This window comes from Burkholderia sp. F1, from assembly GCF_050813845.1.
GTDB lineage: Bacteria > Pseudomonadota > Gammaproteobacteria > Burkholderiales > Burkholderiaceae > Burkholderia > Burkholderia ubonensis.
Genome location: NZ_CP172422.1, coordinates 3010020 through 3122572 on the forward strand (window position 1 = coordinate 3010020; position 112553 = coordinate 3122572).

General features: G+C 67.8%; 99 protein-coding genes and 6 pseudogenes (1 of these 105 only partly in view). 31 read left to right on the forward strand and 74 right to left on the reverse strand.

Annotated elements, in window-relative coordinates; genetic code table 11:
- Positions 1-237 precede the first annotated feature (237 nt).
- Genes ACFIMZ_RS31985 through ACFIMZ_RS32000 form a run of 4 tightly spaced genes read right to left on the reverse strand, consistent with a single transcriptional unit; the run spans position 238 to position 4901 of the window.
- The gene (locus ACFIMZ_RS31985; RefSeq protein WP_431823438.1) at positions 238-966 is read right to left on the reverse strand and encodes an ABC transporter ATP-binding protein; all 729 of its coding nucleotides are present in this window, start codon (positions 964-966) and stop codon (positions 238-240) included.
- Positions 967-998: 32 nt separating this feature from the next.
- The gene (locus ACFIMZ_RS31990) at positions 999-1856 is read right to left on the reverse strand and encodes an ABC transporter ATP-binding protein (protein ID WP_431823439.1); all 858 of its coding nucleotides are present in this window, start codon (positions 1854-1856) and stop codon (positions 999-1001) included.
- A gap of 11 nt (positions 1857-1867) precedes the next feature.
- Positions 1868-3679, reverse strand: a complete 1812-nt coding sequence (locus tag ACFIMZ_RS31995) for an ABC transporter permease (RefSeq protein WP_431823440.1) — start codon at positions 3677-3679, stop codon at positions 1868-1870.
- A 28-nt stretch (positions 3680-3707) separates the two neighbouring features.
- Entirely contained in the window at positions 3708-4901 is a 1194-nt protein-coding gene (locus ACFIMZ_RS32000; protein ID WP_431823441.1) for an ABC transporter substrate-binding protein, read from the reverse strand.
- 359 nt (positions 4902-5260) lie between these two features.
- On the opposite strand from ACFIMZ_RS32000, the gene ACFIMZ_RS32005 reads away from it, so the two are divergent.
- Genes ACFIMZ_RS32005 through ACFIMZ_RS32020 form a run of 4 tightly spaced genes read left to right on the forward strand, consistent with a single transcriptional unit; the run spans position 5261 to position 8823 of the window.
- Positions 5261-6244 carry a LysR family transcriptional regulator gene (locus tag ACFIMZ_RS32005; protein ID WP_431823442.1) on the forward strand — a complete coding sequence of 328 codons (984 nt, stop codon included), beginning with the start codon at positions 5261-5263 and terminating at the stop codon, positions 6242-6244.
- Positions 6241-7665 carry an NAD(P)-binding domain-containing protein gene (locus ACFIMZ_RS32010; protein ID WP_431823443.1) on the forward strand — a complete coding sequence of 475 codons (1425 nt, stop codon included), beginning with the start codon at positions 6241-6243 and terminating at the stop codon, positions 7663-7665. The genes ACFIMZ_RS32005 and ACFIMZ_RS32010 overlap by 4 nt, the downstream gene beginning before the upstream one ends.
- Positions 7666-7705: 40 nt before the next feature.
- Positions 7706-8236 carry a CMD domain-containing protein gene (locus ACFIMZ_RS32015; RefSeq protein WP_431823444.1) on the forward strand — a complete coding sequence of 177 codons (531 nt, stop codon included), beginning with the start codon at positions 7706-7708 and terminating at the stop codon, positions 8234-8236.
- Positions 8233-8823: a peroxidase-related enzyme gene (locus ACFIMZ_RS32020; RefSeq protein WP_431823445.1), complete on the forward strand. Its 591-nt coding sequence runs from the start codon at positions 8233-8235 to the stop codon at positions 8821-8823. Before ACFIMZ_RS32015 ends, ACFIMZ_RS32020 begins: the two co-directional genes overlap by 4 nt.
- A 38-nt stretch (positions 8824-8861) precedes the next feature.
- Here ACFIMZ_RS32020 and ACFIMZ_RS32025 read toward each other — a convergent pair whose 3' ends face one another.
- Entirely contained in the window at positions 8862-9293 is a 432-nt protein-coding gene (locus tag ACFIMZ_RS32025) for an Lrp/AsnC family transcriptional regulator (protein WP_431823446.1), read from the reverse strand.
- 223 nt (positions 9294-9516) lie between these two features.
- Between ACFIMZ_RS32025 and ACFIMZ_RS32030 the strand changes: the two genes are divergently transcribed.
- From ACFIMZ_RS32030 to ACFIMZ_RS32045, 4 genes and pseudogenes are all read left to right on the forward strand, one after another.
- The gene (locus tag ACFIMZ_RS32030) at positions 9517-10596 is read left to right on the forward strand and encodes an ornithine cyclodeaminase (RefSeq protein ID WP_431823447.1); all 1080 of its coding nucleotides are present in this window, start codon (positions 9517-9519) and stop codon (positions 10594-10596) included.
- A 56-nt stretch (positions 10597-10652) separates the two neighbouring features.
- A complete protein-coding gene (ctlX, locus tag ACFIMZ_RS32035; protein WP_431823448.1) occupies positions 10653-11603 on the forward strand; it encodes a citrulline utilization hydrolase CtlX in 951 nt (316 codons plus the stop codon).
- A gap of 57 nt (positions 11604-11660) precedes the next feature.
- Complete coding sequence (locus ACFIMZ_RS32040) at positions 11661-12224, forward strand: chloramphenicol phosphotransferase CPT family protein (protein WP_431823449.1); 564 nt, start codon at positions 11661-11663, stop codon at positions 12222-12224.
- 11 nt (positions 12225-12235) lie between these two features.
- Positions 12236-12364, forward strand: a pseudogene (locus ACFIMZ_RS32045) (citrulline utilization hydrolase CtlX); the annotation flags it as partial.
- A 97-nt stretch (positions 12365-12461) separates the two neighbouring features.
- On the opposite strand, the pseudogene ACFIMZ_RS32050 reads toward ACFIMZ_RS32045, so the two are convergent.
- The 6 genes and pseudogenes from ACFIMZ_RS32050 to ACFIMZ_RS32075 form a co-directional block, all read right to left on the reverse strand.
- A pseudogene (locus ACFIMZ_RS32050) lies at positions 12462-12587 on the reverse strand (IS630 family transposase); the annotation flags it as partial.
- A gap of 48 nt (positions 12588-12635) precedes the next feature.
- Positions 12636-13581 (reverse strand): annotated as a pseudogene (locus ACFIMZ_RS32055) (nucleotidyl transferase AbiEii/AbiGii toxin family protein).
- A complete protein-coding gene (locus tag ACFIMZ_RS32060; RefSeq protein WP_431823450.1) occupies positions 13565-14386 on the reverse strand; it encodes a type IV toxin-antitoxin system AbiEi family antitoxin domain-containing protein in 822 nt (273 codons plus the stop codon). Before ACFIMZ_RS32060 ends, ACFIMZ_RS32055 begins: the two are co-directional and overlap by 17 nt.
- A gap of 211 nt (positions 14387-14597) precedes the next feature.
- Positions 14598-17330 (reverse strand): Hsp70 family protein, encoded by a 2733-nt coding sequence (locus ACFIMZ_RS32065; RefSeq protein WP_431823451.1) that lies wholly within the window; start codon positions 17328-17330, stop codon positions 14598-14600.
- A 5-nt stretch (positions 17331-17335) separates the two neighbouring features.
- Entirely contained in the window at positions 17336-19177 is a 1842-nt protein-coding gene (locus tag ACFIMZ_RS32070; protein WP_431823452.1) for an Hsp70 family protein, read from the reverse strand.
- Positions 19174-19773 (reverse strand): DUF2760 domain-containing protein, encoded by a 600-nt coding sequence (locus ACFIMZ_RS32075; protein ID WP_431823453.1) that lies wholly within the window; start codon positions 19771-19773, stop codon positions 19174-19176. Before ACFIMZ_RS32075 ends, ACFIMZ_RS32070 begins: the two co-directional genes overlap by 4 nt.
- 432 nt (positions 19774-20205) lie before the next feature.
- On the opposite strand from ACFIMZ_RS32075, the gene ACFIMZ_RS32080 reads away from it, so the two are divergent.
- Together ACFIMZ_RS32080 and ACFIMZ_RS32085 are read left to right on the forward strand one after the other, a co-directional pair.
- Positions 20206-20349 (forward strand): hypothetical protein, encoded by a 144-nt coding sequence (locus ACFIMZ_RS32080; RefSeq protein ID WP_431823454.1) that lies wholly within the window; start codon positions 20206-20208, stop codon positions 20347-20349.
- 3 nt (positions 20350-20352) lie between these two features.
- Complete coding sequence (locus tag ACFIMZ_RS32085; RefSeq protein ID WP_431823455.1) at positions 20353-20532, forward strand: hypothetical protein; 180 nt, start codon at positions 20353-20355, stop codon at positions 20530-20532.
- A gap of 72 nt (positions 20533-20604) precedes the next feature.
- Here ACFIMZ_RS32085 and ACFIMZ_RS32090 read toward each other — a convergent pair whose 3' ends face one another.
- Entirely contained in the window at positions 20605-21498 is an 894-nt protein-coding gene (locus ACFIMZ_RS32090; protein WP_431823456.1) for a 4-hydroxy-tetrahydrodipicolinate synthase family protein, read from the reverse strand.
- A complete protein-coding gene (locus ACFIMZ_RS32095) occupies positions 21492-21689 on the reverse strand; it encodes a hypothetical protein (RefSeq protein ID WP_431823457.1) in 198 nt (65 codons plus the stop codon). The genes ACFIMZ_RS32090 and ACFIMZ_RS32095 overlap by 7 nt, the downstream gene beginning before the upstream one ends.
- A 333-nt stretch (positions 21690-22022) precedes the next feature.
- Here ACFIMZ_RS32095 and ACFIMZ_RS32100 point away from each other — a divergent pair, with 333 nt between their 5' ends.
- Positions 22023-22475 (forward strand): PTS sugar transporter subunit IIA, encoded by a 453-nt coding sequence (locus ACFIMZ_RS32100; RefSeq protein ID WP_431823458.1) that lies wholly within the window; start codon positions 22023-22025, stop codon positions 22473-22475.
- Positions 22476-22530: 55 nt separating this feature from the next.
- On the forward strand, positions 22531-23454 hold the full coding sequence (locus ACFIMZ_RS32105) for an acetylglutamate kinase (RefSeq protein WP_431823459.1): 924 nt from the start codon (positions 22531-22533) through the stop codon (positions 23452-23454).
- Between the two features lie 69 nt (positions 23455-23523).
- Here ACFIMZ_RS32105 and ACFIMZ_RS32110 read toward each other — a convergent pair whose 3' ends face one another.
- Positions 23524-24723 carry an MFS transporter gene (locus ACFIMZ_RS32110; RefSeq protein WP_431823460.1) on the reverse strand — a complete coding sequence of 400 codons (1200 nt, stop codon included), beginning with the start codon at positions 24721-24723 and terminating at the stop codon, positions 23524-23526.
- A 67-nt stretch (positions 24724-24790) separates the two neighbouring features.
- Between ACFIMZ_RS32110 and ACFIMZ_RS32115 the strand changes: the two genes are divergently transcribed.
- A complete protein-coding gene (locus tag ACFIMZ_RS32115; protein ID WP_431823461.1) occupies positions 24791-25840 on the forward strand; it encodes an AraC family transcriptional regulator in 1050 nt (349 codons plus the stop codon).
- A gap of 43 nt (positions 25841-25883) precedes the next feature.
- On the opposite strand, the gene ACFIMZ_RS32120 is transcribed toward ACFIMZ_RS32115, so the two are convergent.
- The gene (locus ACFIMZ_RS32120) at positions 25884-26051 is read right to left on the reverse strand and encodes a hypothetical protein (RefSeq protein ID WP_431823462.1); all 168 of its coding nucleotides are present in this window, start codon (positions 26049-26051) and stop codon (positions 25884-25886) included.
- 94 nt (positions 26052-26145) lie between these two features.
- Positions 26146-28044 carry a DUF3857 domain-containing transglutaminase family protein gene (locus ACFIMZ_RS32125; protein ID WP_431823463.1) on the reverse strand — a complete coding sequence of 633 codons (1899 nt, stop codon included), beginning with the start codon at positions 28042-28044 and terminating at the stop codon, positions 26146-26148.
- A 392-nt stretch (positions 28045-28436) separates the two neighbouring features.
- Here ACFIMZ_RS32125 and ACFIMZ_RS32130 point away from each other — a divergent pair, with 392 nt between their 5' ends.
- Both ACFIMZ_RS32130 and ACFIMZ_RS32135 read left to right on the forward strand, forming a co-directional pair.
- The gene (locus tag ACFIMZ_RS32130; protein WP_431823464.1) at positions 28437-28625 is read left to right on the forward strand and encodes a hypothetical protein; all 189 of its coding nucleotides are present in this window, start codon (positions 28437-28439) and stop codon (positions 28623-28625) included.
- 70 nt (positions 28626-28695) lie between these two features.
- On the forward strand, positions 28696-28854 hold the full coding sequence (locus ACFIMZ_RS32135) for a hypothetical protein (protein WP_431823465.1): 159 nt from the start codon (positions 28696-28698) through the stop codon (positions 28852-28854).
- 48 nt (positions 28855-28902) lie between these two features.
- Here the strand turns inward: ACFIMZ_RS32135 and ACFIMZ_RS32140 are convergent, their stop codons facing one another.
- The 14 genes and pseudogenes from ACFIMZ_RS32140 to ACFIMZ_RS32205 all read right to left on the reverse strand — a co-directional run bounded on the left by ACFIMZ_RS32140 (position 28903) and on the right by ACFIMZ_RS32205 (position 46461).
- Positions 28903-29328 (reverse strand): DUF3617 domain-containing protein, encoded by a 426-nt coding sequence (locus tag ACFIMZ_RS32140; RefSeq protein WP_431823466.1) that lies wholly within the window; start codon positions 29326-29328, stop codon positions 28903-28905.
- 65 nt (positions 29329-29393) lie between these two features.
- Positions 29394-30383: a DUF4892 domain-containing protein gene (locus ACFIMZ_RS32145; protein ID WP_431823467.1), complete on the reverse strand. Its 990-nt coding sequence runs from the start codon at positions 30381-30383 to the stop codon at positions 29394-29396.
- 169 nt (positions 30384-30552) lie between these two features.
- Positions 30553-32526: an APC family permease gene (locus tag ACFIMZ_RS32150; protein WP_431823468.1), complete on the reverse strand. Its 1974-nt coding sequence runs from the start codon at positions 32524-32526 to the stop codon at positions 30553-30555.
- 408 nt (positions 32527-32934) lie between these two features.
- Positions 32935-33939 (reverse strand): annotated as a pseudogene (locus ACFIMZ_RS32155) (glucokinase); the annotation flags it as partial.
- 48 nt (positions 33940-33987) lie between these two features.
- Positions 33988-34929: an aldo/keto reductase gene (locus ACFIMZ_RS32160; RefSeq protein WP_431823469.1), complete on the reverse strand. Its 942-nt coding sequence runs from the start codon at positions 34927-34929 to the stop codon at positions 33988-33990.
- Positions 34917-36323, reverse strand: a complete 1407-nt coding sequence (locus tag ACFIMZ_RS32165) for a maltoporin (protein ID WP_431823470.1) — start codon at positions 36321-36323, stop codon at positions 34917-34919. The genes ACFIMZ_RS32160 and ACFIMZ_RS32165 overlap by 13 nt, the downstream gene beginning before the upstream one ends.
- A gap of 134 nt (positions 36324-36457) precedes the next feature.
- Positions 36458-37606: a Gfo/Idh/MocA family protein gene (locus tag ACFIMZ_RS32170; RefSeq protein WP_431823471.1), complete on the reverse strand. Its 1149-nt coding sequence runs from the start codon at positions 37604-37606 to the stop codon at positions 36458-36460.
- Positions 37603-38412 (reverse strand): ThuA domain-containing protein, encoded by an 810-nt coding sequence (locus ACFIMZ_RS32175; RefSeq protein WP_431823472.1) that lies wholly within the window; start codon positions 38410-38412, stop codon positions 37603-37605. Before ACFIMZ_RS32175 ends, ACFIMZ_RS32170 begins: the two co-directional genes overlap by 4 nt.
- 86 nt (positions 38413-38498) lie before the next feature.
- The gene (locus ACFIMZ_RS32180) at positions 38499-39635 is read right to left on the reverse strand and encodes an ABC transporter ATP-binding protein (protein WP_431823473.1); all 1137 of its coding nucleotides are present in this window, start codon (positions 39633-39635) and stop codon (positions 38499-38501) included.
- A gap of 24 nt (positions 39636-39659) precedes the next feature.
- On the reverse strand, positions 39660-40490 hold the full coding sequence (locus ACFIMZ_RS32185; protein ID WP_431823474.1) for a carbohydrate ABC transporter permease: 831 nt from the start codon (positions 40488-40490) through the stop codon (positions 39660-39662).
- A gap of 1 nt (position 40491) precedes the next feature.
- The gene (locus tag ACFIMZ_RS32190) at positions 40492-41448 is read right to left on the reverse strand and encodes a carbohydrate ABC transporter permease (RefSeq protein WP_431823475.1); all 957 of its coding nucleotides are present in this window, start codon (positions 41446-41448) and stop codon (positions 40492-40494) included.
- Positions 41449-41710: 262 nt separating this feature from the next.
- The gene (locus ACFIMZ_RS32195; RefSeq protein WP_431823476.1) at positions 41711-42979 is read right to left on the reverse strand and encodes an ABC transporter substrate-binding protein; all 1269 of its coding nucleotides are present in this window, start codon (positions 42977-42979) and stop codon (positions 41711-41713) included.
- Between the two features lie 151 nt (positions 42980-43130).
- A complete protein-coding gene (locus ACFIMZ_RS32200) occupies positions 43131-45734 on the reverse strand; it encodes an ATP-binding protein (RefSeq protein WP_431823477.1) in 2604 nt (867 codons plus the stop codon).
- 4 nt (positions 45735-45738) lie between these two features.
- Positions 45739-46461, reverse strand: coding sequence for a winged helix-turn-helix domain-containing protein (locus ACFIMZ_RS32205; RefSeq protein WP_431823478.1), 723 nt, complete (start codon positions 46459-46461; stop codon positions 45739-45741).
- A gap of 564 nt (positions 46462-47025) precedes the next feature.
- Between ACFIMZ_RS32205 and ACFIMZ_RS32210 the strand changes: the two genes are divergently transcribed.
- Both ACFIMZ_RS32210 and ACFIMZ_RS32215 read left to right on the forward strand, forming a co-directional pair.
- Positions 47026-47373 carry a hypothetical protein gene (locus tag ACFIMZ_RS32210; RefSeq protein WP_431823479.1) on the forward strand — a complete coding sequence of 116 codons (348 nt, stop codon included), beginning with the start codon at positions 47026-47028 and terminating at the stop codon, positions 47371-47373.
- Between the two features lie 35 nt (positions 47374-47408).
- The gene (locus ACFIMZ_RS32215) at positions 47409-48272 is read left to right on the forward strand and encodes a crotonase/enoyl-CoA hydratase family protein (protein ID WP_431823480.1); all 864 of its coding nucleotides are present in this window, start codon (positions 47409-47411) and stop codon (positions 48270-48272) included.
- A 39-nt stretch (positions 48273-48311) separates the two neighbouring features.
- Here the strand turns inward: ACFIMZ_RS32215 and pdeR are convergent, their stop codons facing one another.
- From pdeR to ACFIMZ_RS32235, 4 genes are all read right to left on the reverse strand, one after another.
- Entirely contained in the window at positions 48312-50315 is a 2004-nt protein-coding gene (pdeR, locus tag ACFIMZ_RS32220; protein WP_431823481.1) for a cyclic di-GMP phosphodiesterase, read from the reverse strand.
- A 651-nt stretch (positions 50316-50966) separates the two neighbouring features.
- Positions 50967-54611: a hydantoinase B/oxoprolinase family protein gene (locus tag ACFIMZ_RS32225; RefSeq protein WP_431823482.1), complete on the reverse strand. Its 3645-nt coding sequence runs from the start codon at positions 54609-54611 to the stop codon at positions 50967-50969.
- Between the two features lie 159 nt (positions 54612-54770).
- Entirely contained in the window at positions 54771-56069 is a 1299-nt protein-coding gene (locus tag ACFIMZ_RS32230; RefSeq protein ID WP_431823483.1) for an MFS transporter, read from the reverse strand.
- 194 nt (positions 56070-56263) lie between these two features.
- A complete protein-coding gene (locus ACFIMZ_RS32235; protein ID WP_431823484.1) occupies positions 56264-57037 on the reverse strand; it encodes a putative hydro-lyase in 774 nt (257 codons plus the stop codon).
- Positions 57038-57242: 205 nt separating this feature from the next.
- Between ACFIMZ_RS32235 and ACFIMZ_RS32240 the strand changes: the two genes are divergently transcribed.
- The gene (locus tag ACFIMZ_RS32240) at positions 57243-58175 is read left to right on the forward strand and encodes a LysR family transcriptional regulator (protein WP_431823485.1); all 933 of its coding nucleotides are present in this window, start codon (positions 57243-57245) and stop codon (positions 58173-58175) included.
- Between the two features lie 57 nt (positions 58176-58232).
- Here the strand turns inward: ACFIMZ_RS32240 and ACFIMZ_RS32245 are convergent, their stop codons facing one another.
- The 7 genes from ACFIMZ_RS32245 to ACFIMZ_RS32275 form a co-directional block, all read right to left on the reverse strand.
- The gene (locus tag ACFIMZ_RS32245; RefSeq protein ID WP_431823486.1) at positions 58233-58559 is read right to left on the reverse strand and encodes an antibiotic biosynthesis monooxygenase family protein; all 327 of its coding nucleotides are present in this window, start codon (positions 58557-58559) and stop codon (positions 58233-58235) included.
- A 62-nt stretch (positions 58560-58621) separates the two neighbouring features.
- Positions 58622-59608 (reverse strand): flagellin N-methylase, encoded by a 987-nt coding sequence (locus tag ACFIMZ_RS32250; protein ID WP_431823487.1) that lies wholly within the window; start codon positions 59606-59608, stop codon positions 58622-58624.
- Positions 59602-60372: a MetQ/NlpA family lipoprotein gene (locus ACFIMZ_RS32255; protein ID WP_431825418.1), complete on the reverse strand. Its 771-nt coding sequence runs from the start codon at positions 60370-60372 to the stop codon at positions 59602-59604. The genes ACFIMZ_RS32250 and ACFIMZ_RS32255 overlap by 7 nt, the downstream gene beginning before the upstream one ends.
- 101 nt (positions 60373-60473) lie before the next feature.
- Positions 60474-61517, reverse strand: coding sequence for a formylglycine-generating enzyme family protein (locus ACFIMZ_RS32260; protein WP_431823488.1), 1044 nt, complete (start codon positions 61515-61517; stop codon positions 60474-60476).
- A 10-nt stretch (positions 61518-61527) separates the two neighbouring features.
- Positions 61528-63477, reverse strand: a complete 1950-nt coding sequence (locus ACFIMZ_RS32265; protein WP_431823489.1) for an arylsulfatase — start codon at positions 63475-63477, stop codon at positions 61528-61530.
- 318 nt (positions 63478-63795) lie between these two features.
- Positions 63796-64392 carry an isochorismatase family protein gene (locus tag ACFIMZ_RS32270; RefSeq protein ID WP_431823490.1) on the reverse strand — a complete coding sequence of 199 codons (597 nt, stop codon included), beginning with the start codon at positions 64390-64392 and terminating at the stop codon, positions 63796-63798.
- 28 nt (positions 64393-64420) lie between these two features.
- Positions 64421-65497 (reverse strand): alkene reductase, encoded by a 1077-nt coding sequence (locus ACFIMZ_RS32275; RefSeq protein ID WP_431823491.1) that lies wholly within the window; start codon positions 65495-65497, stop codon positions 64421-64423.
- Between the two features lie 131 nt (positions 65498-65628).
- Between ACFIMZ_RS32275 and ACFIMZ_RS32280 the strand changes: the two genes are divergently transcribed.
- A complete protein-coding gene (locus tag ACFIMZ_RS32280; protein ID WP_431823492.1) occupies positions 65629-66531 on the forward strand; it encodes a LysR substrate-binding domain-containing protein in 903 nt (300 codons plus the stop codon).
- A gap of 33 nt (positions 66532-66564) precedes the next feature.
- Here the strand turns inward: ACFIMZ_RS32280 and ACFIMZ_RS32285 are convergent, their stop codons facing one another.
- On the reverse strand, positions 66565-67506 hold the full coding sequence (locus ACFIMZ_RS32285; RefSeq protein ID WP_431823493.1) for a LysR family transcriptional regulator: 942 nt from the start codon (positions 67504-67506) through the stop codon (positions 66565-66567).
- 119 nt (positions 67507-67625) lie between these two features.
- Between ACFIMZ_RS32285 and ACFIMZ_RS32290 the strand changes: the two genes are divergently transcribed.
- Complete coding sequence (locus ACFIMZ_RS32290; RefSeq protein WP_431823494.1) at positions 67626-68645, forward strand: zinc-dependent alcohol dehydrogenase family protein; 1020 nt, start codon at positions 67626-67628, stop codon at positions 68643-68645.
- Positions 68646-68689: 44 nt separating this feature from the next.
- Here ACFIMZ_RS32290 and ACFIMZ_RS32295 read toward each other — a convergent pair whose 3' ends face one another.
- Genes ACFIMZ_RS32295 through ACFIMZ_RS32305 form a run of 3 tightly spaced genes read right to left on the reverse strand, consistent with a single transcriptional unit; the run spans position 68690 to position 71943 of the window.
- Positions 68690-69874 carry a porin gene (locus tag ACFIMZ_RS32295; protein WP_431823495.1) on the reverse strand — a complete coding sequence of 395 codons (1185 nt, stop codon included), beginning with the start codon at positions 69872-69874 and terminating at the stop codon, positions 68690-68692.
- A 60-nt stretch (positions 69875-69934) separates the two neighbouring features.
- Positions 69935-70720, reverse strand: coding sequence for an ABC transporter substrate-binding protein (locus ACFIMZ_RS32300; RefSeq protein ID WP_431823496.1), 786 nt, complete (start codon positions 70718-70720; stop codon positions 69935-69937).
- A gap of 53 nt (positions 70721-70773) precedes the next feature.
- Positions 70774-71943 carry a M20 aminoacylase family protein gene (locus ACFIMZ_RS32305; RefSeq protein WP_431823497.1) on the reverse strand — a complete coding sequence of 390 codons (1170 nt, stop codon included), beginning with the start codon at positions 71941-71943 and terminating at the stop codon, positions 70774-70776.
- 136 nt (positions 71944-72079) lie between these two features.
- Here ACFIMZ_RS32305 and ACFIMZ_RS32310 point away from each other — a divergent pair, with 136 nt between their 5' ends.
- The 3 genes from ACFIMZ_RS32310 (at position 72080) to groL (ending at position 75159) form a co-directional block, all read left to right on the forward strand.
- A complete protein-coding gene (locus ACFIMZ_RS32310; protein ID WP_431823498.1) occupies positions 72080-73033 on the forward strand; it encodes a LysR substrate-binding domain-containing protein in 954 nt (317 codons plus the stop codon).
- A gap of 182 nt (positions 73034-73215) precedes the next feature.
- The gene (locus ACFIMZ_RS32315) at positions 73216-73506 is read left to right on the forward strand and encodes a co-chaperone GroES (RefSeq protein WP_010098917.1); all 291 of its coding nucleotides are present in this window, start codon (positions 73216-73218) and stop codon (positions 73504-73506) included.
- A gap of 12 nt (positions 73507-73518) precedes the next feature.
- Positions 73519-75159, forward strand: coding sequence for a chaperonin GroEL (groL, locus tag ACFIMZ_RS32320; protein ID WP_431823499.1), 1641 nt, complete (start codon positions 73519-73521; stop codon positions 75157-75159).
- Positions 75160-75325: 166 nt separating this feature from the next.
- Here the strand turns inward: groL and ACFIMZ_RS32325 are convergent, their stop codons facing one another.
- Positions 75326-75706, reverse strand: a complete 381-nt coding sequence (locus tag ACFIMZ_RS32325; protein WP_431823500.1) for a hypothetical protein — start codon at positions 75704-75706, stop codon at positions 75326-75328.
- 345 nt (positions 75707-76051) lie between these two features.
- Here ACFIMZ_RS32325 and ACFIMZ_RS32330 point away from each other — a divergent pair, with 345 nt between their 5' ends.
- Complete coding sequence (locus ACFIMZ_RS32330) at positions 76052-77065, forward strand: glycosyl hydrolase family 18 protein (protein ID WP_431823501.1); 1014 nt, start codon at positions 76052-76054, stop codon at positions 77063-77065.
- Positions 77066-77277: 212 nt separating this feature from the next.
- Here ACFIMZ_RS32330 and ACFIMZ_RS32335 read toward each other — a convergent pair whose 3' ends face one another.
- From ACFIMZ_RS32335 to ACFIMZ_RS32370, 8 genes are all read right to left on the reverse strand, one after another.
- Positions 77278-77760 carry an SMI1/KNR4 family protein gene (locus ACFIMZ_RS32335; protein ID WP_431823502.1) on the reverse strand — a complete coding sequence of 161 codons (483 nt, stop codon included), beginning with the start codon at positions 77758-77760 and terminating at the stop codon, positions 77278-77280.
- A gap of 427 nt (positions 77761-78187) precedes the next feature.
- The gene (gene acnB / locus ACFIMZ_RS32340) at positions 78188-80773 is read right to left on the reverse strand and encodes a bifunctional aconitate hydratase 2/2-methylisocitrate dehydratase (protein ID WP_431823503.1); all 2586 of its coding nucleotides are present in this window, start codon (positions 80771-80773) and stop codon (positions 78188-78190) included.
- 621 nt (positions 80774-81394) lie between these two features.
- Positions 81395-82282, reverse strand: a complete 888-nt coding sequence (locus ACFIMZ_RS32345; RefSeq protein WP_431823504.1) for an ABC transporter permease — start codon at positions 82280-82282, stop codon at positions 81395-81397.
- Positions 82279-83202, reverse strand: a complete 924-nt coding sequence (locus ACFIMZ_RS32350) for an ABC transporter ATP-binding protein (RefSeq protein ID WP_431823505.1) — start codon at positions 83200-83202, stop codon at positions 82279-82281. The genes ACFIMZ_RS32345 and ACFIMZ_RS32350 overlap by 4 nt, the downstream gene beginning before the upstream one ends.
- A 125-nt stretch (positions 83203-83327) precedes the next feature.
- On the reverse strand, positions 83328-84383 hold the full coding sequence (locus tag ACFIMZ_RS32355) for an ABC transporter substrate-binding protein (protein ID WP_431823506.1): 1056 nt from the start codon (positions 84381-84383) through the stop codon (positions 83328-83330).
- 56 nt (positions 84384-84439) lie between these two features.
- The gene (locus ACFIMZ_RS32360; RefSeq protein ID WP_431823507.1) at positions 84440-85342 is read right to left on the reverse strand and encodes a TauD/TfdA dioxygenase family protein; all 903 of its coding nucleotides are present in this window, start codon (positions 85340-85342) and stop codon (positions 84440-84442) included.
- Positions 85343-85522: 180 nt separating this feature from the next.
- Positions 85523-87529 carry a family 2A encapsulin nanocompartment cargo protein cysteine desulfurase gene (locus ACFIMZ_RS32365; protein WP_431823508.1) on the reverse strand — a complete coding sequence of 669 codons (2007 nt, stop codon included), beginning with the start codon at positions 87527-87529 and terminating at the stop codon, positions 85523-85525.
- Positions 87504-88436: a family 2A encapsulin nanocompartment shell protein gene (locus tag ACFIMZ_RS32370; RefSeq protein ID WP_431823509.1), complete on the reverse strand. Its 933-nt coding sequence runs from the start codon at positions 88434-88436 to the stop codon at positions 87504-87506. Before ACFIMZ_RS32370 ends, ACFIMZ_RS32365 begins: the two co-directional genes overlap by 26 nt.
- Positions 88437-88582: 146 nt before the next feature.
- Between ACFIMZ_RS32370 and ACFIMZ_RS32375 the strand changes: the two genes are divergently transcribed.
- A complete protein-coding gene (locus tag ACFIMZ_RS32375; RefSeq protein WP_431823510.1) occupies positions 88583-89839 on the forward strand; it encodes a hypothetical protein in 1257 nt (418 codons plus the stop codon).
- 34 nt (positions 89840-89873) lie between these two features.
- On the opposite strand, the gene ACFIMZ_RS32380 is transcribed toward ACFIMZ_RS32375, so the two are convergent.
- The 5 genes from ACFIMZ_RS32380 to ACFIMZ_RS32400 all read right to left on the reverse strand — a co-directional run bounded on the left by ACFIMZ_RS32380 (position 89874) and on the right by ACFIMZ_RS32400 (position 93141).
- The gene (locus tag ACFIMZ_RS32380; RefSeq protein ID WP_431823511.1) at positions 89874-90125 is read right to left on the reverse strand and encodes a helix-turn-helix domain-containing protein; all 252 of its coding nucleotides are present in this window, start codon (positions 90123-90125) and stop codon (positions 89874-89876) included.
- A complete protein-coding gene (gene epsC / locus ACFIMZ_RS32385) occupies positions 90122-91066 on the reverse strand; it encodes a serine O-acetyltransferase EpsC (protein ID WP_431823512.1) in 945 nt (314 codons plus the stop codon). The genes ACFIMZ_RS32380 and epsC overlap by 4 nt, the downstream gene beginning before the upstream one ends.
- A gap of 34 nt (positions 91067-91100) precedes the next feature.
- Positions 91101-91571, reverse strand: coding sequence for a rhodanese-like domain-containing protein (locus ACFIMZ_RS32390; RefSeq protein ID WP_431823513.1), 471 nt, complete (start codon positions 91569-91571; stop codon positions 91101-91103).
- 346 nt (positions 91572-91917) lie between these two features.
- Entirely contained in the window at positions 91918-92709 is a 792-nt protein-coding gene (locus ACFIMZ_RS32395; protein WP_431823514.1) for an alpha/beta fold hydrolase, read from the reverse strand.
- A gap of 93 nt (positions 92710-92802) precedes the next feature.
- Positions 92803-93141, reverse strand: coding sequence for a DUF4148 domain-containing protein (locus ACFIMZ_RS32400; protein WP_431823515.1), 339 nt, complete (start codon positions 93139-93141; stop codon positions 92803-92805).
- 528 nt (positions 93142-93669) lie between these two features.
- On the opposite strand from ACFIMZ_RS32400, the gene ACFIMZ_RS32405 reads away from it, so the two are divergent.
- Positions 93670-94617: a GlxA family transcriptional regulator gene (locus ACFIMZ_RS32405; protein WP_431823516.1), complete on the forward strand. Its 948-nt coding sequence runs from the start codon at positions 93670-93672 to the stop codon at positions 94615-94617.
- 94 nt (positions 94618-94711) lie between these two features.
- Here ACFIMZ_RS32405 and ACFIMZ_RS32410 read toward each other — a convergent pair whose 3' ends face one another.
- The 6 genes from ACFIMZ_RS32410 to ACFIMZ_RS32435 form a co-directional block, all read right to left on the reverse strand.
- Entirely contained in the window at positions 94712-95194 is a 483-nt protein-coding gene (locus ACFIMZ_RS32410; protein WP_431825419.1) for a YybH family protein, read from the reverse strand.
- Between the two features lie 126 nt (positions 95195-95320).
- Positions 95321-96175 (reverse strand): DJ-1/PfpI family protein, encoded by an 855-nt coding sequence (locus ACFIMZ_RS32415; RefSeq protein ID WP_431823517.1) that lies wholly within the window; start codon positions 96173-96175, stop codon positions 95321-95323.
- Positions 96176-96327: 152 nt separating this feature from the next.
- Complete coding sequence (locus ACFIMZ_RS32420; RefSeq protein WP_431823518.1) at positions 96328-97074, reverse strand: SDR family oxidoreductase; 747 nt, start codon at positions 97072-97074, stop codon at positions 96328-96330.
- 359 nt (positions 97075-97433) lie between these two features.
- On the reverse strand, positions 97434-97970 hold the full coding sequence (locus tag ACFIMZ_RS32425) for a cytochrome P460 family protein (RefSeq protein ID WP_431823519.1): 537 nt from the start codon (positions 97968-97970) through the stop codon (positions 97434-97436).
- Entirely contained in the window at positions 97970-99013 is a 1044-nt protein-coding gene (locus tag ACFIMZ_RS32430) for an alpha/beta fold hydrolase (RefSeq protein WP_431823520.1), read from the reverse strand. The genes ACFIMZ_RS32425 and ACFIMZ_RS32430 overlap by 1 nt, the downstream gene beginning before the upstream one ends.
- Positions 99014-99263: 250 nt before the next feature.
- Entirely contained in the window at positions 99264-100541 is a 1278-nt protein-coding gene (locus ACFIMZ_RS32435) for an epoxide hydrolase family protein (protein WP_431823521.1), read from the reverse strand.
- A 479-nt stretch (positions 100542-101020) separates the two neighbouring features.
- Here ACFIMZ_RS32435 and ACFIMZ_RS32440 point away from each other — a divergent pair.
- Positions 101021-101239, forward strand: a pseudogene (locus ACFIMZ_RS32440) (DUF4148 domain-containing protein); the annotation flags it as partial.
- Positions 101240-101355: 116 nt separating this feature from the next.
- On the opposite strand, the gene ACFIMZ_RS32445 reads toward ACFIMZ_RS32440, so the two are convergent.
- Complete coding sequence (locus tag ACFIMZ_RS32445; protein WP_431823522.1) at positions 101356-102249, reverse strand: LysR family transcriptional regulator; 894 nt, start codon at positions 102247-102249, stop codon at positions 101356-101358.
- 106 nt (positions 102250-102355) lie between these two features.
- Between ACFIMZ_RS32445 and ACFIMZ_RS32450 the strand changes: the two genes are divergently transcribed.
- Genes ACFIMZ_RS32450 through ACFIMZ_RS32460 form a run of 3 tightly spaced genes read left to right on the forward strand, consistent with a single transcriptional unit; the run spans position 102356 to position 104286 of the window.
- Complete coding sequence (locus ACFIMZ_RS32450; protein WP_431823523.1) at positions 102356-103480, forward strand: TDT family transporter; 1125 nt, start codon at positions 102356-102358, stop codon at positions 103478-103480.
- 12 nt (positions 103481-103492) lie between these two features.
- Positions 103493-103669 carry a DUF5993 family protein gene (locus ACFIMZ_RS32455; protein ID WP_431823524.1) on the forward strand — a complete coding sequence of 59 codons (177 nt, stop codon included), beginning with the start codon at positions 103493-103495 and terminating at the stop codon, positions 103667-103669.
- An 11-nt stretch (positions 103670-103680) separates the two neighbouring features.
- Positions 103681-104286, forward strand: coding sequence for a disulfide bond formation protein B (locus ACFIMZ_RS32460; protein WP_431823525.1), 606 nt, complete (start codon positions 103681-103683; stop codon positions 104284-104286).
- Between the two features lie 87 nt (positions 104287-104373).
- On the opposite strand, the gene ACFIMZ_RS32465 is transcribed toward ACFIMZ_RS32460, so the two are convergent.
- Positions 104374-105078, reverse strand: a complete 705-nt coding sequence (locus ACFIMZ_RS32465) for an SDR family oxidoreductase (protein ID WP_431823526.1) — start codon at positions 105076-105078, stop codon at positions 104374-104376.
- 134 nt (positions 105079-105212) lie between these two features.
- Here ACFIMZ_RS32465 and gcvA point away from each other — a divergent pair, with 134 nt between their 5' ends.
- On the forward strand, positions 105213-106109 hold the full coding sequence (gene gcvA, locus ACFIMZ_RS32470) for a transcriptional regulator GcvA (protein ID WP_431823527.1): 897 nt from the start codon (positions 105213-105215) through the stop codon (positions 106107-106109).
- 37 nt (positions 106110-106146) lie between these two features.
- Here the strand turns inward: gcvA and ACFIMZ_RS32475 are convergent, their stop codons facing one another.
- From ACFIMZ_RS32475 to ACFIMZ_RS32505, 7 genes and pseudogenes are all read right to left on the reverse strand, one after another.
- Positions 106147-106746: a pyridoxamine 5'-phosphate oxidase family protein gene (locus ACFIMZ_RS32475; RefSeq protein ID WP_431823528.1), complete on the reverse strand. Its 600-nt coding sequence runs from the start codon at positions 106744-106746 to the stop codon at positions 106147-106149.
- A 56-nt stretch (positions 106747-106802) separates the two neighbouring features.
- Positions 106803-106991, reverse strand: a complete 189-nt coding sequence (locus ACFIMZ_RS32480; protein ID WP_431823529.1) for a hypothetical protein — start codon at positions 106989-106991, stop codon at positions 106803-106805.
- An 18-nt stretch (positions 106992-107009) separates the two neighbouring features.
- Entirely contained in the window at positions 107010-108209 is a 1200-nt protein-coding gene (locus tag ACFIMZ_RS32485; RefSeq protein WP_431823530.1) for a PLP-dependent aminotransferase family protein, read from the reverse strand.
- 382 nt (positions 108210-108591) lie between these two features.
- Positions 108592-108888 carry a hypothetical protein gene (locus ACFIMZ_RS32490; RefSeq protein ID WP_431823531.1) on the reverse strand — a complete coding sequence of 99 codons (297 nt, stop codon included), beginning with the start codon at positions 108886-108888 and terminating at the stop codon, positions 108592-108594.
- A gap of 560 nt (positions 108889-109448) precedes the next feature.
- Positions 109449-110477 carry a hypothetical protein gene (locus tag ACFIMZ_RS32495; RefSeq protein WP_431823532.1) on the reverse strand — a complete coding sequence of 343 codons (1029 nt, stop codon included), beginning with the start codon at positions 110475-110477 and terminating at the stop codon, positions 109449-109451.
- A gap of 508 nt (positions 110478-110985) precedes the next feature.
- Positions 110986-111180 (reverse strand): annotated as a pseudogene (locus ACFIMZ_RS32500) (FAD-dependent oxidoreductase); the annotation flags it as partial.
- 113 nt (positions 111181-111293) lie between these two features.
- Positions 111294-112553 carry the 3' portion of a hypothetical protein gene (locus tag ACFIMZ_RS32505; RefSeq protein ID WP_431823533.1) on the reverse strand. It continues 474 nt past the right edge of the window, so the window shows 1260 of its 1734 coding nt (coding positions 475-1734); its start codon lies beyond the right edge, outside the window; its stop codon occupies positions 111294-111296.

A 112553-nucleotide genomic window follows, 5' to 3' on the forward strand; every position in this document is an offset into this window, starting at 1 on the left:
GGTGATCCGTGGATTCTTCCGATCGCCAGTCCGACGCTACCGCGGGTCGCGACGTACTTCGCGTCGCCAGCGGCGGGCGGGTTTGCCGTGGTGTCGACGTTTCCGCGTGCGCAACGTGTCGCGGCCAGATCCGGTCCCGCCGCAACGCGCGACCGTCCGACCGCCTGACCACGTTCCGGCCGCATCGTCATGTCGGCCGGCCGGAACGGGCGGCGCGCGCCGCCGAGCCCGCGCCCGCTAGACCGCCGCCTCCCCGCCCAGATACGCATCGCGCACGCGCTCATCGTCCAGCAGCGCCTTCGCCGCCCCTTCGAGCACGACGCGCCCCGTCTGCAGCACATAGCCGTAGTGCGCGATTTCGAGCGCGAGGCTCGCGTTCTGCTCGACCATGAACACCGTCACGCCCTGCTTGTTGATCGCGTCGATCAGTTCGAGCACCTTGTCGACGTAGAGCGGCGACAGGCCCATCGTCGGTTCGTCCATGCAGATCAGCTTCGGCCGCGCCATCAGCGCGCGCGCCATCGCGAGCATCTGCTGCTCGCCGCCCGACAGCGTGCCCGCGCGCTGCGTGAGCCGCTCCTTCACGCGCGGAAACAGCGCAAGCACCCGGTCATAGTCGTCGGCCACCGCCGCGCGGTCGTGGCGCGTGTACGCGCCCATCAGCAGGTTCTCGCGCACGCTCATGTCGCCGAACAGCCGCCGCGCCTCGGGCACCGCCGCGATGCCGCGTCGCACGCGCTGCGGCGTCGGCAGCGCCGTCACGTCCTCGCCGTCGAACCGCACGATGCCCGCGCGCGGCCGCAGCAGCCCGAGGATCAGCTTCATCGTCGTCGACTTGCCGCTCGCGTTGCCGCCGAGCAGGCTCACGATCTGCCCGCGGCGAACCGCGAAGTTCACGTCGAAATGCACCTGGACCGGCCCGTAGAACGTGTCGAGATGCTCCAGCTTCAGGAGTGCGTCGGTCATGATCGCGTCGTCGGATGGGTTCTGAAACTGCGTCACGCGGCCGCCTGCGCCACGCGGTCCGCCGGCGCGCCGCCCGCATGCCGACGGCCGAGATAGGCTTCGATCACGCGCGAGTCGTGCCGCACATCGCGCGGCAGGCCCTCGGCGATCTTCACGCCGTTGTCGAGCACGATCACGCGATCGGACACGCGCATCACAAGTTCGAGCTTGTGCTCGATCAGCAGGATCGTCAGGCCGCGCGCCTTCAGCGCGCGGATCAGTTCGAGCATCTCGGCGGTCTCGGTCTCGTTCATCCCGGCGGTCGGCTCGTCGAGCAGCAGCAGGCGCGGGTGCAGCGCGAGCGCGCGGCCGATCTCGACGCGCCGCCGGTTCGCGTACGACAGGCTGTGCGCCGGATGATCGATGCGCGGCGTGAGCCGCTCGCCGAAGCCCGCGATGATCTCGCGCGCCTCGTCGCGCAGCGCGGCTTCCTCGCGCCGCACCGACGCGGGCCGCGCAAGCGCGCGCAGCACCTCGGCCGCCGCGCCGAGCACGGGCCAGCCGCGCCGCGCCGCGCGCAGCCGTGCATGCGCGCCGATCAGCACGTTGTCGAGCACGCTCAGGTTGCCGAACACGCGGCCATGCTGGAACGTGCGGGCGACGCCAAGCGCCGCGAGCCGCTCGGGCGCCGCGCCGGTGATGTCGCGGCCGTCGAACGTCACGCGTCCCGCATCGGGCCGGTCCGCGCCCGCGATCAGGTTGAACAGCGTCGACTTGCCCGCGCCGTTCGGACCGATCACGCTCAGCAGCTCGCCGTGCGCCAGCGTCAGGCTCGCGCCGTCGAGCGCCGTCACGCCGTCGAAGCGGCGCGTCAGGCCCTGCACGTCGAGCAGCGTCTTTTTCGTCGTCATCGTGCGCCCCCTCATACCGTGCCGAACAAGCCCTGCGGCCGGAACCGCACGAGCAGCAGCAGCACGAGGCCGTAGATCAGCATCCGGTAGTCGGCGGCCCAGCGGAACAGCTCCGGCAGGCCGATCAGCGCAACCGCGCCGATCACGCCGCCGAGCACGTTGCCGAGCCCGCCGAGAATCACCATCGTCAGCGCGAGGATCGACACCTGCGAATCGAAGGTCTGGTGATTGATGTAGCTGTACAGATGCGCGGCAATCCCGCCGCTCACGCCCGCCGCGACGCCGCCGACCGCGAACGCGATCGCCTTGTAGCGGTTCGGCGCGACGCCGTGCGCCCGCGCGGCGACGTCGTCCTCGCGCACCGCGCGCAGCGTGCGCCCGAGGTGCGAGCGCAGCAGGCGCACCTGCACCAGTGCGAACCCGACGAGCACCGCGAGCGTGAACCAGTACGCGGCGCGCGCGGTCGTCGCCCACGGCAGCGGCGCGATGCCGGTGATGCCGAGCGGCCCGCGCGTGAGGCCGTCCCAGTTCAGGATCACGAGGCTCACGACTTCGCCGATGCCGAGCGTCGCGATCGACACGTAGTGGCCGCGCAGCCGGAACGCCGGATACACGAGCAGCGTGCCGAGCACCGCGGTGATGACGCCCGCGCACGGGATCGTCACGGCCGGCGACCAGCCGAGATCCGACGACAGCAGCGCGGACGCATACGCGCCGATCACGAGCAGCGCCGCATGACCGAGCGAAATCTGGCCGACCGTGCCGGCGACGAGCGTGAGGCTCAGCGCCAGCAGCCCGTACAGCCACGCGTTGGTCAGCGTCTGCAGCACGTACGGCGACGCGGTCAGCCACGGCAGCACGGCCGCGCCGGCGACGAGCGCGGCAATGGCCCGGCGCGGTACGTGCACGGCCTTCGCCGCGGCGAGGAAGGTGCCCGTCATCGGCTCCGGCGGCAGGTTGCGGTTCGCGCTGAACAGGCCGTTCGGCCGCCATGCGAGGAACGCGAGCAGCAGCGCGAACGCGAACAGGTCGCGGTAGCTCGTGCCGAACAGCGCGACGCCGTAGCTTTCGACGAGCCCGAGCAGCAGGCTGCCCGCGATCGCGCCCGGCACGTTGCCGAGGCCGCCGATCAGCAGCGCGATCACGCCCTTCAGCGTCGCCTGGAACCCCATCGACGGATCGATGCTGTTGTAGACCATCCCGACCAGCAGCCCGCTCACGCCGCCGAGCGCGCACGCGATCGCGAACACGGTCTGGTTCACCCGGTTCACGTCGACGCCCATCTGCAGCGCCGCGTCGCGATCCTGCGCGGTCGCGCGCACGGCCCAGCCGAGCCGCGTGAAGCGCAGGAACGCGTACAGCAGCACGGCTGCCGCGACGCCGATGCCCGCGATCAGCAGGTCGAGCGCGCCGAGCGTCGCGCCGCCGATCCGCAGGTGCCAGTCCGGCAGCGGCGCCGGCACCGGACGCGGGTCCGCGCCGAACACGAGCTGCGCGAGCTGGTCGAGGATGAAGCTGATGCCGATCGTCGCGAGCAGCGGCGCGATGCGCGCGGCATGGCGCAACGGCCGCAGCCCGATCCGCTCGATCGCGACGCCGAGCGCGCCGCAGCCGACCACCACCGCCGCGAGCGCGACCGGCAGCGGCAGGCCGAAGCGCGTGAGGCACAGCCAGCCGATGAATGCGCCGGCCATGTAGACCGAGCCGTGCGCGAAGTTGATCAGGTGCGACACGCCGAAGATCAGCGCGAGGCCGACCGCGAGCAGCGCATAGATGTTGCCGACGATCAGGCCGTTGATCGTGTATTCGAGCCAGGACGCCATGAGTGTCGATCCGTCGAAGAAGGCCCGCTCAACGCGCGGCGAGCTGCGGTTTCGCGCCGTCCCACAGTGCCCACTGCCCCTGCTTCACGACGAGATGCACGGCGCGCGCACCCGCGACGCGGCGCGTCTGCGGATCGAAGCGCACCTTGCCGAAGATCACGCTCGGCACGTCGGCGATCTTCGCGAAGCCGTCGTGCGCGGCCTGCCGCGTCGTGCCGTAGCGGCGCAGCACCTCCGCGGACAGGATCAGCGCGTCATACGCGCGCGCGACGAACGAATCGGGATCGGCGTGGTATTTCGCGCGATAACGCTGCACGAACGCCTGCACTTCCGGGCGCGGCTCGCTCGGGAAGAAGTTCGATTCCGTGTAGACGCCGTCGACGGCATTGCCGCCCAGTTCCAGGAATTTCGGCGAGTACACGGAGCCGACCGCCGCGATCGGCTGCGCGAGGCCGGCCGTGCGCGCCTGGCGCACGATCTGCGCGCCGTCCGCGTAGTACGAGATCAGCACGAGCGAATCGGGCTTCGCTGCGTTGATTCGCACGAGCGTCGCGCGGAAATCCTTCTCCGTCGGCTGATAGCCTTCGGCCGCGACCACCTGCGCACCGAGGCCGGCCGCCGCCGTCGCGAAGATGTCCTTGCTCGTGCGGCCCCAGTCCGTGTTCAGGTACAGCACGGCGATCCGCTTGAAGCCGAGCTCCTTCACCGCGAAGCGCGCAAGCAGCGGCTGCTCCTCGGTCTGGCTGAGCGCGGTGCTCCACAGATAGTCGCCGCCCTTCGTGAAGTCCGGATGCGAGTTCGTGAAGCCGAACTGGATCAGCTGGCCGCGCTGGTAGATCGGCGACGCCGCCATCGACGTCGCACTCGAGAAGTCGCCGAGTTCGAGCACGATGCGCGGATCGGCGACGAACTTCTGCGCGATCGCCACTGCCTGGCGCGGATCGCTGCGGCTGTCCTGGAAGTCGTACGCGAGCGGCCGGCCGTGAATGCCGCCGCTGCCGTTGATCTCGTCGAGCGCGAGATCGAAGCCACGTTTCCACTGTTCGCCATACTGAGCATCCTGCCCCGTCAGCGGGCCGCTCACGCCGACCACGACAGGCTCGCCCGACACGCTCGCGGCAAGTGCACCGCCTGTCGACAAGCCCCATGCGGCGGCGAGCGCCGCCACCGTGCCCAGCACGCGCCGCCATGCGCCGCGTGCATCGTTTCCCGAAGCGTTCATGCGTTCCTCACGTCAGTCGAAAAGAGTGAGGGCATGTAACCATCCGGCTCCGGACGTTCCAACGAAGTTTTGCGTATATCGATATCGCGGGCGGCAAGTCGCGTGGCCGGCGCAGTACCCGTTGCTTTCGTCGCGTTTGCAAACCGCATCGCGCGACACGCCGGCGTCCGTCGCATCGCGTTGATTCGATTGCCGTTTCTTCAGCGCGGTCATTCACGCGCGATGCGCATGCGCACACCGTCGGCGTGATTGTCGCCCCCGCCCATCGCACGTTTCGTGCTGTCGATACGAAAAATCATTATATGAATCTCGCATGCTCCGACTCCTACAATGCGCGAATCGCATCATCGGAACCCGCCATGGAGCTGCATCACCTCGAAGCCTTTTCAGCGGTCATGTCGGCCGGCAGCGTGACGGGCGCGGGCGAACTGCTCGGCCGCTCGCAGCCGGCGGTCACACGGCAGATCCAGGAGCTCGAAGCCGATCTCGGCTACGCGCTGTTCGACCGTCACGGCCCGCGCGTCACGCCGACGCGGCGTGCATTCCTGCTCTACGACGAAGTCGAGCGCTCGCTGATCGGCCTGCGCGCGATCGAGGCGCGCGCCCGTGCGATCGGCAACGAAGCGGCCGAACCCGTTCGGATTGCCGCGACGCCGGCACTCGCCGCCGCCATCGTGCCGGCCGCACTGGCCGCGTTGCCGGACGATTCGCATGCGCCGCACTACCAGTTGCGCAGCGAATCGGCCGAGCATGTCGTGCACGAAGTGCTGACGCGCACCGCGGACATCGGCGTCGTTACGCTGCCGATGGCGCACGCGGGGCTCGATGTGCACTGGATCGCGCAATCGCCATGCGTCGCCGTGCTGTCCTCTCACGACCCGCTCGCATCGAAGCCGCGGATCGCGCTGCGCGATCTCGCGCGCCGCCGCGTCGTCACGGTGGCGAACAGGCACCGGCTGCGGCAACGCATCGACGCGGCGTTCGCGGCCGCGCGCGTCGATGCGCGCGTGTTCGTCGAAACCAACGCGTCGCTCAACGCCGTGATGGCCGCGCGCGCAGGCGTCGGCATCGGCATCGTCGACTCCGCGACGGGCGTCGCGCTGCCCGTGGACGGCGTCGTCGCGCGGCCGCTCGACGTCGACATTCCGTTCGCGTTCGGCGTCGCGACACCGGCCGGCGCCCCGCGCACGGCCGCCGTCGACGCGCTGCTCGACGCATTGCAACGCACGACGCGCACGCTGCTCGACGAGGTGATCTTCCACGACGCGTCGGCACACGATGCGCTGCTGCGCGGCGATCGTCCGCGCGCCCGGTCGCGCCGGACGCGCCAGGAGGCCGCATGACGACGACGCTCGCCGCCCTCGAAGCCCGGCTCGCCGAAGACCTGCGCTGGCTCGACCTGCCCGCGCCGCCGTGGGTGCCGCCGCGCCACGCCGACGGCGTGCGCGTGCTCGACGTCGCGATCATCGGCGGCGGGATGGCGGGCCTCGCGGCGTCGGCCGAACTGCGCCTGCTCGGCATCGACAACCAGCGCGTGATCGACCGTGCGCCGGCCGGCTACGAAGGCCCGTGGGTCACCTTCGCGCGGATGGACACGCTGCGTTCGCCGAAGCAGCTCGCCGGCCCCGCGCTCGGGCTGCCGGCGCTGACGTTCCGCGCATGGTTCGAGGCGCAGTTCGGACGCGACGCGTGGGACGCGCTCTACAAGATTCCGCGCACGCAATGGATGGACTACCTGCGCTGGTATCGGCGCGTGCTCGAGCTGCCCGTGCGCAACGACACCGCGTTCGTCGCGCTGCGCCCGCGCGACGACGGGCTGCTCGCGCTCGATCTCGACGCGTGCGGCCAATCGCAGACGCTGCTCGCGCGCCACGTCGTGCTCGCGACGGGCCGCGACGGGCTCGGGGGGCCATACGTGCCGCCCGTCGCGCAGCAGGCGCCGCGCGCGCGCTGGGCGCACTCGTCGGAGCCGATCGATTTCGCGGCGCTGGCCGGCAAGCGGGTCGGTGTGGTCGGCGCGGGCGCATCCGCGTTCGACAACGCGGGCACCGCGCTCGAAGCGGGCGCGGCGCGCGTCGACCTGTTCTTCCGCCGCGCGGACATTCCGCGCATCAACAAGCTGACCGGCATCGGCAGCCCCGGCCTCGTGCACGGCTATGCGGATCTCGACGACGAGACGAAGTGGCGCTTCATGCACTACGCGCTGACGTCGCAGACGCCGCCGCCGCGCGACAGCGTGCTGCGCGTGTCGCGTCACGAGCACGCGCATTTCCACGCGGGCAGCCCGGTCGAAGCGCTCGATGCAGGCGCCGACGGTCTGGCGGTCACGACGCCGCGCGGCCGCTACGTCGTCGATTTCCTGATCTTCGCGACCGGTTTTCATTCGGACTGGACGACGCGTCCGGAATTCGCGGCGTTCGGGCCGCACGCGCGGCGCTGGAAGGATCGCTATCGTGCGGCACCCGGCACGTCGCTCGACGAACTGGCCGATTCGCCCGACCTCGGCCCCGCGTTCGCGTTCCAGGAGCGCGAACCGGGCGCGTGCCCGGCCGTGACGCGCATTCATTGCTTCAACCATGCGGCGAGCCTGAGCCACGGCAGGCTGTCCGGCGATATCCCCGCGATCAGCGCGGGCGCGCAGCGGCTCGCGCGCGGGATCGCGAGCCGGCTGTTCGACGCCGATCGCGAACGGCACCACGACGCGCTCGTGTCGTACGCGAACGCCGAGCTGCAAGGCGACGAATGGCGCGACGCGGGTGCGTGAGCGCCGCGCCTGCAACTGACTCTCTTCGGAACCCGAACCCATGACCGAACCCACGACGCCGGCCACCTTGCCGGACACGATCGACACCGTCGCCGGCCTGCGCGCCGGCGATCCTGCAGCCGCGTTGCGCCGCACGCGCGACAAGGTGCGGCTGCATACGCAACTGAGCGAAGCCGCGCTGTTCGATCCGGCGCTGCCCGGCCTGTCGCTCGCCGAGCGCCTGCACGCGGCGCGCTATGTCGCGCATCGATCGCATGCACACGCGCTGGCCGCGACTTATCGCGCGCGGTTGCTGAACGAAGGCGGAAACACGCACGACATTGCGCACGCCGACGACGACGCATTCGATGCGCTCCCGCGTCGCCTCGGCGCGATTCTCGCGCATGCGCGGCGCGTGACGCTCGCGCCCGCCGAAGCGAGCGCGGCGGATCTCGCCGCATTGAAAGCGGCCGGACTGACGACGCCGGCCATCGTCGCGCTGTCGCAGCTCGTCGCGTTCGTCGCCTATCAGCTGCGCGTCGTCGCGGCGGTTCAGGCATTGCAGACACGTATCGCGAAGGAGGCCGCATGACGACCGCCCACGCGTTCACGTTCGACACGCTCGGCTGGCGCGCGTGGCTCGACACCGTGCCGCTCGACGCCGCGACACCCGACCAGCTCGCGGTGCTCGATGCGAGCCATCCGCACGCGAAAACATCGGATTACTACCTGCTGCTCGTTCATCTGCCGGAGATCCTGCGGCAACGCTCGGGCGTGTTCAACGCGATCATGTACGGGCCTGGCGGGTTGCCGCGCGCGGAACGCGAGCTGGCGAGCACCGCGGTGTCGCGCGTGAACGGCTGCGTTTACTGCGCGTCCGTGCATGCGCAGCGCTTCGCGCAACTGGCAAGGCGCACCGACGCGATCGAGCAGGTATTCGGCGATCCCTCGACCGCCGGCACGAGCGCGCGCGAGCAGGCGATCGTGCGCTATGCGATCGCGTTGACGGAACGGCCGGACGCGATCGATGCGGACGATGTCGCCACGCTGGAAGCCGCCGGGCTCACGCACGACGAGATTCTGGATCTGTCGCACGCGGTCGCGATCTTCGCGTGGGCGAACCGGTTGATGCTGACGCTTGGGGAGCCGGTGTTTCCGGACGACGTGCGCGCGCGCTGAAACTCCTGCCGCGCGCGACGCAACCGTCGCGCGCCCCGTCACGCCTTGTGCGTCGACAACAGGATGCTCGTCTCCGTATTCGCGATCCCGTCGATCAGCCGGATCGCCCCGAGCACGCGGTCGAAGTTCTCGAGCGAGTCCGCGTGCAGCTCCGCGATCAGATCCCAGCGCCCATTGGTGCTATGAATCGTCGCGACGCTCGGATGCCCGCGCAGCACCTTGATCACCTCGGCCGCGCGATTGCCCTGCACCGCGATCGACATCAGCGCGCGGATCCGGTGACGCTCGGCCGCGGGCTTCAGCCGCACCGTGTAGCCGACGATCACCCCGTTCTTTTCCAGCCGCATCAGCCGGTTCTGCACGGTCGCGCGCGCGACGCGCAGCTGCTTCGCGAGCGCGACGACGGACAGCCGCGCGTTGTCGCGCAGCAGCGCAATGAGCTGACGGTCGACGTCGTCCAGCGTAATCATCGGGTCTGCCTTTCGTTCCAGATGTGATCCAGCCGCTAGCCTGCCGCGCCTCACCCCGCTTGACCAGCGGGAACCGATCATATTGCTTTATCAGGCTGGCATTCTGTCAAGTCTATCGGTGAATCTGCCACTTTTGCTGGCTTTTTGTTGGCTGGCCTCCCGGAAATAATGTCTTCATCGAGCGGCCCGCCGTGCCGCGTCCGGATTATTCAAGGAGACACCCATGACCCGCTTCCTCGACGTCCCCGCCACCGCCCGGCTGATCGCCCAAACCGGCGTCACGCGCTTCCTCGGCGAACTCGTCGACACGCTGCGCGCCGACTTCCTCCGCTGGGCCGACTTCGACAAGTCGCCGCGCGTCGCCTGCCATTCGCGCGACGGCGTGATCGAGCTGATGCCGGTCGCCAACGCGTCGCTGTTCGCGTTCAAGTACGTGAACGGCCATCCCGTCAACGCGGCGCGCGGGATGCACACGGTGATGGCGTTCGGCGCGCTCGCCGAGGTCGATACCGGCTACCCGCTGCTGCTCGCCGAGCTCACGCTGACGACCGCGCTGCGCACCGCCGCGACGTCGGTGCTGGCCGCGCAGGCGCTCGCGCGGCCGGACGCGCGCACGATGGCGCTGATCGGCAACGGCGCGCAGAGCGAATTCCAGGCGATCGCGTTCCATACGCTGCTCGGCATCGACGAAATCCGCGTGTTCGACGTCGATCCGCACGCGACCGACAAGCTCGTGCAGAACCTCGCCGCGTATCCGGCGCTGCGTGTCCTGCGCGCCGCATCGACCGCCGACGCGGTGCGCGGCGCGGACATCGTGACGACCGTCACCGCCGACAAGGCGTACGCGACGATCATCACCCCCGACATGATCGAGGCGGGCATGCACCTGAACGCGGTCGGCGGCGATTGCCCGGGCAAGACCGAGCTGCATGCGGACGTGCTGCGCGCGGGCCGCGTATTCGTCGAGTTCGAGCCGCAGTCGCGCATCGAGGGCGACATCCAGCAGCTGCCGGCCGACTTTCCGGTGACCGAGCTGTGGCGCGTGCTGCAAGGCGAGGCCACCGGCCGCGACAGTGCCGGCCAGATCACCGTGTTCGACTCGGTCGGCTTCGCGCTGGAAGACTATTCCGCGCTGCGCTACCTGCATTCGCTCGCGCAGCAGCACAACGCAGGCGTCGAGATCGCGCTGATCCCGCCGGCCGTCGATCCGAAGAACCTGTTCGCGCTGATCGACGATCCGTCCGCGCTCGCGCAGCGCCACACGGCCTTCGTCGCCGACGCCATCGCCGCGTTCGCGCGCTGACCCGAGCCGGTGCGGCCCGCGCGCCGCACCGCCCTTTGCCTCTCCCCCCGCTTGCGATGAAACTCGTATCGATTCAGGCGCCGGCCGCCGTCGTGATGATCCGGCCGCACCATTTCCAGCCGAACCCGCAAACCTCCGCCGACAACGCGTTCCAGCGCAGCGCCGGCGCAGGCGCAGGCGGCAATCGCGACGCGCGCGCGGTGTCCGCCGCCGCGCGCGACGAAGTCAGCGCCGCCGCGCAGCGGCTCGCCGACGCCGGCGTGCGCGTGCACGTGTTCAACGACCACGGCGAGCACGACACGCCGGACTCCGTATTCCCGAACAACTGGTTCTCGACGCATCCGGGCGGCCACGTCGCGCTGTATCCGATGACGTGCCCGAACCGCCGCCGCGAGCGGCGCGCGGACGTGATCGAGATGCTGAAGACCGAATACCGCGTGCAGGACGTGATCGACTACTCGGGCCTCGAATACGACGACGTGTTCCTCGAGGGCACCGGCGCGATGGTGCTCGACCACGTCGCGCGCATCGCGTACACGGCGCGCTCGCGCCGCGCCGATCCGGTCGCGCTCGAACGCTTCTGCACGCACTTCAACTTCGAGCCGATCTGCTTCGACACGGCCGACGCGGACGGACGGCCGATCTATCACACGAACGTGATGATGAGCGTCGCGACGGAGTTCGCGCTGATCGGGCTCGACCTGATCCGCGATCCGGCGCGCCGCGACGAAATCCGGCGCCGGCTGGCCGAGACGGGCCGCACGGTGGTCGCGCTCGAACCGTCGCAGATTGCGGATTTCGCCGGCAATGCGCTCGAGCTGTCCGGACGCGACGCTCGCGTGCTCGCGCTGTCGCGGCGCGCGTTCGACTGCCTGACGCCGCACCAGCGCAAGCTGATCGAACGCTCGGCGCAACTGCTGCCGCTCGACGTGCCGACGATCGAGCTGGCCGGCGGCTCGGTGCGCTGCATGCTGGCGGGGATTCATCTGGCGCGGCGGCAAGGTTGAGTTTCCCGAAAGCAGGTTAGCGCGCGTCGCGGGCTTGTCCTCCGGTAGACTGACTCGATGAAGAAAGCCCAAATAATCCTGCTCAACGGCGTCGGCAGCTCAGGCAAGACGTCACTGGCGCGTGCGCTGCAGACCATGCTGGACGACGCATTCCTGCATGTCCGGATGGATACCTTTTTGGAGATGCTGCCGGCTCGCTACCTGAACGATCCGGACGGATTTACCTTTGCCTCATCCGTCGAGGACGGCAAGGATGTCGTATCGATACGGAGCGGACCGGTTGCCCGAAAAGCCATGCTCGGCATGCGGCACGCCGTCGTCGCGCTGGCGAGCCACGGCAGCAATTTAATCGTCGATGAGGTTCTGCTCGGCGACGAGAAGGCGGAATATGCCCGCTTGCTGGCACCATTCCAGGTGACCATGGTAGGCGTCCATTGCCCGCTGAACGTACTCGAGGAAAGGGAACGGCAGCGTGGCGATCGGCTCATTGGACTGGCCCGGTGGCAGTATGACAAAGTGCATGCCGGCTTGAGCTATGACATCACGGTAGATACCAGCACGGCCACGCCCGAGGAATGCGCGCAACGCGTCGTGCGCCTGCTGTCGTCGCGCGCAAATTGATGCTGGCTGGCCGCGACGAAATCCAGGGCCGGCTGACCGGGACGGGCTGCACGGTGGCCGCGCTCGAACCGTCGCAAATCGCGAACTTCGCCGGGAATGCGTTCGAACTGTCAGGGCGCGACGCTCGTGTGCTCGCGCTGCATTGACAAACGGCGCCGCAAGGCGCCGTTTGTCAGTTAAATGACAAGCGCCTCAGCGCGCGGCGATTAGACATCCTGCCCAAAATCGTTCGACTTAGTTGCGCCACGAACTGTAGGCAGGAATGAAATGCATGTGCCAGCGGGGGCGTGCCGTCCGCCATGCCTTGATCTTCAGATCCTTGTGACTGCCGTGGTTGACCGCGATGCAGTGCACGTCGAGTTCAGTCATGGACCAACGGGATATCGTGAATCATCACGTAGGCACCTCGCCTCATCGGGCGCCGACGATCCGCGCCAGCGTTTCTTCCAACAAACTCCGGTCCGCCGCACGCTTGGCGTCGGTGCGCCTAGCCAAGTTGTGCAGCTTGTGCCGCACGGCCGGCAATTCGGCCGCGTGCGGAAGTCCGATCAGATCAAAGTCCGGCTGCTCATCCTCGATGGATCGCAGGAACGCGCACGACGGCTCATCCAGCCACCCGGCCACTCGCGACAGCAGGCGCACATGGATGTCCAGCAGTCCCCCGGCTTCGACTGGTTCAGCCGTCATACCCTTGAAATGCGCGTCGAAGGTCGCACCGAAATCCGCAGGCACGCGGGGCGCCAGCATCTCCCAGGCAGGTTTGGGGCTGCAGGTCAGGTAGACGAGAAAAGTCCGCCAGAGCATCTGATCCGCCCGTTCGTCTTCCAGCAACAAGCCGACATCGAAAAGATCGCGCGGATGCTGTCTCGACAATGCCGCAGCCAGCTTGCCAGCATAGAGGTGGGCGAAGTCCAGCACCTGTGCAGAGGCGAAGCCGAACGCCTCCTCCACCTTCGGGCGCACCACCATGTTTCGCGCCGGGTGCACCGTGCCGCGCATCACCGGCGTCGTCTCGATCTGCACACGCGCACGACCGCGACTGGCGACCAGCCGCGTGACGCCTGCGCCCTCGCCTGCCGACAATTGCACCTGCAGTTGCAGAGGCCGGGCGCGCAGCACATCAGCCAGCTGCCCAAGCGCTTCGGCAATGAGCCTTGCGTCCTCGGCATAGTCATGCACCGGCAACCAGGCCAGATCAATGTCCACCGACAACCGGGGCAGGTCGTGCTCGAACAACTTGATCGCCGCCGCCTTTGAGCGCGAAGCGCGGCTCCCGCGCCAGGGCAGGCAGAATCTCGACCAGCAGCCGGACGCGGTCGGTGTAGCGCCTATCCCAATGATCAAGCCAAGTGTTCATCGAGGTCTCCCGGCAAGGTGATCTGGTAGGTCGGATGCAGGCGGCCGCCAGGCACCAGCGCGCGCTTTCCCCGACCCAGATCGACGCCAGCCAGCGGAACGTGCGACAGCCATGCATGCCGATGACGCTCGGCCAGCGCCAGGAACAGCCGTTTGGCCTTGATGCTGCGACATAGGCGCAGCAACAGGCCGACCCGCTGCGGCCGCAGCGTGGTCATGGCCTGCATCAGCGCATCTACCTCATAGATCAAGGCCGCGTCCGAGACGCCATCGCACAGCTCCAGCATGGCCCGCTCCGGCGTGGAGCAAACCAAGGCATCGGCGCCGGGGGCAGCCTGGTGCCACGCCAGGCCCTGTTCGGACAGCGCCATCGCGGACATCTCCACCGTGAACGACACGGGCGGCAAATCGAACGGCCCCTTGCCCAGATACTCGAAGCGCTGCGCCAAAGACAGCTTGCCAAGCCAGGCTGGTGGCCGCTCCACCCCATACAGGGTGATCGTGCCGGCATCGCCCAGACGCAGGTAGTGCTCGTGCCCCTGCAGGCTTAGTGCAAAGCGGCCTCCCACGTGCAGCGGCATACCTTCCCCGATCTGCAGACTGCGAACCACGCCCTCCCACTGCAGGCGCCCACTCTTGCGCATGTAGACGCCGCGCGCCGGCGACACCAGCCAGCCACTGCGCACGTAGCGCGCGACGAGGCTGTTGGAGTAGCCATGAACCCGCAGCCAGCGGCTCGACACCAGGCTCGTGTCGCCCAGCTCGGCCAACAGCAGGTTCAACTTTCCTGTATTTTGATCACTCATAGTAATCAAAATACACTTTCCGCAAACCTTCGCCAAGTCGCGACGGTTTGATCAGGAAGAAAAAAGATCACCCACGGTGATCTTTTTCCGAAAAGGATAAACCCGATGTGGTCCAAGCCGCACCCGCTGCAAGGGAAGCCATCATGCCCTCCTCGCCCCAACAACGTCGAGGTCGGCTTATTCCGATTGTCTTAAGGGCACCCGAGCGTCCTCAATCCCCAAGCAGCTTCAACCCCGCCGGCAGCGATTCGCCGAACACGCGCACCGTGTCGTCGACGTCGAACGCGACCACGTCGCGCACCATGTCGATCCACTTCGCCGACGCGTTCGCCGCCGCGAGCCGCCGGATCACCGCGTCGCGCACGTCGGGCGGCAGGTCGCGCGAGCGGTCGCCCGTCATCCGCGCGATCTGCGCGGCCGCGAACGCGGCCGGCTCGACCTGCTTCCAGTCGAGCGCGAACAGCGCGTCGAGCAGGCGCCCGGCGACGTCGGCCGGCACGACGCCATGCGCGCTGCCGTAAAACGGCTGGCGCGCGCCAACGCGGCCGAGCGCCCACGCGCCGAGCGCGCTGTCGGACGGCTTCTGCAGCAGCGCGGTCAGCCGCTCGGCGAGTTCGATCTTGCGTTCGACCGGCAACCGCTCGAGCGACGCGGACAAGCGCGTCATGTCGGCCGGGCCGACCTTGGCCGGATCGAACGGCAGCTTGCGCCGCTTGCCGTCGACCGGTTCGAGAAATTCGATCGCGTCGCGGATCTGCGTCTGCGCATCCTCGTCGAGCCCGCCCGCCGCGCGCCGCCACAGCGTCCACCATTCGGACCAGACCTGCCCGTCGTTCACGTACTGGATGCCGTCGTCGAACAGCGGCCACAGCTGCTCGATGCGCCACGCGTCGAGCGGATGGCCGACGCCCGGGCGCACGCAGTAGCCGGCGAGGTTCAGCCACGCGCGTTCGTGATCGGCCGAGCGCCGCCGCCGCCGCGCCCGTGCGAGCAGCGCGTCGAACAGCTCGCGCGCGAGCGCGACGTCCCACTCGTCGCGCGGGCCGAGCAGCTGTTCGAGCTGCGCGCGCAGCCGGCGCGTGTCCTTCGGCGTAACGTCTGCCGAGCGGCCGCCGAACGAGCGGTCGATCAGTTCGATCGCCTGATCGAGTCGGGGATGCCGCGCCGGCATGCCCGTGTCGCCTTGAGTCGCCGCGTCGCCGCGCAACTGGAATTCGAGCCGCCAGCGCTGCGCCGCGTCGCCGGTCGCGATGCAGTGCATTTCGAGCGTGCCGACTTCGGTCAGCGACGCCGTGAGCTTCACGGGCGTCTCGCGCGCGTCGCGCGCATCCTGCCGCCCGACCACCGTCGCGATCGGCGGGAGCCGGACGAAATCCCCGTCGCCGAGCGTCACCAGATCGCCGGGACGGTACGCCGTGTCGGCAACCGTCGACACGAGATGGAAACGCACCGGCTGCCCAAGCTGCAGCGCGAACGTGCGGTCTTCCAGACGGATCTCGTGGCCCTCTTCGGCGCCGCGCGGCAGCAGGCAAACGCCGCGCTCTTCGGCGCCGCCATCGTCGAGCACGAGGAAATAGCTGCGCGGCGAGCCGCCGCCGATGCGCGGCGCGTGCCCCGCGCGCGCAAGGCCGTACGCGACCGCGCCGCGCGCGACCGCGATGTCCGGCTGATCGTTGTGCAATACGTTGAGCGGCCGGCCGCGCCACGCGCCGAGCGTCTGCGCGAGACGTCCCGCGAGCGCGCCCGCGCGGAACACGCCGCCGTTGAGCAGCAGCGTGTCGGGCAGCGGGCCTTCCGCGTGCCGCGCAAGAAACGCGGCGACGTGCCGCGTGACGGCCGCGTCGCTCGCGTACGGCAGCCCGAACTCGACGATCGCGCTGCGTGCGCGGCGCGGCAGCTCGTCGGCCGCCACCTGCGGGAAGAACCCGTCGACGACGATTTGCTCGACCTCCTGCCGCGTCAGCTCCGCCGAGCGCGCGCCGCCGATCAGGCGGCTGCCCGCGCCGAGCAGCGTGACCGTGACCGCGTCGGGCGCGTCGTCGCCGAGCAGGCGCTCCTTCGCCGCGCGGCAGCGCTCGACGAGTTGCGACAGGCTCGCGGCCGACAGCCGCGCGCCGGGCTCGGTCAGGCGCGTCTCGACGAGCCGCGCGAGCGCGAGGTCCATGTTGTCGCCGCCGAGCATCAGGTGATTGCCGACGCCGATCCGCGTGAGCGCGGGCTCGCCGTCGTCGCCGAGCGCGACGTCGACCAGCGTGAGGTCGGTCGTGCCGCCGCCGACGTCGCAGATCAGCACGCGCCGCGCGCCTGCGAGCGTATCGCGCAGCGACGCGCGGTGGCGGTACAGCCAGTCGTAGAACGCGGCCTGAGGCTCTTCGAGCAGCCGCAGCGCCGGCAGCCGCGCGAGACGCGCGGCTTCGAGCGTCAGCGCGCGCGCGCCGTCGTCGAACGACGCGGGCACCGTGAGGATCACGTCCTGCCCCGCGAGCGGCGCGCCGGGGAAATGCGCGTCCCACGCGTCGCGCACGTGCGCGAGATAGCTCGCGCTCGCGTCGACCGGCGACACCTTGTCGACGCCGTCGGCCGCGCCCCACGGCAGGATCGGCGCGAGCCGGTCGACCGACGCGTGCGACAGCCAGCTTTTCGCGCTGGCGACGAGCCGGCCCGGCACCTGCGCGCCGAGCATGCGCGCATAGCGGCCGATCACGGCCGGCGGCGCGTCGGCCGCATTGGCCGCTGCCTGCCACGGCAGCCGCAGGCTGTCCGGCGCGAGCTCGCCCGCCGCCGGGTGATAGCGCACCGACGGCAGCAGCGGCTGCGCGCCGACCTCGCCGGGGCCGACGAGCTGCTCGACGTCGAACACGCGGATCGCATCCGATCCGTTCTCGACGTACGCGACGACCGTATTGCTCGTGCCGAGGTCGATGCCGACCGTATAGCGCTTCATCGCGCTCAGGCGGCGCCGCGCACGTCGAACTCGACCTTCCAGCGCTCGTCGGTGCCGCTCGGGATCGCCTCGAGTTCGAGCGTGCCGGCCTCGGTCACGCGCGCATGCAGCTTCACGGGCACGATCTCGCCGACCGTGCGGCCGTCGGCCGGCAGCGTCGCCTGGATCTCCTCGAGTTCCTGCAGCTCCTCCGGCGACCAGTAGTCGAGCAGCGTGCCGACCTGGTCCTGGCGGCGCACCGACGACCCGAAGAAGCGGAAATGCACCGGCTCGCCGACGACGAGGCCGAACTCCTGCGGCGGCAGCGCCGCGTCGGTGCCTTCCTCCATGCCGAACGGCGCGACGCACAGCGCCTGCACCGGCGGCTCGAGCCCCGGCACCGCCGGCATCGCCGATTCGATCGCGACGTAGTACGCGCGCGCCGTGCCGCCGCGGATCCGCACGCCGCGGCCGCGCTTCACGTAGCCGTAGTACGCGGCGCCGCGCGCGACCGCGAGGTCGAGGTCCGCGCCTTCGAGCAGGCGCGCCGGCGCCGCGCCTTCCGATCCGAGCCAGCTGTTCAGCGTGTCGAGCACGCGCTGCGTCAGGAGCGTCGACTTGAACACGCCGCCGTTGAACAGCACGGCCGTCGGATGCAGGAAGGTCGCGCCCGGCGGCAGCGTGCGCTGCACGCCTTCGAGCGTGTCGAGCGCCGCGACCTGGCGGCCGAGGAACGCCGCGAGGTGGCGCGTGATGCCCGCGTCCTGCGCATACGGCAGGCCGAGCTGCGTGAGGCCGACGCGCGCGCGGCTGATCGGGCGCGCGGCCGCGTCGACCTGCGGGAAGAAGCCTTCGAGGATCGTCTGCGTGAGTTCCGCGCGGGTCAGCTCGGTGCGGATCGAGCCGCCGATCAGCTTCGAGCCGCGGCTCGGCACGACGAGCGGCACCGCGTCGGTCGACGGGTCGGACAGCAGCGTCTCCTTCGCGGCGCGGCACGCATACGTGAGCGCGCGCAGCTGCCACGGATCGGCCTGCGTGCCCCGCGTCGCGAGCTTGCGCGCGACGACGTGCGCGAGCGCGAGGTCCATGTTGTCGCCGCCGAGCAGGATGTGCTCGCCGACCGCGACGCGATGCAGCTCGAGATTGCCGTCACGCTCGACGACCGCGATCAGCGACAGGTCGGTCGTGCCGCCGCCGACGTCGACGCACAGGATCAGGTCGCCGACCTGCACCTGCTTGCGCCAGCCGCCGACGCTCTTCTGGATCCAGCTGTAGAGCGCCGCCTGCGGCTCCTCGAGCAGCGTCATCCGCGCATAGCCGGCGGCCCGTGCGGCCTCGGCCGTCAGCTCGCGCGCGGCCGGATCGAACGATGCGGGAATCGTGACCGTCACGTCCTGGTCCGCGAACGGCGCGTCCGGATGCGCGTGGTCCCACGCTTCGCGCAGGTGCGTCAGGTAGCGGATCGAGCTTTCGAGCGGCGACACGCGCGCCACCTCGGGCGGCGCATCGCTCGGCAGGATCGCCGCACGGCGGTCGACGCCCGGATGGCACAGCCAGCTCTTCGCGCTCGACACGAGACGGATCGGCGTGCCGGCGCCGCGGCTGCGCGCCATCTCGCCGACCGCGAAGTTGCGCGACGTGGTCCACGGCAGCGTCAGGTCGCCCTGCGTCAGCTCGCTTTCATGCGGCAGGTAGAGGAACGACGGCAGCAGGTCGCGCGACTCGAGCGCGCCGGGCGCGGTCAGCTGCGCGATCGGCAGCACCTGCTGCGTGATCGTCTCGCCGTCGCTTGCCGTCGTGTCGACGTACGACAGCGCGCAATGGGTGGTGCCGAGGTCGATGCCGATCGAATAACGGGAATCGCTCACAGTTCCACCTCCGCCGGGGCGATCACGGATGCGTCGTGGCTGCCGGTCAGCTTCGGCAGGCGCACGTCGGCGACACGCCAGCCGCGATGGCTGACGGTGCCGCTGAACGGCGCCGCGCCGACGACGTTGCCGGTCACGCGCACCGCGGTCGCGTCGAAGCCGGCCGGCAGCGTCACGCGGCTGCCTTCGGCCTCGTCGCGCACCGGCACGATCGTGAAGTGCTCGCGCAGCGCGGCGCGGCAGCCGTCGTGCACGAGGCGCGCGGCCGCGCCGATGTCGGCGTCCGCGTAGCCGGCGATGTCTTCCTCGACGAAGTCGATGAAGCGCGCGTCGCGCTGCAGCAGGCCGAGCAGTTGCAGCGCGGCCTGCGGGCTCGCTTCGCGCAGTTCGGGCGCGGGTGCTTTCACCGGTGCGGCAGCCGGGGCCGGGGCCGGCATCGGCGCGGGCGCGGCGGCCGGAGCCGGTTGTGCGGCGACGGGCGCGCCGTCGCGCACGCGCAGCACGCCGGCGGCGAACTCGCGATTGCCGAGCACGGAGAAGAACGTGCCGACGGCTAGCGACAGGCGGCCGAAGAAGGACAGGTTGGATTCGGGCATGTGGCTTGGACTCCTGTGGGCTCGCGCGCGGCGAGCGATCTTGCCTGGGCGGCGGGCGCGGGGCGCGCGAAGGCGCGCGGCGCCGGCCCGGCGCGTGATTTGGAGGCCCCTCGCGGAGGCGCAAAACCCGTATTTTGCCCTGTGGCGGGCGAATGGTGCGGAAGTTGGGGGGACAGAATGGTCTGACTCGGCGGGAAAACCACCTGTCCGGGCGCAGCGCGCATGAGCCGGAATGGGAAAACCGGAGTGAACTTCGTGCGCGATGTCGCGGCGATACGACCCTCTTCAGCGCGATCCTGCCATGCGACGTAGGGCGCCGGAAGGGCTCACGCGGGCCGGGACGGCAATCCGGTCTGGCCGATCGGCCGACTGGTCGCTCCCGCCAAGGGCGTCCGGAATCGAATCGTCAGAACAAGCCCAAGGCTACCTGTAATGTCCAATCGCGAAACACCGACGGGACCGGTGATGCCCAATCCAGCCGCATCTTCGCGCCAGCATGCGTCCGCGATCCGCGAGATCGTGTCGGCGCACCATTTCACCAACCCACGCATCGTGGATTACGACGACCCGGACTAGGATGTGACGCTCTTGCTCGAGCCGGTCGGAGACGTGTCGCTCTTCGACATAGGCCGCGTGATGGCCGACATCGAGGAGAAGCTCGCACTGAAGGCTTTCGTCGTCACGGACAAGGATTACGATGCCACCGTGAAGCGTCGCAATTTCCGCCCGCCGACCAGTCCGCTGCCGGAGAGCAAATGAGGGCGGGCGTCGAGCTTTGCCATGACATCCTGTTCGCCGGCATCGCCCACCCCGGCCAGCGCGAGCGCACGGCTAAATGAACGCCCGCTCGCAATCGGCGCGCAGCGCCTGCAGCGTCTCGTGCGCGTCGCGCAATCGCACGATCAGCTCCGCCGGCGCCGGTGTGATCGGCATCCGCGTCTCGGCGCTGATCGGATGGTCGAACGCGAGCATCGCCTTGATCGCGGCGGGGTTCGGCGCGGCAAACAGCAGCCGAGTGATTTCGCTGATGCGCGAGAACAGCGTGCGTGCGTCCGCTTCGCGGTCCGCATTCATCAGCGACAGGACCTCGGAGAGCTCGCCCGCGCAAACGTGCGCGCTCGCCAGGACGCCGCCCGCTCCGCCGACGCTCAGGCAATCGACGAACGCGTCATCGTTGCCGCACAACAGGCTGATCGGCTGCCCGCCCAGTTCGCAGAAGCGGCTCGTCACGCATTCATTGATCGCGACGATGTTGTCGTGCGCCAGCAAGGCCTTGACCGTGTCCGGCGCAATCGTCACGCCGGTCCGGCGGGGCGCGTCGTACAGGACGATCGAGCGGCGGGTCGCCTGCGCGACCTGCTCGAAATGCCATTGCACGCCCGCCTGATCGGGGCAGATGTAGGACGGCGGCGAGACCAGATAACCGGCGCAATTCCAGCGCTCGTAGCAGTCGATCTCGCGCAGCACGTCGCGCGTGTCCGGCGCCCCGGCGCCGACGATCACCGGCAGTCTTTCCCCGACGACGTCGAAGAGCGCGTGCAGCACCGACAGGCGCTCGGTGCGCGACAGCAATGCGGCCTCGCCCGTCGTGCCGAGTGCGACGAAGCCGCTGATCTCCGTGCGCAGATACGTGTCGGCGAGGTACTGCAACGCGTCGATGTCGACCTTGCCCTTGCGAAACGGCGTGACGAGCGGCAGCCAGATGCCCGAGGACATGATCAGCATGCCTCCGTCTTCGCGGCGCGGCGCGAAATCCGCCCGATCGGCGCTTGCGGAAGCGTCGCGATCAGCGCGTGCGGCGAGAAGTCGAAATCGTGCGACGCGATGTCGAGCTGCACGCGCACCGCGTTGCGAACGCGCTCCGTCGTGCTCACGCAGCACCCGAGAGGCGATCCGGTCGATTGGACGAATGCCATGTGATATGCGGAGCGAAATGCCCCGGTCGTTTCAACACCGGCCAAGCGTACGTGATAGCGCGTAAAGGCGGTGAAAAAATGCAGTCATCGCGTGGAAAAATCCGATGACCCACCGGCCGGCGACTTATCCGGCGGCCTCCCGCCGTCGCCTCGCGCAGACGCGCATCGATACGCAACTTTAGCTTCGCCACATGAATATCTGACACCGTCTTTACATCCGTTCGCCTAGGATTTCCTGCACCAGCCTCACAAGAACGGAGGAATCCGCATGCGAACACCCGGTGCCGCCGACAACGGCCGGCTCATCCTCATCGACGCGACAGGAGGCCAGCGATGACCCGACTGACGCGAATCTGCCCGCCCGAGAACATCCTGCTCGATGCGCTGATCGAAAGCCCGAACCAGTTGTTCGAGCACGCCGCCCGGCACATTCAGGGCCGCTACGGCTTTTCCGCGGAGCGCATCAAGGCCGGGCTGATCGAGCGGGAGCAGATCGGCTCGACCGGCCTGGGCCAGGGCGTGGCGATTCCGCATGCCCGCGTCGGCGGCGTCGGCGCCGCTGTCGGGCTCTTCATCCGCGCGATGTATCCGTTTTCCTTCAACGCCCCCGACAGACGGCCGGTGGACGAATTCATCCTGCTGGTCATGCCGGAAGAAGACAACCGCGAGCACCTGGAATTGCTGGCCGATGCCGCCCGCTTCTTCGGCGAGCGTCGCTTCAGGCTGGCCGCGCGCGCGGCGCAGGCGCCCAACGACGTTCGCAGGCTGATGCAGAGCATGCGCTGATGTCGCGTCTTGCGCGCGACACGCAGCCGTCCCGTCAACTCACCGAGTTCCATCCATGTCCCCCGACCCTGAAAGCAAGCCCCCGTCCACCTCGCAGGTCGTCAAGCTGGCTCGCGCGCTTCCGTTCATGCAGGCCCTGCACGAGCAAACCGTCGTCATCGTCTATGCCGGCCCCGCCGTCCTGACGCCACGCTCACGCCTGTCCTTCTCGCAGGACGTCGCGCTGCTTGCGCTGACCGGCATCCGCCCCGTCGTCGTCCACGGCGGGCTGCCCCAAATCCAGAAGTCCTCGCAGCCCGGCCTGCCCGAAGCGCTCGCCATTCACGCGGCCCGCGCCGTGCTGGCCGACGTCAACCTCGAACTGGTTCGCCTGATCGGCGGCCACGGCGTCAAGGCGCTCGGCGTGACGGGCCAGGACAGCGGCCTGATGATCGCCGCGGCCGAGTCGGACCCTGCGCTCATGAGTCCGATCACGCAGTTCGACGAAGCCGCGTTCAATGCGTTGCGGGAGCACGGGCGCGTGCCCGTGGTCATGCCCCTTGCACCGGACGACGGCGGCCAGGACCGGCTGCTGCGCCCGGAGCGGCTCGGCAGCCTCATCGCCCAGCGCACCGGTGCCGTGACGCTCGTGATGATGGTCGAGCGCGCGGTCCTGCACGAACTCGGCGGCGACGCGGGCCTGTACGGCCTCACGGAACTGGCGCAATGGCTGGCCGATCATCCGCGTTCCGTTGCGGCGCCTCCTGTTCGCGAGGCGCTCGACGCGCTGGCGCACGGCGTGCAGAACATCCACCTGGCCGATATCGGGCAGCCCGAGTCGCTGGTCGACGCGCTGCTCACGGAAGAAGGTTCGGGCGTCGTGCTGTGCCGTCGCGGCAACGCGGACCTGCTGCTCGAAACCCGGCGCTACTTCGCCGATACGGCGTACACGCTGCGTCGGGATTTCAGCGTCGAGCGCAAGACGATCGTGCGCTTTTGACGATGCGACGCCGCCGGCTCGCATTGCCTGCGAGCGCGAAGCAAATGCCTCGCGCCCGCAGGCACGTCGCTACGACGCCGCGCCCAGCCGCTTCGGCACGCCCGTCACGATCGTCGCGACCGCGACGGCCAGCACGACCGCCGCGCCGACGAACACCCCCGCCGCGCCATTCGCGTCGAACACCACGCCACCCGCCGCCGCACCGGTCGCGATCGCCAGCTGAACCGCCGCAACAATCAGCCCGCCCGCACTCTCCGCCTCGTCCGGCACCGTGCGCGTGACCCACGTCGACCACCCGACCGGCACGCCGCCGAACGCCATCCCCCACAACGCGACCAGCACCGCATCGACGAGCGGCGCGCGGCCGAGCGCGACCAGCGCGACGCCGAGCACGACCATCGACGCGGGCATCGCGATCAGCATCGGCCGCAACCGGTGCTCGAGCACGCGGCCGGCGAGCGACGTGCCGACGAAGTTCGCGACGCCGTAGCCGAGCAGGATCGCCGACAGCCCGTTCACGCCGACGCCCGCGACCTGTTCGAGAAACGGCCGCAGGTACGTGAAGAACGCGAAATGCCCGGTGAACACGAGCGTCGTCGCGAACATCCCTAGGCCGACCGTCGGCCGCCGCAGCACGTCGACCAGCGTGCGCAGCCGCGTCGTGCCGGACGGCGCCATGCCGGGCAGCGTCGCGAACTGCGCCGCGAGCGCGACGACGCCGAGCGCGGCCGCGATCAGGAACACGTTGCGCCAGCCGATCAGGTGACCGAAATAGCTGCCGAGCGGCGCGGCCGCGATCGTCGCGACGGCCACGCCGCTGAAGATGATCGACAGCGCGCGCGGCACCATCGCGGTCGGCACGAGCCGCATCGCGGTCGCGGTGGACATCGTCCAGAAGCCGCCGAGCGCGATGCCGAGCAGCACGCGGCCGATCAGGATCGTCGTCAGGTTCGTCGCGAACGCGACGGCGAGATTCGACACGATCAGCAGCGTCGAGAACGCGAGCAGCACGCGCCGCCGGTCGATGGTGCGGGTCGCGGCGGCGGTCAGCAGGCTCGTCACGAGCGCAACCGTCGCGGTCGCCGTGACCGCCTGGCCGGCGACGCCTTCCGTCACGCCGAGGCTCGCCGCCATCGGCGTGAGCAGGCTCGCCGGCAGGAATTCCGCCGTGACGAGCCCGAACACGCCGAGCGTCATCGCAAAGACCGCGCCCCAAGCGGGCTCGCCGGGTGCCGCCGTCGCGCCGGCGGGCTGGTTGATCGGATTCATGCGTCGTTCCATTCCGTAAAAAGGTGCCAATGATGGCGTATCGTAAGGAACGACGGCAGGACGGTCTATGACATACAATCCGCCAATATTGATCGATCGTCCGAAACCGATGGCAGACCCGCAGATCGCCGCCGCACCCGCATCCGACGCGCACGACCTCGTCAGCGAGCTGCTGCTCGGGATGCGCCTGAGCGGCGTCCAGTACCGCCGCATCCAGGTCGCGCGGCCGTTCGGCGTGCGCTTCGACAACGCGCGCGGCCGCGCGCAATTCCACTTCGTCGGGCGCGGGCCGGTGCTGCTGCGCACGTCGGGCGGCGCAACCTACCGGCTCGACGCCGGCGACGCGATCCTGCTGCCGCACGGCGGCGCGCATGCGCTGGTGTCGGAACCGGACGCGCCGTGCCGCGAAATCGACGGCTTCGAGACCGCGAAAATCTGCGACACGGTCGCGTCGGTCGACGCCGCGAAGCATGCCGCCGCCGGCACGGACGCCGGCGACGCGCTGATCTTCAGCGGCTGCATGGAGCTCGATCTCGGCGGCATGCAGCCGCTCGTCGCGACGATGCCCGAGGTGATGCTGGTCGGCACGCTGCTTGCCCGCTATCCGGAGCTCCGGACGATGCTCGATGCGATGGAGCGCGAGTCGTGCACCGAGCGCGCGGGATTCGCGGGCATCCTCGCGCGGCTCGCGGACGTGGTCGCCGCATTCATCGTGCGCGGCTGGGTCGAATGCGGCTGCGGCGCCGCGAGCGGCTGGGTGCAGGCGCTGCGCGATCCGAAGCTCGGCCGCGCGATCGTCGCGCTGCATCGCGATCCGGGCCGCAACTGGAGCGTCGCCGAGCTCGCGGCCGAAGCCGGCGTGTCGCGCTCGGTGTTCGCCGAGCGGTTTCTCGCGGCGACCGGGATGACGCCCGTGCGCTACCTGACCGAGTTGCGGATGCGGCTCGCCGCGCAATGGATCACGCGCGATCGCGAACCGATCGAGACGGTTGCGTATCGCCTCGGCTACGGCTCGCTCGCGGCGTTCAGCCGCGCGTTCAAGCGGGTCGTCGGGCGGCCGCCGGGGGCGGTGCGGGGAGATGCGGAGTCCGGCGTCAGCGCAAGCAAGGACAGGTAGCGCGGCATCCATCGCCCGCCGCCGCGCGACGCGTTCCGCGCGTTCAGCCGCTTCGCCCGTCGAGCCGGTCGATCAGCGCCGTCGCGCACTGCACGGCCAGCTCCGCGCTGCGCTGCGCATCGACCGTCGCGCCGGCCGCCAGCGTGCCCTGCACGATCCGGCCCAGCAGGTCCTTCGACAGATCGGCAATCTCGTAGTCTCGTTCGGTCATGATTCGCCTCCAGCGCGCCGGTCCCTGCGGACGGCGCGCGTCCATGATGCCGGCGCACGCCCGAAACCGCGCCGGCCCGTTGCCGCGCAGACGCTCAGCGCGCCTTCGCCCGCACGACGATCTGCGCCTGCGTGTCCCGCTCGATCCGTTCGAGCGACGCGCGCATCGCCGCGTAATCGTCCGGCGTACACACCTGCCGGTCGAAATGCGCGCGCAGCCGCCGGTTGATCTGCACGACGCGCGCGCTGGCATCGAACACGTAGTGTGACGCGAAATCGACGAAGCGATCCCGTACCGCCGTGTCGGCCGGCACGTCGGTCACGGCGACGCCGGCCGGCAGCGCGATCTGCGCGGTCTCGCTGAATTCCCCGCCGATGCAGATCCACCCCTGCGTGCGCACCGGCTCCGCGAGCCAGCTCTGCACCTGCGTCGCGATCCCGCCGGTCAGGCTCGACAGCGCCGGCACCGCGGTCGTGCCGTCCGGCCAGACGGCGTGGTCGAGCGTGCCCGTCATCGTCACGCCGAACGGCCCGCCGGTCGCCGCCAGGTCGGTCGTGACGAGGTCCGCCGTGCCGCGCAGCCCGCTTTGCCGCAGACGCTCGACGGCGAGCTGCCGCACGCGCTCGCGCGTCGCGCGGCGGAACACGTTGCGCTCGAGTTCGGCGGTCCAGCCGTCGTCCTCGATATACGACTGGTAGCGCTGCGCGTCGAGCTGCGCGGCGTCGATCGCGAGGCGCGCGGTGCGCGTGCGCGGCTGCGTCGCCGGCGTGCGCGCCAGCACGCCGGTGTCGACGCGCAGCGCCGGCCGGTCCATCACGATCGGCGGCAGGTAGCCGAACGCGATGCCGCCGGTGGTGGTGTCGGCGTACAGCCCGAGATCGGGCAGCCACGTGATCGCGTGATTGATCGCGCCGCCGCCGTAGCCCGGCACCGACGGCAGCGTGTAGACGGCCCCGAGGTTGAGCAGCACCGGCTCGCTGCGAATGCCGACCGCCGCGAGCAGCGCGCCGAACAGCGCGACATGATCCTTGCAGTCGCCGTAGCGGTTGCGCAGGATGTCGGTCACGCGGTGCGGCGCGGCGGCGGTCTCGCCGAGAAACAGCGCGACGTAGCGCACGTTCGCCCGCACCCAGTCGTACAGGATGCGCGCCTTGTCGTGCGGATCGGACGCGTTCGCGGTGAGCGCGCGCGCAAGCTGCACGACCGCGGGATCGTCCACGCCCGGATCCACCGCCGCATTGCGGTAGCGCGCGGCGAACGCGGCATAGTCGGGCAGCGTCGACACCATCAGCCGGTCGCCGTCGGTCGGATAGCCGACCGCGCCGAGCTCGATCCGGTCGTACGGGCCGTGACGGTATTCGAACGCGTAGCGCGTGCGGCCGTTCGCGGTCACCGGCGGCAACGCGACGTAGCCGCGCGCGTCGGCATGCAGCGGCATGTCGGCCGGCACGTCGAAGACCAGCCGCTGGTAATCGACCGGATCGCGCGACGGCTCGACGAAGTAGCCGAAAAAACCCGGATTGACCGGCCTGGTCCGCACCTTGCGGAACGCGACGCGGGTGCGCGAACCGGCTTCGACGCCGGGGAACACGACCGTGCGCAGCACGCCGTCCTCGAACGTCGGCGCGCCGGCGGAGCGCGGCTCCTGCACGTCGCGGATCGCGTCCGGGCCGACCGGATGCGCGACGCCGTCGCGATCGAGCGTCTGCGCCGCGAGCAGGTCGACCTTCTCGAGGTCCTTGTCGAACCACACGTAGCGCTGCGCGATCGCGTCGATGCCGTTCGCATTGTTCGCGCGCAGCGTCGCATCGTCGTGCTCCTCGAGCGAGCCGTCGCGCTGGATCACGAATTCGTGGACGTCGCGCTCGAGCGTCGTCGGCGGCAGCGCGTCGACGCCGGCCGCAGGCGAGTCGGGCGCGGGCGGCGACGCATGCGCGCCGCACGTCGACAGGCAGAGACAGGCAACGCCGAGCAGGCGGACCGGGATGCGCATCGGATCGAACCTCCCGGCACGGTGGCCGGTGAGACCGCGGCCGGACGGCCGCCTTCGTCAACAGACTACGCCTATCGGCACGCTGCCGTCGACGCAGTTGCGCCCCGCTTTCTCGACGAAGCGAAGGGCCTGACAGGTCGCGTCGGGTCCGGGCCGACGTGCGCCGGCAATGCATTCGTCAGCACAGCGCGGACGCCGCAGATCGGGCGGCCGGCGGCCAAAACAGCGATTATCCCGGGGTCGAACCGAAATTCGGACGGCATGCGCCGGAGGCGTCTCCCGGCCGGTCATCTGCGTCATTTCGCGACATATACTGCAAACATGACCCGTTGAGCGCAAAGCCTGCCGCGATGTACCGAAAGCAGCGGCGGGGAGCGGGCGAGGAGGCGATCATGGCGATCATCAACAGTGACTATGAAGTCGGCTTTCTTGTCGTCGCATTCACGTTGCTGGGCATCGTCCTGATCGGCGCGCTGCTGATCAGGCTGCATCTGGGGCGCTGGCATCCGCGGCTGATCGGCGCCGCGATCGGCGCGCTGATCGGCATTCTTCTGGTCGAAGCGGTGCCGATGCTGACGTGAGCGCAGGCGTCGCCCGCGAGCGCGCGCCCCATGCCCGTGCGGGGCTGTGGCATGTCGTGCCGGAGGCAATATGGAAATCGGCGTCGTGCAAGCCGTCGTGATGCTCGGCATCCTCGCGTGCGCGGTGCTGTTCTTCGTAGCGCGACCCAATCGCGATCGGGTACGCACCCGGCTGCACCGCAAATCCACGCGGCGCTCGCATCGCCCGCCGACGCATCGTCATCCGTGAACGGGCCGCGCGCCCCGGCGGCACGACCCGCTCACGCCGAGCGGCACATCACTGGCAGTCGCCCACCCGCTTGCCGCGCCAGGTCCACGCCGTCGTGTAAGGGCCGCCCTGCACGGTCTGCCCGCTGCCCTGCCCCTTCAGGTCGTAGCTCGTCGGCGTGACCGTGCCGGTCACCTTCGCCGTGCCGCGGCCCTGCTCGCTCGCGCACGACAGCCCGACCCGCAGCGTCGAGCCCGCATAGTCCCAGTTCGTGATCGTGCAATGGATGTTGTCGCGCTTCATCCGGTATTCCATCGTCTTGCGGATGTTCTTCGCGTCAGCCTCCGCCAGGCACTGGTCGGGCGACGACGTGGCCGGCAGCGGCTTGCCGTTCAACGTGTAGGCGACTTCGTCGTGCCACATGCCGGGCGACACGGTCTGGGCGATGGACGACATGGCGAAGCCGGCGAGCGCGGCGGCGATCAGGAGTCTCATGGTTTCGAAGCGGCGAATGGACACGCGGCCGCGCATGCGGCCGCCGGTGCCGGGTTGAAGAACGGTTACTGCTGGACGAGCTCGACGCGGCGGTTCTGCGCGCGGCCGGCGTCGTCGCCGTTGGACGCGACCGGCGACAGCGACGCGACGCCCTTCGCGACGAGGCGCGCCGGCGCGATGCGATAGGTCGTCGCCAGCGCCTGCGCGACCGCTTCGGCGCGCTTCTGCGACAGGTCGGCGTTGCGCGCGAACGCGCCTTGATTGTCGGTATGGCCGACGATGTACACCTTCAGCGCCGGGTTGCCCGTCAGCAGCTTCGCCATCTCGTCGAGCTGCGGCTTCGATTCCGGCTTGACCTGCGCCTTGTCGGTATCGAAGTAGATGCCGTACAGCGCGACCTTGCCGGTCGCCGCGAGCCCTTTCTGCAGCGCGCTCGAATCCATCACCTTGACCTGCCCGGTCTGCATCGGCTTCACCTCGACGACTTCCTCGTAGACGAGCGTGCGCTTGTTCGATGCCGAATCGTCCATGATGTGCAGGAACACATACGCATCGCCGGACGGGCGCGGCAGTTTCGCGAGGATCGTGCGGTGCTTGCCGCCGAAGCTCGCGCCGCCGCCGCCCGCCTGCCGCATCCGGCCGGAATTGATCACGACGCTCTGGAGCTCGCCGCCGCACTGCTCCGCCGTGCAGCGGAACAGGATCTGGAAGCCGCCCTTCTGCAGCGCGTCGAGGTAGTTGCGCTCGACTTCCAGCGTCGACCTGCCGTCGCGGATCGTGTACGAAATCCGCGTGACTTTGCCTTCGAGATTCAGGCCCTTGGCGGTCTTCACGTCGTCGACCGGCTGGTTCGGCAGGAACGCCTCGTCGAACGGCGTCTGCGAATAGGCATCGATGGTCGCCCCCGCAAAGCGCGTGAGGAGCGGATGGTCTTTCGAGCCCGGCTCGTCGCCGGCGGCGCTCGCCAGAGATGAAAGCGACAGCAGCGCGGCGGCGAACAGCGCGTTGCGGCCACGGCGCGCGACTTGGAATACGGACGATGCTGCGTTCTTCATTGAGCCCCTCGGAAAGGATTTGTCGTTCTGCTGATGGCGACGAAGCGCGCGCATCTTACCAAATCTTTCCGGGAAAACGGGCTAAAAGTTTTCGTATATCGAACGTTCTGACGCGCTGCGTCATGTTTAATCGTTTTCACGCTTGCGCGAACGCCTTCCGCGCGCTTCGCTACCCGACGTTCATCGGCAGCAGCACCATCTGCTTGCCCTCGACGTGCAGCCGCGCCTGCAGTTCGACGGGGGTCTGGTTGTGCAGCCACGCAGTCAGGAAATTCACGCGCTTGAAGATCAGCTTGCTCGCGAAGCACACGCTGTTCGGAAACTCGTCGAGCGTGGCCGACGCGAGGTTCATGAACTCGAGCACCGGATTCGTGCCGAACCCGATCCGGTAATCCGCTGCGATGCCGTTGCGCCGGCAATGCGCGACGTAATAGTCGAGCGATTCGGTGATCGTGTGCCGCAGGCGTTCGAGATGCTCGTGGCCGTCGTACGCCTTCGCGTCGACTTCGCCCACTGCCAGGAAGACCACGTTGCGGAAGTGCCCCGGGAACAGCCGGTTCACCCACAGCAGCGCGTGCATGCTCGCGCCGCGATGCTTGCCGACCAGCAGCACCGCGGTCGGCTGCGACGGATCGGGCTTGCCCGGCGCCGTCGCCTCGTCGACGGCGGGCGGCGCGCCGGAGAACAGCGCATCCTCCTTTGCGAGCTGCGCGCGCGTATCCGCATAGTGGCGGTTGATCAGGAAGCACAGCGCGATCACCGCGCTCGTCACGAGCACCGTCAGCCAGCCGCCGGCGGTGAACTTCTCGACCAGCGTGATCACGAGCACGGTCGACGTGACGACCAGCCCGAGCGCGGTCAGGAGGAAATGCTTGTACCAGCTGCGGTCCGTGCGGCGCTGGCGCCACCAGTAGGTGCTCATGCCGAGCAGCGACATGCTGAACGTCAGGAACACGTTGATGCTGTACAGCACGACGAGCACGTCGACGTTGCCGTGCGTCCACAGCAGGATCAGCAGGCTCGACAGGCCGACGACGATGATCCCGTTCTGCCGCACGAGGCGCGTCGACAGGTCGCGGAAATGGCGCGGCACCCACGAGTCGGACGCCATGTTCGACAGCACCGCCGGGCCGTCGAGAAAGCCGGTCTGCGCGCCGACCAGCAGCAGCCCCGCCTCGAACGCGAGCACGGCCGCGAGCAGCGCGTGCCGCGCGAACGCCGAGCCGAGGCCCAGATGGTCGATCACGCTGCCAAACACGACCGCGTTGAGCGTCTGCCCTTCGACCGGCTTCGCGTGCCACAGCATGTACAGCAGGATGATCCCGCCCGCGGTGAACGCGAGCGACGTCGCCATGTACCACATCGTCACCTTGCCGCTCGGCACGCGCGGCTCGGCCAGCATGTTCACGTTGTTCGACACCGCCTCGAGGCCGGTGTACGTGCCGCCGCCGAGCGAGAACGCGCGCATCAGCAGCGCGAGCATCACGAAGGTGCCGAGCGACTGCGACATCCCGTGCGCCTCGTGCACCGCGTCGGGCACGACCGCCGCCAGATTCTCGCCGTGCACCGCGACGCCGTACACGATCAGCCCGAAGTGCAGCACGACGAAGCCGAGGAAAATCGGCAGCAGCACGATGATCGATTCCCGCATGCCGCGGAAGTTGAGCCCCGTCATCAGCACGATGAGGACGATCTCGGTCGTGAGCTTGAACGCCTGCGCGCCGACCGGCAGCAGGCTGAAGAACGCGTCGACCCCGCTCGCGAGCGACGTCGCGACCGTCAGCACGTAGTCGACGAGCAGCGCCGCGCCGGACACGAGCCCGGGCTTCGGCCCGAGCAGCGCGGTCGCGACGCGGTAGCCGCCGCCGCCGGTCGGGAACAGTTCGATCACCTGGTTGTAGCCGAGCGCGATGATGAAGACCGTCGCGGCGGTCGCGAGCGCGAGGAACAGCGCGAGCGGGTGGTGCTGGCCGAGCGCGAGGAACGCCTCTTCCGGGCCGTAGCACGACGACGACAGGCCGTCGGCGCCGAGCCCGACCCACGCGAGCAGCGGCGTCACCGCGATCGCATGGCGCGTGCGTGGATCGAGCGGATCGAGGGGCTTGCCGACGAGCGTCTGCCAGACCTTCTGGAGTGCGGCCATGATCCCTCCGGAACACGCGACGCGTCCGCGCCACTGCGTTTAAAAGTAAATGAGTTCCGGGACGGCCGCCAGTCGGCGTATTCCATGACGCTGCGTCGGAATGCGGCCGCTTTCTTTCAGGACACCTACGGCCGGCAGACAATGCGGCGACGTGCCGTTCGGGAATGACGGCGCGGGGATCGCGAACGGGATGACGCAGTCGCCTCGTTCGCGACGCAAGGTGCGTCCGCCGTTCGGAGCGGATGCGGCGCGCAGCCGGCGGACGCCGGCCGGCGCGAATGCGGATCGAGCGCGGGCGGCGTCACCGCGTTCACACCCGAGCCGGCGCGACGCACGGCAACCCCTGCGCAGTGCTCGGGTGCGCCTATCGCCGGAACAATGCGCGGCATCGCTTCAACCGGCCTCGCCCAGCGCGCGGGCGAGCAGCCGCGACACGCCCGTGAAGGCCGGATGCGGCGCGGTGATCACGAAGGTCGGAATCCTCGCGAGATAACCGGCGAAGCGGCCCTTCGCCTCGAAGCGCGCGCGAAACGGCGACGCGTCGAACCGCGCGCCGAGACGCGGCACGACGCCCCCACCTATATAGATGCCGCCGGTCGCGCCGAGGGTCAGCGCCAGGTTGCCCGCGAACGAGCCGAGCATGCCGCAGAAGCAGTCGAGCGTCGCGATGCAGCGCACGTCGCCGGCGAGCGCCCGTTCGATGATCGCCGCGCTGTCGGCTTCGATCGCGCCGCCGGCATTGCCGTCGTGCGCGGCGAGCGCCGCATGAATCACGGGGATGCCGGGCCCCGCCGCGAGCCGTTCGAACGACACGTGCGGCCAGCGGGTTCGCGCGTAGCGCAGCACCGCATCCTCACGCGCGTCGGACGGCGCGAACGATACGTGTCCGCCCTCGCCGGACAGCGGCGCCCACGCGTCGCCCACACGCACGAGCGCGGAAACGCCCAGCCCGGTTCCGGCGCCGAGCACGCCGATCGCGCCGCCGGGCTGCGCATCACCGCCGCCGACCCGCCGCCGCTGTTCGTCGGACAAATGCGGCACGGCCATCGCGAGCGCCGCGAAGTCGTTGACCACGTGCAGCGTGTCGAAGCCGAGCGCGCGGCGCGTCGCGTCGATCGAGAAGCGCCAGTCGTGATTCGTCATGCTGACCCGATCGCCGTCCACCGGATTGGCGATCGCGATCGCCGCATGCCGCACCCGCGCGCCGCCGGCATCGCGCAGGAAAGCACGCACGGCATCGGCGACGCCCGCATGGTCGCTGCAGCGGTAGACGCGCACGTCGCCGATCTCGCCGCGCGCGGTCGCGAGCGCGAAGCGCGCGTGCGTGCCGCCGATGTCCGCCAGCAGGCGGGGTTCGGCGGCGGGGACGGCGCACCGCGCGGCCGGATCGCCGTTGAGGGTCGCTTCGCTCATGGTGTCTCCCGGATCGTCATCGTGTGTCGGTCATCTCGATCGTGCCGGTCATGGCACCTCCGTGCCGCGCGCCGCGTGCAGCAGCTCGAACCAGTGCTCGCGCGCGAGCGGCAGCCGCGTCGCCGCGACCGCCTCGCGCAGCGCCGCGATCCGGCTCGACCCGACGATCGGCAGCGGCCGGCACGGCAGCGCGAGCAGCCACGCGAACAGCACCGTCGTCGCCGGCACGCCGAGCGCGCCGCCGATCCGCTCGGCGCAGGCGCGCACCCGCGTCGCGGCGGGCGACGCGTCGGTCAGCAGCCGCCCGCCCGCGAGCGGCGACCACAGCATCGGCGGACAACGCCAGCGCTGCGCCTGGTCGAACGTGCCGTCGTCGAGCGGCGCGAGATGCAGCAGCGAGCCTTCGACCTGGTTCGTCGCGAGCGACAGCCCGTGCTCGACCATCCGGTCCCGCAGCAGCGCCGCCTGCGCGGGCGTAAAGTTCGAGATCCCGAATGCCCTCACCTTGCCGTCGCGCCGCAGCGCCGCGAACGTCGCGGCGACTTCGTCGGCATCCATCAGCGGATCGGGACGATGCAGCAGCAGCAGGTCGAGCCGGTCGGTGCGCAGCGCGCGCAGCGACTGCTCGACCGACGCGACGATGTGCGCGGCCCGCGTGTCGTAATGCTTGATCCGATGTTCGGGCCGGTGCGCGGACACGAGCCGGATCCCGCACTTCGTCACGATCTGCATCCGCTCGCGCAGTTGCGGCGCATCCGCGAGCACGTCACCGAACAGGCCCTCGGCCGCGTAGTCGCCGTAGATGTCCGCATGGTCGAAGCTCGTCACGCCGAGTTCGAGCGCCGCCTCGATCAACGCGCGGCGCTCGCCGCGCGACAGCCGCCAGTCGGCGATGCGCCACATCCCGAACACGATGCGCGAGAACGGCATCGCATCGGTTCCCATCGATATCGTCGTGCAAGGTTCGTTCACCATGCTCACCACCACCATTCGACTTGCGCGCCGACCGTCGACCCGCTGCGCGACGTCCCGAAAATGCCGGTCGTCGAAAGCGGATCGCCAGGCGCCGCCGCATCCTGCGCCGCCTTGTTCCAGCGCGCATACGTGTAGAACACGCGGAACTCCGGCCGCGACCAGAACGAGCGGTCCATCGCGAGCGTCAGCGCGACGCTCGCCTTCAGGAGCGTGCGCGTCGGCCCGCCGGACGGCGTCACGCGGTCGTGCCCGAGGTCACCTTGCAGCTTCACGTGCTGCGTGAACGCGTACACCGGCCGCACGCCCATCGACACCCAGGTCTGCGAGCCGCCCGACGGCGCGATGTCGCGCTGCCAGATGCCGACCACCTGTCCGCCGAAGTCGCGCGTCGCCTGCCAGTCGAACGCGTCGAGCACGCGGATGCTCTTGAAGCGGTTGTCGTTCGTCAGCGTGCCGGTATAGCCGAGGCCGGTGCCCGGGCCGACGCCGTACTGGAACGCGAGCTTGTTCTTGCCGCCGAGCAGGTTGGTCTGCACGTGCTGGACCGTGACCGACCAGCCGCTGTGCGCGTCCTGCATCACGCCGCCCGCGTTCAGCACCGGCGCGCGCGCCGGAAGGTACGACAGCCCGAACTGCAGCTCGCCGCCGGGGTTCGGATGCACGCCGGACAACTGCAGGTCGTGGCGCGTCGCGTAATTCGGCTGGTCGATGTAGTCCTCGCGGAACAGCGCATAGCTGAGCTTCAGCCCGCCGCCGATCGGCACGTTCTCGATGCCCGCGCCGAGGCCGCTCGGGTTCCAGTAGTAGAAGTCGTTCATGTGGACGTCGTTGCGCCGGTAGTAGATGCGCCCGAACCAGATCCGCATGTCGTCGAGCCCCGGAAAGTTCGTAAGCTGCACGTACGACTGCGGCAGGCGCACCTTCCCGTGGTTGCCGTCGAAGGTCGGCGTGCGGTCCAGATCGTTGACGAGGCTCGCCATGCCGACCGCCGACAGCTGCATGCCGTTCGCGAACTTGTACAGCGTCTGGTCGATCTCCAGCTCGCTGTAGACCTGACATTCGTTGCCGAGCCGGTACTTGCTCTGCGCGCCCGGCAACTGGAAGCAGGCCTGCGAATGGCCTTCGCTCGTGCCGATGCCGGCCCGCATATAACCGTGGAACTGCGTCCACGGCGTGAGCTGGTTCCAGGCCGATGACGGCGTCGGCGTGACCGCGTTGGCGGGATTCGTGTCGGCCGGCACGACGCCGGTGGCCTGCGAGAGGCCACCCGGCGCGCTGTCGGCGACGACGGTCGCCGCGGGGTCGGGCGCCGCGTGCAGCGCCGCCGACGCGACGGCCAGCGACAAGGTGGCGGCGAGCCGCGTGAGCCTGAACGGGCCGCGCGCGATGCGGCCTGCTTCGTCGATCATGAACGTGTCTCCAAACATGTTGTTGCGCCGCGTGCGATGCGCGGCGTCATCGAATAGGTATGTGTGCTGCGTCGTCCGTCATGCCGCTGGCGGGCCGGCGCGGTGGACGATCCGCGCGCCGGCCCGGCGCGAAGTCAGCCCGCGACGTCGAGGTCGAGCACCGGCGGCGCGTCGGCGGTCGCAGGCCCCGACGCGTGGATGCGGATCGGCTCGCCCGCGGCCGCGCTCGCATAGATCGCATCGAGGATCTCCATCACGATCAGCCCTTCCTCGCCCGGCGCGGGATGCGGGACGTCGCACAGGATCGCTTCCGCGTAGTCGTACATCGCCGAATGCGCGCCGTCCGCGGGCGGGTTCAGGCGCATGTCGAACTGCGCGCCGTTCTGCTCGATGAAGATGTGCGCGTCGAACGTGTAGCCTTCGTTCAGGTTCTTCTGCAGCAGCCCCGCGCGCGTGCCGAGCAAGCGCGTCTCCATCAGCTCCGCTTCCTGGATGTTGGTCGCCCACGACGCCTCGAGCGCGAGCGTCGCGCCGTTGTCGAAGCGGATCAGCGCGGCCGCGAGATCCTCGACGTCGAAGGTCTTGCCCGCGCGCGTCGCAAGCTCGCGCGCGATCGGGTCGTAGGTGCTGCCCATCACCCACACCGGCTTCGGATAGCCCATCAGCCACAGCGCGAGATCGAGCCGGTGCACGCCGAGATCGATCAGCGGCCCGCCGCCCGCGAGCGCCTTGGTGCCGAACCAGCCGCCGAAGCCGGGCATCCCGCGCCGGCGATGCCACACCGTGCGGCCGAAATAGAAGTCGCCGAACACGCCGCCGTCCACCTGCGCCTTCAGCGCGCGCGACTGCGCGCTGAAGCGGTACGAGAAATTGATCATCAGGCGCTTGCCCGCGCGCTGCGCGGCGATCAGCATGTCGCGCCCCTCGTCCGCGTTCAGCGCCATCGGCTTCTCGCACAGCACGTGAGCGCCCGCGTCGAACGCGGCGAGCGTCAGCTCGCGATGGAACTTGTTCGGCGTGCAAACGCTGACGACATCGAGCTTCTCGGACGCCAGCATCGCATCCGCGGACGCGTAGCGCGCGTCGATGCCGAACGCGTCGCCGACCTTCGCGAGCCGCTTCGCATCGGGGTCGGCGATCGCGACCACGTCGACGTCCGGATGCTCGCGCCAGCCTTCGATATGCTTGCGGCCGATCCCGAGGCCGATCACGCCGACGCGCAGGCGACGGCCGCGCGCTATCGCCGCCGCTTCCGGCAGCTCCACCTTGTAGTCGTCGTTCATGCGAGGTCTCCCGCGGTTTGCTGGATGCCGACTTGCGCGAACTGCGCGCTCTTCTCGCTGAGCGCTTCGAGCGGCGGCGAGTTCGGACAGCGGTCCGCAAGGTTCACGCGCGGCGCGGCCCACTGCACCGCGTTCGCGATCACGCGCTGCACGTTGCGGTCGTGATAGGTCGGATACGCTTCATGCCCGGGACGGAAATAGAAGATCCGGCCGTGGCCGCGCTCCCAGCAGCAGCCCGAGCGAAACACCTCGCCACCCTCGAACCACGAGATGAACACGGTCGCGTCCGGCTGCGGGATGTCGAAGCGCTCGCCGTACATCTCCTCGTGCTGCAGCTCGAAGTACTCGCCGAGCCCGGCCGCGATCGGATGCGACGGCTCGACCACCCACAGCCGCTCCTTCTCGGCCGCCTCGCGCCACTTCAGCGAGCAGTTCGTGCCGAGCAGGCGGCGGAATATCTTCGAGAAGTGCCCGGAATGCAGCACGATCAGGCCCATCCCTTCGAGCACGCGGCGCTGCACGCGCTCGACGATCTCGTCGGAGACTTTCGCGTGCGCCTTGTGCCCCCACCAGACCAGCACGTCGCACGCGGCGAGCCGCGCTTCGCTGAGGCCGTGCTCGGGCTGGTCGAGCGTCGCGGTGCCGATCTCGAGCGGCAGCGCGCCGTGGCCGAGCGCGGGCGTCTCCGCGAGCGCGCTCGCGATCACCTGGTGAATGCCGTCGGGGTAGATTGCGCGCACGCCCGCGTTTTCGCGTTCGTGCTCGAACTCGTTCCAGACGATCACTGAAAGCTTTTTGTTTTGCATGACTATCCTTTTTCGATGGAGTGGCGCCAATTCGACAGCGGCCGTGCGCCCCGGCCGCCTGAAAGCTGTGGACCGGCTCGCCGCGCTCAGGCCGTGGCGAGCGCCGGCGTCGCGGCGTCGCGCAGCATCCGCGCGGCCGCCCGTCCGTCCGGGTGAAACAGATGCAGCGCGCCGGCCGGCAGCTCGACGCGCAGGCGATCGCCGATCCGCGCGCCGCCGGCGTCGGTCTTCGCGACGATCGGCTGCGTGCTGAGCGGTGTATCGAGGTACAGGTAGGTGTGCTCGCCCATCTGCTCGACGTGCGCGACTTCGCCCGTCACGCCGCCCGCGCCGACTCTCACGTGTTCGGGGCGGATGCCGAGCGTGACGCCGGCGCCCGCATCGAGGCCGTCGCCCGACACGTTCGCCGTCAACCCGTGCTCGCGGGCCAGCGCGCGAACCTCGTCCGCGCCGGCCGACACGACGGCCGCCGGCAGGAAGTTCATCGCGGGCGACCCGATGAAGCCGGCGACGAACTGGCTCGCCGGGCGGTGATACAGGTCGAGCGGCGTGCCGATCTGCGCGATGCTGGCAACCCCGTGGCGTCCTTCGAGCGGCCGCAGCAGCACGATCTTGTCGGCGAGCGTCATTGCCTCGACCTGGTCGTGCGTCACGTAGATCATGCTGGTGCTGTCGAGGCTGCGGTGCAGCTTCGCGATCTCGACGCGGGTCTTCACGCGCAACGCGGCGTCGAGGTTCGACAGCGGTTCGTCGAACAGGAACACCTTCGGCTTGCGCACGATCGCGCGGCCGATCGCGACGCGCTGCCGCTGGCCGCCGGACAGCGCGCCGGGCTTGCGTTCGAGCAGCTCGCCGAGGCGCAGCGATTCCGACGCGAGCCGCACCCGCCGGTCGATCTCGTCCTTCGGCAAGCGCAGATGGCGCAGGCCGAACGCCATGTTTTCGTACACGGACATGTGCGGATAGAGCGCGTAGCTCTGGAATACCATCGCGATGTCGCGTTTCGCGGGCGCGAACGTGTTCACGCAGCGTCCGTCGATCCACACGTCGCCCGCGCTCTGCTCGTCGAGGCCGGCGACGATCCGCAGCAACGTCGACTTGCCGCAGCCCGACGGGCCGATGAACACGCAGAACTCGCCGGGTTCGACGGTGAGATTCACGTCGCTGAGGATGGGGGTCGCGCCGAACTGCTTGTTGAGACCGCTCAACCTGATCTGACTCATGCTTGCTCTCCTGATCCTGACGACTCAACCCTTGACTGCGCCGGCCGTGAGGCCGGAGACGATTTGCCGCTGGCACACCATCACGAGCAGCACGAGCGGCACCGTGACGATCACCGACGCGGCCATGATGGTTCCCCACGGCAGCTCGTAGCTGCTCGCGCCCGAGATCATCGTGATCGCGACGGGCACCGTGCGCTCGCCCGACGAGATCGTGAAGGTGAGCGCGAACAGGAACTCGTTCCATGCCGACACGAACGCGAGCAGCGACGTCGCGGCAAGCGCCGGGCGCAGCAGCGGCAGGAAGATCCGGAAGATCAGCGTGAACACGCCGACGCCGTCGACGAGCGCCGCGTCCTCCAGCTCGCGCGGCAGCTCGCGCATGAACGTGACGAGGATCCAGATCGTGAACGGCAGCGTGAAGATCAGGTCCGACAGCACGAGCGCGCCGAGGTGGTCGTACAGGCCGAGCGCGCGGACCAGCTCGAACAGGCCCGACAGGATCGCGACCTGCGGAAACATCGACACGCCGAGGATGCACATCATCAGCACGCCGCGCCCGCGGAACGACACGCGGCCGAGCGCATACGCGGCGAGCACCGACACCGCGAGCGACAGCGCGACCGCGCCGCCCGCGACGAGCGCCGAGTTCAGCAGGTACGCGCCGAACGGCTGGTCGCTGAACAGCTGGCGATAGTTGTCGAGCGACGGGCTGGCCGGGAACAGCGACGTATCGAACAGCGCGTCGCCATGCTTGATCGACGTGCCGATCATGTAGACGAACGGGAACAGCGCGATCACCAGCACGAGCGCCGACAGCAGCCCGTGGATCGCGATCTCGAACGGATGCTTCTTCATGTCACGCCTCCTGCATGCGTCGGCGGCTGACCGCCATGTAGCCGACCGTGAACAGCACGATCGTGAAGAACAGCAGCATCGCCGACGCCGACCCGAACCCGACCTGCTGGAAATCGATCAGCTGCTCGCGCACATAGACCGACATGCTTTTCGTGACCCGGCTGTTCGACGTCATCACGTAGATCAGGTCGAACACGCGCAGCGCGTCGAGCGAGCGGAAGATCATCGCGACCAGCACGCCGGGCAGGATCAGCGGCAGCGTCACCGAGCGGAACATGCGCCAGCGCGGCACGCCGTCGACGCGCGCGGCCTCGTAGCAGTCGCGCGGCACGGTCTGCAGCGCGGCAAGCATCAGGAGCGCCATGAACGGCGTCGTCTTCCACACGTCGACGAGCACGATGGTCGGGAACACGAGCTGCGCGTCGGCGGTGAACGCGAGCGGCTCGCGGATCGCGCCGATCGCCGTCAGCATCGCGTTGACGATGCCGAACTGGTCGTTGAGCATCCAGCTCCAGATCTTGGCCGACACGACGGTCGGGATCGCCCAGGGCACCAGCACCGCCGCGCGCAGCAGCGTGCGCAGCCGCGACGGCACGTCGAGCAGCAGCGCGACGCCGAGGCCCGCGCCCGTCTCGAGCAGCACCGACACGACGGCGAACAGCACGGTATTGCCGACTGCCTGCCACCACGCCGGGTCGCGCAGCACGCCCGCCGCGCCGAGATAGTTGTCGAGGCCGACGAAATGGCGCTGCGACAGGTCGGCCAGCTGCGCGTCAGTCAGGCTGAACCACGCGGTGCGCACGAGCGGCCAGCCGGCGATCGCCACCAGCGCCAGCAGCGCGGGCGCGACCAGCAGCCACGCCTGGCGCCGGCGGGCCTGCGCGAGCCCCGCGCCGGCCCGTGCGGGCGCCTGCTCAAACGAAGGAGTACTACTGATTTGGATGCTTCCGGTTCTCATGCGACGTCTCCTGCAGGGCCGGCGCCGTCAGGCAGCCGGCCGGATCGATCGGGCGCGGGCCGGGGCCTGTTCACGCTCATAAGGGGCTTGCGAACGTGCCTTGCCGGTCAGAGTGCAAGGACGAGCGCCGTTTGGCCGAGCCAAACAAGCGACGACCGACGCCGCAATACGGCCGGCAAGGCACGTTCCCGTGACTAAGAAATTCCTTCCAGCGGCTGGCCGCCAGAAGGGCCCGTTATTAGCGTGAACAGGCCCCTCGCGCTCAGCGCCAGTTGCCGCCGGGCGCGAGCCGGTTCAACGACGCGGCGAGCCGGGCGAGCGCGCCCGACGCGGTGTCGCTGCCGGCGAGCACGTCGTGCGCGGCGTTCCAGAACTGGTTGCTGACCTGGTTGTACTTCGCGCCGGTGACCGTCGACGGCCGCGCGACCGCGCTGCTGAAGGTCGGCAGCAGGTCGGCCATGAACGGGTTGGCCTGCAGGATGTCCTTGTCCCGGTAGAGCGCCGGCATCGTCGGGTTGTACGAGCCCTGCACCGCGCGCATCTTCTGCACCTCGGCGCTCGCCAGGTACATCACGAACTCGGCGGCCAGCTTCGGGTTCGGCGAGTAGCGCGACACGGCGAGCTGCCAGCCGCCGAGCGCGGCGGCGGGTCGCCCGTCGGCGCCGCCCTTCGGCAGCGGCGCGATGCCGACCTTGCCCTTGATCGGGCTGCCCGAGCGGTTCGCGATCGCCCACGCATACGGCCAGTTGCGCATGAACACCGCGTTGCCGGCCTGGAACACGCCGCGGGCCTCCTCTTCGCCGTAGTTCAGCACCGCCTTCGGGCTGATCGTGCCGACCCATTTCGCCGACTGTTCGAGCGCCTTGATCGCGCCCGGGTTGTCGATCGTCACGCGGCCCTTGTCGTCGACCACCGTGCCGCCGTTGTAGCTGCTGATCCATTCGAGCGCATCGCAGGTCAGCCCTTCATAGGCGCGCCCCTGCCATACGTAGCCCCAGACCTTCTCGCTGCCGGCGGCGCGCTCGCCCGCCTGGATCCTGCGCGCGGTCGCGTCGAGCTCGTCCCACGTCGCGGGCACCTTCATCCGGTACTTGTCGAGCAGGTCCTTGCGGTAGTACAGCAGCCCCGTGTCGATGAACCACGGCATCGCGACCAGCTTGCCGTTCACGGTGTCGTTCGCGACGATGCTCGGGAACGACTGGCTCTCCAGCCCCTTGCTGTACGGTTTCAGGTCGATCAGGTGGTTCGCGAGGATGCCCGGCCAGACCGTGTCGATCTGCATCACGTCGATCTTGTCCGAGCCGCTGCCGAGCAGCTGCTGGTACAGCGCGAGCGTCTCGCTCGAGTTGTTGGGCATGCTGATGAACTCGACCTCGTTGCCGGTCTTCTCGGCCCAGCGCTTCGCCGAGACCTGGCAGATGTCCTGGTCGACGCCGGCCGCGCCGCATGCAATCCGCAGCGTCGCCGCGCCGGCCGTGGCGGCCATCGTTGCGAGCGCCATCGTCAGCAATCCAGCCTTGAGCTTCATCATCGGGTGTGTCTCCAGTGTCGTTCGAATCGTGCGCCGCAAGCGTCGCGAGCGCGTCGCCGGGTGCCGTGGGTGTATGAGACTCCAGTCCCGTTAATCGAAAATTTCGGAAACGCGACCCGCCATTAACAATCGAAACAATCGGCTCGGCGAATTAGTCGAGGAGCGCGGCGAGCGCCGCCAGATCGAACGGCTTCGGCACGAACGGCAGGTCCGCGCGCCAGTCGGGATGGGCCTGGTGGATCTCGGCCGGCAGGCCCGACGTCAGCGCGACGCGCTGCGCCGGCCAGCGTTCGGCGAGCCTCGCGGCGAACGCGATGCCGCTGCCGCCCGCGCCGAGCGAGATGTCCGACAGCACGAGCGTGACCGGGCCGTGCTCGGCCAGCCAGCCGAGCGCCGCGTCGCCGGTCGCGACCGCGTCGGCCTGCGCGCCGAGCGCCGCGAACTGGCTGAGCGCCGTGTCGCGCACCTCGGGATCGTCGTCGACCACCAGCACGCGCGCGCCGGCCCGCCGGCCGGCGGGCAGCGCGGGCGCGGCAGTCACCGCACCGCGCCGCTCGGGCGCCGCGCCCTCCGGCAGCCACAGCTCGACGCGCGTCCCGCGGCCGACCTCGCTGTGGATCCGCAGGTCGCCGCCGCTCTGACGCACGAAGCCGTACACGCTGCTGAGGCCGAGCCCGCTGCCCTCGCCGGCCGCCTTGGTCGTGAAGAACGGCTCGATCACCTTGTCGAGCAGCAGCGGCGCGATCCCGCAGCCGGTATCGGTCACGCTCAGCACGACCGCGTGCGGCGCGGCCGCGCCGTCGGCCGCCGGTTCGCGACGCGCGGCCAGCGCGAGCGTGCCGCCGTCCGGCATCGCGGCGGCGCTGTTGAGCGTCAGGTTCAGCACCGCGTTCTCGAGCTGGCCGCGATCGACGTTCACCCACAGCGGTTCCGCGGCCGGCTCCAGCACGACGGTCACCCGCTGGCCCGCCGAATACTCGACGAGATCGAGCATCTCCGCGAGCATCGCCCGCACCGACACGCGCTCGGCCTGCAGCGGCTGGCGCCGCGCGAACGCGAGCAGCCGCCGCGTGAGGCGCGACGCGCGCTCGGCCGCGCGGCGCGCCCGCTCGGCCATCGTCTGCGCGTCGTGCTGCCCGTCGAGGCGCGGCAGCAGCAGCTCGAGGTTGCCGAGGATCGCGACCAGGAAGTTGTTGAAATCGTGCGCGACGCCGCCCGTCAGCTGCCCCAGCACGTCCATCTTCTGCGCCTGGCGCAGCTCCGCCTCGACCGCGCGCCGGCTCGTCAGGTCGCGGCACACCGCGACCCAGCCGCCGTCCGGGAGCGGCTGGCAGTGGAATTCGAGGGTCCGCCGGTCGCGCAGGTGCAGTTCGGCCGACGCCGCGATGCGCGCGCCGTCCGACGTGCGGGTCGCGGTCTCGCGCGACACCTGGCGCCAGCGCGCGGGCGGGTCGACGGCGCGCCGCAACGTCGCGAGCGGCAGGCCCGCGTGCAGCGCGGCGGCATCGATCCCGAGCAGCGTCGCGAAGGTCGGATTCCACGCGATCAGGCTGCCGTGCGCGTCGTGCACGGACACGCCGTCGTTCATCGAGTTGAGCACCGACTCCTGCAGGCGGCGCTGCGCCTCGAGCCCTTGAGTCAACTGCTCCTTCTCGATCAGGTTGGTGCGGAACACCTCGAACGCGCGCGCCAGCTCGCCGATTTCGTCCGGCCGGTGCGTCGACGGCATCCGGTCCGACGTCACCCCCTTCGCGAGGCGCGCCATCACGCGCGTCATCGCCTGCAGCTTGAGCAGGATGCGGCTCGCGTACGCGACGCCGAGCAGCGCGACCGCGACGCCCGCGACCGCCAGCAGCAACAGCCCCGACTGGCTCGACACCGCGACCTTGCGCACCTTGTCGCTGCGCTCGCTCGCGATCTGCCGCAGCCGCTCGACGTAGCGCGCCGACTTGCCGCTCAAATGGTCCGCATGGCCGCGCAGCAGCGTGACGAGGTAGCCCGTCTGCGTCTCGCTCGCGAGGAACTCGCGGCGCACCGCGAACACGCTGCGCGCGCCGCCGTCGAGCCGCTGCAGCGCGTCGGCGAGCGCGGGCTGGCGGCGGTCCTCGCCGCGCTCGCGCACGCGCAGCCACAGCGCCTCGTTGTCGCTTTCGGCGCTGCCGAGCTCCGCCGCGTTCGCCGCCTGCAGCGCGCCGGCGGTGCGCGCCCAGATCTCGAGCAGCGTCGGCGCGCGCTGCGCGATCAGGCTCTTGTCGCGCGCGATGCGCTCGCCGATGCGGTCGTTCGCGACGCGCAGCTCGCCCAGCTCCTCCTTGAGCTGCCGCTGCCGGCCCGACACGACCAGCAGCCGCGCGAGATCCTGGTCGATCGCATCGAGATCGTCGATCACCGCCAGCTGCTCGCCCGCCTTCGCGGCCGGGCCGGGCTGCTTGCCGAAGCCCGGCGACAGGCGCCGGATGTCGCCGAGCAGGCCCCGCAGCAGCTCGGTGTCGTTGTGCAGCAGGTCCGGCGAATCGGTCAGCATCATGCTCGGCGCGACTGCCGCGAGCTGCGCGACCTTGTCCGACAGCTCGAGCGCGCGGGCGATCTCCGGCACGACGTTCGCCTCGTATTCGTCGAGCGCGTTCTGGTTCGCGCGCATGCCGAGCACGCCGACCACGACGACCGCGAGCGTGATGCCGAACAGCAGCAGGAACGTCGCGGTCAGCTTGGTCCGCACGCTCCACGGCGGCAACAGGGTGAACGGGGCGCGCATCGCGTCACACGCGCACGACCGGCACCGCGAACACATAGCCGACGCCGCGCTGCGTGCGGATATAGGTCGGCTGCTCGGGGTTCGGCTCTATCTTGCGGCGCAGCCGCAGGATCAGCACGTCGATCGTGCGGTCGTAGACATCGATGCCGAAGCCGCGCGTGTGCTCGAGCAGCTGGTCGCGCGACCACACGCGCGACGGCTGCTGCACCATCGCGGCGAGCAGTTCGAACTCGCCCTGCGTCAGCGCGCAGGCGCTGCCGTCGTGGATCAGCGTGCGCGCGGCGAGGTCCAGCGTCCAGCCGTCGAAGCAGAAGCGCGGGCCGCCCCCGTTCGACGCGGGGCGCGGCATCGACAGCTCGGTCGTGCGCCGCAGCTGCGCGCGCACCCGCGCGATCAGCTCGCGCCCCGAGAACGGCTTCGTGACGAAGTCGTCGGCCGCGGTCTCGAGGCCGAGCACGCGGTCCGTCTCGTCGCCGAGGCCGCTGATCATGATGATCGACACGTCCGAGCGCCGCCGCAGCTCGCGCGCGACCGTCAGGCCGTCCTCGCCGCGCAGCTTCAGGTCGAGAATGACGAGCGCGTGCGGCGCGGCCGCCAGCCGCTGCTGCATGTGCGCGGCGCTGTCGACCGCCGATACCTCGAATCCCGCCTCTTCCAGCACGCCCGTCAGCCAGGCGCGCACTTCCGGATCGTCGTCCAGTACCAGGATCCGATGTTTTTCTGACATGCGTGTTCTCCTCCATGCCGGTCGCGCGCGCCGATTCGCGCGGCGGCCGGTTGTCGACCGGCGCCATCCGCCGGTTTCTGGCCGGCCGCCGTCGAGTGCGCGGTCCGGCCGGAAGCGAATGTTGGCCGAAACCGGGCGACCCTGGCAAGCTCCGGCAGCAGCGAAGGTCGTGACGGCGGCCGGAAAGCCTTGGGGCATCGGTGAATACCCTGCCCCGGCGCTCGACGCCCGGCTGCGCCGGCCGACGCGCGCCAACGCTTCGGCCGACCATCGCCGACGCATCGCGAATCGCCGGCCGTCGACTGCCAAGTGATCCGACCTCGCGATCGAATCGCGCCGCGGGCTCATCGCGACATCCGGACAACCGCATCGCGTCGACAGGCCAATCCCTCTGCATGACGAACGACACCGCCGTCGCATCGCGGCTTTCCACTTGCGATTGCCGATGCCGCAAGCGATATCCGGACGCCATTCGCGCGCGCACTCGCGCGCGGCCAAGCGGAATTCGGTCGTAAACACACGCGCCTCGCATCGCCGCGAGCCGGATATTCAGAAAATATTTCCATGCAGAATATCGGCATTGCCGTCCCGCATACCGCGCTGCTCCCCCGTGTCGGCGCTCGCCGGCGCCGCACCTATCATTCAGAAGACGAAACGTTTTCGCGCCGCCGATTCATGCGAGTTCCATCGCGGATTCGCGAAAAATCGCGTGCCGCGCATGACGCCGCATTCGCGCATCCATTCGACCGCGCGAACCCGAATTGCCATTTGCTTTCATCCTCGAAAAACACGCGTTTAAGCGGTACACCCGACGTATCTGCCGAATTGGTGCGCGCAACAATGACGATGCCGCGCGACCGTGGGCCATGCGGCCGTCTTGCCATTCGCATGGATCGGTTACGCGGTGTTTGACCAACGCCAATCACTTTCTAATCGAGGACACATCCATGCAACTCCAATCACACCCCGCATGCCGGCCGTTCCACGAAGCCGGTGAATTGACGCAACTCGTGGCCTACTATGAAGAAGGCCGCAACGTCATGTGGATGATGCTTCGCTCCGAACCGCGGCCGTGCTTCAACCAGCAACTCGTGACCGACATCATCCATCTCGCGCGCGTCGCACGGGAGACCGGGCTGCCCTTCGACTTCTGGGTGACGGGCTCGCTCGTCCCCGAGCTGTTCAACGTCGGAGGCGACCTGAGCTTCTTCGTCGACGCGATCCGCAGCGGCAGGCGCGACCAGCTGGTCGCGTATGCGCGCTCCTGCATCGACGGCGTCTTCGAGATCTACACGGGCTTCGGCACCGGCGCGATCTCGATCGCGATGGTCGAGGGCAGCGCGCTCGGCGGCGGCTTCGAGGCCGCGCTCGCGCATCACTACGTGCTCGCGCAGAAAGGCGTGAAGCTCGGCTTCCCCGAGATCGCGTTCAACCTGTTCCCGGGGATGGGCGGCTATTCGCTCGTCGCGCGCAAGGCGCACCGGCGCCTCGCGGAGGAACTGATCGCGAACGGCGAGCCGCACGTCGCCGAGTGGTACGCGGATCACGGCCTCATCGACCAGACGTTCGAGGCGGGCGACGCGTTTCTCGCGACGCGCACCTTCATCGACGTGCTGCGGCCGAAGCTGAACGGCGTTCGCGCGATGCTGCGCGCGCGTCAGCGCGTGTTCCCGCTGTCGCGGTCCGAACTGATGGACATCACGGAGGACTGGGTGCGGGCGGCGTTCACGATCGAGCCGAAGGATCTCGCGTACATGGAACGCCTCGTGATGCTGCAGAACCGGCGCGTGTCGAAGCTGCGCACGGTGTGATGCCGGCCGTCGCCTGACGGCACGGCATGACGGGAAAGTTCAGGCGATGAGCCTGAACTTTCTCTTTTCGGTGAGCCACTGCTCGAACGCCTGCGCGGCCATCGGCCGCGCGAAGTAGTAGCCCTGCGCCTGGTCGACGTCGATCTGCTTCAGAAAGTCCGCTTCGGCGCGCGTCTCGACGCCTTCAGCCACCACCGAGAAATTCAGCGCGCGGGCGAGCGCCACCACCGAGCGCACCAGCGCCTGCGAACGCGGATTGCGGTCGATGCCGGTGATGAAGCTGCGGTCGAGCTTGATCGTGTCGAGCGGCAGGCGCGACAGCTGCGACAGCGACGAATAGCCGGTGCCGAAATCGTCGAGGTGGATCTCCGCGCCGAGCAGGCGGAACTGCTTCATCAACGCGAGCGCCGCGCCTTCGTCCTCGATGAAGCAGCTTTCGGTCAGCTCGATGTCGAGCAGGCCCGGCTTCAGGCCCGCGTCGTCGAGAATCGTCGCGAACTGGTGCACGATGTTCAGGTCCTGCAACTGCCGCGCGGACACGTTGATCGCGATGCGCGTCTCGAGCCCCCGCTCCTTCCACTCGGCCGCCTGTTCCGCCGCGGTGTGCATCACCCAGCGCCCGAGCGGCGCGATCAGCCCGGATTCCTCCGCGAACTGGATGAACTCGATCGGCGCGACGAGCCCGCGTTCCGGCGACTGCCAGCGGACCAGCGCCTCGACGCCGTGCACGTCGCCCGTCGCGAGGTCGACGATCGGCTGGTAATGCAGCACGAACTGCTCCTCTTCGAGCGCCTTGCGCAGGTTCGTGTCGAGCCACATGTACTTCGCGACCTTCTGGTTCATGTCCACCGAGAACACGCGATACGTGTGCTTGCCGGCTTCCTTCGCGACGTACATCGCGGTGTCTGCGCTGCGGATCAGCGTTTCGAGCGTGTCGCCGTGCTGCGGATACATCGCGATGCCGATCGAGCAGCTCGTATACACCTCCATCAGCCCGAGATGGATCGGTGTGCGCAGCCGCTCGAGGATCACCTGCGCGGTCGCCTCCAGCAGCGGGCGCGTGCCGCGCGAGAACAGCACGAGGAATTCGTCGCCGCCGAGGCGCGCCAGCGTCGCGTTCTCCGGCAGGCAGTTGGCGATGATCGTCGACACGTCCTTCAGCAGCCGGTCGCCGGTGATGTGCCCGTAGTGATCGTTGACGCGCTTGAAGTTGTCGAGATCGAGGAACAGGATGCCGACCTGGAGCAGGTTTTCGCCGGGATCGCCGGCCAGCACGGTCTTGATCCGCTCGCTGATCGCATGGCGGTTCGGCAGGCCGGTGAGCACATCGGTGTTCGCGAGCTCGGTGAGCCGCTGCTGCGCCTTGCGCTCCTCGGTGATGTCGATGCCCGAGCAGATCAGGAACTGCTCGTCGACGCCGCTGCCGCTCTGCACGAACTTGTTGCGGAACTGGAACAGGCGCGGGCCATTGATGGTGTTGATGTAGCGCTCGACCGAGAACGGCTTGTTGCTCGAGAAGAAGCCGTTGATGTTGGTGCGCGATTGCGCGCCCTGGTCCTCGCTCATGAACAGCTCGAATGCGCTGCGGCCGATCACGTCGACTTCGCGCCTGCCGGTCACTTCCTCGCACAGGCGGTTGAAGCGCTGCACGACGCCGTTGCGGTCGAGGATCACGACGAGCGAATTGACTTCGGAGACGACCTGCTCCGCGAACGCGAGGCCGTGCGAGAGATCGGCTGCGACCGATTCGGTATCCGAATACGCGCACGCGGTGCCGGCCCAGTCGGTCGTGTTGAGCCGCCTGCCGACGAGGTGGAGGCTGACCGGGTCGCCGAACAGCTTGATGTCGAGCACGAGGTGGGAGGTCGCGCCGGTCAGCCCGCGAATCCGCGCGGCCTGCTCGGCGCTCAGCGCCACGCTGATGTTGGTCAGGCCGCGGACGGCGGCCAGCTCGAGCGCATTGCTGTCGCTGCCCAGACGCCAGCAAGGGCTGCGCGTGCCGAAGTGCGCCTCGAGTACCTCGCTTTCGTTTTCGTCATCCATGGACGAGCCCCGACCAAAAAAACGCTCAGTTTAGACGAGGCACCCCATCCAATCGCATGCGCGGACGCCCGCTACGGCGCGCCCGGCGGTTCGACTGGGGTCGCGGCCCTCGCCCCGTTTTTTGCTCCAGACAATTCCGAATCCGCGTCCGCGCGTGTCGTGCGCGGGTTATGCCAGACGAATGATGGGCTCATCTTATCAAATGACGGACGGGATTTGCACACACACAATTCTCACAGAGTGTCAAGCAAGCGGCCGTCGTGTCGGCATTGGCAACATTGGCCCGCGTCGCATCGGAAAACGGCATGACCGGACCTGCGAAATCGCATTGCAACCGCGCGTCGAACCCGGGTTGCACCATGCCCGGCGCGGCTTCGCCGGCATTTCATCGATGCTCGAACCGGTTCCGCGATGAATGCGCGGTCAGGGTCGGAACGTTACGGCGACGCGTTGCACCGAACAGACATTCCATCCGCGTTCATCGACTTTATTCAGGAATGTTTCGCAATATCGACGGCGGTCGGCGCACGCATTTCATCACCCGTGAACGCACTCGCGTCGCACCGCGAAACATTCCGGACTGCCGGGCATTCGGGCGCGTCGAATGAATGAACCGCTTGCTTCATTGCGCGCCCCCGTCGAAACGCACGGTCATTCGGCATCCATCGCGCCGTACCCGCCGCCGCCCGGCGTCTCGACGACGAACACGTCGCCCGGCGCCATCTGCGCGCGGCCGATGTGGTCGAGCGTCACGACGGTGCCGTCCGCGCGCTCGATCGCATTGCGGCCGAGCGCGCCCGATGCGCCGCCCGCCGCGCCGAACGGCGCGTGAATGCGGTTGTTCGACAGGATCGACGCGGTCATCGGCTCGAGGAAACGGATCCGGCGGATCGCGCCGTTCCCGCCCGGCCAGCGTCCGCCGCCGCCCGATCCGGCGCGGATGCGGTGCGAATCGAGCCGCACCGGATAGCGCCATTCGAGCACCTCGGGATCGGTCAGCCGCGAATTCGTCATGTGCGTCTGCACCGCGTCGGTGCCCGCGAAACCGTTTCCGGCGCCGCTGCCGCCCGCGATCGTCTCGTAGTACTGGTATTGCGCGTTGCCGAACGTGAAGTTGTTCATCGTCCCCTGGCTCGACGCGACGCGGCCGAGCGCGCCGTACAGCGCGTTGGTGATCGCCGACGACGTCTCGACGTTGCCCGACACGACCGCCGCCGGATACTCGGGGTTCAGCATCGAGCGCGCCGGCACGATCACCGTCAGCGGCTTCAGGCAGCCCGCGTTCAGCGGGATGTCGTCGCCGACGAGCGTGCGGAACACGTACAGCACCGCCGCCATGCACACGGCCTTCGGCGCGTTGAAGTTGTTGTCGAGCTGCGCGGACGTGCCGGTGAAGTCGATCCGCGCGCGGCGCGCCGCGCGATCGACGCGGATCGCGACGCGAATCTCGGCGCCGTTGTCGAGCGCATAGCGATAGCTGCCGTCCTGCAGCGCGCCGATCACGCGCCGCACCGCCTCTTCCGCGTTGTCCTGCACGTGCCGCATGAACGCGAGCACGACGTCCCGGCCGAACTGCGCGACCATCCGGCGCAGCTCGTCGACGCCCTTCTGGTTCGCGGCGACCTGCGCGCGCAGGTCGGCCATGTTCTGCTCGACGTTGCGCGCCGGATAGCGGCCCGACGCGAGCAGCGCACGCGTCTCGGCGTCGCGCAAGACGCCTGCCGACACGAGCTGCCAGTTGTCGATCAGCACGCCCTCTTCGTCGATATGGGTCGAATCGGGCGGCATCGAGCCCGGCGTCGTGCCGCCGATGTCCGCGTGATGGCCGCGCGAGCCGACGTAGAACAGCGGTTCGTCCGAACCGTCGGCGAACACCGGCGTGATCACCGTCACGTCCGGCAGGTGCGTGCCGCCGTGATACGGATCGTTGAGCATGTACACGTCGCCGTCGCGCATGCGGCCGCGGTTGCGCTCGATCACCGTGCGGATGCTCTCGCCCATCGAGCCGAGATGCACGGGCATGTGCGGCGCGTTCGCGATCAGGTTGCCGTCGCCGTCGAAGATCGCGCACGAGAAGTCGAGCCGCTCCTTGATGTTCACCGAGTACGCGGTGTTCTGCAGCCGCAGCCCCATCTGCTCGGCGATCGACATGAACAGGTTGTTGAAGATCTCGAGCCGCACCGGGTCCGCGTCGGTGCCGAGCGAGCGGCGCGTCGGCAGCGGCGTCGCGCGCGCCATCACGAGATTGCCCTGCGCGGTCATCTGCGCGCGCCAGCCCGGCTCGACGACGGTCGTGCCGTTCTGTTCCGCGACGATCGCCGGCCCGTCGATCACGTCGCCCGCCAGCAGCGCGTCGCGCACGTGGAGCGCCGCGTCGTGCCACGCGCCGCCGGAGTAGAAGCGCACGGCCGCGTCGGCCCGCGGCGCGGCGCCGGCGTCGCGCGCCGCGAGCGGCGCGACCTCGACCGGCGCGTCGGAGCGGCCGATCGCCTCGACCGACGCCAGCTCCGCGACGAGCGGCGTGCCCGGCATCAGGAACGCGTAACGCTGCCGGTATGCGACGTCGAACGCCTGCCGCATCGCATCGACGCTGCCGGCCGGCACCGCGAGCGCCGAATCGGTGCCCTGGTAGCGCAGGTGCACGCGGCGCTCGGTCGCGATCCGCTCGGGCGGCACGCCCTGTTCGAGCAGCGCGCCGACGGCTTCGCCGGTCAGCTGGTCGAGCGTCGCGTTCAGCGTCGCGAGCGATGCGTCGGACAGCACCGCCTCGATCGCGCGCTCGCGCATCGCGGTCTGGTCGGCGAGCCCCATCCCGTAGGCGGACAGGACGCCCGCGAGCGGATGCGCGAACACCTGCGTCATGCCGAGCGCATCGGCAACGCCGCACGCGTGCTGGCCGCCTGCGCCGCCGAACGTCGTCAGCACGTAGCGCGACACGTCGTGGCCGCGCTGCACGGAGATCTTCTTGATCGCGTTCGCCATGCTGCCGATCGCGATCTCGAGGAAGCCTTCGGCCAGCGCCTCGGGCGTCTCGCGCCGCCCGGTCGCGGCAAAGACCTCGTCGGCGAGCGCGTCGAACTTCGCGACGACGCCGGCGCGGTCGAGCGGCTCGTCCGCGTGCGGGCCGAACACGCGCGGGAAATAGTCGGGCTGGATCTTGCCGAGCATCACGTTGCAGTCGGTCACCGTCAGCGGCCCGCCGCGCCGGTACGCGGCCGGCCCCGGGTTCGCGCCCGCCGATTCGGGGCCGACGCGCAGCCGCGCGCCGTCGAAGCCCAGCACCGAGCCGCCGCCCGCCGCGACCGTGTGGATGCTCATCATCGGCGCGCGCATCCGCACGCCGGCCACCTGCGTCTCGAACACACGCTCGAACTCGCCGTTGAAGTGCGACACGTCGGTCGACGTGCCGCCCATGTCGAAGCCGATCACGTGATCGAAGCCCGCGACGCGCGCGGCGCGCACCATCCCGACGATGCCGCCCGCGGGGCCGGACAGGATCGCGTCCTTGCCCTGGAACACGTCGGCGCGCGTGAGGCCGCCGCTGCTCTGCATGAACTGCAGGTTCACGCCCGGCATCTCGTGCGCGACCTGCTCGACGTAGCGGCGCAGGATCGGCGACAGATACGCGTCGACGACGGTCGTGTCGCCGCGCGACACCATCTTCATCAGCGGCGACACCTCATGCGACGCCGACACCTGCGTGAAGCCGATGCGGCGCGCGAGCTGCGCGAGCGCGCGCTCGTGCGCGGTGTGCCGGTAGCCGTGGATCAGCACGATCGCGAGCGCGCGGATGCCGGCGTCGAACACCTGCCGCAGCGCGCTTTCCGCGGACGCAAGATCGAGCGGCTCGACCACGTCGCCGTGCGCGCCGACGCGCTCGTCGATCTCGACGACCGTCTCGTACAGCGCGTCGGGCAGCACGATGTCGAGGTCGAACAGGCGCGGCCGGTTCTGGTATGCGATGCGCAGCACGTCGCGCAAGCCGCGCGTCGTCGCGAGCGCGGTGCGCTCGCCCTTGCGCTCGAGCAGCGCGTTGGTCGCGACCGTCGTGCCCATCTTCACCATCTCGACGCGCTCGGGCGTAATCGGCTCGCCGGCCGCGAGGCCGAGCAGGTGGCGGATGCCGGCGACGGCCGCGTCGCGATACTGCTCGGGGTTCTCGGACAGCAGCTTGTGCGTGGTCAGCGAGCCGTCGGGCCGGCGCGCGACGATGTCGGTGAACGTGCCGCCGCGGTCGATCCAGAATTGCCAGCGTCGCGCGTCGGAAGGAACGGAAGAACTGTGTCGGGTCGTCATGGCGATGGAATCCCTGTGTCGTGGAATCGTGAATCGGAGGACGAGCGCCATCCGCGCGGCGCGGGTTCACGCGCGTCGCGACAGGCATCGTCGGGAATGGAAGGCGAGGTTCGCTCGCGCGGCGCGCAAGCCGCGCCGGAGCGCCTGCGTTCGCCGGCGTCAGGCGTCCTCGAGCTCGCGGCCGCGGGTCTCGGGCAGCGTCAGCGCCGCGACGATCATCACGCCGTAGGCGGCGACCGCGAAGATGCCGATGCTCGCGCCGAGGCCGTAGTGCTTCGACAGCGCGCCGATCAGGAACGGGAACAGCGCGCCGACCGCGCGGCCGACGTTGTAGCAGAAGCCCTGCCCGGAGCCGCGCACGCGGGTCGGGAACAGTTCGGTGAGGAACGCGCCCATCCCGGAGAAGATGCCCGACGCGAAGAAGCCGAGCGGGAAGCCGAGCCACAGCATCGACATGTTGGTCAGGTGCAGCGACGTATACGCGAACGCGATCGTCATCGAGCCGAGCGCGAACAGGATGAAGTTCGGCTTGCGGCCGAGGCGGTCGGTCAGGTACGCGCTCGTCAGGTAGCCGACCCACGAGCCCACGATGATCGTCGCGAGGTAGCCGCCGGTGCCCATCACCGTCAGGTGCCGCTCGGTCTTCAGGAAGGTCGGCAGCCACGTCGTGATCGCGTAGTAGCCGCCCTGCGCGCCGGTCGTCAGCAGCGCCGCGCGCAGCGTCGTCGTCAGCAGCTTCGGCGCGAAGATCTCGGTGAGGCACGGCGCATCCGCGACGCGCGCCTGCGCGGCCTTCTCCCTCTCGTAGACGTCCGGCTCCTTCACGTAGCGGCGGATCACGACGACGAGCAGCGCGGGCAGCAGGCCGACGAGGAACAACCCGCGCCACGCGTACTCGGCGGACAGCGTCGAGAACAGCAGCGCATAGAGCAGCGCGGAGAGCCCCCAGCCGATCGCCCAGCCCGACTGCACGAGGCCGACCGCCTTGCCGCGATCGCGCGCGCGGATCACCTCGCCGATCAGCACCGCGCCGGCCGTCCATTCGCCGCCGAAGCCGAAGCCCATCAGCGCGCGCGCCGCGAGCAGCTGGTGATAGTTCTGCGCGAGCCCGCACAGCCCCGTGAACACCGCGAACCACAGCACCGTGAGCTGCAGCGTGCGCACGCGGCCGATCCGGTCCGACAGGATGCCCGCGATCCAGCCGCCGAGCGCGGACGCGAGCAGCGTCAGCGTGCCGATGAAGCCCGCGTCCGCGAGCGAGATGCCCCAGGTCGCGACCAGCGTCGGGATCACGAACGACAGCATCTGCGTGTCCATCCCGTCGAGCATGTAGCCGACCTTGCAGCTCCAGAACGCGCGGCGCTCGCGCGGCCCGGCCTCCGCATACCACGAGAAGAGGCCGCTGCGCCCGGCGCTCGCGGGGTCGGCGGCGGGTGCCGTCAGGGTCTTGCTGTCCATGGTGTCGCTCCAGTCGAAGTGCGCCGAAAGATTCGTCGAGTCGTCGTCACAGGCCTCCGCCCGCCGGGACGCGGATGCGCGTCATCCTCCGGCAGGACGGATCGGGTTCGGTCGCGGCGCGCCGCCGCGACGGATTCGGGTGGGACGGCGGGTGCGCCGCCCCGGTTGGCCGCCCCATGCGGCCGCGTCGGGCGTCAGAACACCGCGAGCGACGCGTTCGTGATGTCGGTCACCAGCATGTGGCCCGGCGCATGCGCGATCGCGAGCGGCAGCCGCGCGTCCATCAGCGCGGTTTGCGGCGTGACGCCGCACGCCCAGAACACCGGCAGCTCGCCGTCGCGGATCGTCACCGCGTCGCCGAATTCGGGCGCGCCGAGATCGGCGATCCCGAGCTCCCGCGGGTGGCCGATATGGATCGGAGCGCCATGCACGCCCGGAAAACGGCTCGTGATCTGCACCGCGCGGATCGCGTCGGCGCCGCGCATCGGCCGCATCGACACGACGAGGTTGCCGCCGAAGATGCCGGCACGGCGGTTCGGAATCGACGTCCGGTACATCGGCACGTTACGCCCTTCCTCGACGTGGCGCAGCCCGATGCCCTCGCGCGCCAGCATGTCCTCGAACGAAAACGAACAGCCGATCGCAAATACGACGAAATCGTCCTGCCATAGCGCGTGGAGCGAGTCGACCTGCTCGGCGAGCCGGCCGTCTCGATACACGTTGTAGCTTGGCACGTCGGTGCGGATGTCGATGTCGCGGCCGAGCGCATCGACGCGGAAGTCGCCCGGCTCGCCGACGGCGAGCAGCGGGCACGCCTTCGGATTCGCCTGACAGAAGCGCAGGAAATCGTGCGCGTACGCATCAGGCAGGATCGCGAGGTTCGCTTGCGCGTACGGGCCGCAATGGCCGGCGGTCGGGCCGCGGAACGCGCCGCGGCGCACGGACTGGCGGAATTCGGAAGGCGTCATGGTGGTCGGTTGCGTATCAGGGTGTCGGTGCGATGACGCTGTCGTGTCATCGGATACGGCGAAGGATAGGAAAGAAAAAAAATTGCCGCCAACGAGTTTTTTTGCGGCTCGCGTATAGAATTCCTTAACAAGCAGCCGGGTTTTCCCCAGTCCCGTTCATTTTTTCAGCGAGGCAATCTGCGCGCCCATTGCCTTGCCGATTGCCATGAATACGCGTTTTCTCGAGACCTTCGTCACGCTCGCCGAGCTGCGCAACTTTCGCACCACCGCCGCCGCGCTGCATGCGACGCCGGCCGCGATCTCGCAGCGGGTGAAGGCGCTCGAAGAGGAACTGCAGACCGTGCTCGTCGATCGCGACAACCGCGAATTCCGCCTGACGCCGCACGGCGAATACCTGCTCGGCTACGCGAAGGCCGTCGTCGAGGCGACGCAGCAGCTGCAGGCCGCCGCGTCCGGCGAAAGCGCGCTGCGCGGCAAGCTGCGGCTCGGCGTGATCGAGACCGTCGTGCACAGCTGGCTGCCGCACTACATGCGCCGGCTCGCGGCCGACTGTCCGCAGCTCGAGATCGACCTGACCGTCGACGTCAGCGTCGTACTGCAGCGCCGCCTGATGGCGGGCGAGCTCGACCTGATCATCCGTGTCGAGGGCAGCGACGAGGCGTCGGTCGTGTGCGACGCGCTCGCGAACTATCCGGTGCGCTGGATCGCGCGCGCGGGGCTGCTGCCGGCCTCGCGCACCGGGCTGGCCCGGCAGGTGCTGCGGCAGCCGATCCTGACGTTCGGGCGCGGCACCGCGCCGCATCGCGCGCTGGAGGACATCGTCCGCACGCTCGCGCACGCGCACGGCGTGCCGCTATCGGAGACGCGCATCACGGGGTCGCCGTCGATCTCGGTGATCGTGCAGCTCGTGCGCGACGGCTTCGGCGTGGCCGCGATTCCGCGCCTGTTCGTCGACGCGCTGATCGAAAGCGGCGAGCTCGTCGAGCTGCCGCTGCAGCCGTCGCCGCCGTCGATCGTCGTGTCGATGTCGCGGCGGGCCGACGCGCCTCGCTTCGTGCACGGCGCATCGATCGCGGCGCGCGCCGCGTGCCACGAATATTGCGAGAAGAGCAACCGGCGGCTGGTCGAGGCGCTGTGACGCGGCGCGCCTGACGCCGCTTGCGGTCGCGCCGGACGCAATCCGTCGCGGCGTCGGTCAGGCGGGCTGGCCTGCGCGCGCCATCGCGAGATTGCCGTCCCCGTACTCCCGGATCACCTTCGAAATGACGACCCGGTAGCCGTCCAGCCAGCGGGCCTGCTTTGCCTTCGCTTCGAGGTGCGCCGGATGGCGGATCAATTGCTGCAGCGCCTCTTCCGACTCCCAGTAGTAGACGTTCTGAATGAGTCCCGCGTCGGCGCTCTCCCAGGTCTCCTCCCCCAGATACCCCGGAATCGCGCGCGCCGTGTCGGCGATCTGCCGGTCGAGCCGGTGGAACTCGTCGTCGTATTGCCCGGCGCGGAAAATGAAGGCGGAAGCGTACATCGAAGTCCCTCGGTAGTTATTGGAAGAGCTTCGAGTTTAAGGCACGACGACGTCGGGGATCGTCAGGCCGTGCTCCGGTCGACATCGGGTCGATCGGCGAGCCACGCCTCGATGCGGGACGCATCGGCGCGCGGCGCGGCATCGTGCGCCGGCATCGCGGCAAGCGCCTGCCGCGCGCGCTCGTAAGCCTGCGCGAAGCCGCGCAGCCCGCGCGTCGCGGGCCGGTCGTCGAGACGGCGGCGGGCCAGCGCCGCTTCGATGCGGGCGTCGATCAGCGCGAGCTGGCGATCGATGAAGGCGATGCACAGCGTGCGGCAACGCGCGGAGATCCGCGCGACGGCCAGCAGCGCCGGCACGATCGATACGGTGAGGTAACCGCCCGGCGCGAGCCGCGACAGCGCATGACGCACATCCTGCGCGCCGTCGCTCAGCGACGCGAACACCGCGTCGCGCCACACCGCGCGCTCGAACACGAGCGCGTCGCGGAATTCGGCGAGCGCGGCGGCGTTGTCGATGCGGCCGGCGACGACCAGCGGCGTCACCTGCGCGGGCGCTGCCGCGTCGATCGGTTCGGCCGACTCGCGAATGCAGTTCGCGTCGAGCCATGCCGCGCGTGCGCGCCGGTCGGCCAGCACCCGCGGCTGCAGGCGGTCCGGCAGCATCGGATCGAGCGGCACCGCGCCGCAAATCGCGGGCTTGTCCGCGTGCACGGTGCAACGGCCATCGTCGGCCAGCGCGGGGCAGCGGCCGGGCGACGGATAGTCGTAGCCTTGCAGCGTGAGCGCGAGCCACTCGCCGCGGCCGCCGTCCATGCGATGAAACAGCGCGTCGGCGAGCGCGTCGCAGGCCGCGACGTCGTCCGCATCGAGCACGAAATCGCCGCCGCCCGTGCGCCAGCGTTCGCCGACCTGCCGGCGCGGCACGCGATGCATCGCCAGCGCGCCCACGAAGCGGTCGCGATGGCGGAACAGCTCGCGCAGCGACAGCGTCGGCGCGCTGTTGCAGCAGCGCCCGCACGCGTGGCACGCGAGGAAGAACGTGTCTACCACGGCCGCCGCACCGAGTCCTGGTAGCGCGTCAGGATGAAACGCGCGACGTCGTCCGAGTGGTACGCTGCCACCAGCCGGCCGACCCACGGCTGCGCGCGATCCGCGTCGCGCACGGCCAGCACGTTCGCATACGGCGAGCGCGCATCCTCGATGCCGATGCTGTCGCGCGCGGGTTGCAGGCCCGCGCGGGCGGCATCGCCGCTGTCGAGCGCGACGAACGCGGCCGTATCGAGCGCGGCGACGAGGCGCTCGCCGCGCAGCGCGACGATCTTCAGGCCGAGGCGGTTGCCCGTCACGTCGCGCAGCGACGCATGCAGGCCCGCGCGGTCGCGGAACGTCAGCAGCGTGTCGTTCTGCAGCAGCACGAGCGCGCGCGCCATGCCGCGCGGGTCCGCCGGAATCGCGATCGTCGCGCCTGGCCGCAGTTCGTTCAGGCTCCTGAGCTTGCGCGAATAAAGCGCCATCGGCAGCGTCACCGTCGTCGCGACCGCCGTCAGCGCGTACCCCTTCGCGGAGCGCGTCGCCGCGAGGCGCTGCGCATCCTCGAAGCTCGCCGCGTCGATGCGGCCGCCGGCCAGCGCGCCGTCGATGCGCGTGGCATCGTCGAACACGACGACGTCGACCGCCAGCCCGCGCGCGGCGGCGACGCGCTTCACTTCGTCCAGGATCTCCGCATGCACGCCGCGCGTGACGCCGACGCGCACGGGCGCACCGACCGGTTCGACCGCCGACGCCGCGTACGTCGCGCCGCACGCCAGCAACATCAGCACGGCAATCGAACGGCGCGCGCGCTTGTTCATCACGTGTCCGTCACGCTCGGACGGAGCCGGCCGCCACGCGGCGACGCGCCGCAATAATGACCGCGTCACGACGCGTCCCTCAGGATCGTGCGGAACCCGATGTGCGACGCGGCGAGATCCGCCTCCTGCTGCTCGCGCGACGACGCGCGGTAGCGGACGCAGTAATCGCGCGAGCACAGGAACGAGCCGCCCTTGATCACCATCGGCGTGTCGTGCCGGCGCGCCGGCGGCGCCACCGCCGCGGTGTCGCCATTCGTGTGCGATTGACGCGGGCCCGTATAGACGTCCTTCGTCCATTCCCACGCATTGCCGATCATGTCGTAGAGCCGGAAGCCGTTCGCCGCGTAGCAGCCGACGGGCGCGAGCCCCGCATGGCCGTCCTCCGCGGTGTCGAGCACCGGAAACACGCCCTGCCAGTAGTTCGCGGCGGGCTTGCCCTGCGCGTCGCGCGGCGCGGCGTCGAGCGACGCGTCGTCGCGCCCCGCCTTGCCCGCGTATTCCCATTCGGCTTCGGTCGGCAGGTCATGGCCGAGCCAGCGCGCGTAAGCGAGCGCGTCGCGCTGCGTGACCAGCGTGACCGGCAGGTTGCCGCGCCCGTCGACGTTGCTGCCTGGCCCGGTCGGATGCCGCCACGACGCGCCCCGCACCCATGACCACCACGCGAGATCGCGTGCGTTCATCTCGTCGCGCGTCGGCATGTGAAACACCGCCGCGCCGCCCTGCCGTTCCGCGTCGGTCACGTAGCCGGTCGCCTGCACGAACGCGGCGAACTGCGCGATCGTCACGTCGGTCTGGTCGATCCAGAAGCCGCCGACGCGCGTGCGGCCGTCGCCCGCCGGACGCTCGTCCGGATAGCCGCGCGTGCTGCCGAACACGAACGCGCCGCCGCGCAGATGCACCATCCCCGCCTTCGGATCGTCGCGCCAGTTCGCGGGCAGGCCCGCATAGCGCTCGCACTGCGGCTCGCTGCCAAGCGGCGCGAGCGGACGGCCGCGATTCGCGTCGTCGAACCCGGGCGGCGGCGAAGCCGCCGGACGTGCATAGCCGGCCGCGAACGCCGCAACGAACAGCGTGGCGGCCACCGCCGCGCCGATGATCCGGAACCGCATCGCCGCTTCCTCAGTAATAGCCGCGCGGACGCAGCGGCTCGACGCCGCCGACGTTGCCCAGGTAGGCCCGCCACTGCTCGACGAGGCGCCGGATCAGCGACGGGTTCTGCGCGGACACGTCGGTCGTCTCGCCGCGATCCGACGCGAGATCGAACAACTGCCAGTGACCATCGAGCGGGCCGACCGGCGGCTCCGTCCACAGCGCCTTCCAGCGGCCGTCGGCGCTGCGCAGGTACGCGCGGCCGTACGCTTCGTCGCCGAACGGCGTCGTGTGCAGTTCGCCCGGATTCGCGCCGCTCAGCACCGGCAGCAGCGACTTGCCCGTCACCGGATACACGTAGCGGTTGTTGTAGAGCACCTTGCCCTTGTTCTGGTCGACGCCCGTCAGCGTGTTGACGAGCGGCGGCGCCGGCTGCGACGGCGGCGTGACGCCCGCGACGTCGAGGAACGTCGCCGTGTTGTCGGTCACGTGCGTGAAGATGCGCAGCGTCGGCAGCGCCTGCTTCTGGCCCGGCAGGCGGACGATCGTCGGCACCGACACGCCGCCCTCGGCCGAGTAGCCCTTCGTCAGCCGGAACGGCGCCGCGCTCACCTCGCCCCAGCGCAGCCCGTATTGCAGCCGCTGCGCGCTCTGCTTGCCGTTGTCGGTGCCGAGCGCCGAATACACGGGCTGCTGCGCGTTCGCGGTGTCGGTCGCCGTCGGGTCCGCGCCGGAATCGATCGGCCAGCCTTCCGCGCCGTTGTCCGACTGGAACATGATGAACGTGTTGTCGTATTCGCCGATGTCCTTCAGGTGCTGGATCAGCAGGCCGACGTTGTAGTCGAGGTTCTCGACCATGCCCGCGTAGATCTCCATGTAGCGCGCCTGCGCCTTGCGTTCGGCGGGCGACAGGCTCGACCACAGCTTGTCGACCTTGCCGGGGCCGTAATCGCTGTAGCCGTCCGCCGCCGCATGCACGGCGCTGATGTATTTCGCGCCCGCCGTGCCGTTGTTCGGCGTGGCCGGCGACGCCGCAAGCGTCTCGGGCAGCCCGTCGAACGGCTTGAAGTCGGCCGGGATCAGCCCGAGCGCCTTCTGCCGCGCAATGCGCGCATTGCGGATCGCGTCGTAGCCCGCGTCATACACGCCCGCGTACTTGTGCAGCCATGGATCGGGCACCTGCAGCGGCCAGTGCGGCGACGTGTAGGCCGCGTAGGCGAAGAACGGTTTGCCGTCCTGACGGTTCGAATCGATGTACGCGATCAGCTTCTGCGTATAGAAGTCGGTCGAATAGAACACGGCCGGGCTGCCGCCCGCGCCGCCCGGCTGGCCCGGTTGCCCCGGCTGCACGTAGCGGCCGTCCTCGGTGTAGTTCTTCGAGCCGGCGGGCTCGTGCGCGAAGTGATTGGTCGCCGCGCCGCCGAGCAGCACATAGCTGCGCTCGAAGCCCCACTGGTCCGGCGTCTGCCCGCCGCCCGTCGTGCTGCCGACGATCCCCGAGCCGATATGCCACTTGCCGGCCATGTACGTGTGATATCCGGCGTCCTTCAGCAGTTGCGCGACCGACAGCGCGCGGTCGTTCAAGTAGCCCTCGTAGCCGGGCAGCCCGCGCCGCTCGTCGGTCGGCGTGCCCATCGTGCCTTCGCCGACGAGATGGTGATCGGTGCCGGAAATCAGCATCGCGCGCGTAATTGCGCACACGGTGCCCGCATGATGATTCGACAGGATGCGCCCCGACTGCACGAGCGCGTCGAGGTTCGGCGTGTTGATCTCGCCGCCGAACGCGTGGATGTCGGAATAGCCGAGATCGTCGGCCATGATGTACAGGATGTTCGGGCGCTTCGCCGACGCGCCCGCGTCGGCCTGCCGCTGCGTACCGTCGACGTCGCCGCCGCACGACACGAGCGTCAGCGCGCCGGCGATCGCGGCGCAGATCAGGCGGAAGCGGGAAGCAGGCTGGGGCGCGGCGGGCTGGGTCATCGCGGTATCGCTCGTTCGTCGGGATCGGCGATCTTAGCGTTGCCGCGGCGGGGGCCAAAGTCGGATTCGTCACATGCTAGTGGGACGACGGAATATGACGCGACGGCGCACGGAAGGCATCGGCGGTATGGCGGGAAGCGCAACCGGCACCCGCCGCGGGCGGTACGCGCCGATGCTCAGGAATGCATGAAATGATAGGCAACGCTCATCGCGACGAGGCCGACGATAAACACGATGACGATCTGGAGTTTCCTGTTCACGGGCATGTCCCCTCGGGAAGCGAAAGCGCGCAATCATACGCACCGCCGCTCGGCGCCGTCAGCCTGTCGATCCTGACAGGGCGGGCATCACGACCTCCTGGACGATCCGCCCGCCGGCCGGCGTGCTCCAGTCGCCGGCCAGCTCCGCGATCACCTGGTTGGTGCTCGTCAGCGTGACGCCGCCCCGCTCCATCCGGCGCAGCGCCATGTCGTCGCCCATCGCGCTCGGCGAGCCGCCGGCGTCCGCCACGACCTGCACGTCGTAGCCGCGCCAGACGAGGCTCAGCGCTGGAAACACCGTGCACACGTCGTTGGTCACGCCCGCGATGACGATCCTGCGGCGGCCGGTCGCCTCGACGGCCGCGGCGAAGCGCGGGTCGTCCATCGCGTTGACGACGCCTGCACGCCTGACGCGCGCCTCGAACGCGGCCGGCAGGATGGCCTCGAGCTCGGGGAGCAGCGGCCCTTGCGCGAACGCCTCCATGCTGGACGTCATCACGACGGGCAGCCCGAGGATCGCCGCGGCTTTCGCGAGCATCAGCGCGTTGCGCTTCATTTCGTCGAACGGAATCGACTTCACCCAGCTCATCGTGCCGACCTGATGGTCGATCAACAGCATCGCGGCGTTGTCCGCGGTGAATCGTTCGAATGACATGGGCATTCTCCAGTCGATGCGCGGTCGCTCACGCGGCCTCGTGAGCCGCGTCCAGCGCCGGGTAATCGATGTAGCCCTTCGCGTCCGGCGGCGCGAAGAACGTCGTGCGGTCCGGCTCGTTCAGCGCCGCGCGCAGGCGGAAGCGCTCGGGCAGGTCCGGATTGGCAAGGAACGCGCTGCCGAACACGGTCGCGTCGGCGCGGTGCTCGGTCAGCGCCGCTTCGGCGCTGTCGCGATTCAGCCCGCCGCCCATCAGGTATGCGCCGTCGAAGCGCGGACGCAGCAACGCGTGATAGTCGACGCCGCCGCCGAACAGCGCGACGTGCAGATAGGCCAGGCCGAGACCACGCAACCGGTCGACAAGATACGCATAGGTTTCCTGAGGATTCGCGTCGGTGATGCTGTTGTAGTTCATCTCCGGCGAAATCTTGATGCCGACGCGGTCGGCGCCGGCCTCTCCCACCATCGCGGCGAGCGTCTCCAGCACGAAGCGCGCGCGGCCTTCGACCGAACCGCCATACGCGTCCTCGCGCCGGTTGCTGCCCGACGACAGGAACTGCTCGGGCAGGTAGCCGGACGCCGCATGCAGCTCGACGCCGTCGAAGCCCGCGTCGAGCGCGAGCCGCGTGGCCCGGCGGTATTCGTCGACGACGCCTGCTATCTCGTCGAGGCTCAGCGCGCGCGGCGTCACGAAATCGACCTGCCCGGCAGGCGTCCATGCCTGCCCGTCGGGGCGGATCGCCGACGGCGCGACGGGCAGCGCGCCATCCGGCAGCAGCGACGGATGCGAAATGCGCCCGCAGTGCATCAGCTGCATGAAGATCCGGCCGCCGCGCGCGTGCACCGCGTCGGTCACGCGCTTCCACGCCGCGACCTGCGCATCGGTGTCGATGCCCGGCGTGTGCACGTAGCCCTTGCCCGTCGCGGACGGAAACACGCCCTCGGTCACGATCAGGCCGGCGCTCGCGCGCTGCGCGTAATAGGTGGCGGTGATGTCGGCGGGCACGCCGTCGGCGGTGGCCCGCGAGCGGGTCATCGGCGCCATCACGACGCGGTTGGGCAACACATAGCGTCCGACGCGGACGGGATCGAAAAAGCGGCTCATGGCAACCTCCGGGTAACTGTGGCGCGCGCCGGACGGCGGCGCGACGAACGATGGAGGCAGTCTGAATCAAACCGTTGATGGGATAAATCCGTCAAAATGGAATTAATTGATCCATTGATGGAGCAGTGAACATGGAACTGCTGAACGACATGGCGCTGTTCGTCGACGTCGTGAACGCGATGAGCTTCCGCCGGGCGGCCGAAATCACGGGCGTGCCCAATTCGACCGTATCCCGGCGCATCAGCGCGCTCGAAAAGGCGATCGGCCTGCGCCTGCTGCACCGCACGACCCGCCGGATCGAGCTGACCGAAGCCGGGCAGCTCTACTACGAACGCTGCCGGCGCATCGTCGAGGAAGCGCGGCTCGCGCACGAGCAGCTCGGCGAGATGCTGGCGCAGCCCACGGGCGTGCTGCGCGCGTCGCTGGCGGTGGATTTCGCGATGGTCTTCCTCGCGCCGCTCGTCGTCGAATTCGCGCGCCGCTACCCCGGCATCCGCTTCGAGTTCGACCTCACGCCGCGCCGGGTCGATCTCGTCGCCGAGCCGTTCGACATTGCGATCCGGATGGGCGAGCAGCCGGATTCGACGCTGATCGCGCGGCCGCTCGCGCGCATTCCGGCCCGGCTCTACGCGTCGCCGCGCTATCTCGAGCAGGCGGGCGAGCCGGCCCATCCCGCCGAGCTCGCGCAGCACGCGTGCGTGGGTTTTCCGAAGCCGGGCGTCTGGACGCTGCATCGCGGCGCGGAATCCGTCGACGTCGCGATCGGCGGGCGCTTCGCGGTCAACAGCATCGGCATGTTCCGGCGGCTGGCGGTGCTGGACCAGGGCGTGATCCTCGTCGCCGAGGAACTGGTGGCCGAGGAGCTGGCGAGCGGTCGCCTGCGCCCCGTGCTGCCGGACTGGCAAGGCACGCCGGTGCCGGTTTACGCGCTCACCGCGACGCGCCTGCTGCCGGCGAAGACGCAGCGCTTCATCGAGTTTCTGCAGGAACAGCTGGGCAATCGGAAGACGAAAGCCGACCCGTCACGCGGCTGACCGCGTGTCGACCGGCCCGCGCACAACGCCCGGTCACCCATGCGCTCCGTGCCCGCCGTCGATGGACGAGCTCCGCGCGAGCACGCGCGGAATCTCGTCGACGAGCGCGTCGATCGCCACCCGCACCTTCGACGGCACCTGCCGCGCGTTCGGGCGCACCGCGAAGACTTCCGCGCTCCCCACGCTGTCGCTGTCCATCACGAGCACGAGGCGGCCGTCGCGCAGATACGGCGCCATCAGCCAGCACGGCAGCCACGCGAGCCCCGCGCCGGCCACGGCGGCGTCCGCGATCGCCTGCAGGTCGTCGAAGCGCAGGCGGGCGCTCACGCGAAGCTCGCGCACGTCGCCGTCCGCGCCGACGATCCGCCACGGCGCGACCTGCCCGCCGCGCGCGTAAGCGATGCCGACGTGCGACGCGAGATCCTCGAACCCGGCCGGCCGGCCGTGTTGCGCCAGATACGCGGGCGACGCGCAGATGCCCATCTGCTGCATGCCGAGCGGGCGGCAGACGAGCGCGGTCGTGTCGACGAGCGGGCCGACGCGCACCGCGACGTCGAAGCCGTCGTTGACGAGATCCGCGATGCGATCGCTGAACGACATCTCGACCTCGAGCCCCGGATGCCGCTCGACCAGCCGCCGCATGACCGGCGCGACGCACTGCCGGCCGAACAGCACCGGCGCGCTGATGCGCAGGCGCCCGGACGGCTCGCGGCGGCCCGCGTCGAGCGCGGCCTCCGTCTCGCCGAGCTCGGCCAGCACGCGGCGGCATTGCTCGTAGTACATGAGCCCTTCGTCGGTCAGGCTCAGGCGGCGCGTCGTGCGCTGCAGCAGCCGCACGCCGAGACGCCGCTCGAGCCGCGCGACGATCTTCGCGACGGCCGAGCGCGTCACGCCGATCCGCAGCGCCGCCGCCGCGAAGCTGCCCGATTCCACGACCTCGACGAACTCGGCGATGCCGCCCAGGCGATCGTCCATGCGCTTTTTCTCCTTGTCGATTCGTTTCCGTTTTGGCGACAGTCAGTGGAATAACTCTCTCCAATGCATCCTGCCGGGCAACATTATCATGAGCCCGTCAACCACGAACAGGAGTCGACATGCAGGCATGGCAGCAGAAACCCGGCGCCGGCATTGCCGGATTGCAGCGCATCGACGCGCCGCGCCGTCCGGCGGGCCCGAATGACGTCGTCGTGAAGATCCATTCGGCGTCGCTGAACTTTCGCGACCTGATGTTCGCGCGCGGCGACTACCTCGGCATCGGCGACGCGCCGCTGATCCCGGTGGCCGACGGCGCGGGCGAGGTCGTCGAAACCGGCCGCGACGTCACGCGCTTCAAGCCCGGCGATCGCGTGATCAACACCTACTTCCCGCGGTGGATCGACGGCCCGCCTACGCCGTCGAAGGCGGCGGGCTCGCCCGGCGCGCAGTTCGACGGCGTGCTCGCCGAGTACTTCGTCTCGGACGAAAACGCGCTGGTCGCGATTCCCGCGCATCTCGACTACGACGAAGCGTCGACGCTGTCGTGCGCGGGCATCACCGCGTGGAACGCGCTGTTCGGCGACGCCGCCGCGGCGCCCGGCTCGACCGTCGTGCTGCTCGGCACCGGCGGCGTGTCGATCATCGCGCTGCAGCTTGCGCATGCGGCGGGCCTGCGCACGATCATCACGTCGTCGAGCGACGCGAAGCTCGAACGCGCGCGCCAGCTCGGCGCCGATGCGACGATCAACTATCGCACGACGCCCGAATGGCAGCACGAAGTGCTGCGGCTCACCGGCGGCGCGGGCGCGGACATCGTCGTCGAGGTCGGCGGGCGGGACACGCTGCCGCGCTCGATCGCCGCGACGAAAATGGGCGGCGTCGTGTCGGTGATCGGCGGGCTCAGCAGCTTCGCGGGGCCGGAGCTCGGCCTGCTGTCGCTGATCGGCGGCATCCGGCGGCTGCAGGGCATCATGGTCGGCAGCCGTGCGACGCTCGATGCGGTGGCCGGGCTCGTCGACGCGCGCCGGATCAAGCCGGTCGTCGATCGCGTGTTCGGCTTCGACGAGACGCCGGACGCGTATGCGTACCTGCAGTCCGGGCAGCACTTCGGGAAGGTCGTGATCCGGGTCGCCGGGTAACGCGCAGCGCCGGGCCGCGCGCGGCCCGGCGCCGCGTCGTTTGCTCAGAACCGGTGGCGGATGCCCGCATGCACCATCAGTTGCTTCGACGTCGACGACAAATCGGCCGCGCCCGGAATACTGGCCTGATCGAGCGACGAACCGGTCGCGTCGCCCGCGACCTTCTGGTACGCGCCCATCACGTACACGTCCGTGCGCATCGACAGGTTGTAGTCGGCCATCAGCCCGACCGAATGGATCTTCGGCTTCACGCTGCCCGTCGTCGCGTCGTAGCGGACCGTCGTGTACACGTATTGCGCGCCGACGAAGAACGCGGGCGTGAACTGATACTTGCCGTTCACTTCGAAGTTCTGGTACTTGATCGACGCCACGGTCCCGCCCGCGAGCGGTCCCGTCACCGGCTGGATCGTCTCGTCGCCGGACAGGTAGCCGACGTTCGCCGTCGGCCGGCTCACATTGCTGTTCGTGTACGCGAATCCGAGCGTCGCGGGGCCCGCCGTGTAGTTGATGCCCGCGCCGAAGATCCGCAGCCGCGACGACACGAAGTTCGCGTCGGCCCCGACCGATCCCGCGCCCGCGATCGCGCCGCCCGGCGTCGCGCCGGGTCCGTCCGCGTTCAGGAACGCCGCGCCGACGAGCAGCCCGTCATGCTCGTACTGCGCGCCGACGCTCCATTGCCGGTTGTTCGCGAAGCCCGCGTCGTTGCTGAAGGCGTACGTGCCGCCGAACGAGAACCCGGCAAAATCCGGGCTCGCGTACTTGACCGTGTTGTTCACGCGGAACGTGTTGCCCGTATTGTCGTTGTCAAGCGGATGCGAGAACGGATACACGCCCCAGCTGCCGTTCGCGGTCGTCGGCGCGAGATAGTCGACGACGGAGTCGTATTGCCGGCCGAGCGTCAGCGTGCCGAAGCGCGTGCTGCCGAGCCCGACGTACGCCTGCCGGCCGAACATGCGGCCGCCCTGCGCGAGCGTGCCGTTGTTGACGTTGAAGCCGTTCTCGATCTGGAACAGCGCGCTGTAGCCGCCGCCGAGATCCTCGCTGCCCTTCAGGCCCCAGCGGCTGCCCTGGGCGAATCCGCTCGCCATCTGCCACATGCTGTGGCCGCCGGCGTTGTTCGTATAGTCGATGCCGACATCGACGAGGCCGTACAGCGTGACGCTGCTCTGCGCGAACACGGGCGCCGCGCACAGAGCCGGCACGATGACGTAAAGCAATCTCAAATTCATTTGTGATCCTGATTGATTTTGTGACGCGCCGGCTGTTTTCGGCGCGCCGGAACGCGCGGCTTACTTCGCGCCGTAGATATCGAAGTCGAAGTACTTCCGGTTGATGCGCGCGTACGTGCCGTTCGCGAGAATCGCCGCGAGCGCGTGGTTGAACGCGTCGCGCAGCTCGACGTCCTGCTTGCGCAACCCGAGCCCGTCGCCCTGACCGAAATACTTCGGGTCGTCGATCGGCGCACCCGCGAACATGAAGTCCTTGCCTTGCGGCTTCTTCAGGAACCCGTCGCTCGCCGCGATCGACGCCTGGAACGCCGCGTCGAGCCGGCCCGTCACGAGATCGGCGTACACCTGGTCCTGGTTCGGGTACGACACGATCTGCACGCCGGCCGCCTGCCAGTTCGCGATCGCATAGTCGGCCTGGGCCGAGCCCTGCTCGACGCCGATGCGCTTGCCCTTCAGCGATTCGGCGCTCGGCAGCAGCGGCGAACCCTTGTGCACGACGAGGCGCGCGGGCGCGTTCGAGATCCGGTTCGAGAACGCGATCTGCTGCATCCGCTTCGGCGTGATCGTCATCGACGACGCGATCACGTCGAACTTGCGCGCGAGCAGGCCGGGAATCATCCCGTCGAAGCTCGACTCCACCCACACGCAACGGGCGCGCAGTTCCGCGCACAGCGCATTCGTGATGTCGATGCCGAAACCCGCCAGCGTGCCGTCGGGAAGCTTGTATTCGAGCGGCGGGTAAGTCGGATCGACCGCGAGGCGAATCTCCTTGCCTGCCCAGTCGCCGCCTGCGTGCGCCGCTCCCGCCGCGAGCGTCATCGCGGCTGCCGCCATCCACTTCTTCATTGCCTGTCTCCTTGTGTGTACTTGAACATATGAACCGAAATCGCCGTGCCGTGTCAGCCGAGAAACCGCTCCGCGAGCGCAACCCAGTAGCTCGCGCCGGTCGCGAGAATCGCGTCGTTGAAGTCGTAGCCGGGGTTGTGCAGCGCGCATCCGGCCGCGCCGTCGCCGTTGCCGATCGACAGGTAGCTGCCCGGGCACGCGTTCAGCATGAACGCGAAATCCTCGCTCGCGGCGATCGGCTGCAGCTGTTCGATCAGTGCGTCGCCGCCGCCCCAGTCGCGTGCGACCTGCCGCGCGAAGGCCGTTTCGTCCGCGTGATTGACGAGCACCGGGTAGCCGACGCGGTAGTCGATCCCGGCCGTCGCGCCGTAGCTTGCCGCCTGGCCCGCGACCGTCTCGCGGATGCGCCGTTCGAGCAGCGCGCGCACCTCGGGCGACAGTGCGCGCACGCTGAGTTCGAGATCCGCGTGCGGCGGAATCACGTTCGACGCGGTGCCCGCATGGATCGAACCGGCCGTGATGATCGCGAGTGCCTGCGGGTTCACATTGCGCGACACGATCGTCTGCAGCGCCATCACGATCGATGCGCAGACGACCACCGGGTCCACGGTTGCGTGCGGCGCCGCGCCGTGCCCGCCGCGCCCGCTCACGCGCACGCGCACCTCGTCGGCCGACGCCATGAACGGGCCGTCGCAGAAGCCCAGCTTGCCCGCCGGCAGGCCCGGCACGTTGTGCATCGCGAACACCGCGTCGCACGGAAAGCGCGCGAACAGGCCGTCTTCGATCATCCGTTGCGCGCCGCCGAGCCCTTCCTCGGCCGGCTGGAAAATCAGGTTCAGCGTGCCGCCGAACCGTTCGCGTTCCGCCAGGCAGCGCGCGGCCGCGAGCAGCATCGCCGTATGGCCGTCGTGGCCGCACGCATGCATCACGCCGTCGATCCGGCTCGCATACGGCAGCCCGGTCGTCTCGCGGATCGGCAGCGCGTCCATGTCCGCGCGCAGGCCGAGCCGGCGGCCCGCGCCGCGCGTCAGCGTGCCGACCACGCCGGTGCCGCCGAGGCCGCGCGTCACCCGATAACCCCACGTTGTCAGGCAGTCGGCGACGAGCTCGCTCGTCGCGCGCTCCTCGAAGCCGAGCTCCGGATGCGCATGCAGCCGGTGCCGCAGCGCGATCGTTTCCGCTTCGATTGCCGCCATTTCAGGTGGAATGCGTGTCGAATCCAATTTTCCCGCTCCCCGATTCCGTATCGCCGCCGATCGCCGGATGGCTGATCGTTGACCGGATCGTATGCAGCGAAAATGCCGGCGAACAGCCCCGGTTTCGTTATGATGACAACCTTTCGTTGTCGGATCCGTGATCATGAAGCTGCATCAGCTGCAGGCGCTCGTCGCGAGCGCGGAGGCCGGAAGCATTCGCGGCGCGGCGCGCGCGCTGGGCCTGTCGCAGGCCGCCGTCACGCGGGCGCTGCGCGAACTGGAGGCGAGCGAACGCCTGCCGCTGCTCGTGCGCGCGCCGGAAGGGATCGGCTTCACCGAATACGGCAAGGCGCTGCTCACGCACGCGAAGCTCGTGCTCAAGCAGCTCGAACATGCGCAGGGCGATCTCGCGCGGATGCGCGGCCGCGTCGAAGGCCGGTTGAGCGTCGGCGTCACGCCGTGGCTCACGCTGACGTTTCTCGCCGAGACGGTACTGCTGTTTCGCGAGCGGATGCCGGACGTGCGCCTGGAACTGTATGAAGGATTGATGGCCGTCGCACAGCCGCTGCTGCGCGACGGCAGCATGGATTTCGCGCTCGGGCAGGTGCAGCCGGGCGTGGCCGCGCAGGAATTCGCGTGCGAGCCGGTGCTGACCTACGAGACGTCGGTGATGGTGCGCGCCGGCCATCCGCGCGAGCGCGTCCGCTCGATCCACGACCTGCTCGACCAGGACTGGGTGCTGAACTTCGCGCCGGACGGACAGGCCGCGCTCGTCGATTACCTGTTCACGCGCCACGGCGCGCAGATCGACGAGCGGCGCATCGTCCGCGCGCAATCGGTCGCGATGCTGCAGACGATGCTCGAACAGGCGGACATGTGCACGTGGTGCCCGACGATCCTGAGCGTCGTGCCGCCGTTCGGCGAGCGGATGCGCGCGCTGTCGCTGAAGGAACGCTTCGAGCCGCGCGAGCTCGGCATCGTCACGCGCCGCAGCAGCACGCAGAGCGACGCGGCGCGCTGCTTCATCGACTGCCTGCTGCAGGTGATCCGGCGTCACGCGCGCTCGGCGCGCAAGGAAGACCTCGCACTGTTCCGCACGCTGACGCTGCTGATCTGACGCGGCGCGCTTCCATCCGCGCGTGTCGGCTCGCCGCCGCTCCCCGTTCGCCGCACGCCCCAATTCACGCCCGCGCAAATGCATTTCGCAATCCGTTATTGGATCGCGCCGGCGCGCATTTCTATACTCGTCAGCACTCTCCTATGCAGAGTGCCAATCACACATTCCGACAGGACCAACCGATGAGCCTACGCCCCTTGCACGATCGAGTCATCGTGAAGCGACTCGACCAGGAAACCACCACCGCTTCCGGCATCGTGATTCCCGACAGCGCCGCGGAAAAGCCCGACCAGGGCGAAGTGATCGCGGTCGGCCCCGGCCGCCGGGACAACGACGGCCAGCGCATCGTGCCCGACCTGAAGGTCGGCGAGCGCGTGCTGTTCGGCAAGTACGCGGGCCAGACGGTCAAGGTGGACGGCAGCGAGCTCCTCGTGCTGCGCGAGGAGGACATCGTCGCCGTCGTCAATCAATAAAGGAGCGCAATCATGGCAGCGAAGGAAATCATTTTCAGCGACGTCGCGCGCGCGAAGCTGACCGAAGGCGTCAACATTCTCGCGAACGCGGTGAAGGTCACGCTTGGGCCCAAAGGCCGCAACGTCGTGCTCGAGCGCAGCTTCGGCGCGCCGGTCGTCACGAAGGACGGCGTGTCCGTCGCGAAGGAAATCGAGCTCGCCGACAAGCTGCAGAACATCGGCGCGCAGCTCGTGAAGGAAGTTGCGTCGCGCACCAGCGACGCGGCCGGCGACGGCACGACGACCGCCACCGTGCTCGCGCAGGCGATCGTCCGCGAAGGCCAGAAGTACGTCGCGGCCGGGCTCAATCCGCTCGACCTGAAGCGCGGCATCGACAAGGCCGTCGCGGCCGCCGTCGACGAGCTGAAGAAGATCAGCAAGCCGACCACGACGAGCAAGGAGATCGCGCAGGTCGCGACGATCTCGGCGAACGGCGAGGAGTCGATCGGCCAGCGCATCGCCGAGGCGATCGACCGCGTCGGCAAGGAAGGCGTGATCACCGTCGAGGACGGCAAGTCGCTCGCCGACGAGCTCGACGTCGTCGAAGGGCTGCAGTTCGATCGCGGCTACCTGTCGCCGTATTTCATCAACAACCCGGACAAGCAGATCGCCGAGATCGAGAGTCCGTACATCCTGCTGCACGACAAGAAGATCTCGAACATCCGCGAGCTGCTGCCGGTGCTCGAACAGGTCGCGAAGTCCGGCCGGCCGCTCTTGATCATCGCCGAGGACGTCGAAGGCGAAGCGCTCGCGACGCTGGTCGTGAACAACATCCGCGGGATCCTGAAGACCGTTGCGGTCAAGGCGCCGGGCTTCGGCGACCGCCGCAAGGCGCTGCTGGAGGACATCGCGATCCTGACCGGCGGCCAGGTGATCGCCGAGGAAACCGGCCTCACGCTCGAGAAGGCGACGCTGGCGGAACTCGGGCAGGCGAAGCGCATCGAGGTCGGCAAGGAGAACACGACGGTGATCGACGGCGCGGGCGACGCGGCGAGCATCCAGGCGCGCGTGAAGCAGATCCGCGTGCAGATCGACGAGGCGACGTCGGACTACGACCGCGAGAAGCTGCAGGAACGCGTGGCGAAGCTGGCCGGCGGTGTCGCGGTCATCAAGGTCGGCGGCGCGACCGAGATCGAGGTGAAGGAGAAGAAGGACCGCGTCGACGACGCGCTGCATGCGACGCGCGCGGCCGTCGAGGAAGGCATCGTGCCGGGCGGCGGCGTCGCGCTGATCCGCGTGAAGCAGGCGATCCGCGAGCTGACCGGCGCGAACGCCGACCAGCACGCCGGCATCAAGATCGTGCTGCGTGCGCTCGAGGAGCCGCTGCGCCAGATCGTCACGAACGCGGGCGAGGAAGCGAGCGTCGTGGTCGCGAAGGTCGCGGAAGGTTCGGGCAACTTCGGCTATAACGCGCAGACCGGCGAATACGGCGACCTCGTCGAATCGGGCGTGCTCGATCCGACCAAGGTCACGCGTACTGCGCTGCAGAATGCGGCGTCGGTTGCCGGGTTGTTGCTGACGACGGATGCGACCGTGCATGAAGCGCCGAAGGAGGCGGGGCCGGGGGTGGGCGCGCCGGAAGCAGGTGCGGGTGGCCCGGGCTTCGGATTCTGATCGAGAGGCGCCGCGTGCCGGTGTACCGGCGCGATTGATTCCGCAAAGCAACGAACAACGCGTAGCGACTCATGTCGTTACGCGTTGTTTTTTGGTCGCGCGCTGCGTCGCCTCGGCATAGGTCCCAGCAGGCCATTTCAATCGAGCCCGATCGTGACGGATCGCCTTACCGGTGGCACTGCGGCTGGGCGCGAATGGTGTCTCGTCCCATCGCACAGCTTTGTGCGAGAACCTGCTTGTCGGGCGCCGATCGCCAGCGGGCGCGCGCCTGCTCCAATTCCTTGGGCAAGGCGTCGCGCAGCAGCTTGCCGGCCTCCGGGTGGCCGACGCGCTCGTAGCCGGCGGCCATGGCTTCGGTGCATTCGCGCTGGGCTTGTTCGGCCTCGATACATTCCTTTGGCAGATCGGTGTCCTTGACCGCCGTTTGGTCACCGACCTCTCGAGTGGCCACTTCCTGGGTGGCAACCTCTTCTTTTTTTGTGCAGGCGCCCAGCAGTGCCGCCAGGGCCAGCGACAGGCATACGGATCGCAAGCGGTTGGAATACATCGGTTCTCCTTGGGTGAGTGTCGGGTTTGAGGCCGGTTCAGGTTCGCGGTGACCTTCCCTCTGTTATTCGCATTCCATAGGCCCCGGATTATGCGGCCGTCTCTTTCGTCTGGCGGTTATAAAACGCCAAGCATGATAACGAATATCGAAAGTCGGTTTCAAATCCGGCAATTCCACACTCTTGTCACATTTCAGGCCATTCACGGATGGATTGGAGTTTCCCGTATCACCGCCGTTAACGTCCTGTAGACGGCGCTGATCGGCCCGAGGTCTCTTCGACAAAGGTCAACGTGCCTTCGCATGTGAGCCAACCGGACACAACAACAACGGGTAGAAAAATCCACGATGAAACGTCTTGCCGCCTGCATTGCGGGCCTTCTGTCCGCCGCGTCGATCAACGCATCGGCCGCACCGATGGTGCTCGCCTATTATTCGGGCTACTCGCACAACTACGATTCGCTGACACGGAATTACGGCAATTTCAATGCCGTTTCAGTCGACTTCTACAACATCACGAAAGACGGGACCGTCACGGGCAACGGCGATCCGGCGCCGACCAATGCCCTCGCCTTCCTGAAGTCCAAAGGCATTCCCGCGTACGGTTGCGTGTCGAACGTCGACGGCAACTGGAGCGCATCGCTCGCGCACGAGGTCACGTCCGGGCACCTCGATACGGCCGTGCGCAACCTCGTCGCGTTCGCGCAGAAGAATCGGTTCGCGGGCATCAACATCGATTTCGAAGAGATCGATCAAGGCGACCGCAACAATTTCAGCAACTTCGTGCAGGTGCTGGGCCGGGCGCTGCACGCGCAAGGGCTCAAGCTCATCGTCAGCGTACCGGCGTTCTCGACGGCCGACGAGACGCATCCGGCCAACTACGGCTATGACCTGCGCGCGCTCGGCGCCGGTGCGGATTACCTGCAGATCATGACCTATGACGAGACGATCCCGACCTGGGACCCGGGCCCCGTCGCAGGCTCCGACTGGATGGAAAACGACCTCGACTACGCGGTCTCGCTGGTATCGGCGGACAAGATCCTGAACGGCCTGCCGTCATACGGCTACGATTGGCGTGCCGACAACTCCGGCAAGCAGCTCTTTTGGGCCGATACCGATGCGCTCGTCAAGCAGTATGGCGTGACGCCACGCTATGTCGGCTCGAACAACTCGGTGACGTTTCAGTATACGGCCGACGACGGCAGCGGCACGCACACGGTGTGGACCGAAAATGCGCGCAGCGTGCAGCTGAAAGCGAGCCTCGTCAATGCATACGGTCTGGCCGGCACGTCGATGTATGCGCTCGGGATGGAGAATGCACGCTTCTGGCAGGCATTGAAGGCGGGGCTTGCACAGCAATAGCGCTGCCCCTTGCCTGATCCTCGAACGCGGCCGGGCGATACGTTGGCCCTCGCGCACGCTGAACTGCGTGAGTGCATGCCGGGCCGCCGTGCGGACATACCGGCCGTCGCGTGCATGAACGCGCAGCCTCAGCGTCATCTTCGGTTCGGGCTTGACCCTGGCGACGCTGCCCTACAACGTGTCAGCAGACAGCCATTGATGCCGCCTTCGCGTCAATACATCCATTTGCTGACCAGCGCTCGGCCGAACCGCTCAACGAGTAGATCTTCTCCTGCTTCTTCCTGTTCATGCACATCAGCAAGCATCTTGATCATTAGCGCCTCAAGATAGCTATTGATATCAGACGCGAAAAAAGTCAGCGCAGGATCGGTATCGTGGTCGAAGTAAAAGACTTCGCCGGTACTTCCGTGAAAGCAGAACATATTGCCGTTGCCGAGATAATCGCTGAACACGACCATCTGCTTGGCAAGGACATCTTCCTGCTCCGACAGCCCTCTCTCCACCAGACCGGGAAAGGCGTCAAATAGCGGCTGGATGGGTATCGGCGCATCATTTTCCAGCGCGCAAAGGTGTTCGGCCAGCTGTAGCGCTCCAATTTCCAGATGGTAGCGTCGGAGGGCGCCGGGCAGTGTGCACCCAATCCGCACCTCGGCCTGCGACACCGCACCCTGCGTAGCCGGGGTCACCTTGGGCATGGTTACGTGTCCGGCCCACAAATCCGCATAGGCTGCGATAACGGCCCGAAACCATGCAAAACGCGCAGCGTCATCCGGTAAGCTCGGCCATTCGAGGGGGGGTACGGAAGAGTTTGTACGTGTCATCGGTTTTCGAAAGTTGATGTTGATAAGTAACGACAACCGCCGAAGCGGTGGGGCCATTGCCACGCTCGCACAATGACACATCCCGGCAAATGTACAGCCGACGAAAGAAAGCTTCGCGAAGTTCCTTGCCATGTTTATGCGGACAAGGCAAGGCGTATGGCTCGCGACGGATATCCCCGAGCCTCCGTGCACCCACACTGTTTACTGACGAACCAAAAAAAACGGCGCCGCAAGCATTCAGCCTGCGGCGCCATTGCGCGGCGCTACGACGAGCACAACCCGCCGTAGTCCGACAGCACGCTTACATCTGCACGGTGTTGGCCACTTCCTTGAAGTCTTCGATCTGGTCGAAGTTCATGTACTTGTAGATCTTGTCGCCGTTGGCGTTGATCACGCCGATGTCGGCCATGTACTCGTCCTTGGTCGGGATCTTGCCCAGGCGCGAGCAGATCGCCGCCAGTTCCGCCGAGCCGAGGTACACGTTCGTGTTCTTGCCCAGGCGGTTCGGGAAGTTGCGGGTCGAGGTCGACATGACCGTCGCGCCTTCGCGCACCTGTGCCTGGTTGCCCATGCACAGCGAGCAGCCCGGCATTTCGGTGCGTGCGCCGGCCGTGCCGAACACGCCGTAGTGACCTTCTTCGGTCAGCTGCTTCTGGTCCATCTTGGTCGGCGGGGCCACCCACAGCTTGACGGGAATGTCGCGCTTGCCCTCCAGCAGCTTCGACGCCGCACGGAAGTGGCCGATGTTGGTCATGCACGAGCCGATGAACACTTCGTCGATCTTCGCGCCGGCCACGTCGGACAGCGTCTTCACGTCGTCCGGATCGTTCGGGCAGGCCACGATCGGCTCGTGGATGTCGGCCAGGTCGATCTCGATGACGGCGGCGTAGTCGGCGTCGGCATCCGGCGACAGCAGTTGCGGGTCGGCCAGCCACTGCTCCATCGCCGTGATGCGGCGCTGCAGGCTGCGCGGGTCCTGGTAGCCCTGCGCGATCATCCACTTCAGCAGCGTGACGTTGCTGTTGAGGTATTCGATGATCGGTTCCTTGTTCAGGTGGACCGTGCAACCGGCCGCCGAGCGCTCTGCGGACGCATCCGACAATTCGAACGCTTGCTCGACCTTCAGGTCCGGCAGGCCTTCGATTTCAAGAATGCGGCCCGAGAAGATGTTCTTCTTGCCCTGCTTGGCCACCGTCAGCATGCCTTGCTTGATCGCGTACAGCGGAATCGCGTTGACCAGGTCACGCAGCGTCACGCCCGGCTGCATCTTGCCCTTGAAGCGGACCAGCACCGATTCCGGCATGTCCAGCGGCATCGTGCCGGTGGCGGCCGCAAAGGCGACCAGGCCCGAACCGGCCGGGAAGCTGATGCCGATCGGGAAGCGCGTGTGCGAATCGCCGCCGGTGCCCACGGTGTCGGGCAGCAGCATGCGGTTCAGCCACGAGTGGATCACGCCGTCGCCCGGACGCAGCGCGATGCCGCCACGGGTGCTGATGAAGTTCGGCAGGGTCTGGTGCGTCTTCACGTCCACCGGCTTCGGATAAGCGGCGGTGTGGCAGAACGACTGCATCACGAGGTCGGCCGAGAAGCCCAGGCACGCCAGGTCCTTCAGTTCGTCGCGGGTCATCGGGCCCGTGGTGTCCTGCGAGCCGACCGAGGTCATCTTCGGTTCGCAGTACGTGCCCGGGCGGACGCCCTGGCCTTCCGGCAGACCGCATGCGCGGCCGACCATCTTCTGCGCGAGCGAGAAGCCCTTGCCGCTGTTGGCCGGCTGGTGCGGCAGGCGGAACAGCGTCGACGGGGCCAGGCCCAGCGCTTCACGCGCCTTCGCGGTCAGCCCGCGGCCGATGATCAGCGGAATGCGGCCGCCGGCGCGCACTTCGTCGAACAGCACGTCGGACTTGACCTGGAACTCGGCGATCACTTCGCCGTTCTTCAGCGCCTTGCCGTCGTACGGGCGCAGTTCGACCACGTCGCCCATTTCCATCTGCGACACGTCGAGCTCGATCGGCAGCGCGCCCGCGTCTTCCATCGTGTTGTAGAAGATCGGGGCGATCTTGCCGCCCAGGCACACGCCGCCGAAGCGCTTGTTCGGCACGAACGGGATGTCTTCACCCGTGAACCACAGCACCGAGTTGGTGGCCGACTTGCGCGAGGAGCCGGTGCCGACCACGTCGCCCACGTACGCGACCAGGTGGCCCTTTTCCTTCAGCGACTCGATGAACTTGACCGGGCCGCGCTTGCCGTCCTCTTCCGGCGTGATGCCGGGGCGGGCGTTCTTCAGCATCGCCAGCGCGTGCATCGGGATGTCCGGGCGGGTGGTGGCGTCCGGGGCCGGCGACAGGTCGTCGGTGTTGGTTTCGCCCGTCACCTTGAAGACGGTGATGGTCAGGCTTTGCGGCACTTCCGGACGGCTGGTGAACCATTCGGCGTCGGCCCAGCTTTGCAGCACGGCCTTCGCGTGCGCGTTGCCCTTGTCGGCCAGTTCCTTCACGTCATGGAACTGGTCGAACATCAGCAGGGTTTTCTTCAGCGCGTCGGCGGCCACGGCAGCCACGGCGTCGTCGGACAGCAGCTCGATCAGCGGCTGGATGTTGTAGCCGCCCAGCATCGTGCCGAGCAGTTCGGTGGCGCGCTCGCGCGAGATCAGCGGGCAGGCGGTCTCGCCTTTGGCCACGGCGGCCAGGAAGCCGGCCTTCACGCGGGCGGCTTCGTCCACGCCGGCGGGCACGCGGTAGGTGATCAGGTCGAGCAGGGTCTGCTCTTCGCCGGCGGGCGGATTCGCCAGCAGTTCCACCAGTTCGGCGGTCTGCTGAGCCGTCAGCGGCAGGGGAGGAATACCGAGCGCGGCGCGGGCGGCCACGTGAGCACGAAAGTTTTCAAGCATGGGGGACCTGCTGATGTTGAGTTTCAGGGGAAGGCCTTTCAGGCACGCCGAGGCTGTTCCGGGCACTGCTTTGACGATCGCGATTCTAATCGCAATATCCCGCAACGTCAAATGTCTTATGTCTTATATAAGAGTTGAAAGACAAGGCTCGGGAAATCGTGGCGGCAAGGGGGAATCGACCGAATCGACCTTTTCGCGCGAAATCCGGCTGCTTGCATGAGAGCCTTGTCGTACAAGGTATTCCGGGCAATCCCGACTATCGTCGGCAGGAGCGGAGACGATCCGCGGCACGCTGCTCGACCGCGATTTCCGATCGTCCCCTGACGTGAGGCAGCCCCCGTCGGGGCTGAATTTCGTTATGTGATATTGGGGCGCGAGCAGTTCGAGGCCGCCACGGCGACCGCATTCGCCAACTGGAGCAGAACCCTGAGCGAGACAGCCGATGCGCTGATGGCCTGCGTGCCGGAAACCGTCGATACGCCGGGCGCGCTCGGACGCTCGGCTCGAACCTCGCGGTCAGGCGTCAGGACGCCATGGCATGGATTTTTGCCGCGCGCCACGGTAATCCACGAACGCGACCTGACAATGCGCATCGGAGGCGCGACCAACCATGCCGCCGCTTCAGTGCTGAATCCCCCACCGCCGCACCGTCAACCGCTCGAGCGTATCGAACACGAGATGCTCGACGAGCAACCCGATCACGATCACCGCCGCGAGCCCCGCGAACACGCGATCCGTATACAGCTCGTTGCGGTTCTGGAAGATGTACCAGCCGAGCCCGCCCTGCCCCGCGCTCGCGCCGAACACGAGTTCCGCGGCGATCAGCGTGCGCCACGCGAACGCCCAGCCGACGCGCAGGCCCGCAAGAATCGACGGCAGCGCGGCCGGCACGAGGATCAGCGCGACCTGGCGCAGCCCCGTGAGCCCGTAGTTGCGGCCGGCCATGCGCAGCGTCGCGGGCACGCCGAGAAAACCCGTGTACATGTTCAGCGCGAGTGGCCACAACACCGCATGCACGAGCACGAACAGCAGGCTGCCGGCACCGAGGCCGAACCACAGCAACGCGATCGGCAGCAGCGCGATCGACGGCAGCGGGTTGAACATCGAGGTCAGCATCGACAGCAGGTCGCGGCCGAAGCGCGTCGAGACGGCAACCGACGTCAGCGCGAACGCGAGCACGACGCCGAGCGCATAGCCGCGCAGCAGCACCGACAGCGAGATGCCGGTCTTCACGAGCAGCTCGCCCGACACGATGCCCTGCACGAACGCGGCGAGCGTCGCGCCGAAGGTCGGCACGAGCAGGTCGTTGGCGACGAGCCGCGCGGTGAGTTCCCATGCGCCGACCAGCACGAGCGCGATCAGCGCGCGGCGAAACCAGCCGGCGTCCAGTACGCGCCGCGCGAGCGGCACGGGAGCCGCACGTTCGACGTCGAGCGGCGCCCGCAGCGGCAGTTCGTATTCCGCGCGCACCGGCGGCAGCGGCGGCAAAGTCGGATTCTGCGTGCTCATCGTTCGGTCTCCTTTGCGATTTCGTCGTCCGTCTCGAACAGCAGCCGGTGAATGCGCGCGACGCTGTCGCGGAAATCGGCGCGGCCAACGCTGTCCTGCGAATACGCGTGGCTGTCGAGTTCCGCGCGCACGCGGCCCGGGTGCGGCGACAGCAGCAGGATCCGGTTGCCGACGACGAGCGCCTCCTCGATCGAATGCGTGACGAACAGCAGCGTGAACCGCACGTCGTCCCACAACCGCAGCAGCTCCTCCTGCATCTTGCGGCGGGTCAACGCGTCGAGCGCGGCGAACGGCTCGTCCATCAGCAGCACGCGCGGCTGCATCGCGAGCGCGCGTGCGATCGCGACGCGCTGCTTCATGCCGCCGGACAGCGTGTGCGGATACGCGTCGGCGAATGCGGCAAGGCCGACCTTGTCGAGATAGTGCAAAGCGCGCTCGCGCGCTTCCGCACGCGGCAGCTTCTTCGCGACGCGCAGCGGGAACGCGACGTTCTCGGCGACCGTCTTCCACGGCGGCAGCTGATCGAATTCCTGAAACACGACGACGCGATCGGCGCCGGGCCCGCGCACCGGCTCGCCACCGAGCGCGATCGTGCCGGACACCGGCTCGATAAAACCCGCGATCGCCTTCAGCAGCGTCGACTTGCCGCAACCCGACGGCCCGAGCAGCACGAAGCGGTCGCCGCCGTACACGTCGAAGCTCACCTGATGCGTCGCGCGGACGATGCGCGCGTGGCTGCGATATTCGAGACTGACGCGGTCGATCGCGAGCAGGCGCTCGCTGTGCGCGGGCGGCGCGGCGGCATCCGGCGCGGGCCGGACGTCGGCGGCTGGCGCCTCGGCCGCCGCCCGCACGACGGGCGACGAGCCCTGACGCGCCGCAGCCGGCAGTGCCCAGCTTCGGGACGTGGTGACGTTCACGATAAGGATTCCTGCGAGTAAAACGTCACCATACGGTCGGCCGGTTCACACACCAACCAATCATTGCGCATATTCAAACCATCGCGGCGCATAAGCGTCGATTGCGCCGCTCGAACGACCGCCGTTCAGCTCCCGCCCGCCGTCGCGGGATCGTCGAAGAAGTAGTCGCGCCACGATTTCGGCTCGTTGCGGATCGCGCCGATCCGATACATGAACTGCGCGAGCTTGAACGTGTTCTGCGGCGCGGTCCTGAACTGCACCTGCGGATTGCGCACGATCTTCAGCAGCAGCGCGCGGTCGATCTTCGAGCCGTTGACGCGGATATAGGCGTCCGCCGCGCGCTCGGGGTCGGCCGCGATCACGCGCGCGGCTTGAGCGAGCGCCGCGACGAACGCGCGATAGGTCTTCGGGTTCTCGTTGCGGAATTTCTCGGTCGCGTAGAGTACGGTCGCCGAACTCGGGCCGCCCAGCACGTCGTATGAATTCAGCACGATGTGCGCGTTCGGATTGCCCGCCAGCTCCTGCTCCTGGAACGGCGGATTGCCGAAGTGGGCGGTGATCGCGCTGCCGTTCGCGAGAATCGCGGCCGTCGCGTCGGGGTGCGGAATCGCCTGCGTGAAACCGTCGAGCTTCGCGTATTGCTTGTCGCCCCACTGCTTCGCGACCGCATACTGCAGCACGCGCGACTGCACGGACACGCCGACGGCCGGCACCGCGATGCGGTCCTTCGCGGTGAAGTCGGCGAGCGTCTTCACGTTCGGATCGTTGCTGACGAGGTAGTACGGCAGGTTGCCGAGCGACGCGACGCCCTTCACGTTCTGCCGGCCATGCGTGCGGTCCCACACCGTCAGCAGCGGGCCGACGCCCGCGCCCGCGATGTCGACCGCGCCGGACAGCAGCGCGTCGTTCACGGCCGCGCCGCCCGACAGGCGCACCCAGTCGACCTTGATGTCGAGGCCCGCCTTGTGGCCTTCCTTCTCGATCAGCTGCTGGTCGCGCGCGACGTTCAGCATCAGGTAGACGACACCGAACTGCTCGGCGATGCGGATCTGCCCTTCGGCGCGCGCGGGCCGCGCGGCCCCGAGGCCCGCGACGGCGAGCGCCGCGACAAGCGTGGTGACGGCCGCACGGCGTGCGGACAGCGTCGTGCGGCCCAGCGCCGCGCGAATCGAGAACGACATCGGAACTCCGGTCGGAAAGATGAAGGCAGGCGTGGAGGCAGAAAGGGGCGCGCCCGTCAGAAGGGCGCGTCGCCCTCGATCGTCGTGCGATACAGCTTGCGGCGCAGGTGGTCCGGCGTGCCGGCCGCGAGATGCATCAGCGCACGGTTGTCCCAGAACACGAGATCGTGGTCGCGCCACACGTGCCGGTACAGATGCTCGGCGCGCACGCTGTGCGCGAACAGTTCGTCGAGCAGCGCGCGGCTTTCGTCTTCGGGCAGGCCGACGATGCGCGTCGTGAAATGCTCGCTGACGAACAGCGCCTTGCGGCCCGTCTCCGGGTGCGTGCGCACGACCGGATGCACGACCGGCTTCACCTGCGCGACCTGCTCGGCGGACAGGTTCGGCCGCCACGGGTTACGCACCTGCAGTTCCGCATAGCGCGCGAGATACGTATGCTCGGCGCGCAGCCCTTCGGCCGCGCGGCGCAGGTGCGCGGGCAGCGTGTCCCACGCGAGATGCATGTTCGCGAACAGCGTGTCGCCGCCTTCGGTCGGCAGCTCCTGCGCGTGCAGCAGCGAGCCGAGGCTCGGCTTTTCCTTGTACGACAGGTCCGAGTGCCAGAATTGGCCGGCGTCGCCGAGGCCGATCGGCCGGCCGTTCTCGACGATGTTCGACACCACCAGCACTTCCGGATGCCCGGCCAGCCCGAACTGGTGCAGCACGTGGATCTGCAGCGGGCCGAAGCGGCGGCTGAACCCGATGTGCTGTTCCGGCGTGATGCGCTGGTCGCGGAACACCAGCACGTGATGGTCGAGATGCGCGCGATGGATGCGGGCGAAGCCTGCATCGTCGAGCGGCTTCGACAGGTCGAGGCCGATCACTTCCGCGCCCAGCGGCCCGTCGAACGCGCGAATCTCGAAGTGTTGCGGCGTCGCGCCCTGCGACGGCTCGGCGGTGTGGGTGGCGATGATGGTCACGAAGCAGGCCCCGTCGAATGCGATGAAAACGCGAATCTACGATCGCACGTCGCAGCCCGTCAACGAAGCATATTCGATACGTTTATCTGCTGAACCGATAAGGATGACTGCTCGAGCATACGCGACGAATGGAATTGGGAACGGCCGCGCAATGCACGCGGCCGTTCCCGTCCCGCGACGTCAACCGCGCCGGCGCGACGCCAGTCTCCTGACGACCGACACCAGCGCATCGACTTCGTCGCACGTGTTGTAGAACGCGAGCGACGGCCGCACGGTCGCTTCGAGTCCGAAGCGGCGCAGGATCGGCTGTGCGCAGTGATGCCCGGAGCGCACCGCGATCCCTTCCTCGTCGAGCGCGTGGCCAACCTCTTCGGTCGCGTAGCCCTTCAGCACGAACGACAGCACGCTCGCCTTGTCGCGCGCGGTGCCGACGAGCCGCACGCCCGGCACCGGCGCGAGCACGCTCGTCGCATACGCGAGCAGGTCGTGCTCGTAGCGCGCGATGCGCTCGATGCCGACGCGGCTCACGTAGTCGAGCGCGGCGCCAAGCCCCACCGCGTCCGCGATGTTGCCGGTGCCCGCCTCGAAGCGGTTCGGCGGCGGCTGGAACACGGTGCGATCGAACGTGACGTCCGCGATCATGTTGCCGCCGCCCTGCCACGGCGGCATGTCGTCGAGGATCGCGCGCTTCGCGTAGACGACGCCGATGCCCGTCGGGCCGTAGATCTTGTGGCCCGAGAACACGAAGAAGTCCGCGTCGAGCGCCTGCACGTCGACCGGCATGTGCGAGATCGACTGCGCGCCGTCGACGAGCGCCTTCGCGCCCGCGCGATGCGCGAGCTCGACGATCTCCCGCACCGGCACGACCGTGCCGAGCGCGTTCGACACCTGCGTGACGGACACGAGCTTCGTGCGGCTGCCGAGCAGCTTGCGGTATTCGTCGAGCCTCACCTGGCCCGAGTCGTCGACCGGAATCACGCGCAGCTTCGCGCCCGTCTGCGCGGCGAGCTGCTGCCACGGCACGATGTTCGCGTGATGCTCGAGATGCGACACGACGATCTCGTCGCCCTCGCCGACGTTCTGCACGCCCCACGTCTTCGCGATCAGGTTGATCGCCTCGGTCGTGCCGCGCACGAACACGATCTCGTCCGGCGACGCCGCGCCGATGAAGCGCCGCACCGTGTCGCGCGCGTGCTCGTAGGCGTCGGTCGCGCGGCCCGCGAGCGCATGCGCGGCGCGGTGGATATTCGAGTTCTCGTGCGCGTAGAAGTACGCGAGCCGGTCGATCACCGCCTGCGGCTTGTGCGTCGTCGCCGCGTTGTCGAACCAGATCAGCGGCTTGCCGTTCACGCGCTCCTGAAGGATCGGGAAATCGCGGCGGATCGCGTTCACGTCGAACGGCGGATGCGCGCTGCCCGCAAGTGCAGACGGCTCGGCAGCCCGTGCATCGTCGATGAAGTAGCGCGGAGTCGCTCCGTGCGGCGTGGCCGCCGATGCATGCCGGTTCAGCGCCAGCAGCCCGCGCAACGCGTCGTCGCCAGGCAACCCGAACGCCTCCGGCGACGCGACGCCGTTCGTCGGCACGACGATGTCGTGCGGCGTCGCCTGCCAGCCTTGCAGCGTGCCGTCGGTGAAGTAATACGGCGAAGACGCTGCGATGGGCGACGCGTCGTTCACCGCGGCGCTCGCCTGCGGCACGCCGAGCGCCGCGCCGCCGACGCGCGGTTCGAGCGCGGGCGCGATCGCCACGACGCTGTCGGGCAGGCCGTTCTGCGCGGCCGCATGCGGCGCGAGCGCCGGCGCGCGGTTGCCGAGCGACAGCACGTGGGTCGGCGCGGACGGCGCGAGGTTCGCGCCCGCGACCTTGCCCAGCGCCTCGTCCTGCGGCGCGAGGCCCGGCACGCCGGTGCCCGTGCCGCCCGGCCCCGCGAGCGGCGAGCCGGCCGGCGCGGGATTGCTCACCGATGCGAGGATCGGCGCCGCCGCCGGCAGCGCCGACGGCACGCCCCCCACCGCGCCGCTGCCCGCCGACAGCCCGGGCGCGGCCGCCTGCCCCGGCGGCGTCGCGAAGAATTCGGACGCGAGCCGCGCGAGCGTCGCCGGATCGGGCAGGCCGGCCGGCAGCGGCGCATGCGGCAGGTCGCTGCCCGGCAGTCCTGAATTAACGGTAGGTGTCGGGATAGTCATGGTACTTGCCGATTTCGACGTCTTCGAGGACAGCCAGCGCATCCGGCGAATGGACCGCGAGCGAGCAATACAGCGAGATCAGGTACGACGCGATCGCCTGGTTGTTGATCCCCATGAAGCGCACCGACAGCCCGGGCCCCTGCTCGCCCGCGACGCCCGGCTGGTAGAGGCCGACGACGCCCTGCCGCTTGTCGCCGACGCGCAGCAGCAGGATCCTGGTCTTGCCGTCCGCGACCGGCACCTTGTCCGACGGGATCAGCGGAATGCCGCGCCACGTGAGGAACTGCGAGCCGAACAGGCTGACCGTCGGCGGCGGCACGCCGCGCCGCGTGCATTCGCGGCCGAACGCGGCGATCGCGAGCGGATGCGCGAGGAAGAACGCGGGCTCCTTCCATACCTTCGTCAACAGCTCGTCGAGATCGTCCGGCGTCGGCGCGCCCGTCAGCGGGAACACGCGCTGCTCGTCGGCCACGTTCGCGAGCAGACCGTAGTCGGGGTTGTTGATCAGCTGGCTTTCCTGCAGCTCCTTGATCGTCTCGATCGTCAGGCGCAGCTGTTCCTTGATCTGGTCGTGCGGGCTGCTGTAGAGATCGGAGATCCGCGTATGCACGTCGAGCACCGTGCTCACCGCGTTCAGGAAATACTCGCGCGGCTGCTCCACATACGGCACGAACGTGCGCGGCAGCGCGCCCTCGTCTTCGCGTGCCGTGCACGCGGCCCGCACCGCGTCGGGATTCTTCACCTGGTTCAGGCGATAGATGCCGGCCTCGACGGGCACCCATTGCAGCAAGTGAGTGAGCCATCGCGGCGTGATCGTGGAAAGCTGGGGAACGGTCTTGGTGGCATTGGCAAGTTGCCGTGCTGCGTTATCGCCGAGCGCCGTCTGGCCGCTCACTATCGTCGACATAGGTGACTCCGGGGGCTATAAAACCAAAACAGAAATGCTTATCGCGGGAGAGCATTATCGAAACGTCATGCAGGCGGCTCAACATGCTATAGCCGCCAATTCAAAACGACATCGTCACCAAAGCTCGGGATCGTTGATTCGCGACCATGCTTTTTTGCTGGTCCGGCGCGGCGCGCTGCCTCCCACCGATTGACAGGACGGTGGCGCGGAATCCTAAAATTCAATTCCGAAACCAGAACCAAGGGGCCATGATGAGCACTCCTCCGTCCATCATTCCGTGGAACGACGTCTTCGAGCGCTTCAAGAAAATTCTCGACTTCGCGAAGGACGCCACGGATCTGGCGGCCAAATCGTCGATCCTGCTATTGATCATTCCCGGTCTCTCGCTGTGGATCTATCTCGATAGAATCGGCTGGTATTCGCTGTTTCTCGATTCGGTTTCGTCGACGTCCGGTTTGCTGGCATTGCTGATCGGCACACTGCTGCTGGTATCCGTGCTGCTGTTCATCCTGTGCGTTCCGTCGATCTTTCTGCTGTTCTGCATGTCGGTCAACAACGACCTGCGCGTGCTGTCCAAGAGTTCGTCGTTCGTCATTCTCCTGACCGTGCTGTTCTGGATGGCGCTGGTATTCGCCGGATCTATCCTGTTCAAGAGCCTGTCGATTCCGCTCGTCCTGCTCGCCACGTTCGTCTTCTGCGCCGCGGCCGCGCTTGTCGGGTGGCGCATTGACGGCACATCCAGCGGCCAGGGCAAGTGGAAGACCGCCGGAAAATCCGTCGCGCTGTCCGCAATCGTCACCGTCGCCACCATTTCGAGCAGCGCCGCCTTCCTGGCCATCGAATCATTCGCGGGCGACATGAGCACGGACGCCAAGGCGTACCCGGCGCTCGTGGTCCTGCTGCCCCTTACGCTCGCGGGCTTCCTGCCGGGATTGATGGCGATCGGCTCGGTCGCCCGCAACAAGCCGATGACGACTGCCATCAAGTACGTGGCAATCGGCGTCGGCCTCGTGCTCTATGCACTGGTCATGTGGTCCTTTACGTCCTTCTCCACCGGCATCGCCACCCGGACGCTCGAAAAAACGGGGGTCTACAGCGTGACGCCCCAGGACTTCGAGCTGCTCAAGCCGGACGCGCGGGCGAGCCTCGAACACGTCGGCATCGCCGTCACGTCGTCCGGTCTGCCGATCGTCCACGCGTACGTCCGCTACGCGTTCGGCGACATTCGCCTGCTGTGCGCCGACAAATTCGTTCCCGGCATCACCGATGCGCCCGACGACAAATTCTCGAACGACCCGGCCGAGAACAAGAAGGCCCGGGACAAAGCTCGCGAAGCCGGACGCAACTGCGTGATGCTCAAGAAGGACGACATCCGGCCGATCGGCCTGAAGCAGCCGGCCTGAGCCGTCGCGCACGTGACCACTGCGCATCGAACGCTCAACGCGATGCCGCCGCCGACGGATCGCCCGCCGCGCCGCCGGGCGCGAGCAGCAGGCGTGCGATCGACACGTCGAACGCCCGCGCAATCTTGTCGACGGTGACGAGCGACGCGATCGCCTCGCCGCGCTCGATCTCGCCGACATACGAGCGGTTCAGCCCCGCATGCTCGGCGAGCTGCTCCTGCGACCACGTGCGCGCCTCGCGCAGCTTGCGCACCGTGGCGCCGAAGTGCCGGATCAGGTCGCTCATGACGCCGCCTGCGCAACCGGTGCGGCCGCCGTGCGCGACGCCTGCGTCGCTTCGCTGCGCAGCACGGCCTGGGTGACGTTCGCGCCCGGCGGCACGTCCTGCGTGAGCCACACGTTGCCGCCGATCACCGCGCCGCGCCCGATCGTCACGCGGCCGAGGATCGTCGCGCCCGCGTAGATCACGACGTCGTCCTCGACGATGGGATGGCGCGCGAGCCCCTTCTCCAGATGGCCGGCGGCATCGCGCGGGAAGCGCTTCGCTCCAAGCGTGACCGCCTGGTAGACGCGCACGCGCTCGCCGATGATCGCCGTCTCGCCGATCACGACGCCCGTGCCGTGGTCGATGAAGAAGCCGCCGCCGATGCGCGCGCCCGGATGGATGTCGATGCCGGTCTCCGCGTGCGCCTGCTCGGCGATGATGCGCGCGAGCAGCGGCAGGCCGAGCCGGTACAGCTCGTGCGCGAGCCGGTGATGGATCATCGCGAGCACGCCCGGGTAGCACAGCAGCACCTCGTCGACGCTGCCGGCCGCCGGATCGCCGTGAAACGCCGCGAGCACGTCGCTGTCGAGCAGGCGGCGGATCTCCGGCAGCCGCGCGGCGAACGCCTGCACGGCCGCCGACGCCGGATCGTCGACCGGCGCATGAGCGTTGCGCTGGCGCGCCGCGTAGCGCAGCTCCAGCATCACCTGCGCGAGCAGCGCGTTCAGCGCCGCATCGAGCGCATGAGCCACATAGAAGTTCTCGCTTTCCTGGCGCAGGTCGGGCGGGCCGAGCCGCATCGGGAACAGCACGCCTTTCAGCGCGCCGACGATCTGCGCGAGCGCCTCGCGCGCCGGCAGGTCGCGCCCGCCGGGCTCGAGCGAGCGCCGCTGTTTCTCGCGCCACGCGCGGCGCACGTCCTGCAGCGATCGGACGATGTCGTCGATTTCGAATGCGGCCACTGTTGCTTCTCCCCGTTTCCCGTCCGGCCGCGCCTCAGTCCTGCGCCCACGGCAGGCCGCGAAAGCGCCAGCCGTTCTGGCCGCCGCGGCGCTGCTTCGCGTCCAGGTCGCCCTCGAATCCTTCGAGGACGTTGAACACCTGCGTGAAGCCCGCCTTCGCCGCCGCTTCCGCGGCCTGCGCCGAGCGGTTGCCGCTGCGGCACAGCAGCAGGACCCGCGCGTCCTTGCCGGTCTTCGCTTCCAGCTCGCGCACGAAGCGCGGGTTGCGCGTCAGGCTCGTGCCGGTCGCCCACGGCACGTGCAGCGAGTCCGGCACATGGCCGACGAATTTGCGCTCTTCCGCGGTGCGCACGTCGACCAGCAACGCGTCGCCGGCCTTGAACAAGGCCCACGCGATTTCCGGAGCCACGCCGCCCGCGTAGGGCGTGCCGGCCGCTGCGGCTGCCGCGCGAGCGTCGTCGAGCGCCTGTTGCGCGGCGGTTCGTTCTTCCAATGCAAACGTCATGACGCTTCCTTGTCGATTCGTTCGATCCGATAAACCGGGAAAGGCGGCCGGTGCAGCTTGCCTGCTGTCTATAGCCGTCAGCGCCACTATGCGAGCGCGGCACGCGAAGCAGAACCAATAAAAACTCATTTCCAAATCAGGGCCGCGCGAAATGCAAACGCGAACGCCCGCTATCGGGCGGGTGGGTGGCTGGATCGGGTTCGAAAAGGGAGGTGACGGGTCACGCCGGCGCCGCAACGCCGGGGTATCGGTGTGGAATGCGGATGGGGGGACCGTCGATATGCAGCACGTCGCGCATCGACGTCGATGGGCCGCCGCGCCCCGCGCACGGCGGCGCCGTGTTCGCTCAGTGCGCGTCCTGCCGCACGCGCTGCGCGGCCGCGATGATCGCGTCGGCCACGGCCTTCGGCTGGCTGAGCATCGCGACATGGCTGCCGTTCACGCGCGTCACCGTCGCGCCGATGCGCTTTGCCATCGTTTCCTGCAACGTCGGGTCGATCATCCGGTCCTGCGTCGCGACGACGTAGGACGACGGCTTCGCGTGCCACGCGGCCTGCGCGACCTTCTCGTCGATACAGCCGCCGAACCACGGCCCCTGCGTCGCCGCCACGATGCGCTGCTGCACGGGCGGCAGATCGGGCGCGAAGTCCTGCGCGATGGCCTGGTCCGACAGCCGTGCAAAGCCGGCCGCGTCCTTGCGCAGCTCGCCCGCCCACGACGGCGGCGGCAGCCCTTGCGTGACGTCGGCGATCGACTGGCCGCTGTCGGGCGCGAACGCCGCGACGTAGACGAGCGACTTCACCTTGTCGTCGTTGCCGGCTTCGCTGATCACGACACCGGCCCACGAATGGCCGACCAGCACGACCGGCCCCTGCTGCTGGTCGATCACACGCTTGGCCGCGGCCGTATCGTCGGCGAGCGAGCTCAGCGGGTTCTGCACGGACACGACGTGCAGGCCGCGCGCCTCGAGTAGCGGAATCACCCGGTTCCAGCTCGAACCGTCGGCGAACGCGCCGTGCACGAGGACGACATTGGTGCCTTTCAGGTCGGCCTGCGGCGCGGCATGGGCTGTCGCCGTGCCGAACAGTCCGCCGAGCACCGCGGCGGAGATGAGAATCCGTTGCATCAAACCAACCATGGTCATGGTCCTTTCGGTCGTGTTGTTCACATGAAGTCCTGCGATTGCCGCCGCGCTGTCGGGATGTGGCGAAGGCGGCGGCACGGCAACGGATCAGGAATGCGCGTAGAGGTCATCGGACGGGATTGCGTCGTGGTGCGTGGCGCGCGCCTGCGTCATGTCGCGATGCCGAACCGGCGACGGCGTGTCAGCCACGTTGTCGCCGGCCGACTTCGACGGGCCGTTCTGGTCGGACTGTGCGACCCGCAGCGTGGCGGCGGCAACGTCGTCCGGGTAATGCGGTTCGCTGCGGGCCGGGTTGTAGCCGGCCTGCTCCAGCCGGACCAGTTCGGCGCGCACGTCGGCGCGCGTGAGGCCGTGCCCGGCATCCGCGAAGGACAGCGCGGGGACGATGGCAAGTGCGGCAGCGGCAAGGATTCGGGCGGTTTTCATGAGCGTTCTCCTGAAGGAAAGTTCGTGTGTCGATCATTCGGCATCCGATGCAACAACGCATATCGAATGCTTGCTGCATGTCGACAGTAGAACCCGCCAACGTATCCGGCATGTTTCCGCAACAGCGGCCGGGTGCATGCCAGTTTTTCCAGGACGGCCGCAGATACAGTGCGATACAAAATCGTGCGCCGCGCCGAAACGGCAAAAAAGAGTTCGTCGCGGACTTCCGGGGAACGCGGGGCAGACCCTCGGCGTTCGGCCATAAAGCGACACTTCGGTGTGGTTGTCGAATGGCAGTTCGTGGATCTTTTTCAGCCGCTATGTGCGAAGTGGCGACTACGATGACGGTCAGGATGAACGTTCACCTCTTCGAGGCGAATGATTCGCCTGCATCGTTCAAGCTATCGACTATGCGGTTGATTGATCAACGCGCAAATGACGTTTTTCCCTCATTGAAGGCCGAATGGCTCAATTCGAGGTTTTTCCGTAAAATACGCCTTTGTCGGGTTTTCAGCCAACTGGTTCGTTATGCATCGAATTGGATTCTTCGTCTGCCACGGGCACGATGTTCTTGATCTCGGTGGACCACTTTCGGCCTTTAATCAAGTGGCGACAGCCGCTGGCCATACCCCCTATGATCTTCATGTAATCTCGCAGCCTGGAGGCCCGGTTCTTGGCAATTCGGGCCTTCCGATCGAGACAAAGCCGATCGGGAGGCGCACGTTTGACACCGTTGTGTTCGTGGGCGGTGATATAGATCCGATGCAGGCATCGGAGAACATCGCCGCTGCCAAGAAATTGAGCGCCAAAGCCTTGCGGGTGGCAAGCGTGTGTACAGGGGCATTCTTGCTTGCGGAAACCGGCTTGCTGGACGGCCGGCGAGCAACGACGCACTGGCAATACGCGGCTCGATTGCAGTCGCGCTTCCCTCTCACCAAGGTCGAGGGCGATAGTATCTATATAGCGGACGGCCGCATTTGGACGTCGGCGGGCATCGCCTCCGGAATAGACCTGGCGCTCGCCATGATTGAAAGAGACATGGGTCCGGAAATGGCGCGCGCTGTCTCCAGGCTTCTGGTCGTTCCGTATCGTCGACCAGGAGGTCAGTCCCAATTCTCTGCGATGTCGCAAATGGAGCCGGAATCGGATCGTATCCGCATCGCGCTGAATTTTGCCAGGGAACATTTGGCTGAAGCGCTGCCTGTCGAACGACTCGCCGATGCGGCGAGATTAAGTCTGCGACAGTTTGGACGAGCATTTCGTCGAGAAACCGGTGAGACGCCTGCCAAGGCGGTCGAGCGTTTGCGAGTTGAAGCTGCGCGGCTGCGCCTGCAGGATGGTAGCGAACCAATCGAACAGATTGCTCTGGCCGTGGGATTCACGGATCCGGAGCGGATGCGGCGGGCATTTGTCAAATTGCACGGACACCCGCCGCAATCGATCCGGCGCCAGAGCAGGTTGAACGGTAAGAGCTGATCGATAGACGGCCCATCAGCTCACCCTTGGCCTGTGTCTGCCTAACGGCTCACCGGCGCTTTCGGTACGTGATTATCGACTTCTCATCGGACGCTCAACGGCCGTCAGATTTTAGGGGAGCGTAATCATTCCAGATGTCTCGATGCAACTTCCAGGCACCGTCCTGCTTCAGGAAGATCAGGATCTGCTTGCCGCGGTATTTGAGCTTTCCACCGTGGTCGCGGATTTCCGCATCCGAAACCTCCGTCACGATCCGATCATTGCCGTAGAACTCGTAATTGCTGAACGATACGGTACCAGGCGCTGATCCGGCATATCCCTTGGTGAAGTACTCGGCGATCGCGCCGCCCCCCGTCACTTTGTCACCACCGGGCGGCAAGAGGGTGCCATCGTTCGTATAGAGGCGGCCTATCGCCTCGTAGTCCCCTCGCCCAAAGGCTTCTGCCCATCGCGCGTTCTCGGCTTTGATGGCCGCGTCGGGCGGACGTTGAAAACCGCCGGCAGTTGCCGGCGCCGCAAAGGTTAAAAAGGAGACGCAGACTGCAAGAACAGCAGTACAAAAACGGATCTGTTGCATCTTGTGACTTCCGATCGTGGTTTGAATTGAAGAGGGCTGCACCCTTGCGCAGATGGAGCAGGCAATGTCGGTTGCGGCCTTCATCAGGGCCTGCACGTGGCTTCGCCAACATTGCCTGCAGGCGTTTCAGCGAACGCCCGGGATTCGTGCGAGACCTCTGGATGCTCCGGGTAGTTCTTTGTCGACCATCGCGATTACCTCCGGCCGCGCGTCTCTAGGATGACCGGAACGGAACGGCGGAGCGGGATCATATTCGATCGCGAGTTGTGTGAATTCGGCGGCCTGTTGGCCGCGCAGCTTCGCCGCAACGCGAAGTGCGAAGTCGATGCCCGCCGTCACGCCACCGCCGCTCATGAACCGGCCGTGGTCGTCTTCGACGAAGCGATCCGGAACGGGGATGGCGCCATATTCAGACAGCTTGTTGACGAACGCCCAATGACAGGCACTTCGCTTGCCTTTGAGAACGCCCGTCGCGGCAAGCACGAGCGATCCGTTGCAAACCGACGTAATATGCTTGGCGCTTTCCGCCAGACGCCGGATCTGAGCTTGATACTCCGGGCGCATCGGCGCCGACAAATCAGACCCGCCGGGAACCAGGATCAGGTCAGTTTTCTCAATATCGGCCAACCGTTCGGTCTTGCCATAGACGACCCCGAATTCGAGCGTCACGTTGCCCCCATTGAGACTCGCGTAGCGAACGTTCGTATTCGGTAGCCGGTGAAAAATCTCGCTGGGGCCAGCGAAATCAAGAAGCGTACCTCCGTCGTAATTCACGATCAGAATATTGAGGGGATCACGCGGAGCCGACTTCCCCTTGCTGTCTGCCTGCGCAAAAGCAGGTGTGGCGTGACCAAGCAACGCTCCGCCACCCATGACGGCGCCGAGCGTGGCGACGCTTCCAAACTTGAGAACATCTCGACGGGAATGACCTGCTTTGGTGAGTTTCTCGCTAGAGGCGTTGTTTTTGCTATGGTCGGTCAAGTTAATCTCTCCTTGCACTCGGGCCCCCTCTGCAAGCACAACCAGGTTGGCCAGATTGAGAAAACACCACGACGAAAAGCGTGGCGGACATGAGATCAGGATGTGGATGAGCCGGGACGACGTGTCGGGCTCTGGAATCGGGAATCGCAGGCTTAAAGCTGCGAGGCACCGCCGTCGACGATCAGTTCGGTGCCGACAACGTAGGAGGATTCGTCGCTGGCGAGATAGAGTGCCGCGTAGGCAACGTCCTCGGCCTTGCCCATGTAGCCCACCGGAATAGCTTCGGCGAACTCGGCCTTACGGTCGCGAACCCATTCGTCGGACATGCCCCACTTGGTGATCAGAGGCGTGTTCATCGCGCCGGGTGCGATCGCGTTGAAGCGAATTTTCCGGCCGAGAAACTCGTAGGACCAACTACGGGCCAGCGATCGCACGGCGGCCTTCGCCGCCGCAGTCAACGAGATGCCATGCTTGCCGGTCTGCGCGACGAACGATGTATTGAGAATGACCGAGGCGCCCTCCCGCAAGTCCGGCAGCACCGCCTGAAGCGTAAACACCACGCCCTTGACGTTGATGTCCATGATCTCGCTATAGAGTTCGTCGTCGATGTCGTTGACTGCGGACGGGAAAGCCCAGCCAGCGTTGGCGAACACGACATCCAAGCCGCCGAACTTCTCTTTTACCTGCGCGGCGATCGCTCGCATGTCCTTGATCGAACGTACGTCGCCCTTGAGAACGACCGCATTCTCGCCAAGTTCGGCCTTCACACGCTCAAACACGGCATCATCGCGACCAGTGACCGCCACTCGGGCGCCTTCTGCAATGAACAGCTTGGCGGTTGCAAGACCGATGCCACTGGTGCCACCCGTGATTAAAACCGACTTGTTCTTGAGCCTCATCTTCTATTCCTTTCCAAGTTGTGATTGATCAGGCCGGAAGTTCAAAACGCAATCGCGTTTGTGCGCTGTTCCCTGCTTGATCTTCCACGCGAAGTATGGAACTTGAAGCGAATGGCTCAAAGGTCGTATATCCCTCAAAAAACGCCAATCAATCTGACCTGGTGGCCAGCGCACCTCGGCGTTTAGTGGTGGCATCACACGTCGGTGCAGTTCCCGTGCAGCCTCAGGCTCACGCGGCGTCTAGTGTGTTGCATCGACCGGTTGAATCCGCCGTCGGCAAGCGACACCCGCGTTCATATAAGAACCCAAAAGACGTGTCGCAAGCGGCAGGCCCTTCGTTCGCGCATCGCGTCACGGCGTCACGGCGCGAGCCGCGTGAACACGTAATCACGGTCCTTCACGCGCGCCTGATGACACGCGAAGCAGGTCTGATGCTGACCGATGTCCGCCGGCACGCCGTTGACGAAGCGCCCGAAGCCCCAGCCGCCGGTCGCCGCGTAGCGGCGTGAGTCCTTCACCATCACCTGCACGGTCGTCGCCTGCCCCGGCACCGTCGCCGGCGGGAATTCCTCCGACTGCTTCCGTTTGTACGCCAGCTTGACGAGGATCGTGCCGTCCGGAAACGGCAGCGTCGCCTGCTCGAGCGCGCGGATCGCGACCGGATTGCCGAGCACCACGCGCAATTCGTCGAGCGGCGCGGCTTCCTCGGCCGGCGCGACCATTTCCCATTTCCGGTAGCCGGGCGGAATCGTCACGCCGTAGATCGGCGACGCGGCCGGCTTCGTCGGTTCCGCGAACGCGGCCGGGCCATTCGCCCCCAGCGCGGCCAGCAGCAGCACGCCCGCACAGCATGCGCGAACCCGATCGCGACGCATCACACCCGTTCCCGCCCGCATCACAGATGCTCCACTTGCAGGATCGCATCGGCGAACGCCTGCGGCGCCTCCTGCGGCAGGTTGTGGCCGATGCCGCCGCTGATCGTGCGATGCTGGTATTTGCCGGTGAACTTCTTCGCGTACGCGGCCGGTTCCGGATGCGGCGCGCCGTTCGCGTCGCCTTCCATCGTGATCGTCGGCACCGTGATTGCAGGCCCCGCTGCGAGACGCCGCTCGAGGTCGTCGTATTGCGCCTCGCCCTTCGCGAGCCCGAGACGCCAGCGGTAGTTATGGATCACGACGGCCACGTGATCGGGATTCCGGAACGACGCTGCCGAGCGTGCGTAGGCCGCGTCGTCGAACTGCCATTTCGGCGACGCGAGCTGCCAGATCAGCTTGTTGAACGCGTCGCGGTTCTGCGCGTAGCCGAGCGCGCCGCGCTCGGTCGAGAAATAGAACTGATACCACCACTGGAATTCGGCCTGCGGCGGCAGCGGCTTCCGGTTCGCCTCCTGGCTGCCGATCAGGTAGCCGCTCACCGACACCAGCGCCTTCACGCGCTGCGGCCACAGCGCCGCGATGATGTCGGCCGTGCGCGCGCCCCAGTCGTAGCCGCCGAACACGGCCTGGTCGATCTTCAGCGCGTCCATCAGCGCGACGATGTCGACGGCCGTCACCGCCTGCTGGCCGTTGCGCGGCGTGTCGGCCGAGCGGAACGTCGTCGGGCCGTAGCCGCGCAGGTACGGGACGATCACGCGATAGCCGGCCGCCGCGAGCAGCGGCGCGACTTCGGCGTAGCTCTGGATGTCGTAGGGCCAGCCGTGCAGCAGGAACACGACGGGGCCGTGCTTCGGTCCCACGTCCGCATATCCGACGTTGAGCACGCCCGCGTCGATCTGGTGGATCGTGCCGAACGACGCGCCGCCGGCTGCGCGCTTCGCCGTCGACGCAGCGGGCGGCGCTTCCGCGCGGGCGAGGTTGCCGAAACCCAGGTCCGCCAGGCTCAGGCCGGCCAGCGTCGTGCCCAGGATCAGGCGGCGTCGGGTGTTCACGGTGTCAGGCATGACTCGTTCTCCATTGTGGATCGCTGAGGGAAGTGCCCGCTGCGACGGCACGGGCGCGCTGAAAATTTCGTTCGCGAAACCGGCGCCGATGAGCCGGCGCCGTCACGCGAAACGCTTCACTGACGTTATATCCGAGCCGGCCGGATGCCTTGTATCTCAACGTATCCGGGTTCGGCTGCGACACAAGGTGATGCAAAATTCCGTGCGAAACGGCGCGCGCCACAGGGGCGCGCCGCCCTTCCGGCCGAGGCTACGCGCGGCGCAGCGGCCGGAAGCCCGCGCGCACTTCCTGCGCAAACAGCTCGGGCTCCTCCCATGCCGCGAAATGCCCGCCCTTGCCGACTTCATTGAAGTAGATCAGGTTGTGATAGCAGCGCTCGGCCCAGCTGCGCGGCGCCTGATAGATCTCGCCCGGAAACACGGTGATGGCCGCCGGCAGCGCGATATCCACCGCGTTGAAGTTGTTCGAGTGATCCTCCCAGTAGATCTGCGCCGCGGACGTCGCCGTGTTCGTCAGCCAGTAGAGCGAGATGTCGTCGAGAATCTCGTCGCGCGGAATCGAGCGCTCGGGAATGCCGCCGCTGTACGTCCACTGCGAAATCTTGTCGTACATCCACGCGGCCTGCCCGGCGGGCGAATCAGCGAGCGCGTAGCCGACCGTCTGCGGGCGTGTCACCATCATCGCCGAGTAGCCGCAGTTGTCGCGGTAGAACGTCGCGAGCTTTTCATAGGCGGCCTTCTCCTTCGCCGACAGCCCGGCCGGCGCGGGGGCGTCGGTCGCGAGCAGCGTCGCGATGTCGGGCGGCACCGTGGCCGGCATGTTCACGTGAATCCCGGCCAGCCCCTTCACGCGCTGCATCGCCATCCGGTGCGAAATCACCGACCCGCAATCGCCGCCCTGCGACACGAAGCGCGTGTAGCCGAGGCGCGCCATCAGTTCGCCCCACGCGCGCGCGATGTGGTCCGAGCCCCAGCCCGCCTTCGTCGGCCGGCCCGAGAAGCCGAAGCCCGGCAGCGACGGCACGACGACGTGAAACGCATCGTCGGCGCTCGCGCCGTGCGCGGTCGGATCGGTCAGCGGGCCGATCGCCTTCAGCAGCTCGAAGATCGAGCCGGGCCAGCCGTGCGTCATGATCAGCGGCATCGCGTTCTCGTGCCGCGACCGGACGTGGATGAAGTGAATGTCGAGGCCGTCGATTTCCGTGATGAACATCGGAAAGCCGTTCAGGCGCGCTTCGCCCTTGCGCCAGTCGTAGTCGGTACCCCAGTACTGGAGAAGCTGCTGCATGCGCGCGAGCTGCACGCCTTGCGATTCATCGGCCACCGTCTCGCGGCCCGGCCAGCGCGTCGCGGCAATGCGGCGCCGCAGATCGGCGAGCGCTTCGTCGGGAATGTGCGCCGTGAACGGGCGAATGCCGCCGCCGCCCGTGGCAGCGTGAAGTGCGGTGGGAAGCATCGCGGACACGCCCGCGGCCACGGAACTGGCCAGCAGGTGGCGCCGCATCGGCGAAAACCGTATTGAAGACATGGCTTGACATCCTCCTTTCGGAAATTGGACAAGCCGCGCGCTCGATACCGCGCCCTGGCATTCGTTGCGGCGCGATTCGATCAGGCGGCGTAATCCATTGGAAAGGTCTGATGTATCCCGGATTTGTCTGCTTTGTACGGATTTGTAGCAGGCGGCCCGGCGCGGCCGCCGTCGGGCTTGGAGCGTTGCCTCACGGCACAGTGCGCCCGCGTGGATGCTTGCATATCAGAAACGCATTCAATCGATGCCAACTATATATTTATCATCTAAGTCGTCTCCCCCTAGGATATCGACATCGACCCGTTGACGCGCTTGACGGGGCTCCGGATCGGCGACGTGATCAACGTGCCCAAGGCTTGACCTCCGCGTTCGGCATCGATGGATCGTTCCATCGTCGCCTGATTTTACTAAGGATACCGATATTAATACTCGACTCTGGCAGTCGAGCCGACAGCCTTTTACTCTTTCAGGACTACGACATGAAATCGCTCATTTGTTTCGCGCTGACTGCTGCCGCGCTTACCGGCGCCACCGCAAGCTTCGCGCAAACGACTTCGGCGCCGTTGACCCGTGCCGAGGTCATTGCCGACCTGGTTCGCCTCGAGCAGGCAGGCTACCAGCCCGCCGCAGGCGACGATCCGCACTATCCGGACGACATCCAGGCGGCCGAAGCGAGGGTCGCGGCGCAGGCCGCCGCGCAGCATGACACGGTCCAGGCCGGCCGTTGACGGGAAGCGCGGGCGAACGGCGCCGGGATGTCCCGAGTCCGAACGCAGCGTGCGCCGCGACTTGACTCGGGCGCTACCGTCTACAGTCACCGCGTGCGCTTGAACAAGTCCGTGGCGAGCTCGCGAAACGCGCGCGCGCTCGGGCTCAAACTCCCCCCCTTTCGCCAGATCATGCAGAGATTGCGCTCGATCTTCAGGTCCTTGACGGGCAGTTGCACAAGCGCGCCGGACGAGAGCTCTTCGGTCACGGTGCTGCGCGAAACCCAGGCGATCGCATTGCCGAGCCGCACCAGCTGCTTGATCGCCTCGGCGCTGCCGACCGACAGCTTCGGCGCCAACGTCAAGCCGCGCTGCGCATAGGCTTGCTCGACGACCGTTCGCGTTCCTGAACCGGGTTCACGCACGACCAGTTCGGCTTTTCCGATTGCATCGGCGGTCAATTGACGTTTGCGGGCCAGCGGGTGAGTCGGCGCAGTGACCGCTATCAGTGCGTCCCGGCCGATGACGGCGGCATCGAATGCCGTGTCGTCGTAAGGCCCTTCGATCATGCCGATCTGGTGCTCGTTTGCGAGGACGGCGTTTTCGATGTTCTCGCTGTTCGAAATTCTGAGATCGACCGTGATGCCCGGATAGCGCGTGCGGAATTCGTTCAACACGGCCGGCAGCAGATACACGCCGATCGTCCGGCTCGAGCCAATGCCGAGCTGGCCTCTCGTGAGGCCGGCGAACTCGCCGACTGCCGCTTCGGCCACATTGGCCAACGAAAAAATTTGCGCCGCATATTCGGCGAGGAGCCGGCCCGCTTCCGTGGGCCGCATGCCGCGCGGCATGCGGTCGAACAGCGTCGCGCCCAGCCGTTCCTCCAGCTCCCGAATCTCGCGTGTGAGTGCGGGCTGACTGACGTGCAGTCTTTCCGATGCCGCCGTGACGCTGCCGGTTTCGACGACCGCGTAGAACGCGGCCAAGTGAGTGAAGTTCATCGAGGTATATGACAATGATATATGAAGCATCTCAACGATGTATTTTTATTATACAAAGCCGCTCCCTAGAATCCAGTCAGACAGTTCCTCGACACGGGAGAATCGAATGACCAAGATGAACTTGACAGCGCACGCGCCGCACGGCCTGTCCGAACGCGTCAGGCAATTCACGCCGAACTGGTTTGCGGTGACGATGGGAAACGGCATCGTGTCGCTGGTGCTCGCCGGGCTGCCGTTGCACTTCGGCGGACAGCGCGCGCTGGCGTCGGCGTTGTGGGCCATCGATATCGTGCTGTATCTCGCCTTTGCGGCGATGTTGACGGCGCGGGCGATCAGGTTCCCCGAAACGATCCGGCCGCTCCTGCGCCATCCGGTCCAGTCGATGTTTCTCGGCGCGGTGCCGATGGGTCTCGTGCCGATCATCAACGGCATCGTCCTGTTCACGGGCGGGCATGCCGAGGCCAATGCGCTCGCGTACGCGTTGTGGTGCGTCGATGCGCTGCTGTCGGTCGTCGTCGCGATCGGCGTGCCGTTCATGATGTTCACCGAGCAGGGACATGCGTTCGAGCGTGTGACCGCGGTCCTGCTGCTGCCGATCGTCGCACCGGAAGTGGCGGCGTCGAGCGCGGCCACCCTCGCGCCGCATTTCGTCGGGACGCAGGCCCGTCTGCTGATCGGCGCGGGGTACGTGCTGTGGGCGATTTCGGTCCCGCTTGCGTTCGCGATTCTGACGATCGTGTTCTTCCGGCTCGTGATCCACAAATTGCCGCACCGCGACCTCGGTCCGTCGAGCTGGTTGACGCTCGGCCCGATCGGTACCGGGGCGCTCGGTCTGCTGACGCTCGGTCAGGCCGCGCCTGTTGCGTTCGCCGGTACACCGCTGGCCAGCGTGGCGGTGCTGGCGCGGGACCTCGGCATTGCCGGCGCGCTCCTGCTCTGGGGCGCCGGTCTCTGGTGGCTGGCCTGCGCCGTGCTCTTCACGATGCGCTATTGCCGCGAAGGACTGCCCTTCAATCTCGGCTGGTGGGGTTTCACGTTTCCGCTGGGCGTTTATACCGCCGCGTCGCTGAGCCTGTACCACGCAACGGGTTTCGGTGGATTCGCCGTATTCGGCACGTCGCTCGCCCTGTTGCTCGGCGGCTTGTGGGCCATGGTGATCGTGCGGACGTGCCGAGGGATGCTGCACGGCGGCCTGTTCCATGCGCCTTGCCTGGCGCCGATTTCCAAATAATCGAGGTAGATCATGTTCATCGGGTTTATTCCATTTCTGTCCGCCACCGTGGCGCTCCTGCTGTCCTTGCTGGGACGCGACCGAGCAGCGAGTGCGAGTTGGTGGCTGACCACGTTGCTCGTTGCGGCATGGGCCATTCACCATGGGGCGCATCACATTCCGCAGTTCGCCACCTACGGCTCCTGGTAAGAGGTCAAAAAATGAAAGCCAATCGCCTGATCGATTTGTTGATGCTATACGGCGTCAATGCGGTGCTGCTCGTCGCGTTCTATTTCCAGTTGGCGCACGGTGAACTGCCGTGTTCGCTCTGCAATCTCCAGCGGGTCGCCTTCATGCTGCTCGGCGCGGGACTGCTGATGAACGTGTGGAGCCGCAATCCTTCCCCTGCCAACCATGCGTTGAGCGCAGTCGGTGCCCTGGTCGGCAGCCTGATCGGGTTGATGCAGATGTTCCTGCACGTGTTGCCCGGCACGCCGCCCTATGGCGGCGCGATTCTGGGAATGCACATGTACACCGCGTCCTATGTCGCACTGACCGCGAGCCTCATCTATTGCGTGCTGATGCTCGCCTTCCGGACGCGCCTGCAGACGATCCACGTCGGTGCGCCGCGGTCCGCCGAAGCGGGTCGGTCGCCGTTCGTCAAGCTCGCTGTCTGGCTGTTCGCGGCACTGGTGATCGGGAACCTGATATCGGTGTTTGTCGAAACAGGCTTCCACGCCCTCTATAGCGATCCGCAGCACTATCACCTGCTGTACTGCGGCGATCCAGAAGCCCCCGCCGGTCGTGGTTCGATGAGCTGTCGATAATGACCATCGGGCGTTGCGCCGACGGCCTCCGGTTCATGGCACATGCCAACGGCAGGCGGCCCGGCGCGGCCGCCGCCGGATAGTCACTCAGAGCGCCTTCACGATCGCGCCGTCGACGCGGATGTTCTGCCCGGTGATGTAGCCCGCGCCGTCGGACAGCAGGAACGCGACCGTCTTCGCGATTTCCCCGGTCTTGCCGAAGCGACCCGCCGGAATGCGCGCGACGATCTCCGGCGTTTCCGGCCAGCTGTCGATGAAGCCCGGCAGCACCGCGTTCATCCGGATGTTCTCGGCCGCGTAGCGCTCCGCATAGAGACGCGTCCATGCGCTCAACGCCGCGCGCAACGCCGACGACACCGGCATCGGCTGCTCGGGCGCGTCCGCCGCGAAGCTCGAGATGTTCACCACCGCGCCGCCGCCCTGCGCCTGGAAGATCGGCGTCACGCGCCGCATCACGCGCACGACGTTCAGCAGGATCAGGTCCAGCCCCGCATGCCAGTTGTCGTCGGTGATCGACAGCAGGTCGCCCTTCGGCGGATGCCCGGTGTTGTTCACGACCGCGTCGATGCGGCCATACCACGCGATCGTGTCGCGCACGAGCCGCTCGATGTCCGCGTCCTCGGTCACGGAGCCCTGCAGGCCGAAACCGCCCAGTTCCTCGCCCAGCGCGACCGCGCTGCCGGACGGCGACATCAGCGCGACGCGATAGCCCGTCGCCGCCAGTTCGCGCGCGATCGCCGCGCCCATGCCCTTGCCCGCCGCCGTGATCAACGCCACTTTTTCTACAGTCACGATGTGCCCCTCGCTCGATTCAAGCCACCGCGCAGCCGCCAGCCGGCGCGCCATGGTGGTAATGTAGGCCCATCGACCGCCGCTGTCGAACCAGTATTTCTGCCTCTCAACAATAGCTTTTCTACATCCTGACGATGCCGCCTCGCCGCCTGTCCCGCCTGCCGCCGCTGAATGCGCTGCGCGCGTTCGAAGTGTCCGCGCGCCACCTGAACTTCCGCGCCGCGGCGGACGAGATCGGCGTCACGCAGGGCGCGGTCGCGCAGCAGGTGCGGCATCTGGAGGACGTGCTCGGCCTGCGGCTGTTCGAGCGGCTGCCGCGCGGCCTCGCATTGACGCACGACGGCGCCGCGTATTTCTCCGACGTGCAGCGCGCGCTCAACGCGATCGCCGACGCGACCGACAAGCTAATCAAGCGGCGCGCGACGCTGACGATCAGCACGACGCCGTCGTTCGCGTCGAAGTGGCTGATCCCGCGGCTCGCCCACTTCACCGACGCGCACCCTGACCTCGACGTGCGCGTGATCGCCGACGCGCAGCTCGCGACGTTCCGCCACGACGGCGTCGATCTCGCGATCCGCTACGGCAAGCCGCCGTTCGGCAAGAGCCTTGCCGCGCACCTGCTGTTTCCGCTCGACATCTACGCGGTGTGCAGCCCTTCGCTGCTGGCCGCGCCTGCGCCGCCGCGCGCGCTCGCGGGCCACGTGCTGCTGCACGACGCGCACGATCTGTGGCCGGAATTTCTCGCCGCGCTGCCGGAGCCCGTCGACGTCGATCCGCACAAGGGGCTGCGCTTCAACCAGACGTTGCTCGCGATCGACGCGGCGGTCGCCGGCCAGGGCATCGCGCTCGCGACCGATCCGCTCGTCGAGCGCGACATCGCCGCCGGCCGGCTGGGCAAGCCGTTCGAATTCGCGTTTCCGCTGTCGGTCGGGTTCTATCTCGTGTATCCGGGCGAGCGGCGTGACGACGACGCGCTCGCGGTGATGCGCGACTGGCTGATCGCGCAGGCGGAGCGGGACGGGCGGCCTTGAGCCGGGGCAGCGGCAGCGCGCTTGCCCGGCGCGTGCGTCAGGGCGCGACCCAGCGGCCGTCGTAGCCGTCCGCGTGCAGGTCGAATATTGCGCGCCGATGCCCTTCTGAAGGCGCGAGATCGAGAAAATCGATACGCGTCGCCGTCACGTGGATCAGGCAGAAATTCGCGTAGCCGTCGTCTGCCGTCATCGGGTCTGCATCGGTTGGCGGATGCGCGTCGGCCGGCGCTGCGACCGGCGTGCCGGGCGGCAGCGGCGCGCGATACAGCAGCAGCGTATGCGGACGGCTCGCTTGCCAGACCGCGCGCCGCTCCGCTTCATCCGTGCAGATCGATGCGACGCCTTCCACGCGGATCTGCACGAGCGCGTCGAGATCGACACCGACCAGCGCGATGCGCGGATCGCGACGCAGCTCCGCGACCTTCTCCGAACGCGCATCGGTATGGAACGACAGCACGTGGCCCGCGCGGCGCACCTGACGCAGCACGAGCGTGCGTACTTTCGGCGCGCCGTCGAGGCCGAGCGTCGCGGCCTGCAGCATCGTGAACGGCGAGCGCTTCGTGCCGACGCCCGACTCGAGGCAGGCCCAGAGGCGGTCGTAGGTGGATTGAAGCGATTCGGCGGCGGAGTCGGGCATGGTCGGTACGCGATGTCGATCGCGCAAGCTTAACCGTTCCGGCAGCGACCGGGCGCTCAGTTGTAGCCGAGCACGACCGGCGCCATGTCGGACGCCTCCGCGTGTTCGACGCCGAATCGCCCGAGTACTTCGGCGACGTATTCGGGGCCAGCGCTGATCTGCGACGACAGGTGCGCGGCCGGCCGGATGTCGGCCATGCCCGGTGCTTCATCCATCCATGCGGTTGCGTTGACGGTCGTGTTCATCAATAGGTCTCCTCATTCTCAAGCGGCCAGCGCCGCACCATAGGCGCGCGCGAGCCGCGCGACGCCTTCCCGGATCGCGTCGACGTCCGGCGCGGCGTACGACAGGCGCAGTGACGCGTCGTCGACGTTGTCCGCGAAGAACGCGTTGCCGGGAACGAAAACGATCTTGTTCGCGATCGCGTGCTGCAGAAGTTGCGCCGACGACACCGCGCCGATCCGCGCCCACACGAACATCCCGCCTTCCGGACGATGGAATTCGATCGCATCGCCGAGCCCGTCGCGCAGCGCATCGCACATCGCCGCGCATTTGCGCTTGTATGCATCGGTGATGCGCGGCAGATGACGTTCGAGCGCGCCGTCGGCGAGATACTCGGCGGCGATCGCCTGCGTCCACGGCGCGCTGCACAGATCGACCGTCTGTTTCGCGATCACGCAGCGCCGCGCGATCTCGGCGGGCGCGATCGTCCAGCCGACCCGCAGGCCCGGCGCGACGATCTTCGACAGGCTCGCGAAATGCACGATCCAGTCGCGCGCGCCGTCCACTTCGCCGGCAAGCGCGAGCATCGACGGCAGCGCTTCGCCCGCGAAGCGCAGGTCGGCGTACGGGTCGTCCTCGACGATCAGGAAGCGGTGCCGCACCGCGAGGCGCAGCAGCTTCAGGCGGCGCTCGCGCGAGAGCGTCGCGCCGGTCGGGTTCGCGAAGGTCGGCACCGTGTACAGCAGCTTCGGCTGCGCGATCTCGCCCGATGCCAGCAGCGCGTCGAGGCGGTCGACGTCGAGGCCGTCGCCGTCGACCGGGATCGTGACGATGCGCGCCTGCTGCAGGCGCAGCGCCTGCAGCGTCGCCGGGTAGGCCGGCTGCTCGGTCAGCACGACGTCGCCCGGCGCGACCATCACGCGCAGCAGCAGGTCGAGGCCCTGCTGCGAGCCGGTCGTGACGACCAGTTCGGCGGGTGTGCAGGTCACGTTACGGCGCGCCATCAACGCGATCAGTTGCTGCTTCAGCTCGGCGAGGCCGTCGGTCGGGCCGTATTGCAGGCAGCGGGTCGGCTGCGCGTAGGCGCGCGCGGCGGCCGCGTTCAGGCCGTCGACGTCGAACAGGTCGCTGGCCGGGTAGCCGCCCGCGAAGGAAATCATCCCGGGCTCGCCGAGATACTTGAACAGCTCGCGGATCGGCGAGCCGGCGGGGTGCTGGAACGGGGTGGTGAACGCGTACATGTCGTCGTGGGCTCGGGGCGGATGGCGGCCGGCGGTGCGCTTTGACACGCCGGCGGCGAATTCAAGCCACGATTGTCGGTAGCCGTTAAGGCCGCCGCAAACGATATCTATGCACTATGTCTTGCGGTTTGGTCATCATGTGGCGGGCGGTGGGAATCGTTGGAAAACCTATGCCCTGCCGTTAATCGAATCCATCCGATTGTTTCGCCATGCGCATTGCAGCCACAAGGCCCTTGCGGCCATGACAGTTGTTAAAGGTGATGGTCGACCCACATCGCGACATCCGAGGCAAGGGCCAAGGCGATAACGCCCCGCCCATCAGTTGCGTTCGCGCAAAACCGGCAATCCAGCAGCAAGGACCGCGCGAAGCGGTCCTTGTTGTTTATGCCGTTTCCGCTCGTTCGACAGGCTGATGGTATGGCTGCTCTCGCTGCGCAAGCTGGCTGCCGTCAGGCGTGATGTTGATTTGCCGGGTCTTGTGATTGATGTTGAGGAAGACCCGGTCCCCCGGTTCGAATCCGAACAGCTTGAAGTGCGCATCGATGACGCTCATCCACGGCATGTACGGCCAGCCGCTCTTGGGCCGGTCAGGTGTGCTGCGGAGGATCATCGCAAGCACGGTGTTCGGGTTGCGCGGTTTACGCTTCTTTGGACGTGACTTAGTATTGGCGTCAGCCATGGTCAACTCCTCGGGACGTATGAGTTGGTGGTGGTCAGCGGGTCGTATGGGTTGCCGCCCATGCGGCCCGCGCTTTTTTGCTGCCGTGAATTCCCTGCTCGCCCCTTTGCTGCGTCTTGTCGATGTCGAGCAAGACGATTATTCCGACCACCGATGCAAAGGGGGCTCCGTTCAACAGCCGATGATCGAGAAGCAAGGCTTCGAGACCAGTTTAGCTGCGCTGGCGTCTTGAAAATGGGTTGTCGATAAGGATTGGCCGAAGGGCATAGGGTCGCGCGCGATACAGGACTGATGTTGCGAATTAGTCATTTTGCATTCCTTCGTGTCCGCCGAATCGCTAAAACTGGCCGACCGCGGTCGCACACGGTCGGCGCAACCGATCCGGAGCGGACTATCGTGGGCGGTACGCTACTCGAAAATAGTCTCTTGGCAGTCGTAGCCGCAACGTAGAAGCGAACTTCTGTCGTACGTCACTTTCGCAAGACAGACACCCTAGGGATAGCTAGCAAGCTCTCTACGACGATCTCAAGGATCTTCCCGCCCGATTGATTAGGTGTGCCTTAGCCGAGCCAATGCACAAAGTCCAGCTCTTGGGACAAAGGATCCAGGGATTGTCCAGCCGGCACGGTATGAAGCGCCTTCTGCAAAAACATCGGTACTGGCATCAGGGCAACTGGGTTGTCGCATAACGTCGGATTTGCTGGACTACCGTACACCCAATAGTTACCGTACCCGAAACCATCTATTCCCGGTGGGAGATTCCACTCTTTCAATAGCATTCCCAACAGGTGTTGATGAGCAGTCACTATCACGCCGCTTACGTTCGGAAATTTGATCGCAACACCGTCGTTTCGATAGAAGCTGTGCTCCGTAAATAGCCCTGAACCAAGGCCAGTTACCGGAGTGATCGCTTCAAACATTCGTTGGCTCCAACAAACAAACAGCAGGCCATATGTCGGCACATCAATCGAAGTGAAGCTTGAAAACTTCGCTTCAGCACTAACCAAAAAATCCTTCATCTTATTATCGAGCGGAAGGGCTACATGTTCCTTACCATACAGCTTCTCGATAACATCTTTCATAAATGGCGCACGACCAACAACTTGAGCTCTGGCAAGGCGATTCTTCTTTTCGTAGTCAGAGAGCGACGGGGATTTAACCTCGACCAGAACCCGCCAGTCAGAACAACTTATCATGAACTCAGGATTCTTCTTCGTCTTATCGGTCGGCTCCCATTTAAAAACGAATCCGTTTTCAGGCGGAAAAGCCTCGATAAATTTCTTTGCAATTACTATCTCGCACAGCGCCTGAATTATCTGCTCGTACTTGGAAGTTTCTGCCCCTCGAATTTCCCCTATCCTTTTAATAAGGCTTACACCCACCCCCACACAGATTCGCTCTAACAAGCAAACGAAATCCATGAACTGGACAGCAAACACAGTTTCATTTTCAAAGTGATAGGTTAAAAAATGTGGCGTTACTCGGTCTCGAACAATGTGTTTGTCAACAGCATTTTTTATCATGAAGACGTTTGCCCTGTAGTTCTCGCTGGGATACAAGGTTCGCCTCAGTCGCTCATTAATTCTCATTTAATTTCCATTTCTCAACCGCACTGCAACCATGTCTGCGGCAGCGTTATTCCAGTAAGGATGAAGCTCGCATCTTTATTTATTGATGCAAAAGCCCCCATTTTTACGATCGTCCGCTTTTGGTCGAGGCTGTGTGAAAACGTATGCCCAACGCCCCTGTCGAAAAAGTCGACTCTTCCGATTGCGCCGTATCGGCCCGGTGTCAGTCCGGGAAGGGTAAAGTGGCATCCGAAATCCGAGTGGTTTCGCGTTTTCACACAGCCTCGGCCGAATGCCGACAACACGCACTGCACTCCCCTTGATCTAAACACAAAAAAAGCCCGACAAAGTCGGGCCATCGGTGAGACAAGGGGGGTACGTCCACCACACCGGACGGCCACGCCGCTCGCACTACCGCACTACACGACGTTCTTTTCGACGATCGGCCGGTTCGCGAGCACACGTTCCCAGCCGAGCGACGACTGGTCGAGCGTCGCATAGCGTCCGCCGAGTCACCGCGCCCTGTCGCCAGCCTTTCCTGCAGCCCATGACCGTTAAACCAGCCTTCGCAGCAGACGCCGTAGGCGCCCGACGCAAGATCGTCGACGTTCAGCCACGGAAACGTCACCTTCAGCGCGTCGTGATCCATCAGGCGGATGTCCGCGCCGACACGCGTCTGCAGCGCGTGGTTCTCGCGCAGCGTCGCGTCGCCCGCCGGCGAACCGGGGATGAGGGCCCCTGACGAAACCGATCCTGAAATCGCTCGCTCAAAGCTGATCGTGCCGACATCCCGACGGACGCGGCCCGATCCGTGCGCCGGGATCCGGCCCACCATCCCTAGTCCGCCCGTCTTTGCTTCATGTCCTGCACGATCCAGTAGCTCATCAGGCAGAGCACGATGAATGCCGCGTAAGGCGGTTTCATCGACGCCAACACCACCCAAATGATGTACATCCAGCCACGGAAGACCGAAGGCAGAATCGCGGCCAGTTGCCCCCAGCGCATCGTGCCCACCAGGCTGCCGGCAACGATCAGCAATGCGTACATGCTCCAGGCCGGCTCGGCCCAAGCGGAACTGAAGTCGGCCAGCTCCATGCCCATCAGCATGAATGCGGTTGCCGCGCCGGCAGCGAACCAGGCAAGTGTCGCTGCAAAACGCAAGCCGCGCCAACGCTCGACGATCGCACGCAACTCGCCTTGCACGAAGCCCGCGAACAATCCGTACAGCACGCCCTGCGCGATCGGCACCTGCCACGGGCCGCCCGCGACGCGCACGTAGTATCCGAAGAACCCGAATCCAAACGCCGCACAGACGCAAAGGGCCGCGAGGCCCGGCAGACGCGGCCAGCCATGCACGGCGACGGCCCAGACGGTCGCAGCGGCCAGCGACAGCAGCGCGACCGACGTCACGATGCCGACTCGTGCATCCGCATAGGCTGCGCAACTCGCCGCGACCCAGAGCGCGACCCAGCCATACCGGACGACGGCACGCTCGCGCGCGACGCGACGCCAGCGCAACGACAGCGTCGAAGCGCCGAATTCGGCGACGCCATAGACGAGCATCGTCAATAGCGCAGCCGCGCCCATGATCGCCCCTTGCAGCCCGCCCCATGCCGGGGCGGCGCCCAGAACACCCATCCCGGCCAACCCGCTGGCGACCAGCAGCCCGCACCACAGGCCAAGCACCGGCGCCGTGACGCACAGCCGGATCGCCTTCGTCCGTCGCGTGCACGCGTCTCGCCAGAACGCAACCCGCTCGCCGTCGAACCGCAGGTTCCGTGCGTTGACGAAATGCGCCTGCAACGCGAACAGCAGGGCCTCCATCTCGCGATGACGGTTGCGGTCGGCGAGCAGCAGCAGCGCTCGGGTCACGCCCGGCAGGGGGCGCTCCAGCATGTCGACAGCCGCCGGAAAATGCCGCCTGGCTTGCGCATGCTCTTCGTCCGCGAAGATCCTGGACAGCGCCTGGCGCGCGAGGTACGCGTTGCGCTGCATCAGATGTCCGGCGCCCTCTCGCCAGTTCAGCACGTCGGCAAGATCGCTGCGGCTGTCGGCCGGAATGTCGTCGCGCAGGCAGTACATCAGCGCCGCCCATTC

What these genes read in the sequence shown, in the direction of transcription:
- ACFIMZ_RS32265 (WP_431823489.1), bottom strand. Translation starts at nt 63,477, where the DNA reads ATGACCCAGCCCGCCGCGCCCCAGCCTGCTTCCCGCTTCCGCCTGATC.
- ACFIMZ_RS32110 (WP_431823460.1), bottom strand. Translation starts at nt 24,723, where the DNA reads ATGAATCCGATCAACCAGCCCGCCGGCGCGACGGCGGCACCCGGCGAG.
- ACFIMZ_RS32290 (WP_431823494.1), top strand. Translation starts at nt 67,626, where the DNA reads ATGCAGGCATGGCAGCAGAAACCCGGCGCCGGCATTGCCGGATTGCAG.
- ACFIMZ_RS32140 (WP_431823466.1), bottom strand. Translation starts at nt 29,328, where the DNA reads ATGAGACTCCTGATCGCCGCCGCGCTCGCCGGCTTCGCCATGTCGTCC.
- ACFIMZ_RS32490 (WP_431823531.1), bottom strand. Translation starts at nt 108,888, where the DNA reads ATGGCTGACGCCAATACTAAGTCACGTCCAAAGAAGCGTAAACCGCGC.
- ACFIMZ_RS32390 (WP_431823513.1), bottom strand. Translation starts at nt 91,571, where the DNA reads ATGACGTTTGCATTGGAAGAACGAACCGCCGCGCAACAGGCGCTCGAC.
- ACFIMZ_RS32020 (WP_431823445.1), top strand. Translation starts at nt 8,233, where the DNA reads ATGACGACCGCCCACGCGTTCACGTTCGACACGCTCGGCTGGCGCGCG.
- ACFIMZ_RS32115 (WP_431823461.1), top strand. Translation starts at nt 24,791, where the DNA reads ATGACATACAATCCGCCAATATTGATCGATCGTCCGAAACCGATGGCA.
- ACFIMZ_RS32015 (WP_431823444.1), top strand. Translation starts at nt 7,706, where the DNA reads ATGACCGAACCCACGACGCCGGCCACCTTGCCGGACACGATCGACACC.
- ACFIMZ_RS32325 (WP_431823500.1), bottom strand. Translation starts at nt 75,706, where the DNA reads ATGTATTCCAACCGCTTGCGATCCGTATGCCTGTCGCTGGCCCTGGCG.
- ACFIMZ_RS32475 (WP_431823528.1), bottom strand. Translation starts at nt 106,746, where the DNA reads ATGCCCGACTCCGCCGCCGAATCGCTTCAATCCACCTACGACCGCCTC.
- ACFIMZ_RS32405 (WP_431823516.1), top strand. Translation starts at nt 93,670, where the DNA reads ATGCATCGAATTGGATTCTTCGTCTGCCACGGGCACGATGTTCTTGAT.
- groL (WP_431823499.1), top strand. Translation starts at nt 73,519, where the DNA reads ATGGCAGCGAAGGAAATCATTTTCAGCGACGTCGCGCGCGCGAAGCTG.
- ACFIMZ_RS32120 (WP_431823462.1), bottom strand. Translation starts at nt 26,051, where the DNA reads ATGACCGAACGAGACTACGAGATTGCCGATCTGTCGAAGGACCTGCTG.
- ACFIMZ_RS32040 (WP_431823449.1), top strand. Translation starts at nt 11,661, where the DNA reads ATGAAGAAAGCCCAAATAATCCTGCTCAACGGCGTCGGCAGCTCAGGC.
- ACFIMZ_RS32195 (WP_431823476.1), bottom strand. Translation starts at nt 42,979, where the DNA reads ATGATGAAGCTCAAGGCTGGATTGCTGACGATGGCGCTCGCAACGATG.
- ACFIMZ_RS31985 (WP_431823438.1), bottom strand. Translation starts at nt 966, where the DNA reads ATGACCGACGCACTCCTGAAGCTGGAGCATCTCGACACGTTCTACGGG.
- ACFIMZ_RS32430 (WP_431823520.1), bottom strand. Translation starts at nt 99,013, where the DNA reads ATGCCTGACACCGTGAACACCCGACGCCGCCTGATCCTGGGCACGACG.
- ACFIMZ_RS32190 (WP_431823475.1), bottom strand. Translation starts at nt 41,448, where the DNA reads ATGAGAACCGGAAGCATCCAAATCAGTAGTACTCCTTCGTTTGAGCAG.
- acnB (WP_431823503.1), bottom strand. Translation starts at nt 80,773, where the DNA reads ATGCTTGAAAACTTTCGTGCTCACGTGGCCGCCCGCGCCGCGCTCGGT.
- ACFIMZ_RS32395 (WP_431823514.1), bottom strand. Translation starts at nt 92,709, where the DNA reads ATGGTTGGTTTGATGCAACGGATTCTCATCTCCGCCGCGGTGCTCGGC.
- ACFIMZ_RS32270 (WP_431823490.1), bottom strand. Translation starts at nt 64,392, where the DNA reads ATGTCATTCGAACGATTCACCGCGGACAACGCCGCGATGCTGTTGATC.
- ACFIMZ_RS32210 (WP_431823479.1), top strand. Translation starts at nt 47,026, where the DNA reads ATGCAGAATATCGGCATTGCCGTCCCGCATACCGCGCTGCTCCCCCGT.
- ACFIMZ_RS32460 (WP_431823525.1), top strand. Translation starts at nt 103,681, where the DNA reads ATGAAAGCCAATCGCCTGATCGATTTGTTGATGCTATACGGCGTCAAT.
- ACFIMZ_RS32030 (WP_431823447.1), top strand. Translation starts at nt 9,517, where the DNA reads ATGACCCGCTTCCTCGACGTCCCCGCCACCGCCCGGCTGATCGCCCAA.
- ACFIMZ_RS32275 (WP_431823491.1), bottom strand. Translation starts at nt 65,497, where the DNA reads ATGAGCCGCTTTTTCGATCCCGTCCGCGTCGGACGCTATGTGTTGCCC.
- ACFIMZ_RS32330 (WP_431823501.1), top strand. Translation starts at nt 76,052, where the DNA reads ATGAAACGTCTTGCCGCCTGCATTGCGGGCCTTCTGTCCGCCGCGTCG.
- ACFIMZ_RS32095 (WP_431823457.1), bottom strand. Translation starts at nt 21,689, where the DNA reads ATGGCATTCGTCCAATCGACCGGATCGCCTCTCGGGTGCTGCGTGAGC.
- ACFIMZ_RS32260 (WP_431823488.1), bottom strand. Translation starts at nt 61,517, where the DNA reads ATGCGGTTCCGGATCATCGGCGCGGCGGTGGCCGCCACGCTGTTCGTT.
- ACFIMZ_RS32315 (WP_010098917.1), top strand. Translation starts at nt 73,216, where the DNA reads ATGAGCCTACGCCCCTTGCACGATCGAGTCATCGTGAAGCGACTCGAC.
- ACFIMZ_RS32225 (WP_431823482.1), bottom strand. Translation starts at nt 54,611, where the DNA reads ATGACGACCCGACACAGTTCTTCCGTTCCTTCCGACGCGCGACGCTGG.
- ACFIMZ_RS32075 (WP_431823453.1), bottom strand. Translation starts at nt 19,773, where the DNA reads ATGCCCGAATCCAACCTGTCCTTCTTCGGCCGCCTGTCGCTAGCCGTC.
- ctlX (WP_431823448.1), top strand. Translation starts at nt 10,653, where the DNA reads ATGAAACTCGTATCGATTCAGGCGCCGGCCGCCGTCGTGATGATCCGG.
- ACFIMZ_RS32365 (WP_431823508.1), bottom strand. Translation starts at nt 87,529, where the DNA reads ATGACTATCCCGACACCTACCGTTAATTCAGGACTGCCGGGCAGCGAC.
- ACFIMZ_RS32215 (WP_431823480.1), top strand. Translation starts at nt 47,409, where the DNA reads ATGCAACTCCAATCACACCCCGCATGCCGGCCGTTCCACGAAGCCGGT.
- ACFIMZ_RS32280 (WP_431823492.1), top strand. Translation starts at nt 65,629, where the DNA reads ATGGAACTGCTGAACGACATGGCGCTGTTCGTCGACGTCGTGAACGCG.
- ACFIMZ_RS32165 (WP_431823470.1), bottom strand. Translation starts at nt 36,323, where the DNA reads ATGATCGACGAAGCAGGCCGCATCGCGCGCGGCCCGTTCAGGCTCACG.
- ACFIMZ_RS32230 (WP_431823483.1), bottom strand. Translation starts at nt 56,069, where the DNA reads ATGGACAGCAAGACCCTGACGGCACCCGCCGCCGACCCCGCGAGCGCC.
- ACFIMZ_RS32285 (WP_431823493.1), bottom strand. Translation starts at nt 67,506, where the DNA reads ATGGACGATCGCCTGGGCGGCATCGCCGAGTTCGTCGAGGTCGTGGAA.
- ACFIMZ_RS32240 (WP_431823485.1), top strand. Translation starts at nt 57,243, where the DNA reads ATGAATACGCGTTTTCTCGAGACCTTCGTCACGCTCGCCGAGCTGCGC.
- ACFIMZ_RS32185 (WP_431823474.1), bottom strand. Translation starts at nt 40,490, where the DNA reads ATGAAGAAGCATCCGTTCGAGATCGCGATCCACGGGCTGCTGTCGGCG.
- ACFIMZ_RS32370 (WP_431823509.1), bottom strand. Translation starts at nt 88,436, where the DNA reads ATGTCGACGATAGTGAGCGGCCAGACGGCGCTCGGCGATAACGCAGCA.
- ACFIMZ_RS32245 (WP_431823486.1), bottom strand. Translation starts at nt 58,559, where the DNA reads ATGTACGCTTCCGCCTTCATTTTCCGCGCCGGGCAATACGACGACGAG.
- ACFIMZ_RS32105 (WP_431823459.1), top strand. Translation starts at nt 22,531, where the DNA reads ATGTCCCCCGACCCTGAAAGCAAGCCCCCGTCCACCTCGCAGGTCGTC.
- ACFIMZ_RS32080 (WP_431823454.1), top strand. Translation starts at nt 20,206, where the DNA reads ATGTCCAATCGCGAAACACCGACGGGACCGGTGATGCCCAATCCAGCC.
- ACFIMZ_RS32205 (WP_431823478.1), bottom strand. Translation starts at nt 46,461, where the DNA reads ATGTCAGAAAAACATCGGATCCTGGTACTGGACGACGATCCGGAAGTG.
- ACFIMZ_RS32060 (WP_431823450.1), bottom strand. Translation starts at nt 14,386, where the DNA reads ATGAGTGATCAAAATACAGGAAAGTTGAACCTGCTGTTGGCCGAGCTG.
- ACFIMZ_RS32200 (WP_431823477.1), bottom strand. Translation starts at nt 45,734, where the DNA reads ATGCGCGCCCCGTTCACCCTGTTGCCGCCGTGGAGCGTGCGGACCAAG.
- gcvA (WP_431823527.1), top strand. Translation starts at nt 105,213, where the DNA reads ATGCCGCCTCGCCGCCTGTCCCGCCTGCCGCCGCTGAATGCGCTGCGC.
- ACFIMZ_RS32400 (WP_431823515.1), bottom strand. Translation starts at nt 93,141, where the DNA reads ATGAAAACCGCCCGAATCCTTGCCGCTGCCGCACTTGCCATCGTCCCC.
- ACFIMZ_RS32435 (WP_431823521.1), bottom strand. Translation starts at nt 100,541, where the DNA reads ATGTCTTCAATACGGTTTTCGCCGATGCGGCGCCACCTGCTGGCCAGT.
- ACFIMZ_RS32375 (WP_431823510.1), top strand. Translation starts at nt 88,583, where the DNA reads ATGCTTTTTTGCTGGTCCGGCGCGGCGCGCTGCCTCCCACCGATTGAC.
- ACFIMZ_RS32150 (WP_431823468.1), bottom strand. Translation starts at nt 32,526, where the DNA reads ATGGCCGCACTCCAGAAGGTCTGGCAGACGCTCGTCGGCAAGCCCCTC.
- ACFIMZ_RS32100 (WP_431823458.1), top strand. Translation starts at nt 22,023, where the DNA reads ATGACCCGACTGACGCGAATCTGCCCGCCCGAGAACATCCTGCTCGAT.
- ACFIMZ_RS32130 (WP_431823464.1), top strand. Translation starts at nt 28,437, where the DNA reads ATGGCGATCATCAACAGTGACTATGAAGTCGGCTTTCTTGTCGTCGCA.
- ACFIMZ_RS31990 (WP_431823439.1), bottom strand. Translation starts at nt 1,856, where the DNA reads ATGACGACGAAAAAGACGCTGCTCGACGTGCAGGGCCTGACGCGCCGC.
- ACFIMZ_RS31995 (WP_431823440.1), bottom strand. Translation starts at nt 3,679, where the DNA reads ATGGCGTCCTGGCTCGAATACACGATCAACGGCCTGATCGTCGGCAAC.
- ACFIMZ_RS32235 (WP_431823484.1), bottom strand. Translation starts at nt 57,037, where the DNA reads ATGACGCCTTCCGAATTCCGCCAGTCCGTGCGCCGCGGCGCGTTCCGC.
- ACFIMZ_RS32455 (WP_431823524.1), top strand. Translation starts at nt 103,493, where the DNA reads ATGTTCATCGGGTTTATTCCATTTCTGTCCGCCACCGTGGCGCTCCTG.
- ACFIMZ_RS32450 (WP_431823523.1), top strand. Translation starts at nt 102,356, where the DNA reads ATGACCAAGATGAACTTGACAGCGCACGCGCCGCACGGCCTGTCCGAA.
- pdeR (WP_431823481.1), bottom strand. Translation starts at nt 50,315, where the DNA reads ATGGATGACGAAAACGAAAGCGAGGTACTCGAGGCGCACTTCGGCACG.
- ACFIMZ_RS32000 (WP_431823441.1), bottom strand. Translation starts at nt 4,901, where the DNA reads ATGAACGCTTCGGGAAACGATGCACGCGGCGCATGGCGGCGCGTGCTG.
- ACFIMZ_RS32420 (WP_431823518.1), bottom strand. Translation starts at nt 97,074, where the DNA reads ATGAGGCTCAAGAACAAGTCGGTTTTAATCACGGGTGGCACCAGTGGC.
- ACFIMZ_RS32135 (WP_431823465.1), top strand. Translation starts at nt 28,696, where the DNA reads ATGGAAATCGGCGTCGTGCAAGCCGTCGTGATGCTCGGCATCCTCGCG.
- ACFIMZ_RS32180 (WP_431823473.1), bottom strand. Translation starts at nt 39,635, where the DNA reads ATGAGTCAGATCAGGTTGAGCGGTCTCAACAAGCAGTTCGGCGCGACC.
- ACFIMZ_RS32410 (WP_431825419.1), bottom strand. Translation starts at nt 95,194, where the DNA reads ATGCAACAGATCCGTTTTTGTACTGCTGTTCTTGCAGTCTGCGTCTCC.
- ACFIMZ_RS32145 (WP_431823467.1), bottom strand. Translation starts at nt 30,383, where the DNA reads ATGAAGAACGCAGCATCGTCCGTATTCCAAGTCGCGCGCCGTGGCCGC.
- ACFIMZ_RS32090 (WP_431823456.1), bottom strand. Translation starts at nt 21,498, where the DNA reads ATGCTGATCATGTCCTCGGGCATCTGGCTGCCGCTCGTCACGCCGTTT.
- ACFIMZ_RS32125 (WP_431823463.1), bottom strand. Translation starts at nt 28,044, where the DNA reads ATGCGCATCCCGGTCCGCCTGCTCGGCGTTGCCTGTCTCTGCCTGTCG.
- ACFIMZ_RS32380 (WP_431823511.1), bottom strand. Translation starts at nt 90,125, where the DNA reads ATGAGCGACCTGATCCGGCACTTCGGCGCCACGGTGCGCAAGCTGCGC.
- ACFIMZ_RS32310 (WP_431823498.1), top strand. Translation starts at nt 72,080, where the DNA reads ATGAAGCTGCATCAGCTGCAGGCGCTCGTCGCGAGCGCGGAGGCCGGA.
- ACFIMZ_RS32495 (WP_431823532.1), bottom strand. Translation starts at nt 110,477, where the DNA reads ATGAGAATTAATGAGCGACTGAGGCGAACCTTGTATCCCAGCGAGAAC.
- ACFIMZ_RS32065 (WP_431823451.1), bottom strand. Translation starts at nt 17,330, where the DNA reads ATGAAGCGCTATACGGTCGGCATCGACCTCGGCACGAGCAATACGGTC.
- ACFIMZ_RS32160 (WP_431823469.1), bottom strand. Translation starts at nt 34,929, where the DNA reads ATGGTGGTGGTGAGCATGGTGAACGAACCTTGCACGACGATATCGATG.
- ACFIMZ_RS32025 (WP_431823446.1), bottom strand. Translation starts at nt 9,293, where the DNA reads ATGATTACGCTGGACGACGTCGACCGTCAGCTCATTGCGCTGCTGCGC.
- ACFIMZ_RS32345 (WP_431823504.1), bottom strand. Translation starts at nt 82,282, where the DNA reads ATGAGCACGCAGAATCCGACTTTGCCGCCGCTGCCGCCGGTGCGCGCG.
- ACFIMZ_RS32175 (WP_431823472.1), bottom strand. Translation starts at nt 38,412, where the DNA reads ATGCAAAACAAAAAGCTTTCAGTGATCGTCTGGAACGAGTTCGAGCAC.
- ACFIMZ_RS32485 (WP_431823530.1), bottom strand. Translation starts at nt 108,209, where the DNA reads ATGTACGCGTTCACCACCCCGTTCCAGCACCCCGCCGGCTCGCCGATC.
- ACFIMZ_RS32005 (WP_431823442.1), top strand. Translation starts at nt 5,261, where the DNA reads ATGGAGCTGCATCACCTCGAAGCCTTTTCAGCGGTCATGTCGGCCGGC.
- ACFIMZ_RS32425 (WP_431823519.1), bottom strand. Translation starts at nt 97,970, where the DNA reads ATGCGGGCGGGAACGGGTGTGATGCGTCGCGATCGGGTTCGCGCATGC.
- ACFIMZ_RS32445 (WP_431823522.1), bottom strand. Translation starts at nt 102,249, where the DNA reads ATGAACTTCACTCACTTGGCCGCGTTCTACGCGGTCGTCGAAACCGGC.
- ACFIMZ_RS32355 (WP_431823506.1), bottom strand. Translation starts at nt 84,383, where the DNA reads ATGTCGTTCTCGATTCGCGCGGCGCTGGGCCGCACGACGCTGTCCGCA.
- ACFIMZ_RS32335 (WP_431823502.1), bottom strand. Translation starts at nt 77,760, where the DNA reads ATGCCCAAGGTGACCCCGGCTACGCAGGGTGCGGTGTCGCAGGCCGAG.
- ACFIMZ_RS32295 (WP_431823495.1), bottom strand. Translation starts at nt 69,874, where the DNA reads ATGAATTTGAGATTGCTTTACGTCATCGTGCCGGCTCTGTGCGCGGCG.
- ACFIMZ_RS32480 (WP_431823529.1), bottom strand. Translation starts at nt 106,991, where the DNA reads ATGAACACGACCGTCAACGCAACCGCATGGATGGATGAAGCACCGGGC.
- ACFIMZ_RS32170 (WP_431823471.1), bottom strand. Translation starts at nt 37,606, where the DNA reads ATGAACGACGACTACAAGGTGGAGCTGCCGGAAGCGGCGGCGATAGCG.
- ACFIMZ_RS32010 (WP_431823443.1), top strand. Translation starts at nt 6,241, where the DNA reads ATGACGACGACGCTCGCCGCCCTCGAAGCCCGGCTCGCCGAAGACCTG.
- ACFIMZ_RS32300 (WP_431823496.1), bottom strand. Translation starts at nt 70,720, where the DNA reads ATGAAGAAGTGGATGGCGGCAGCCGCGATGACGCTCGCGGCGGGAGCG.
- ACFIMZ_RS32255 (WP_431825418.1), bottom strand. Translation starts at nt 60,372, where the DNA reads ATGTTGCTGGCGTGCGGCGCGACGTACGCGGCGTCGGCGGTCGAACCG.